The following is a 104,936-nucleotide window of genomic DNA, read 5'->3' as shown; positions in this document are numbered from 1 at the left end:
GCAATACGACCAATAAGGAGAATTTGCATGAGAAAGAAGCTCATCTGTCTGTTGGTGGCGGGGAGTTTGCCTGGCATGGCCATGGCAGACGCCACCAGCGACCAGATCAAGGCGCTCCAGGCCCAGCTCAACGCGCTGCAAAAAGAGGTGAAGCAGTTGCGCTCCGAAGTGGCGAGCAAACCTAAAGCGGCGGCAGCGACGACAGCGGCCCCTGCCCCGGCGGTGGTCGCGGCGCCGGTCGACATCTCCTCGCCGGACTACGGCAAGTCTCAGGCGACGCTGACCAACGATCAGGTCGATTCGATGAAGCAGCAGATCGCCAACCAGCAGCTGAAGGTCGATTCGCTGGTGGACGCGCAGAATACCGGTCCGATCGCCGGTCTTTCGGTGACGGGTTACATCGATCCGACCTACCTGTTCAACCGCGCGGCAAGCAGCTCGTCGTTCCTGTTCGCCAACCACGAAAGCAGCTACAACTACTTCAACAGCACGTTCGGCGATCTGTACCTCGACATCAAGAAGACCTTCGGTGTCGGCCCGATGGCGCCGTCGGCCGAAATCACCCTGATGCCGAACCGTGGCAACGGCATCACGCTGCTGCAGAACGAGCACGGCAACATCGGCAACAACATTCTGAATACGGCAGTCGTGACCGTGCCTGTGACGGCCACCACGACTTTCGTAGCCGGTTTGATGCCGAGCTTCGGCGGCTATGAAGTGCAGCAGTCGAACCAGATGCTCACGCTCACGCACAACCTGCTGTATGACTTCTCCGATCCGGGCAGCTATGTCGGCGTCGGCGTGAACTACACGGGTGACGGCAGCAACTGGGCATGGAAGTTCATGCTGGGCAACGAGCAGTACCGTACCTATGGCTCGGTGGTGCAGACCGGCACCAACGCGTTTGGCGACCCGATCACCAGCAGCAACAAGATCCCGACGTTCACGGCCCGCGTCGACTACACGTGGTCGAGCGCGCTGGATATTGGCGGATCGTTCAACATCGGCCGTCAGACGCTGTCTGCCTCGTCACCGACCGACAAGAACGGCAACCCGATCCCGGTTCTGTACGGCGTAGGCGGCAACGCGCCGAACCCGTATGGCACGTTCTTCTTCGGCGAAGCGGATCTGGCTTACACGCAGGCTGACGTTCAGTACAACGCCGAAGTCGACTACGGTCAGCAGCAGAATGCCGCGTTCAACGGCGGCCAGGCGCAGTGGTACGGCCTCTCGCTGCTCGCGCACCGCAAGTTCTCGCTGCCGGTGGTGGGCCGCATGGGTGTGACGGCCCGCTATGACGTGCTGGTGGACAGCAAGAACGGCGGCGGCGGTGGCGGCATTGCGTTGAACTCGAACGGCATGGACACGGCGGACGGCTTCGGTATTGGCGCGGATTGCCTCGCCAATTCGAAGGCTGGCGGCGGCGTTGGCTTCGAGTGCAAGGGTGCGATCCACCAGGATGCGGCGCTCGACCTGCTGTTCTATCCGACCCAGCAGATTACTGTGAAGGTGGAATATCGTCACGACTGGGCCAACAAACAGGTGTTCCTGAAGAACGACGGTTCGTACGGCAAGTCCAACGACATCCTCGCGACGCAGTTCATCTACTCGTTCTAACGCCCGGTGCCGAAGCCGGATACCCGATGTCCGCCGACAGGGTCATCGGGCTTCGGCGCAAGCGTTCAGCGCTTCGTGTGCTGCTTCTTTATCTGCGTTTCACAGAAGGATGCGAAGCGCCGCACCACCTGTCTCGGCTTCATGTTGCGCGACTGCGCGATGCCCAGCGTGGCCGCCGCCACGTCGTCCTTGAACCGCTTGACGACGAAATCCTCGCCGTCCACGGTATGGGTCGATTTGAGCGGAAAGTTCAGGATGCTGTATCCGAGGCCGTTCGCCACCATGCCGCGCACCACTTCGGGTTGGGCGGACTTGAACGCCGGGACCGGCCGCTCGCCTACCGCGTCGAACAACGCCGCAAAGTATTCGCGGCTGTGGGGCAGGTCCAGCATCACGTAGGGCTCCCCCACGAGATTCGCGAGCGCGATCGAGCGATGCTGAGCCAGATGATGATTTCTCGGCAGGATGACGTACGGCGGCAACGTCAGCATCGGCAGGAATTCGATGTCGTCGGTCAGATCGATGCTGTAGGTCAGCGCGAGGTCGAGCGAGCCGTCGTGCAGTCTCGTGAACAAATCCTCCTGGTGCGCCTCCAGCGTCTGGAATACCACGCCGGTATGTTGGGCGACAAAGCGGCTGATGAGGCCCGGCAGCAACGGCGGGGCCAGCGAGACCAGGCAGCCGAGCGCAATGCCGCCCGATATGCCAGTGTCCATTCCGCGTGCGGCAACCTGCAGTTCCTCCGCATTCTTTAGCAGGTCGCGTGTCTTGCCGAGCATCTCGCGCCCCGCCTGGGTCAGGGAAAGTCCGGAGGCGTGATGACGGATGAACAGTTGCACCCCAAATGATTCCTCCAGTTCGGCAATCGCCGTGGAAATCGAGGGCTGCGAAATGTGCAGGACTTTCGACGCACCGGTGAACGACAGCGCTTCTGCCGTCACAACAAAGTATCGCAACTGGCGCAGCGAATACCGAAGCAGCGGGCTTTCCATTGAACTGTTCCCCTGAGAAAAAACCATTCTGTAAGCGCTGAACACAACGCTTGTCTCCAGGCTGATTATCCCGCTTTTTGCATAGCTAAAACAGATGCCTTGCATTTTTTAAATGTGTTTTTCAGATGACGTGATTCCGCGTAGATTTCTTTCATCGGTAGATCCTGGAAGGAGGTAACCATGACAGTTGAAAGAGCGTTAATCGATACGCTTGTTGTTGGCGCCGGGCAGGCTGGCGTGGCCATCAGTGAACACCTGAGCAAACTCGGGGTGCCTCACCTCGTTCTGGAGCGCGATCGTATCGCTGAGCGGTGGCGTACGGGACGATGGGATTCGCTGGTTGCCAATGGTCCGGCCTGGCACGACCGTTTTCCGGGAATGGAGTTCGACGATCTGGACCCCGACGCCTTTGCCTCGAAAGATCGGGTTGCGGATTACTTCGAAGCCTACGCCAGGAAGTTCAATGCACCCATCCGCACGGGTGTGGAAGTGACCAAGGTGGTGCGCAATGGTGGCCGGCCCGGCTTCACCGTTGAAACAACCGACGGCGTGATCGAGACCCGCCGCGTGGTGGTTACAACGGGACCTTTTCAGCGCCCGGTTATCCCGCCGATCGTGCCCGAAGGTGCAACGAAACTCACACAGATTCATTCCGCTGAATATCGTAATCCTGATCAATTACCGAAGGGTGGGGTTCTGGTGGTCGGCGCCGGATCGTCGGGGGTGCAGATCGCGGATGAACTGCAGCGCGCAGGCAAGAAGGTGTACCTCTCGGTTGGGCCGCACGATCGTCCGCCGCGCAGCTACCGTAACCGCGACTTCTGCTGGTGGCTGGGCGTGCTGGGCGAATGGGATGCGGAGGTCATGAGGCCTGGCAAGGAACACGTCACCATAGCAGTCAGCGGTGCGCGTGGCGGCCATACGGTCGACTTCCGGCGCCTTGCCAATCAGGGTGTGACGCTGGTTGGCCTGACGAAATCGTTCCGTGACGGCGTCGTGAGCTTCGAATCGGATCTCGCCGACAACCTTGCGCGCGGCGATGAGAACTATCTGTCGCTGCTGAATGCAGCCGATGCCTATGTTGCCCGCAATGGTCTCGACCTTCCGGAAGAACCTGAGGCCCGCAACACGCTGCCGGATCCGGAATGCGTGACCCATCCCATTCCTGAACTCGATCTGGCCGAGGCCGGCGTGACCGCGATCGTTTGGGCAACGGGCTATGCGGTCGATTACAGCTGGCTGCAGGTCAACGCATTCGACGCGAACGGCAAGCCGCGGCATCAGCGTGGCGTTTCGACCGAACCGGGCGTCTATTTTCTGGGGCTGCCGTGGCTGTCGCGCCGTGGTTCCGCTTTCATCTGGGGTGTTTGGCACGACGCGAGGCATATTGCCGACCATATCGTCATCCAGCGCCAATACCTTTCCTACCGTGACGCCTCGGAACGCCAGGCGGAAGACGGCCACGAAATCTGCAAGGCAGTTTCTTTTTCCGAGTAATGGAGGTGGATTGATGAGCCAACCTACGCACACGCGTATTCGCATGTTCAATACCAGGGACACCTACCCGAACCAGACACTGGACAACGATCTCTGTCAGGCCGTACGTGCCGGCAACACTGTCTATGTGCGCGGTCAGGTGGGCACGGATTTCGAGGGCCGCCTGGTAGGACTCGGCGATCCGGGCGCCCAGGCGAGGCAGGCGATGCAGAACGTCAAGCAACTGCTGGAAGAGGCCGGCAGTGACATGTCTCATATCGTCAAGACAACGACCTACCTGATCGACCCTCGCTATCGCGAGCCGGTGTACCAGGAGGTCGGCAAGTGGCTTAAGGGTGTGTTCCCTATTTCTACCGGCCTGGTGGTGAGCGCCCTGGGCCAGCCGCAGTGGCTGATGGAAATCGATGTGATCGCCGTGATTCCGGATGGCTGGAAGCCCGATCAGGCCTAAGGAGCAGGACATGACATTCTCTATCGTGGGACGTTGCCGGGAAACCGGGCAGCTTGGGATCGCCATCAGCTCTTCCAGCATCGCGGTGGGTGCTCGATGCCCCTGGGTGCGCGCGGGTGTCGGTGCGGTGGCGACCCAGAATGTCACCTTGCCTGCGCTCGGTCCGCAGATTCTCGATCTCCTCGAAAACCGGCAGATAGAACCCGCCGCGGCGCTCGACGGCGCGCTCGGCGCCAACGGCTGGAGTCAGTATCGGCAGGTGACGGTGATCGATAGCCTGGGGCGAACCGCGTTCTTCAGCGGTGAAGAAGCGCTGGGCTTGCATAACGCTGTGACAGGCGAGCAATGCGTAGCCGCCGGCAATCTATTGGCCGGAGTAGCGGTCATCGAGGCGATGGTGCGAGCGTTCGAGACTGCGCCGGGCATGCTTGCCGACCGCTTGCTCGCGGCCATGCATGCCGCGATGGCGGCCGGCGGTGAAGCAGGGCCGGTGCACTCAGCGGCGCTCGAGATAGTAGGGGACGTGAGCTGGCCGATTGTCGATTTGAGAGTCGATTGGGCGGATGTGGACCCCATCGGTCAACTGGATGCGCTCTGGCAAGCTTATCGGCCGCAGATGCAGGACTACCTGGCTCGGGCGTTAAATCCGACCGCGGCGCCCAGCTACGGGGTGCCGGGCGATGCATGAAATGTCCAGCCGTGACCTGCTTGAACGGCTGGTCGGGTTCGCGACAGTCAGCCGGGACTCCAACCTGGAATTGATCGCGTTCATCCGGCATTACCTGGCGGAGCTCGGCGTGGAGAGCGAGCTTTTCTACAATGCGGAGCGCACCAAGGCCAACCTGTTCGCCACTATCGGCCCACGCGAGCGCGGTGGAGTTGTCCTGTCCGGCCATACAGACGTGGTGCCGGTGGACGGGCAGGCCTGGACGGTGGAGCCGTTCCGTCTCACCGAAAGAGACGGGCGCTTATACGGTCGCGGCACAGCCGACATGAAGGGCTTCATCGCCTCGGTGCTGGCGGCCGTACCGGTTTTTCTGGGGCATACGCTGAAGCTGCCGGTACACCTTGCCTTCTCCTATGACGAGGAGGTGGGGTGTCTGGGCGTGCGGCCGATGCTGGCGGAATTGGAAAAGCGCCCGCACAAGCCGCGCCTGTGCCTGATTGGCGAGCCCACTGAGTTGAAACCGGTGCTGGGCCACAAGGGCAAGCTGGCGATGCGCTGCCAGGTGCATGGGGCGGCCTGCCACTCGGCCTACGCGCCTTATGGGGTCAACGCCATTGAATATGCGGCGCGCCTGATTGGCCGGCTCGGAGAGATCGGCGCGCGGCTGGCACAGCCTGAGCATCACGATCAGCGTTTTGATCCGCCGTTCTCGACCGTGCAGACCGGCTTGATCAAGGGCGGTCGTGCGTTGAACATCGTGCCGGCTGAGTGCGAGTTCGATTTCGAGGTGCGCGCCTTACCGGGTTTCCATGCCCACAACGTGGCGGATGAGTTGCGGAATTACGCCGAGACCGAGTTGTTGCCGAACATGCATGCGGTGCAGCCCGATACAGGTATTCGCCTGCAGCCGCTGAGTGCCTACCCGGGATTGGCTACGGCGCCTGACAGCGAAGCGGCGCGCCTGGTGGCATTGCTGAGCGGTTCCAGCGACTTCGGTACAGTCGCTTTCGGCACAGAGGGGGGACTGTTCGATCAGGTGGGCATTCCCACCGTGGTCTGCGGCCCGGGTAGCATGGATCAAGGGCACAAGCCGGACGAATTCGTCACCCTTGAGCAGTTGACTCACTGTGATGCCATGTGGACCCGCCTGGCCGAATATCTGGAGAACCCTTCCTGATACTCAGACGAGGTCCACCATGAACCGGGTGCGCGTTCGCCGCCGCATAGCATGGGTGCGACGCGTCGTCGGAATCCTGACGCTTCTCACGTTCGCCATGCATCATGAGCGTGCTATTGAAACGGATTCTGCACGACGCCCGGTTTTGCATCCGGTTCGTCCTTTACTTTTGCCGGCAAACTGGTCTGCGCCTGCAACGCGGCCACTACCGCATCGATTGCTTCTTTCAAGGCCAGCGCCGCCTTCAGTCCGCGCTGGTCCCGCGTGAGTTCCAGCGTTCCGTTCAGCACCACGCGCGTGGTGCCGTTGCTGACGGTGAGCGCGTCGCCCTGAATGTTGAGCACGTCGTCATCGTTCGAATAGGGTTTAAACACCTTTCAGTCCTCCCGCTCGCTGATCTTTGAGATTCTCCGGAATGCCCGGAAAACGGATGCCCGAGGCCGCCTCGAGTTCGTGAATCGTCCTGATGTCGTAACGGTTGGTCGAGACGTTGTCCACCACTACCGCGAACGCCATTTTGCGGGACGGCACGTAGACCACCTTGAACAATTGCGTCGGCACGAAGACGCGCGTGGGTCCGATGGTCTGCAATTGCTGGCCGCTGAAAATCGGCCCAGTGACGACATACGTATCGTCATACGACGTTGCGATCTTGCGCACCGAGGTTTCGATCCGCGCCCACAGGCGCTGATTGTTCTCGCGGTTCTGCGGCACGACGTTGGCCAGCGAAAACGATTGTGCCATCGCTTCCTGATTCCAGCGATTGCCCGCCGGGCTCATATGCCCGCGGTCGAAGCCGCTGCGCTTGTAGTCCGCGAGCGTTGCGCCTTCGCCATCGGGCAAACGCGCGTCTTCGAAGAATTTGTTGGTGCGGACCATGTCCCTGGCGGCCTCGATATGGTCGCGCGTCAGATGCTCGGCGGACCACAGCGGACCATGCGTGATACCCGAATGCAGCACCGCGAAATCGCTGTAGCACAGCATGCGCGTTTTTGGTGCCATCTTCTGATTGGTCAGAACCGGCCATTGCGCATTCGGGGTGAACTGGGTGCAGGAAGGTGCCGCGCTCGCGTGGGCGGCAACGGCGAACAACAGACAGGCAAACCACTTCTTCATGGGTGAGTCAGGCGAAGGATCGGGGGCGCAAGTATAGCGTCGCGAACCCTCGTCGAGCGACGTGGAATGAAGATGAGCAGGTGGGGAACACGCTGCTTTGGGCGAGCCGCAGCAGCACACGGCGCGAAGCCCCGACGAAAGCTGTGCACCAAAAAAAACGGGCCGCCTTGCAGCGACCCTAATGCGTGGAGTTCCGACTCTACGCACGCAAACTTAAGACGGACTTAAGCGCGTGCGATGCGGAAAAATGGCCTGCGATTGAAGATCGAACCCGCGCACAAAGCTACCCACGCACCGCGGTGCGATGTGTGCGAGTAAAAATTTCGACCGACGAAAAAGAGCGCTCGAACTTAATTACCGAACACGCTGTGTTCGGCATGCACGTTCTGGCGATCGACGGCTTGCAGGCGCCAGAAACCGCTGGTCGGCGCGCGCGTGGGCAAGGCCGTCCAGGCCGCGGCGCCTTGTGCCGCGCTCACATGTTGCTTGCGATCCACGTGTAATCCGCGCAGCGTGCACAACGGTGCATCCGTGCTCGGTGCACACAGGGTGGTCACGCCATTGTCGTCGTGTAATTCACCCCAGGGGGGCAGATCGATCCCTTGATGTGCTTCCCTTGACCACCGATGTTCATCGGTGTCGAGCCATAGCACAGCGTAGTCGTGGCTGACGGTGGGATCGGAACCGTTGATGAGGATGGTCAGTCGCATGGCGGGTTCCGTACAAAGTGCGAAGTGATGCCCTAACAGTCTATGCCGCAGCGCGCGTTATGCAAGGCAAAAGGTACGACGATCAGACACGAAAAAACGGACGCGCATTGCAGGTGGTTGTACGATAGCCGCGTCAAAAAGACATTCGCGGAGGCGCGCCATGCTGCGTCGATTTCTGCAACTCTCGGTGGTGGCGGGCTGTCTGGGCGCGGTATCGACATTCACCGCCGCAGCGGATAGCGCTCCCTTCGCGGCGCCGGCGCCGATCGTCTATGTGTCGGACTTCGAACTCGACGTGGCCAACGTGACACCCGACAGCGGACCGGGGCAACGCGTGCGCCGTCTGCGTGGCCTGCTGCCGGGCGGCCCGGGGCCGCTCGGCAAAGACAGGAATCCGGAGGACCACGCCAAAGATATCGTGAACGAGATGGCGGACGCGCTCACGGCGGATCTGAAAAAAGGCGGTGTCGACGCACGCCGCATAGCGCCCGGTCAGCCGTCACCCGCTGCGGGCTGGCAAGTGCGAGGCGTGTTTCTGAGTGTCGACGACGGTAATCGTCTAAGACGCGCAATGGTCGGTTTTGGTGCGGGCCAGAACGATATTCAGGTCGCGGTGTCGTGCGACAGCCTCGGAGCGGTCGATTTGCCGCCGCTCTATCAGGCTGTCCAGGAGGCCGACAGCAAGGACAAACCTGGCGCGGTGATCAAACTCAATCCCTACGTGATCGCGGCCAAATTCGTGATGGCAGGCGGCGATGAGAAAAAAACGATCAGGAAGACCGCGCAACAGATCTCGGATTCGGTGATCGCGAAACTGCACGGGGTGGTGCAGTGATTGACGCACTGCTGCCCACCCCTTCGCGATAGGTAAAAGCACCTCAGGCCAGATTGAGCGTACCGGTCAAATCGCCCAGTGGCGCCAGACCATTCTGCGCGAATGCCCGATCTCGCGCGACCACCCCATCGAGCGGCGCGAGCCCATGCACGCGGCTGATCAGGCGAAGAATCGAATTGGTGTCGTACACCGTATGATCGACGTAGCCTTTCTTTGCCAACGGTGAAATCACCAACGCGGGAATCCGCGACCCCGGCCCCCAACGGTCGCCCTTGGGCGGCGAGACCGGATCCCACCAGCCGCCGTTTTCATCGACTGTGACGACCACGACCGTATTCGCCCACTGCGGGCCGCGCTGAATATGCTCGATGATTGCCGCGATGTGACGATCCCCCGATGCGACGTCCGCATACCCCGCATGCATGTTCAGGTCGCCTTGCGGTTTGTAGAACGTGACCGCCGGCAGCCGCCCCGCATCGATATCGGCAATCAGACGGTTGGTGGAGGCGTCATCGCCAAGGCCCGCGTCGCGCAGATATTTGCGCCGTGCGGCCGTGCCCGGCGCGTAATTGGTGAAGTAGTTGAACGGCTGATGGTGGTACTGGAAGTCAGGCACCGCGCCCGTGTCCTGATGCTCCAGCGCGTATTGCCACGCACCGCTGTACCAGGCCCAGTCGACGCCCTTGTCCGTCAGACGGTCGCCGATCGTCGCGTAGTTTTGCGGCGGCATCACGCGTGGATTCGACGGGTCGGCGAAGGCGGGATTGCCGCCTTCGGCCGGACGCACGCTGCTCGGCTGATATGGCGGCGCCATCGTGTTGACGGCGTAGCCGTCGGCGGTAAACGCGCCGTCGTTGACGAATTTCGGCGGACCGTCGAGTGCGGATGCGGGTGAGTCGGGCGCCAGCTTGAGGCGCGTGCCGGTCGGATCGTCGCCGTCGACCACCGAGACCATTTTCTTCGCCGGACTGTTGTGGATGTCGGGGTAGAACGGCGGCTGCGCCGAGATCAGAAAGATGTGGTTCATCCACGAACCGCCGAAGGCCGCCATGAAGAAGTTGTCGCACAGCGTGTACTGCTGCGCGAGATTCCACAGACGCAGCGTGTCGGCGGAGTTGCGGTAGTGCCCCATCACCAGGCCGCCGGAGTCGCCCCAGGCGGCGAACTGATTGTTGCGCCCGGCGTTGATCTGCATCTGGTTCTGATAGAAACGATGCACCAGATCGCGGGTAATCACACCCGTGGGCAACGGCGCGCCTTGTGCGTCGGTGATATGGAACGGACCGTTGCGCAGGTTGCCGATATCCTTCTGACCGATCATGTAGCGCTTGCCGTCCACCTCCTGCGCTTGCGGCACGAGGCCGCCCCAGATTGCCGGCAGGCGCGGCAGCGGCGTCTTGCCGTCACGATCGAGTTGCAGATAACGCTCGGCGCTCACCGCATCGAGCGGATGCTGGATGCCGGGAAAGTTGCCGTACAGGTTCGCGAAGCTGCGGTTCTCGGCGTAGATCACCACGATCTGCTTGACCTGGTCGCGTAGCGCGGCGTCGAGCCGTAAGTCCGCCGCGCTGCGCGGCGCCGTGCCACCCGCAGAATTTTGCTCGGTCGTGCAGCCGGTCAGTGCGAGTCCGATCCCGACCGCCGCGAGCCCGGTCAAGACACGGCGGCGTTCGGGATCGTCGGGGGCGTTGTCGGGGTTCGGCGGCAGGGTGGAGTCGTTGTCTGTCATCGGTAAGTTCCGAGGTTAGCGTGATGGGCGCACACAGCCGGATAGCTGCCGCTCGGGGCGGCGTGCGCGCGGCACGGGGTTCAAATGCGAGGCGGCCGGAAGGCCCTGGTGCAGCTAAGGTAAGCGTCGCTTCACACGCCAGCTGTCGTGCGTCGAATCGACCGCGAACAGAAGCCAATGCTTGGCGTCCACGGGATGACGCCTGCGCGTAGCGTAACCGTCAACGGTCAATTCGAGTTCGTCGAACGTCCGCCTATGGCACGTGGCGTGCGCGCCGGAGCCGTCCGCGAATTCGACGATGGCCGCGGCCATGCGGGCCGGCTCGGGCAGGTGCGCGGTATGCACGGCGCAACCTGGATAAAGATGTGAGTCGGCAACCTGGATCTGAACGGAATCGAACATGGGCGGGGCCTCCGGACAGCTGGCGGGAACCAGCGCGCGGCAGTGAGCGCTCGCGCGATGGACCGTTGCACAGGATAGCACCGTGCAACGCGATGGCGGTGACCTGGAAGCACGGATCGCCACGCCTCCCGCGTACCGTTGGCCGCACGTCTTGGTGACTGATCTTGATGCATGAGCGCCGCGTGCTTCGCGCTATCATGTTGATCTGTACCCGATGAACAGCAGAAACGGCAGCCAAGATGGCAAAAGAAGAGCAGACAGGAGCGGGACGCAAGCAAGCGAAGGCACGTGGCGCGACCGTCCCGGCTTCGCAGGACGAAGCGGCGTTGTCTCACGCACAAGACGCCGATTCAACCGAATCCACTGATGAAGAGAGCGCTGGCGGATCAACCTATCTCGTGCCAGGACTTGAGCGCGGCCTGCGCATCCTCGCCGAATTCAGCGCGCGCGAGCCGATTCTGGGCGCGCCCGAATTGTCGAAACGCATCGGTATTCCGCGCACCACCACATTTCGTCTGCTGCAAACGCTTGAAGCTTTAGGCTTTCTCGAGCGTGTGAACGGCGACCGCTATTTCCGCCTGAGCGTCGCGGTGCTGCGGCTGGGTTTCGAATACCTGAGTTCGCTCGAGCTCACCGACGTCGGCACGCCGATTCTCGAACGTTTGCGCGACGCGACCGGCCTCAGCACACATCTGCTGATCCGCGACCAGCGCGACGTGGTGTTCGTCGCCAAGGCGCAAACCCATGAGCCGATGTTCAGTTCGGTGAAGGTGCATGTCGGGACGCGTCTGCCCGCGCATGCAACCGTTCACGGCCAGGTGCTGATGGGCGATTTGAGCTTCGAAGAATTGCGCCAACTGTATCCCGAGGCCCAACTCGAACGGTTCACCGAACGCACGCCCGCAACCGTTGAGGAACTGTACGGACGAGTCCGCGAAAGCGCCGCGCTGGGCTACGCGCTGAGTGAAGCATCTTTTGAGCGAGGCATTTCGGTTGTGAGTGCGCCGGTGCGCGATCAAAGCGGCAAGATCACGGCCGCGCTGACGGTCACCATTCCGCGCTCCGATATCGGCGAAGCGGAAGAACGCGACCCGCTCATCGTCGCGGTGTGCCAGGCGGCGCTCGAATTGTCCGAGCGTCTCAGCTATCGACCGCGGCCGGACGATCCGACCGCGGCTCAAGCGCGTCGCAAGCTGATTGCGGCGAACTGATATCAGAACGAGTGGTGGATACCCGTCAGGAAGATCGTCTGGTTCCGGCCGCTCGACACCCCCGCCGTGAAAAACGCGGCGTCTGTATTCGAGCCCGCACGCTCATATAGCGCATTCACATACAACTGCGTCGACTTCGACAGCGAGTAGATATCGCCGATCTCGAACTGCGTCCAGCGATGGCCCGCCATTGTCGTCGTCGCCGCGCCGCCTGCGACGGTGTTGAACGGCGTGAACTGGTAGTTGGCACCCACGTCGTAGCTCTGATACGTATCCGAATGACCGGACGATTCCAGTTTCACGCGCGTGTACAAACCATGTACCAGCAGCTTGCCGAACTGGTATGACGCGCCCGCGCCCATATTCTCGACTTTGTCCGCCGTGTAGTTCGCCGAGGCGACGCCCTGGAAGCTGGTGATGCCCGTCGTCACGATCGAGGGCGTACGGTCATGCTCGTTCGCGTAGGTCGCGCCGGCCTTGAACGGGCCGTTCGCATAACTAAGTGCAAAGCTCAGTGTCTTGCCGGTGGAGAAGTTGGTCGTGTTGCCGAGACCCATCATCGCGCCGACCGAGAAACCGGCGAAACTCGCGGAGCGAAACTTCACTGAGTTGTCGAACGGCACCACGCCGGTGTCGGCGAGTTCGTCGATGTTGCCCGGGTGAAACGCATACCAGCTCGCGGCCAGATACGCCGTGCTAAACGGGTCCAGTATGTCGAAGCTGAATGGCGTTTGATGACCCAACGTCACGGTGCCGACCTGATCCGAACTCAGTCCCACATAAGCCTGGCGATTGAACAGCGTGCCCGCTTTGGCGAATGCTCCCGTGTTCGTATAGAAGCCGTTCTCCAACTGGAAAACTGTTTTCAGACCGCCACCCAGATCTTCCACGCCCTTCAGGCCCCAGCGGTCCGGCTGCATGTTGCCTTGCTCCTCGATCCACTTCGAACTGCCGCCTGCATTGCTGATATACGCGATACCGGCATCCAGGCTGCCGTATAGCGTCACACTGCTTTGTGCCCATGCGCCAGTCGTTGCGCAGATTGCCGTCAAGCCGGCCGCCGCAATGATGTGCTTCACCGTTGGTTCTCCTGATCACACGACGGATAGCTCGCGCCGATTTCGTCGTCCCTGATCCTTTGCTTTGGGTTGAATGCAGCTTCGGGTTTATGCGCCAAAACTGCGCCGCTTTGTGTTCCACCTATGGGCGTTTGTATCGCCTATGGAAAAGTATAGTGAGTCTGGAAGTGGTCAAAATAAATTTTCGGACCCCGTACAAACCCGCATGAGCGCCTTGGAATTTGTCTGAAAATAATGGGCAAACCCATACCCAGAAAGGCTCTTGAGCTGACATAACCCTCTGTGCCGGTTCACGCAAAGCTGTGTTGCGAACACGACAGTCGGTGTTTTCCCCTACCAGTCCAGATTTTTATTTTCTCGAGCCGAAGCCGCTCCTATAATTATCCATACACGAACTGATGTTCCTTGTATGGAACATAAGGCTTCAGGAGAAGGCGAGAAATGACTGAACAATGGCGCTGCGCCGGCCATGCCGGCGACCTGTCCGAAGACGCGCCGCTCGAGTTCAAACTCGACGGCACGGAAATCGGCATCTACAAGGTGGGCGATGCGCTGTACGCGCTGGAAAACGTCTGCCCTCATGCGTACGCATTGCTGACGCAGGGTTTTGTCGACGGCGACACCGTCGAGTGCCCGCTACACGAAGCCGTGTTCCACATCCCGACCGGCAAATGCCTGAAAGAGCCCGGTGGCCGCGATCTGAAGATGTATTCGGTACGTCTGGCCGGTGAAGAAATCCAGATCAAGGTGGAATGACATGCGAGAGCAAACCGTGAACTTCAATCCCTTCCTGAAACCGTGGCTCGCGCCGCAGCCGAACAACGTCGCAGGCAAGGGTGTGATCGAAAAGCCGGGCGAGACGGAAAACTTCATCTGGCAAACGCGCAAGGCCGAGCCGACCCAATACGAAAACGACTTCGGCGATGCGCTCGAAAAGGTGTTCGAAGCCGGCGCGAACGAGTTGCAGGAAGTTGTCGACGGTTTGAACCGCGTGGGTTTCCGCACCCCGGAAGGCAACACGTGGGATGCCGAGCGTCTCGCCGCCGAATTCCGTCTGCTCGCTGAATAAGCGCGCTTTTCCGAATACGTCTCACCGCTTTCGTCTCCGGAGTCTCTTTATGACGTCCCCCAATACAACGACTCAAGGCGCGGCCGACCCGATCCAGTCCTATCTGAACCGTGGCCTGCGCAATTACTGGTATCCCGTCGCGCCGAGCTGGCAGGTGGGCGATGCGCCCGTCGGTATCACGCGCCTCGGCGACCAGATCGTGCTGTGGCGCGACAAGGAAGGCAAAGTCCGCGCGCTCGAAGACCGCTGCCCGCACCGCGGCGCGCGTCTGTCGCTCGGCTGGAACCTCGGCGGCAGCGTGGCGTGCTGGTATCACGGCATTGAAATCGACGGCGGCGGCACGGTCACGAAAGTCCCGGCCGTCTCGAACTGCCCGCTGGAAGGCCAGAAGTGCGTGAAGTCGTATCCGGTCGAAGAGCATGCCGGTGCGATCTTTCTGTGGTTCGGCGACGATGCGCACAAAGAACCCACTCCGCTGGTGCTGCCGGAAGAACTGGTCGGCGAGGAATACGCGAACTTCCTGTGCATGTCGAACTGGAAGTGCAATTACCAGTACGCGATCGACAACGTGATGGACCCGATGCACGGCGCTTACCTGCACGCGACTTCGCACTCGATGGCCGAAGGCGACAAGCAGGCCGACATGCGCGTGCGCAAGACGGAAACGGGTCTGATGTTCGAAAAGGTCGGCCAGCGCGACGTGAACTTCGACTGGGTCGAACTCGGCGAAACCGGCGCGCTGTGGATGCGTCTCGCGATTCCCTACAAGAAGAAGTTCGGGCCGGGCGGCAACTTCGGGATCATCGGCTTTGCTACGCCGATCGACGAAAACAACTGCCAGGTTTACTTCTGGCGCACGCGCAAGGTGTCCGGCTGGCAGCGCGATGCGTGGCGCTTCATGTATCGCAATCGCCTGGAAGGGCTGCACTGGGCCGTGCTGGAACAGGATCGCTATGTTCTCGAAAGCATGGCGCCGAATGCACGCGAGCACGAATTCCTCTATCAGCACGATGTCGGCATGACGCGTGTGCGGCGCATGTTCCGGCAGCGCGCGCAGCAACACTTCGCCGATCTGGAAGCGCATCACGCTGCGGTTGCTCAGGCCGGTGCCGCGCAAACCGACGCAGCAGGTCACAGCCATGCATAACGAAGCGGCACCGGCATTGCCCGCACTCCACGGCCGGCGTGTCCTCGTGACCGGCGGCGCGCGCGGTCTCGGCGCGGCATTTGTTCGCTCGCTGGTGCAAGCCGGGGCGCAGGTCGTGTTCGGCGACGTGCTGCACGACGAAGGCCGTGCGCTTGCGGCGTCGCTGGTCGAGCAGGGCCATGCGGTCACGTATCTGCCGCTCGATCTCGCCGATCCCGCCAGCATCCGGCAATTCGCCGATGAGGCCGTGGCGCAACTCGGCGGTCTCGACGCACTGATCAATAACGCGGCGATCACCAACTCCGGCGGCAAGTTCGCCGACGAGTTGTCGGTCGATACGTGGGACGCCGTGATGAACGTCAACGTGCGCGGCACGTGGTTGATGAGCACCGCCGCGTTGCCGCATCTGCGCGACTCGGGCCGCGGCAGCATCGTCAATATCGCTTCCGACACGGCGATGTGGGGCGCTCCGAAGCTGCTCGCGTATGTCGCGAGCAAGGGCGCTGTGATTTCGATGACCCGCTCGCTGGCGCGCGAATTCGGGGCCCATGGCGTGACTGTCAATGCGATCGCCCCGGGTCTCACCGAAGTCGAAGCCACCGCCTACGTGCCGGCGGAGCGTCACCAGTATTACCTGCAAGGCCGCGCGTTGACGCGCGCACAAGTGCCCAATGACGTCACCGGGCCCGTGCTGTTCCTGTTGTCCGATGCCGCGCGCTTCGTGACTGGCCAGCTGCTGCCGGTCAACGGCGGCTTCGTGATGAATTGATCTTGTCGAATCGAAAGGAGAAAGAGATGGCGGATGCCGAACTCGAACGCAAATCGTGGGAACAACCCGCGGACGCGAGCTTTGCACAATGGCTGGACGGCCGCGTGGCGCGCCTCGAAACGCGCCGTTATGACTGGGATGCGCTGAAGTTCCAGGCCGACTACGACCCGAAATATCGCCGCGCGCAAATGCGCTATGTCGGCACGGGCGGCACGGGCGTCGCGAAGGATATGAACACGGTGCCCGCAGGCGGCTTCACGTTTTCGACGATGGTGATCCCGGCCGGCAACATTGGCCCGAGTCATATTCATATGGATGTCGAAGAAATTTTCTTCGTGCTGCGCGGCAAGATGAAAGTGATCTGCGAGAAGGACGGCGAAACGTGGGAAGCCGTGCTGGGCGAGCGGGATCTGATTTCAGTGCCGCCAGGCGTGTACCGCACGGAAGTGAACATCGGCGAAGAAGACGCGTTGATGTGCGTGATGCTCGGCGCTGCCAAGCCGATCACGCCGACGTATCCGCCGGATTCGCCTTTGGCCAAGCTCAAGCGTTAAGCCTTTAAGCACTGGCGTTGTTTTGAAATCACCCGCGAAGGAAATCATGTCCGCAGTCCCGTCCGTCACCGCAGATCAGAACGCTACGCTCGAAGCGCGCCTTGCCCGCTTTCCCGCGCAGCAGATCTGGCTGGCATCGCAACGTGCGCTGAGCTATCGCGACGCGAATAGCGTCGAAAGCACAGCGCTGCCTTTGGTGCTGCTTCACGGTATTGGTTCGGGCGCGGCTTCGTGGGTGCAGCAGCTTGACGTGCTGGGTGAGACGCGCCGTGTGCTGGCGTGGGATGCGCCGGGATATGGCGCATCGACACCCGTAGAAGCCGATTCGCCCGTTGCAAGCGGTTACGCAACGGTATTGAAGGAATGGCTCGACGCGCTTGGCATTGAGCGCTGTGTGCTGGTGGGCCATTCGCTTGGTGCAATCATTGCCGGCGCGTTTGCCGTGACGAATCCTCAGAGCGTGGCGGGCTTGCTGTTGTTGTCGCCGGCAGGCGGATATGGTGCTTCGCCGGCGCAAGTGCGCGAGACTAAACGTGACCAGCGCCTCGCCATGATTAAAGAACTCGGTCCGCAAGGTCTCGCGGAAAAACGCAGCGCCAATATGGTGTCGGCGAACGCGAGCGACGAAGCGCGCGCGTGGGTGCGCTGGAATATGTCGCGCGTGATCCCGCACGGCTACGCGCAAGCGACGCATCTGCTCGCGAACGCCGATCTCGCCAGTGACCTTGCACGCTACACAGGTCGCGTCAACGTCGCGGTCGGTGCCGAGGACACCATTACGCCCCCCGAAGCCTGCGAGCGACTCGCTCTGGCCGCCGGCACCAAACTGCAAATCGTGCCGTGCACCGGCCACGCAGGCTATATCGAAGCACCCGCCGCGTATACCGCGATCATCGACACGTTCTGCCGCGCAATCGACGGACAACGGAGCCAATGAATGACGCCCGACACGCCCGCCACAATTAACGCCGAGCGCGATGCGGACTACAGCGATCGCAGCGACCGCAACGACGCAGACACGAACAGCGATATCAGCTATCGCGTGCCGGGTCTCGAACGCGGTTTGAAGATTCTGACGGAGTTCTCGCCGCGCGAGCCGGTTCTCGGTGCACCGGAATTATCCAAGCGCCTGAAGATTCCCCGCACGACGGTGTTCCGCCTGCTGCAAACGCTCGAATCCCTCGGTTTTCTCGAGCGCGCCGATAAGGACCGCAACTATCGCCTCGGCGTCGCGGTGCTGCGGCTCGGGTTCGAGTATCTGAGCTCGCTCGAATTGACCGATCTCGGTTTGCCGATCATCGAAGCACTGCGCAACGACACTGGCCTCACGAGCCACATCGTGATTCGCGACGGACGCGACGTGGTGTTCGTCGCCAAAGCGCAAAGCCATGCGCCGATTTTCAGCTCGGTGAAGGTGAATGTCGGCACGCGGCTGCCGGCCTACGCGACGACGCACGGCCAGGTGCTGATGGGCGACATGACGCTCGACGAGTTGAAGAAACTCTATCCCGAACCGGAACTGGAACGCTTCACGAAGCAAACGCCCGCCACGATCGACGACCTGTACGAACGGATTCGCGACGACGCCAAACGCGGCTACGCGATCAGCGAGTCGTCGTTCGAACGCGGCATTTCAGTGGTGAGCGCGCCGGTTCGCAATGACACGGGTCGCATCGTCGCGGTGATTACGACGACGATTCCGCGCCACGAGATCGATGCCTCGCTGCTCGACAGCGGCCTGATCGACAAGGTGCGCCGCGCGGCAGACGAACTTTCGCAGCGGCTCAATTACCGGCCGAAGGGCGGCCCGAACGCGGGCACGAAATACATGAAAGCACTGGGGCTCAAATGATTCAATTCGACTTGACCGGACAGGTTGCGGTGGTGACGGGCGGCTCGTCCGGCATCGGCCTTGCAACCGCCGAACTGTTTTTGCGCGCGGGCGCTTCGGTCGCGATCTGCGGACGCGACAGCGAGCGTCTCGCTCAAGCGGAAGCCGCTTTGAAGGCACAGTTCCCTCAGGCGCAGCTGTTGGCACAAACCTGCGACGTACTGAGCGCGGACGAAGTGAGTGCCTTCGCGCAGGCGGTGCAAACGCGCTTTGGCCGCACCGACATGCTGGTGAACAACGCCGGCCAGGGGCGCGTGTCGACTTTCGCCGACACCACCGACGAAGCCTGGCGCGAAGAACTCGACCTGAAGTACTTCAGCGTGATCCGCCCCACTCGCGCATTTCTGCCGATGCTGCGCGAGGCCGCCGGGTCGGGAGAAAACGCCGCCGTGGTCTGCGTGAACTCTCTGCTGGCATTGCAACCCGAGCCGCACATGGTGGCGACTTCGTCGGCGCGCGCCGGCGTGCTGAGTCTCATCAAATCGCTCGCGGTTGAACTCGCGCCGCAGCGTATCCGCGTGAATTCGATTCTGATCGGCATCGTCGAATCGGGTCAATGGCGCCGCCGTTACGCGAAAGAAGCGCAGCCAGGTCAGAGCTGGGAAGATTGGACCGCGGAACTCGCGCGCAAGAAAAACATTCCGCTAGGCCGCTTCGGTCGCCCCGAAGAAGCCGCACAAGCGCTCTTTTATCTGGCTACGACGCTGTCGTCCTATACGACGGGCAGTCACATCGATGTTTCTGGAGGCGTTGCACGACATGTCTAACACAACCACCGTTGGCGAACTGATCGCCGCTTTTCTCGAGCAATGCGGCGTTCAAACCGCATTCGGCGTGATCTCGATCCACAACATGCCGATCCTCGACGCGATCCACAATCGCGGCAAGATTCGCTACGTCGGCGCGCGCGGCGAAGCCGGCGCGGTGAATATGGCCGACGGTCTCGCGCGTGTTTCCGGTGGCCTCGGTGTTGCGTTCACCAGCACGGGCACCGCAGCCGGTAATGCGGCGGGTGCGATGGTCGAAGCACTGACGGCGGGCACGGCGCTTCTGCACATTACCGGTCAGATTGAAACGGAATATCTCGACAAGGACCTCGCGTACATCCACGAAGCACCCGATCAATTGTCGATGCTGCAGTCGATTTCGAAGGCGGCATTCCGCGTGCGTTCGGTCGAGACCGCGCTGCCGACGATCCGCGAAGCCGTGCGCGTCGCGCAAACCGCGCCGAGCGGCCCGGTCAGCGTTGAAATCCCGATCGACATTCAGGCGGCCGAAATCGAATGGCCCGCGGATCTGGCCGCGCCGCACGTCACCAGGCTCACCCATTCCAGTACGCGTGTCGCACAACTCGCGGATCAACTGGCGAATGCGAAGCGCCCGCTGTTGTGGCTCGGCGGCGGTACACGTCATGCGCAGGCAGCGGTGGAGCGTCTCGTGGCGTTGGGCTTTGGTGTGGTGACCAGCGTGCAAGGCCGTGGCGTGCTGCCGGAAGATCATCCGGCGACGCTTGGTGCGTTCAACGTGCATGCCGCTGTCGAAAGCTTTTACAAGACGTGCGACGCGCTGGTGGTGGTCGGTTCGCGTCTGCGTGGCAATGAAACGCTGAAATATAAGCTGGCGTTGCCGCAACCGTTGTATCGCATCGATGCGGACGCGCTCGCCGACAACCGCGGTTATCGCAACGACATGTTCATCCACGGTGACGCGTCGGCGGTTCTCGAAGAACTCGCGACGTTGCTCGAAGGTCGTCTGAAGATCGATCCGACTTTCGCGCAAGACCTGGCTGCTGCACGCGAAAGCGCCGTCGCGGATGTAGGCAAAGGCCTCGGCCCGTACAAGCGCCTCGTCGACGCGCTGCAACAGGCCGTGGGCCGCGACTACAACTGGGTGCGTGACGTCACGATCTCGAACAGCACGTGGGGTAACCGCATGCTGAAGATTTTCTCGCCGCGCGCAGGGGTTCATGCGCTCGGCGGCGGCATTGGCCAGGGCATGCAGATGGGTATCGGTGCAGCGCTCGCAGGCAATGCCGCGAAGACCGTGTGTCTGGTCGGCGACGGCGGCCTGATGGTGAACGTCGGCGAACTCGCGACGGCCGTGCAGGAAAACGCCAACGTGATGATCGTGCTGATGAACGACCAGTGCTACGGCGTGATCCGCAACATTCAGGACGCGCAATACGGTGGCCGCCGCTGCTACGTCGATCTGCACCAGCCGGATTTCGCGCAGTTCTGCGAAAGCCTGAAGCTCACGCATTACCGCATCAAATCGCTCGACCAGGCCGAGGAGATCATCCGCGAAGGCATGGCGAAGACGGGCCCCGTGCTGGTCGAAGTGGACATGCTGTCGGTCGGCTCTTTCGCCACCGCGTTCGCGGGGCCGCCGGTCAAGGAAAAGGAGCCGGAACATGCATGAGACTGGCTACGCAGGGCATCACGCACCCGTCGATGTCGCGATGATTGGTTTCGGCGCGATTGGCCAGGCCGTGTATCGCTCGGTCGAGTCCGACCCGACGGTGCGCGTGTCGCACGTGATCGTGCCGGAGCGCCATATGGCGTCGGTGCGTGAAGTGGTGGGTGCCGCGGTCGACGTGGTCTCGTCGGTGTCCGCGTTGAACAGCCATCCGCATTTCGCGCTGGAATGCGCGGGGCACAGCGCGCTGGTCGATCACGTGGTGCCCCTGCTGAAAGCCGGTACGGATTGCGCGGTCGCCTCGATTGGCGCGCTGTCCGACATGATGTTGCTGGACGCGCTTGCCGCTGCGGCCGATGAAGGCGACGCGACGTTGACGCTGCTGTCGGGCGCGATTGGCGGCGTGGATGCGTTGTCCGCCGCCAAGCTGGGTGGCCTCGACGAAGTGCTGTACACGGGGCGCAAGCCGCCTACTGGCTGGCTCGGCACGCCCGCGGAGCAGGTCTGCAATCTGCACGCGTTGAGCGAGGAGACCGTGATTTTCGAAGGCAGCGCGCGTGAAGCAGCGCGCCTGTACCCGAAAAACGCCAACGTCGCCGCGACGATCGCGCTGGCCGGCCTGGGTCTGGATCACACCACGGTCCGCCTGATCGCCGACCCGAACACGACGCGCAACGTGCACCGCATCGTGGCGCGTGGCGCATTCGGCGAGATGTCGCTCGAAATGTGCGGCAAGCCGCTGCCGGACAACCCCAAGACGTCCGCATTGACCGCGTTCAGCGCGATTCGGGCGCTCCGCAATCGCGCGGCCCGTTGCGTGATTTAAGACATTAGCTGATTAGCTGAAGCAAACCGGAACGACCGACATGACTCACTTCGATACCAGCCTCGTGCCCACCGGCGATATTTTCATCGGCGGCGAATGGCGGCAAGGGCGTGGCAACCCGTACAAAAGCCTGTATCCGGCGGATCAGTCGGTCAACATGGAAATCTCGACGGCCAATGCCGACGACGCTCGCGAAGCCGTGGAAGCCGCGGATATCGCCTGGCGCCGCGCGGACTGGTCGGGTCTGAAGCCGCATCAACGCGCGCTGATTCTGTATCGCATCGCCGATCTGATCATGGCGCGTCACGAAGCGCTCGCGCAATTGCAGCGCCGCGACAACGGCAAGCCGATCGGCGAAACGCGCGTGCTGGTGGCGAGCGCGGCCAACACGTTCCGCTATTTCGCGGCGTGCCTCGAAACGCTCGACGAAGACGTCACGCCTTCGCGTGGCGACTATCTGACGATGAGCATCTACGAGCCGATTGGTGTGATCGCGGCGATTACGCCGTGGAATTCGCCGATTGCCTCGGACGCGCAGAAACTGGCTCCGGCGCTGGCAGGCGGCAACGCGGTGGTATTGAAACCCGCTGAGGTCACGCCGCTGGTGTCGCTGGCATTGGCTCGCATCTGCGAAGAAGCCGGCGTGCCGAAGGGTGTGATCAGTGTGGTGCCAGGTAAGGGCTCGGTGATCGGCGATGTGCTGGTTCGCCATCCGTTGGTCAAGAAAGTGTCGTTCACGGGCGGCACCGAAGTAGGCCGTGGTATCGCGCGCATCGCCGCGGACAAGCTGATGCCGGTCTCGCTCGAGCTGGGCGGCAAGTCGCCGACCATCGTGTTCGACGACGCCGATCTCGACCACGCAGTGAACGGCGTGCTGTACGGCATTTTCAGTTCGTCGGGTGAAGCGTGCATCGCGGGCTCGCGCCTCTTCGTGCAGCGCTCGATCTACGACGCCTTCATGAAACGCCTCGCGGAAGGCGCCCGCAAGCTGCGCGTCGGCGATCCGTCGCGTGTCGAGACGCAGATGGGTCCGCTGATTACCGCGGCGCATCGCGAGACGGTCGAACGTTACGTCGCATTGGGTCTGGAAGAGGGCGGCCGTCTGCTGTGCGGCGGCGAGCGTCCGGTGGGCGATGGCCGCGAACAGGGCACTTATTTTCAGCCGACGATCCTCGAAGGCCTCACGAACGACGCCCGCATCTGCCAGGAAGAAATCTTCGGCCCGGTGCTGGTTGCCATGCCGTTCGACGACGAAGCCGCGCTGCTGAAGGAAGCTAACAACAGCGTGTTTGGTCTCGCCGCCGGCATCTGGACGCGCGATTACAAACGCGCCTACCGGATCGCGCGCGCGCTTGAGGCCGGCACCATCTGGATCAATACCTACAAGCTGTTCTCGATCTCGACGCCGTTCAGCGGCTGGAAGGAGAGCGGCATGGGACGCGAGAAGGGCCGTCTCGGCATCCGCGAATACATGCAGCAGAAGAGCCTCTACTGGGGCTTGAACGACGCGCCGCTGGCGTGGGCGAACTAAATACGCAAGAGGCACGGTATGACGATTCTCGGCATTGAACAGATTATTTACGGCGTGACGGATCTCGCCACCTGCCGCCGTTTCTTCGCGGATTGGGGCTTGAAAGAGATCGCGCACGACGAAACGCACGCTCGCTTCGAAACGCTGAACGGCTGCACGGTACTGGCAGTCGACGCGAACGATCCGTCGCTGCCTCCTGCGTTCGAAGACGGTCCGACGCTGCGCGAAGTGACGTGGGGCGTGGCAACGAAAGCGGAGCTCGACGAATTGCGCGGCCGCTTCGCCGGACAGCCGGGTCATTTCGAAACGGCAGACGCCGTGGGCTGTATCGATCCGAACGGCATGGCGATTCGCGTTGAAGTGACCCGCAAGCGTACGCTCGATATTCACGGCTCGCCTTCGAACGTATGGGGGCAAACGCTGCGCGTCGATCAACCGTCGCCGATCTACGAACGTGCCGAACCGGTTGAAGTGGGTCACGTGGTGTTCTTCACGAATCAACTCGCGGCACAGGAAAAGTTTTACCAGGAACTGCTCGGCTTCGAAATGTCGGACCGTTATCCTGGCCGCGGCGCATTCATGCGCTGCGCACCGCACGGCGGCCACCACGACATCTTCCTGCTCGCATTGCCAGGCGGTAAGCGCGGTCTCAATCACGTCGCGTTCACCGTACGCGATATTCACGAAGTGTTCGGTGGCGGCATGCAGGTCAGCCGTTGCGGTTGGGATACGCAACTCGGTCCGGGACGTCATCCGGTTTCGTCGGCGTACTTCTGGTACTTCCAGAATCCGGCCGGCGGTTTGATCGAGTACTACGCCGACGAAGACCAGCTCACGCCTGAATGGCAGCCGCGCGATTTCGAACCCGGTCCGACCGTGTTCGCCGAATGGGCGATCGACGGTGGCATCGACGGCAATACGCGTCGCCAGAAAAACGCGAAGGCGCCGGAAGGCAAGTTCATGACGGAGCGGAAAAATGACTGACGCTGCTGCTGAGAAGGCGCAAGCCGCGCATGCCGGACTCGAAGCGCCGCGCACGATCGTCGTGATCGGCGGTGGTCAGGCGGCGGGTTGGGTTGTGAAGACGTTGCGCAAGGAAGGCTTCGACGGCCGCCTCGTGATGATCGCCGATGAGATTCATTTGCCCTACGAGCGCCCGCCGCTGTCGAAGGCTGTGCTCTCAGGCGAAGCCGATATCGAAACCGTGCGGCTCGTGACGCCTGGCGATTTCGACGCGCTGAACGTCGAAGCATGGCAGCCGGACTGCGCGACATCGATTGATTGTGCGCAACGCGTGGTGCGCACGCAGTCGGGCCGTGAAGTGCAATACGACCGGCTTGTGATCGCCACCGGCGGCGCGGCGCGCCGCTTGCCGGATTCGCTCGTGAAGACCGCGCATGTCACCTATCTGCGCACGCTGGACGAAGCGGTTGCGCTCGGCGAACGGTTGCGCGCAAGCAAGCGCGTGCTCGTCGTGGGTGGTGGCTGGATCGGCCTCGAAGTCGCGGCTACGGCGCGCAAGCTCGGCGTGGAGGCGAGCGTGGTGGAAGGCGCGCCGCGCCTGTGCGCCCGCTCGCTGCCGCCGATGGTGTCGGATTTTCTGCTGCAATTGCATCGCGCGAATGGCGTGGACGTGCGGTTGAACGCATCGCTGGTGTCGATTGCAGATCATCCGAACGACGCCAACCGCATTCGCGCCACCTTCGCTGATGGCGCCACCCTGGACGCCGATTTCGCGGTTGCCGGCGTCGGCCTTGCGCCGCATACGGCGCTGGCGGAAGCCGCGGGTATCAAGGTGGAGAACGGCATCGTCGTCGATCATTTCGGCGCGACCGACGATCCGCGCATCTTTGCGTGCGGCGACGTCGCGAATCATCCGAGCGCGTGGCTGAAGCGCCGCGTGCGGCTCGAATCGTGGGCCAACGCGCAGAACCAGGCGATCTCGGTGGCGAAAGCGTTGCTCGGCAAGTTCGAACCGTATGCGGACATTCCGTGGTTCTGGTCCGACCAGTACGACGTCAATCTGCAAATCCTCGGCGACATTCCGGACGATGCACAACTTGCCATACGTGGCGAGCTGCAGGGCAAACGCGCCACGCTATTTCATCTGGAAGACGGCGCGATTCGCGGCGTGATCGCCATCAACACGCCGCGCGAACTGAAACTGTCGCGCAAGTGGATGAACCAGGGCCGGACTATCGACCTTGCCACCCTGACCGACGCCTCAACGGCGCTTGCCTAACCACATCTACGGACGGCACCACGGCATGAGAACCATCGACAACACTATGGGGGACCGCAGCAGCGCCGGTGTCTCAGGCCCCGTGACCCGGGGCTCGATCATCGCGCGTCTCGAGCGCCTGCCGAAGAATGCGATGCAGGTGCGCGCGCGCATACTGATCGGTCTCGCGACGTTCTTCGACGGTTTCGATGTGATCGCGATCGCGGCCACGTTGCCGATCCTGATTGCGAAATGGCATCTGACGCCGTGGGAAATTGGCTTCCTGATCGGCTCGGGCTCGATCGGCCAGTTGATCGGTGCGTTCGTGTTTCCGTGGTACGCGGAGCGCAAGGGCCGGGTGAAGGCGATTGCGTTGAGTTCGGGGATCATCGGCATTACGAGTATTGCGTGCGGTTTTGCGCCGACCTTTGCGGTGTTCGTCGCGCTGCGAGTGGTTCAAGGGCTAGGGCTCGGTGGGGAATTGCCGGTAGCGGCGACCTATATCAACGAGATCAGCCGTGCGCATGGCCGTGGGCGTTTTGTGCTGCTGTATGAAATCGTTTTTCCGGTTGGTTTGCTCGCCTCGAACGCGTTGGGTGCGTGGATCGTGCCGCGTTTCGGCTGGCAGGCGATGTACTTCATCGGCGGCATGCCGTTGATTCTGTTCTTCGTGCTGCGCAAGCTGGTGCCCGAATCGCCGCGCTGGTTGGCGGAACGCGAACGGATGGCCGATGCCGATGTAGCGGTGCATGCTTTCGAGCGCGCTGTGAAGGGTTCGCTGCCGCCGGTTGCCAATGCGGCCGAGTTTGAAGCGATGGCCAATCGTCATCCGAAACGTCGTATGAGTGACCTGTTCGGGGCGGCCTATCTGAAGCGCACGATGGCGGTCGCGATGCTGTGGATTACCTGCGGCTTCATTCAATATGGTCTGTCGACCTGGTTGCCGACGATCTATCGCACGGTCTATCACGCGCCGCTGCAATTGGCGTTGAATCTGGCGGTGGCGGCTTCGGTGCTGGGTGTGGTGGGTTCGCTGACTTGCGCGCTGCTGGTCGACAAGGTGGGTCGCAAGCCGATTATCAATTTGTCGTTCGTGGCGTGTGCGCTGTCGTTGCTCCTTGCGGGTGTGTTCCACGGCGCGTCGGTGTATGTGGTGGCGACGTGCTGCGCATTTGCGCTCGGCTTCCTCGCTTGTGGCTTCATCACGGCTTACGTGTACACGCCGGAACTGTATCCGACCAGCATCCGCGCGATGGGCTGCGGTGTGGGCGGCGCGTGGCTGAAGGTGGCGGCGATCTTCGCGCCGGCCATCGTGTCGAAGACGATGATCGGCGGCAATCTGCAGGTGGCGTTTTATATTCTCGCGGCCGTGCCGTTTATTGCGGCGATTGCGGTGCACTTTCTTGGGATTGAGACCAAGGGGAAGGTGCTGGAGCAGCTTGAGGCTTGATGGTTCTGGTGGGCGGTTGATGTAGAAGTAGAACCGCAATGGCAGGGAGATGAAGGGCGCACTGGGTGGTGCGCCCTTTGTTTTTGGGGGACGGTAATGCACGTACCGATGCAGCTCGCTGACATACGCGATCAATGCACTCGGTTGATCAAATTGCGCTCCGACAGAGAACGATCATTTTACTGTCACTGTTTCAGACATCTACTACTCAGATAGAGAACAATCCTCTATAAATCTATTTCGTTTTTCAATATCTTCCATTTGATTAGTCAACCTATAAATAAAGTTGGGAGATGTTGATGATCGATCTATCTGGGCGCCGACTTCACTGCGTGCTCGCTGCGCGCCTGGCTAGTTGTTGCGCTGTGGTTTGTCTGGCCACGCCAATACTGTCGGCCCATGCCGATGACATTACATACGGGTATGACGCATTGGGTCGCCTGACTTCGGTAACGGTCGCGGGCGCTACCGCGTATTACGACTACGACGCAGCCGGAAATATCACGGCGATTCGAAGGCAGGGGACGCTGTCCGCGGCGTCGCCGATGGGCGGCGCGGATTCTTTGCGAGCATCGACAAGCGACAGTTCGCCTGTTTCGCCCATCTCGGCTCAAGCCAGCTTGCGATAAACCGCCCGCTGCGGCTTACCTCCTTTCAGTCTTTTCAGATCACCATGCAATCCATCGATGCCTTTGCGGCACGTCGTGCGCTGCGGCGCCCATTCGTTCTATTTCTCTTTGTGCTGATGTCGTGGTTTGCGGCTTCGCATGCGCGCGCGGAGAGTTGTGCCGAGCAGTATGCTGCGGCGGGGGCCTATCCGGGCGATCCCGCTTGCATCATGAAGGCTACAACGGGCAGGCTTGGCATGGCTTGCTACAACACGGGCGCTATTGCTAACTACTGCGCCGGACGTTCGCCTGGCGGCACGGACGAGTCGCCGTCGCCGGATGATGGCGGCAACAGCGATGGCGACAATCCTGATGGTAGCTTCGGAAGTATTGGCGGCAGCGGTGGTAGTGGCGGTGCAGGGAGCCCTGGCGGCGATACAAACAACGGCGGATGTGCGGGCAGTGCCACGGCTGGATGTGGCAGCAGTACCTCGGGTGGCGATCCGGTCAAGCTGTACACCGGACAGTTCCATCTGGTTGCGCACGATCTGCGCGTTGCCGACACGACTGCGCTCGATCTCGCGCGCGTCTATCGAAGCAGTGCATACGACGAGCTGGGTCGGCCGATGGCCGGCGCCTTCGGTGTTGGGGCGACGTTCGTCTACGACAGTTATCTGACGCTGAGCCCGCAAGACGACAGCGGTGTGCGTCAGAAGGTCGAGTGGTATCTGCCAAGCGGTGTTCGTATCCCATTCAGTGCGCGCCCCGGCAATAGCACGGTTTGGGACGACTTGACGAGTCCGGGGGACTATTACCGCGCCACGCTCGCCAATGGCGACCGTAACGGCACGACGATGATCCTCACGCTGCGCGATGGGCGCGTGCGACGCTTCACCATGGTCAACGGTCTGTACCGGTTGAGCAGTGTGCAGGACCGTAACGGCAATACGGTGTCGATTGCGCGCGACAGTAATACAGGTGCAATCGTCAGTGTCACCGGCCCGAACGGCCGCGCGCTGACATTCGCGTCGAGCGTGGGCGCACGTGGCACGCCGCTCATCTCGCGCGTGACTGATCCGCTCAACCGTCAGGTGAATTACGAGTACGACAGCCAGGACCGCCTCACGCAGGTGATCGACGCGGGCGGCGGTGCATGGAAATACGGCTGGGACAGTAAGTCGCGGCTGGTGAGCGTTACCGATCCGGAAGGGAATCTTCAGGTCGTCAATACCTATGATGACCGCGATCGCGTCACTTTCCAGACCCTCGCGGACGGCAGTACGTTCGGCTTTACCTACACTTTCGCAGACGGCAAGGTAACTCAGACCGACGTGACCGACCGCCGCGGCAGCGTCCGTCGATTGGCGTTCGATGCGAACGGACGCGTGGTGCGCAATGCGTATCCCGCTGGGCAACCCATCGAGCAGGTCCAGACGTTCACCTATGACGCCAACGGTCGCGTAACGAACCTCGAGTCGACCGACCGCCAGTACACGTTCACCTACGATGCGAACGGGAACGGTACGAGCGTGGCCGACCAGTACGGCACACTGGTTACGCGGACGTTCGACAGCTTCAGCCTGTTACTGACTGAGGCGCAGGCAGGCGATCCGCAGCGCGGCGTGAGCACTGTCTATACCTACGACGCGAACGGCAACCTGCTGACCGTTACCGACCGGCTGGGCAATCGCACCGCACTGACGAATGATAGTCAGGGTCGCCCGCTCACGGTAACCGATGCGCTGAAGGGCGTGACACGCTACGAGTACAACGGTGCCGACCTGACGGGTTTCACTGATTCGCTGAACCGCACCACGCACTACACAACCGACGCTGCCGGCCGCGTGACGGCCGTGCAGGATCCATTGGGCAACAAGACCCGGCGCACGCTCGACGCGCTGGACCGGACTACGGATATCACCGACGCATTGGGCGGCGTGACCCGTTTTACGTGGGATCGTGCCGGGCATCTGCTCAGTCAATCGGATCCGAAGGGCGTGACGACTCGCTACACCTACAACGCGATCGGCCGCCCGGTGAGCAAAACCGATCCGCTCGGTCGCAGTGAGACATACGCGTGGACGCCGGCAGGTCAACTAGCAACGCTGACCAATCGCAAGGGGCAGGTAAGGACCTATACGTACGACGCCGCGGGACGCGCGAAGCAGGTCGACTTCCGGCAGGCCGCTGGTGCGGCGGTTAGTCGGAGCTGGCACTACGGTTGGGATAACACGCTTGACAGGCTTACTGGCATTGGCGACTACGGACCGAGCCAGCGCGGCAACGCCGATGCGGACCAGTCCATCGCAAGCACGATCCTTTACTACGATCGTCTCACTGGCAAGCTTACGCGGACTTTCGACTGGCCAGCCCTGCAGGGAATCTGGTCATATCGCTACGCACCCGATACGCGAGACCTGGCCGGCATCGATATGGACCGCGCGACCGTGGACTACAGCCGTGACGCGGAACATCGCGTCACGCAGATTGCGTATCGGGTGAACGACGAAGCGCCGCGAATCTTCAGCTATGCATATGATCCGCTGGGCCGGCGCATCCAGGCGACGCTCGCCAACGGCATCACCGCGACCTACACGTGGGATGCGGCAAGCCAGTTGACCGGTGTGACCTACAAACGCGTCGACGGCAGCGTGCTTGGCGATCTGACATATGGATACGACCTGGCAGGACGGCGCACCAAGGCCGGCGGCAGCCTCGCGAAGGTCGATCTGCCGCAGGCCGTAGGCGACGCACAGTACAACGCGGCCAACCAGCTCACGCGTTGGGCAGGCAAAACGCTTGCGTACGATCTCAACGGCAACCTGGCTAGCGACGGCGTGAGCCAGTACAGCTGGAACGAACAGGAGTTGCTGAGTCAGATAAGCGGCGGCGTGACCGCGAGTTTTAGCTATGACGTGTTTAACCGGCGCAAGGATTACACGGTCAACGGCCGGCGGATGCAAACAGTCTGGATCGGCGACGAACTGAACTTCATGGTGCCGGACGGGAACTGGTCACAGCGCATCCGCGTCTTTTCGCCCTATCCGGAAAGCGGGCTGGATGAACTGACGTTCCGGCGCATCGGAGACGATGCGAGTCAGGACCGGTATGTGCTGCGCGACGCGAACAACAATGTGATTGCGCTGACAGATGCGAATCAACAGAGCCAGACGCAGTACCGGTTTGAGCCGTATGGGGCGACGACGCAGACCGGGATGGCAGACCCGAACTCGCAGCAGTACACAGGGCGGGAGAATGATGGGACGGGGCTGTATTACTATCGGAATCGGTATTACAGTCCGGCCACAGCGAGATTCATCAGCGAAGATTCCATAGGGTACGCGAGTGGGCAGACGAATGCGTATGCTTATGTTGGGGGCAACCCAATCTCCTACACGGATCCAGAAGGGTTAGCACGCGGCGTACCTCTAGCGGGCAATGAACCGGGCGGATTCAGACTGAACCCCAACGGGCTGGACGTCGACTATTTTGACGGCGCAGGGAATCTTTGTGCGCAATACCATGAGAGTCACGGAACTGCTCACGGCCATAATTTCGACCCGTCGGGTAGAGATAACACTCATATTCCGATGTCGCCTATACGGTGGCGCTAAGGGCGATGTAGGGGAGCCAGAAAATGGATTACACGGATGGCGGTAACGGATGGGATTGGGCGAAAAACAAGGAGCTGCTTGTCAAGGTCTTCGGAGGCTATCCCTCCTTTCACGACGCGTTTGTAAGTTCCATCTGCATGCAGCGGGGCAAGCGATGTCGAGAAGCCTCAAGCAGCGCATCGTCTGATCGACACGGACGAGAAATTGTCGATCTTGAACTCGAGATTTTGCACAACCGCTTTGGACCGCTCGGCGCCGCAGGTACAGACTACCTGGTTATGCTCTGCTTGAAGGACGTCAAGGTGGCAAACATAGACGTGAATGCCATGCTTCAGGACAGTTGGGTAATGAATATGACCTTGTCCCGACAAGCGGATGGTCTGCTTGTCTTTGATCTTGAACCCAACATTGGCCTTGATGTACAAGTCACTTGTGTGGAGGTGGCGGTGTCGGGTATTCGGCCATATGCGCGTGTCGATAGCTGACGGACGTAGGCATGGGTTATCGCAAGCGGGGGGTGGTTGAAGGTCGACGATGCGCATTTGTGGCCATCAATTGTGCGGAACTGCATTGAATCGATGCAGTTACGACACGACCGTCCGTTTGCCGAATGGCGTGCAGCGCCGCAGTACCGATGTACTACTATCGCAATCGGTATTACAGTCCGGCGACGGGGCGGTTCATCAGTGAGGATCCGGCTGGGTGGGCGAGTGGGCAGACGAATGCGTATGCTTACGTCAACGGCAATCCGGTGCAGTTCAGCGATCCCTACGGTCTACATAAGGGCGACCAATGGTACGGGTACAACGATAAGAATTTCCGCGATTGGGTGCATGATGAAAAGCAAGGCATGAAACGTCCTGGAGCGATGAATTTTTCCAAGCCCATGCTTGACGATATGTGGGACCAATGGACTGCAGAACGCTGTCCGGCGGGGAAGGGCGGCAAGAGCGGGAAAGGCGGTCAGTCGCGGGACTAACTATATTGGGTGAGAGATGACAGCTTGCGCGCGGACCTACGTGACCCTCTGTATCTATGCACCGGATGTGGAGGTTTTGGATGCCGTGGTGCACAAGATAAGAATATCGCCTACCTGGACGAGCAATAAAAACGGAGTTTTTGGATGGTTTTTAAACACAAGGGGTATTGATTCAGTAGACCTTGGGGACCATCTCGACTTCTTGCTGAGTGCTCTGAGAGGACAAAACGTTGATATGAATGAAATCAAAGAAATGGGTTGCTCTTATAGGGTGAGTTGTTTTTGGTCGTCTGTATCGGGGAATGGTGGCCCGGAGCTTAAGCCACAGCAGATGTCTCAATTAGCAGCGATGGATATGGAACTGCACTTCGATTTGTGGTTTGACCCGCCAAAAGAAGAGTAGCTGTCGCGGGATTGTGAATTGAAGAGGGGCCGCGTTTTGAACTGCACCCCAAAAGTTGGACACCGATCCAACCTTTGGGGTGCAGTTCACATGAGCGGCCTCTTCTGTTTACTATCGGAACCGGTACTACAGTCCGGCCACAGCCAGATTTATTAGCGAAGACCCCATAGGCTACGCGAGTGAGCAGACGAATGCGTATGCCTATGTAGGTGGGAATCCGGTTCAGTTCAGCGATCCGGCCGGGTTGCAGGCAATAGGCTTTCCGGTTCCCGCGGGTCCGATGCCAGGTGGAGGGGCTGGGCAGTCAAATGGTGTTCCGCAGTGGTTTAATGATCTGTCTAACGGACCGACGTGGGCGAAGCCGCCATCGAATGCCTATGATCCGAACGGACCGAAGGCACCTGGCAAGCCCTCAGCGGCGGATGGATTCCAGGACCCCAAGGGTGGTGAAAATTGGGTACGCAATCCGAATCCAGGAAGAGGAGGCTCTGCGTGGGGGTGGGAAGATTCTAGTGCGGATGTCTAGTGTCCGGCTGGACAGGGTGGAAATGCCCACGGCGGTCCACATTGGGATGTTAAATCTCCCGGAGGGCGCAACAGAAACGTTAGACCGTCAAGGCCATGATGAAGAACATTCAAATTATTGATGGTGCACAGAATTGCGTCTATGACGTCTTCTCTGCTACCGACGAAGAGTTTGCTTTGGTGTTTCCAAGCGAAACCGACATCGCGTTTATTGATGAGGTGTACGCGAGAGATGACAGACGATTGCTCGATGTAGCATTCAAGAACATTTGGCAACGTCGAGTTAAAAAATCGGAGGTTCAAGGCATTCACGGAATCATCTTCTATGAGCTTGAAGAGAAGAAGGTGTACTACCCGACTAGGAAGGATGAGGGCGCTATCAATCCGGACGGTTCAAATCTGCGATAAGTTCCGTATGTATAGGCGGCTGGCAAGCTGTCTTATGTCTTCTTATGTGCCACGTTGAGTATTGCTGAAGTTGCAATCTGACAGAAGGGCCGAGCGACCCTTCTGTTGTATCCGATGGGCAGTTCTATTCCGAATCCAGAGATCTGTCCGGGTTGAAGGCAATTCCGGCGCCTATGCCGCCTTCTACTGGGTCGGCCTGCAATCCAGGTTTAGGAGACGTCCCGAAATGGTTCAACGATATCTTTGACGGTTCGACCTTTAACAGGCCAAATAAGACGCCGAATCGGGGCGAGCCAAGGTCGGTTCACATAAATCCGGGCACCTGGCAGGAGCGAAGGTATGGCACTGACGGATGGTTAGATGGGGATTAGCATCATGACCCGAGTACGTCTGTGCCGCACAGGCATGATTGGGGACGCAAGGAGAATGACGATTCTTCCCGCGGAGATCCTGTCTCTATTCACGGTCCGTAGCAACCGAAATGATGGGCGGAAAATGGATATCGGTAATGTTCTCTCTGATGACTTCTCTTTGCACGATGCAGAGATAGTCTCAATCAGCATGGATCGAGGCACCTCGGTATGCCGGATCGGCTTGTCACGTGTAACCGGACAACTTTGCACGGTCGAGTTATTCGGCGTTAAAGCGTTTCGCGCCGACGATTTCGTGTTGCAAAACGTAGTAAGCCGAGTGTTGAGGTCCACCGCACGACAATTTTCAACGGAGGAGAGCGATTACTGGGTGACTTGGGCTACCAGTTTTTCCGACACCGACTCCTGGTTGAAACCTGATTCTAAACATCATTGGTTAGCGGACGTCCATGATGGGAGGCTGGAGCTAGTTCTTTTCGAGCCGTCGATCGGGACGCAGATTGCCGTGGTCTGCGATCGACTGATAATTCGACCGTCCGTGTCCGAAGTCGCGCGGACAGATAGCACCTAGTACAGAAGGCGCGACGCGGTTCCTCCAACTGGTGGATTCAGAGTTTGGGCTGCCTTTGGTCGATTGAGCGTGGGTACGTTCGGCCAAATGCAATTGCGACGCGGTCGCCCAACTGTGAACGGTGACGCATTGCTGCAGTACCGATGTTTTACTATCGGAACTGGTATTGCGGACCCGACGACCGCACGAATCGTCGGTGAGGACCCGGTTGGCCACGCATGTAGGCAGACGAGCGCGTGTACTTATGCGAGTGAGGCAAGAATGATGAAAACGGGTTACCGCGCTGGGTATTGGATCGCGGAATGGGACGACGGAACGGACGCGTGTATGGACGACCTTACGCAACGTTGTCCGCAGTTGCTAATAGGACGGTATGTCGCCATAGCGAGCTGTGATAGCGGCCCATATACACCAACCGCCGATGAGTTCGCGGCCGGGTGGAGCAAGATTGAGGCGCTGGCGATTAGCCCGAAAGTGGAGGCCGTCTCGCAGCTTCCTGCCCCCGGCTTTGATGAGTGGTACGTCTATGACTGGAGCAATGGGCTCGCACCGCACGCAAATTTCGTCAACCGTTGGGGATTTAGCGCGCTCAATTCAGACGATGAGTATACGAACACCTTCTGGGATCAAGTCACGAGACGCGCCCCTCTGCACGTACTCGGAGCGGGATGTCCAGCGTTGTTTCTGGTCACGCGCGACGAGGCGTTATTCAAGGCAGTGATAGCGAGGACCTGAACTGATAAGACCCCATCCGTGCCGTCACTTTCGAGGCGCGCGATCAGCGCGCCGTTCCCCGCGACCCCCGCCCCTGCTTCACCTCCTCAATAATCCACACACTCATCAACCCCACGCTCACACAAGCGATGATGTCCGGCTTGGACACAGCAATGGCCAGCCAGACAAGATGGACGTAGCCGCGAAAGAACCCCGGCACGGCCCGGCGCAGGTCATTCCAACGCGTCGTCGCCAGCACGCCACCCACTGCCGCCATCACCGTAAACACCGCCCACGCGAATTGCGTCGAACGCTCTTCGCGTTGCAACAGCAGAACGATCAACGCGACGAAACCCGCAAACCACATCGCCACGCCAACCCACGCGAGACGCGGTCGGCGTGCGAGCCAACCACGCCACTCCAGTTGCGCGAAAGAAAAGTAGAAAGCGAACAGCACACCGTGCGCGAACGGCATCGGCCATGCGAGAGGATAGGTGGAAAGCCAATGGCCGACGAAGCCGAACCCGACTGCCCCGAAGGCGGCCAGTATTGCGAGTTGCTTGATGTGCGGCCATCCATAGATCAACGCGGCCCATATCGTGCAGACGCCGAGCGTGGCCATTGCGATCGAGGTCAGGCGCCCGCCGCCCCCGTCACACAACGCGGCGGCCGTCGCGCCAAGCCAGATCGGGACCCAGCCGTAACGCAGCCAGCCAACCGAGCGCAGCGCCCGCAGCCGCTGCTGTTGCGATTCGGACAACAGGACGGTCGACGCAGCGCCGGTAACCAGTGTCACCATCAGCGTGGCAAGAAGCACGGCTAACTGAACAGGCGTCCATTGATCGAACCACCGGTCGCTCTTCAGGCTCGTCGACGCATTGGCGAACAGCAAGCCGCACCAGGCGCTCAACGCGAGCGTCGGACCAAACAGGCGGCCCGCGCCGATCCGGAATGTCAGGCAACGGGTCCAGAATTCGACCTTCTCGCTGTCGAGCAGCAACCGCACGACAATTGGATGGTAGCGACTGAGGGCAGTCAGCAACTGTTCCATCTCGGTGCGCACACCCGCGCGCAGCAGTGCGCGGGCGCCGGCAGCCAACGGAGGTTGTGGCCCTTCGAGGAGCGCCATGGCATTCGTGAAGCGCAGACGCAACGCGTTGTAGTCCTCGTCGGCGAACACGCGGTCCAGTGCGAGCGTTGCAATGGCGGCGTTGCGACGACGCAGATGGGCGGCGTTGTCCCGCCAACCCAGCACCGCACTCAGGTTCATGCGCAGCGTGGCCGGTGCGTCCTCGTTCAGGCAATGAACCAGCGCTTGCCATTCGAGTTCGTCGCGCGTCTGAATGTTGACGACGCCGGCGAACAGATCTTGCAGGTCACGGCGCGACTCCAGCTGATTTCGTTGCGAGACGAAGTTCTGCCAGAGCTGGACAGCGCTCTCGAAAGCGTCGGGTTCGCGAAGGCGTGTTTCGGGCGCCGGTTGCGTGAGGCTGGAGTGCGGTGGCGTCGTTTGCGCTGAGGGTGCTGTGCGCAACACAGGCACCGGCGTCGTGATCGGCGTATGCACGGGTACCGGCATTGGCTCATGCACCGGCCCTGCGGCTATCGTCCCCGCCGCGCCTTTGCTCGCCATCTGCAAAGCAGACTCATACGCATACCGCAGACGCTGAAACGCCTCAGCGTCCTCATCCGGGCGTTGCTGTTTCAGCAGACGCGCATAAGCACGGCGCACCGTGCGTTCGTCGGCGTTCGCGGCAATGCCGAGCACATCCCACGGCCAGTGATAGGCAGAAGTCGTATCCATGGCCGATCAATACGTCACATGCACATCGAAGCGATCCAGCAGCGCGCTCAGTTCGTTGCGCGCATGGGCGATTTCCTCGGCGTTCTGCCGTTCAAGCAGCGACTGGAACCGCGCGATATGCGCAGCCAGATATTGCCGATGCTCGCCGAGCGTTTCCTCATAGACGCGATCCGCGCGTGTGAGCAGCGAGCGATTCTCCAACTGATCGCGCGGATGGATCTTCAACGCACTCAAGGCCACGAGCCGTTCGCTGATTTCTTCCGGCGTCAACACGCCGGGGTTCTCTTCGATCACCATCGCGCGCTTCACACCATCCGGGAAGGCCGTCGCCTCCACTTCCAGCACACCGTTGATGTCGTAGGTGAAGCGCACATCCGCGCCCGCCTGACCAGCCGGTCTGACTGGTACGTCGAGCGTGAATTCGCCGAGCGGCACGTTGTCCGCGGTCAAGCGCGCTTCGCCCTGGAACACCTTGATGCTCAGCATCTGTTGCCGGTCGCTCACGGTGAAAATGCGCTGCATGCGGCTTACCGGCACGATCGTGTTGCGCTCGATGATCGGCAGAAAATGCCCCGGCACATATTGATTGGCGCCGATTTGCATGGCCGTGTCGATGCCGAGGCTATACGGCGCGACATCGGTCAGCACCATTTCGTCGAGACCTGCGTCCCGCGTGACGAGCCCTGCCTGCACGGCGGCGCCGAGCGCGACGACTTCGTCCGGATTCAGATGGGCGGCGGGCAAACGGCCGAACATCTTCGAGACCAGCTTGCGCACCATCGGCATGCGCGAGGCGCCGCCGACAAGGATAATTTCGTCGAGTGCATCGACAGCGATCTTCGAATCGCGCAGCGCTCGCTCGACAGGCTTGCGCAGGCGTTGCAGCAAATGCTCGCAGGTCCGCTCCGCGGCGGCCGCATCGAGTTCGAGACTATGCTCGTGGTCGGCAACCATAAGCTTGAGCGTAACGCTCTCAGCACTACTCTGCGTGAACAGACGTTTCGCACGTTCGGCCTGCTGGTGCAGACGTTGCGCGGCAATTGGCGTGAGCGACCCGGCTCGAAGGTTATTGCGCTGGCAGAACAACTCGACGAGCGCCTCGGTGAAATCTTCGCCGCCCAGAAAGTTGTCGCCGGTACTGGCGCGCACTTCCATCACGCCTTCGAAGAAGTCGAGCACGGAGACGTCGAACGTGCCGCCGCCCAGATCGAAGATCAGGAACTTGCGTTCGCTATCGCGCTGATGCACGCCATACGCGAGCGAGGCCGCGGTCGGTTCGTTGACGAGGCGCCGCACGTTGAGGCCGGCCAGTTCGCCGGCAATGCGTGTGGCTTTGCGTTGCGCGTCGCTGAAATAGGCCGGTACGGCGATCACGGCGTCTTGAACCGCTTCGCCGAGGAACGCTTCGGCATCGGCTTTCAACGATTTGAGCACGAGCGAAGACAGTTCCTCGGGACGCAGGGTCTGCCCGCCAAGCGACACGTTGCGATTCGTGCCCATGTAGCGTTTGAAGTTGGCGGCGGTGCGTTCGGGATGCGTATGCAAGCGGTCGTGAGCGGGCCGGCCGACGAGTATCGAGCCGTCGTCGTCGATCGAGACGCATGACGGCGTCAGTACGTCGCCCAGTGCGTTTGGGATGAGGGTAGCCTCGTTATTGCGCCAGACTGCGGCAAGACTATGCGTGGTTCCAAGATCGATGCCGATGATCGAAGGCATGTACAGTTTTCCGATTCGTTTTGCGCCCCTCCATGAGGAGATCGCCCAAGGTCGCGTGGGAGCCAGATGGTGCTCCGTCCAATGGCGATAACGGCAAGCTGCATGCAAACTTGAGCCGCGCGGGGAACGAATGCGGTGAGAACCGGGACAGGCGATGCGGCGCGCATGCCGGCGAGATGGGCCGCCGGACATGCGGATGTGGTGCCGCGCCGCGCAAAACAGGCGGCCGGAATGGTGGATGTAAAACGGGTGTGCGAAGCCCGCCAGGCCGGCCTGCTGCGATGTATCACAAGGCCTTGCGATACACCACGAAGCCGGAGTGGTCCGCGACTTTGTCGTACAGCTTCATCGCCGTGTGGTTCGTCTCATGCGTTTGCCAGTAGACGCGTTGCAAACCGTCGGCCTTGGCCCGTGCGTACACCGCTTCGATCAGTGCACGGCCGACCCCTTTGCCGCGCTCCGTATCCAGCGTGTAGAGATCTTGCAGATAGCAGGTCGGCGCCACCATGGTGGTGTGGCGGTGATACAGGAAGTGCACGAGGCCGAGCAACTGGCCGTTGCGCTCGGCGACCAGCGCGTGCATGGGCTCGTAGGCGTCGAAGAAACGCCCCCATGTGACCTGCGTGATCTCGCGAGGCAATGCCGTCTCGCCCGAGCGGCCGTAAAACGCGTTATAGGCGTCCCACAGCGGCAGCCAGGCGTCGAAGTCGGCGGCTGTGACAGGGCGGATCTGGATGGCTTCGGACATGGGTGTTGTTCCTTGTTGGGTAAGGGGTGTGGGCAGGCCGATCTGCCCCGCTAGGGCTGATTCGAACAGGCATAGACGGCCGCGCTGAAGGCCTGTTCGCGGTCTTCTTTGCTGGCGGTTGTTGCGGCCGCTGTGCCCACTGTACTACCGTGCTGCCCCAGATTTTCGCTGATGCAGGCATCCAGCCTTGCGCGTGCAGTGGCCGCGGGATCGAGCAGGCCGTAGGCATAAGCCGCGCACGCCAGCGCCACGCACCACTTGATCGCGGCGCCATAGCTCAAGCGTGCGGTTGTGGCGCGACGTGCAGGCGTGTTCATGGCATCGACCTCTCTCTCGGTATTTAGTGGTGGCGCAGCGGCGGCGACTCCGGAACCGTCAGCATAAGAAATTTGTGGCACCATTGTTAGCGCCACAATACATCTAGAATTTGGAGCCACGAATTTGGACTACGGTCTGTTGATGTCGAACGTCGAACGGGCAATGGGCGGGCGCAAGCTCACGCAGCAGGACCTGCTCTACGAGAGTCTGCGTCGCGCGATTCTCGATGGTGATATCCGTCACGGCAGCCGTCTTCTTGCTACACGAGCGCTCGCCGAACAGTTGGGCATTGCGCGCAACTCGGTGCTCTACGCCTATGAACGGCTGACCGACGAAGGCTTCATCACAGCGAGCCGGCATGGTTCGATCGTCAGCGTGGTGAATGGCTCAGGGGCCTCGCTCGCCACTGCAGGCGGCGGCGCGCAGGTGCCTGCAAATCGCCTGTCGCGCCGCGTCGCCGCTTTGCCGCGCGAGCGCACCAGCCCGGACGATCCCACGCCGTTTCGTCCCGGCGTGCCCGCGCTCGATGAATTTCCGCTCGCGCAATGGCGTGCCTCAATGGAGCGCGCGTGGCGTCTCGTCGAGCCGGGTGAACTCGGTTACGGCAATAACGCCGGACACCCCGCGTTGCGCCGCTCGATTGCGGAGTACGTACGCGTGTCGCGCGGTGTGCGGTGCTCAGCGGAGCAGGTGTTCATCACCTCGGGCACGCAGGCGAGTCTCGATCTATGCGCGTGCATGCTGGCCGACCCCGGCGACAGCGTCTGGGTCGAAGACCCCGGCTATCACGGCGCGAAGGCGGCGTTTCAGGCTGCTGGTTTGCAACTGGTGCCGATTCCCGTCGACGCCGCCGGCATTGCGCCGACACCGGATCATTGGAACCGGACGCCACCGCGCCTGATGTACATCACGCCCTCGCATCAATACCCGCTCGGCAGCGTGTTGAGCCTGGAGCGGCGCTGGTCGATCATCGAGAACGCGGTGGCGCGCGGTGCGTGGATCATCGAGGACGATTACGACAGTGAGCTGCGCCATAGCGGCCCACCGCTGCCGTCGATCCAGGGCCTCACGGGCGACACGCCGGTGATTTACCTCGGCACCTTCAGCAAGACGATGTTTCCGGCGCTGCGTATGGGCTTCATGGTGGTGCCGGCGCATCTTGTCCACGACATCGACGAGGCGCTCAGCGAGATCGCCCGGCAAGGGCGAGTGGCCGAGCAGATCGCGTTAGCGGATTTTATCGACAGCGGGAAATATGCGCGGCATTTGCGGCGGATGCGGCGCCTCTATCAACAGCGTCGCGCGGCGCTGGTGAATGCGATCGAGCGGCACATGCATGACCTGGTGACCGTTTCGTCCGATGGGGGCGGCATGCATTTGACAATGCGGCTCGATGCGCCGCTGCGCGATCAGGACGTGAGCGCAGCGACGCGTGAGCACGGTTTGCATATCGCCGCGCTCAGCGGGTTTTGTCAGCCATCGGCTGAAGGCGCCGCGGGCTACAACGGCTTCATGCTCGGCTATGCGGGGGTCAAGCCGCACGAAGCAGATGCGCTGGTGGCGCGACTTGCCGCCGTGGTGCGTGGGCTAGACCGCTAGCGTTGCATTGTTCTGAAGAAACAGGACTAATCCGTTTCCGCCTTGAGCCAACGTGCGAGCATGGCGTCGTCATCCGTATCCAGCGCTTGCGCGACCCGGCGTCCGACCGCTGCGCCGAATTTATAGCCGTGACCCGAGCAGGCCGACACCACCAGCGTGTTGCCAAGGCGCTTCGAAAAGAAGCGGTTGTCCGCAGTGAACGTGTAGATGCAGGTTTTTACTTCGGTAACCGTATATTCGTCGATGCGCCTGAGCGGCGGCGCAAACAACCGGCGCAGACTGTCGCCTTCTCCGGGCGCGGCGACACGATTGGCGTCAGGATCAGGGGCACGTGATCTGTGCACGCCGGCGCCGAACTTCAGGCCAATGTCGTCGCTCGGTGGCAACACGTAACCGCCGCTGCTGCCGCCAATATCGACGATAGCGGGCGCATTTAACCACGCGTCCGCCAGATCCGCGGGCGGCTCCATATAGGCAACCGCGTTGCGATAAGTCATCAGGTTTTCAGCGAGCGCCGGGAATAGCTGCAGCGTCCACGCACCGGCGGCGACCACGAGCCGGTCGGCACGGATGATGGTGTCGTCCTCAATGCGCACGGAGGCCGCATGCGCATCGACCGCGAGTACCTTGGCGTGGGTGCGAATATCCGCGCCGCGCATCCTGAGCCACGCCTTCATGTCGCGTGCGATGCGTTCGCTGAACAGCGCGCCGCCATCGTGGTCGAGATAAGCGTAGCGAAACGTAGCGGGATCGAGAAAGGGGTAGCGTTCGGCGGCTTCGCGCGGATCGAGCAGTTCATACTCGAATTTCATCCGGTCGAGACCCGTGCGGAATTGCTCGGCGCCATCGCTTGCATGCTGCGAAATGCCGAGCACGCCGCAATTCGCATAGTGCGAGACGCCCAGGTCATTCCACAGCAGGTCCCAGCTGTCGAACGCTTCTGCGATGGTGCGTGCGTAGCCGTCGGCGTCGCCATAAGCGCGACGGATCATGCGATGCCGGTCGCCCGAGGCGGCGAGTGGATTCGGAATCGAGCCTTGTTCGATCAGCGTGATGTCGTGTCCCAGTTTTGCGAGCGACCACGCTGTGCTCAAGCCGGCAATCCCGGCACCTACGATTGTCACCCGCATACCATCTTCCCCGAGTCGATGTATCCGGGTCAGAGTCTAGCAGTGGGAAAAATAATTCGATACGCGTTCTTGCGAATCGCCACGCGAGTCAGCGCGGTCGATCCGGAGTGCTATCAAGCAGGCGGTGGTCTCCGCGCGCCGCCGTATCAATGTTTGTGTTTCGACGTATGGCGCAGCTTGTCGCGTACTTTCTTCGCGGCGAACAGCGGTACGTAATCGAACACACGCGCTTCGTGCCGGTAGTCGGCCAGTGTGTCTGCATACATCTTCGAGACCGTTTCCGTGGGTGTGTCGGTCTCCTCTGCGATGCTTCTCACCACTTCGTCGACATTAGGCTCGGGTTGGGACATGGATATCTCCGGGGCAAGCGGGGTGGACAGGTGGGTTGCCATGAACGGGCGCGCACGACAGGAGTTTCATTAGAGGATGCGTTTTGCTGCGATGCCAATTGAATCGTCCTATCGAATGACCTGTTCCACAGAGATTTTTGTCTTGCACTGCAGCAGGCGCCCGTGCCGCGCAGTGAAGCAGGAAATCAATGTGTATGCCGGTGATGAATATCTGGGAAATGCGCGTGCGTATGGGTGATCGGCGCATGGGAATGCGCATGGGTGTGCGGTTCGTTGCCGTCCCACGCGAAATCATGCTCGTGCTGATGATGCGCGTCGTGCCGATGGCGATGCGTGTGGTCCAGCGACACATGCGTGTGCGGATGCTCATGACGTTCGCGAATGTGCAGCCAGACACCCACGGTCATCAATGCAGCGGCCACCCAGAACAGCGGCGGCGGCATTTCCGGCCACAGCAGCCACGACAGCGTCACGCCGAATAACGGTGCAACCGAGAAATAGGCGCCGGTGCGCGCGGTGCCGAGATTGCGCAGTGCGACGACAAATAGCACGAGGCTCACGCCATAGCCCGCGAATCCCGTCAGCATGGCGAGCGCGACGGTCGCGGCTTTGGGCCATGTTGCACCAAAAGTGAGCGCGAGCGTCACGTTGACGGAACCGGCCACCAGCCCTTTTATGCAGGCAATGAACATGGCGTCGTGAGTTGACACTTTGCGTGTGAGATTGTTGTCGACCGCCCAGCACGCGCAGGCACCGATCAGCAGCAGCGTGCCCGCAGGCAGGCCGGCCGCGCCGGGCTGCCACGATAGGGCCACGCCGCCCGCGACGATCGCCGCCATGCCGAGGAACACCTGGATGTCGACGTTCTCGCGAAACACGATCCAAGCGATCAGCGCGGTAAACACGCCTTCGAGATTCAGCAGCAGCGAACCGGTGGCAGCCGGCGTGGTGTTCAGACCCAGCATCAGCAGCGCCGGTCCCGCGACGCCGCCTGCCGCGATCGCGCCCGCGAGCCACGGCACTTCGCGCAGAGGAAAACGGGGGTGATTGGCCGGTTGCCCGTCGGCGTGACCTTTCAGGCGGCGCGCCAGAATCACGGCCGTCAGGCCAAGACCGCTGCCGAGGTAGAACAGTCCGGCCAGCAGAAACGGCGACAGCGAACCGAGCAGCGCCTTGGCGAGCGGGGTGGTGGCGCCGAACAAGGCGGCGGCGAGCAGCGCGGTGAAAGCTGCGTTGAAGCGGGTAGGCATGGGCGGAAGAATCGGTGAAGGCGGGCGTTGCCGACACGATACCGCGACCGGGTTGCGAACGCCTTACTTTGCTGGGCAGGTGTCCGGACTGGAGAGTTTGCTCTTACGCATCCATCCGGCCCTGTCGAACGTAATACGTTCATTACCGCTACGCCGGAGGCCATTGCCATGCGCCGCGTTGTTCATGCCGCTGCCGCGGCCATTCTGCTGCTGTGCCTGACAGGGTGCTCCAACGAGCCGCCCAATCCCAACCCGCGCGCCGGCGAACCGCTTGCAACGGTGCCTGTCGATCTGCCCAGATACATGGGGACCTGGTACATCATCGCGAACATTCCGTATTTCGCCGAGCGCGACATGGTGGGCAGCCGCGCGGAATGGAAGTTGCGGCCGGATGGCAAGATCGACGATTCGTATTACGGCCGCAAGAAGCGTTTCGACGCCCCTGAAAAGCACTATCAGTTCCTCGACACACCGGTGCCAGGCAAGGAAGGCGGCGAGTGGAGCGTGCAATTGTTCTGGCCGGTCCGCGTGACGCAGTTGACCCTTTACGTCGACCCCGATTATCACTACACGATTCTGGGTTATCCCGGCAAAAATCTCGGCTGGATTTTTTCGCGTGAACCCGACATGAGCGAGGCCACCTATCGGTCGCTGCTCCACCGGCTCGATGCGATGGGCTACGACACATCGCGCTTCAGGCGTGTGCCGCAGCGCCCCGACCAGTTGGGCACAGAAGGTTTTGCCTCACCGGGTGGCGGCGACTAACGCGGTAGGGGTGCCCGATGCCGTGTTTACCCCGCATCCGATCGGGCCCTTACAGCGTATAAGCCGTATCGCTTTTTGAACGAGGATCTCATGCCGCCCCTCGCCGCCGCCGTGGCCGCCCTGATTGGGCTTGTCGTGATCTTCAGCATCGTCTGGGCGTGGCAGTTGAAGACCACGAACGCCGGCATGGTCGACCCGGTCTGGGCTTATTCGCTTGGCCTCGTCGCGGTGCTCTACGCGGTGCTCGGCAACGGCGACCCGGTCTCGCGTGCATTGACCGCGCTGGGCGGTTTGGTTTGGGGCGCGCGGCTCGGTACGCATCTGTGGAAACGCAACTACGGCAAGCCCGAAGACGCGCGTTATCGCCGCTTCCGCGAAGCATGGGGTGACAAGGCGGCCAGCAAGATGTTCTGGTTTTTTCAGGCGCAAGTCGTGGTCTCGATGCTGTTGTCAATCGCATTCCTGGTGCCGTCGTACCGGAGCAGCCCGCCGGCCATCGGATGGATCGTGTTGGCCATCGCGCTATGGATCGTCTCGGTAGCCGGCGAAGGCATCGCGGACCGGCAGCTAAAACGCTTTGCGCAGGATCCGGCCAATCACAACGCCGTCTGCCGCGTAGGCCTGTGGCGCTATTCGCGGCATCCGAATTACTTCTTTGAATGCGTGCATTGGGTTGCTTACCTTGCGCTGTCGGTCGGTACGCCCTGGGGATGGTTCACGCTGTTGCCGCCGGTGTTGATGGCGTTCCTGCTGCTGAAGCTCTCCGGCATCCCGCTGCTGGAAGAAAGCATGGCGAAAAGGCGCGCCGGTTACGCCGACTACATGCGCACCACCAACGCGCTGATTCCGTGGCCGCCGCGCCATTGAGACGAGCTGGTCAAGCTGCGTGCGAATGTTCAGACGAGTCCAGAACAACGATAGGGAGTCAACCTCATGAGCCTTTCCACCACCGGCCATACATTACCGCCGTCGTCGCCTGCCGAGCCGGGCGACGGCTGGTTGATCCAGTGCTGCGAGCGCGGCTGGCTGCCTGACGGCCTGATCCGTTTCGGCATGCGTCAACTGATGCGCCAGCGTTTGCGCGATGAAGCGATCGACAACGGCGAGTTGCGCGCGCAACGGCTCAATCGTCTGTTGGACGAGCTGCGTGCGAGTCCGATCGCCATCGAAACGCAGGCCGCGAACACGCAGCACTACGAGGTGCCGGCCTCGTTCTTCCATGCGCATCTTGGGCCGCATCTGAAGTACTCGTGCTGCTTGTACCCGAGCGGTGCCGAGACGCTCGCGCAAGCCGAAGCGGCGATGCTCGAGTGTTACGCCGAACGCGCGGAACTGGCGGACGGTCAGCGGATTCTCGATCTCGGTTGCGGATGGGGCTCGTTGTCGCTGTGGCTGGCGGCGCGTTATCCGCGCGCGCAGATCGTCGCGTTATCGAATTCGCACGGGCAGCGCGCGTTCATCGAAGCGCGTGCGGCGGAGCGCGGCCTGCACAACCTCTCGGTGGTTACGGGCAATGTCGTCGATTTCGAGTTCGACGCGGCACAGCTTGGCGGCGGTTTCGATCGCGTGGTGTCGATCGAGATGTTCGAGCATATGAAGAACTACGGTCTGCTGCTCGCCAAAATCTCGCGCTGGATGCGCGACGAGGCGAAGCTGTTCGTGCATATCTTCGTGCATCGCACGCTGGCGTATCACTTTCAGGTACAGGACGGCAGCGACTGGATGTCGAAGTACTTCTTCACCGGCGGCACGATGCCGTCCGAAGCGCTCCTGCTGAACTTCCAGGACGACCTGCGGATGGAGCGTCAGTGGTGGGTGAGCGGCACGCATTACGAGCACACCGCGAACCAATGGCTAGCTGCGCTCGACACGGCGCGTGATCGCGTGATGCCGATGCTCGTCGATACATATGGAGCGCGCGATGCGGCTGTGTGGCTGCAGCGCTGGCGGATGTTCTATATGGCGGTGGCGGAGTTGTTTGGCTACGCGAACGGCAATGAGTGGGGCGTGGGCCACTATCGATTTGCGAAGCGATGAGCAGTGTCAGCGCCCGTTTCGTCTGATCGTTTGCCTCGCGGCGGCGCAAACGTGCAAACAGTTTTTGCTTTGTGTTGACAATCTACAAAGCCAGTGTTTAACTGTCAAAAATTGCCACATTGTGCGTCACGATACCTCATTTTGATCTCAATCCGGTAACGAGGGCTGCCTGCACGGTTGGATTGCAGCGGCAGTCGCGGTAGGCAGGCCTTATGTACCGAGGAGCGATCCACAGCACTCGCTCATTAACCCGCGTCGCATTCCATTTGTCACAAGGCATGGATTTATTTTTTTAAATGGCTGTATGAAATAAACGCCGTATACATAGGAATCCTATTTGTTCATTATTTGAAAAATAGTTGAATTTGTGCGGAGTAGACAAAGTAATTCCCAAATTTTGGTTCGGAAATGAAAGCGTTGTTTATTTGGGTGCCGCTGTCATAGAATCGCCGTCAAACTACGGTTGGCACGTAGACCCACACATGTGAGAGGGATCGGACCGTTGCCCGCTCTGGCTATGGTAAACCTCATTATGAACAGACCTTATTTTTTAGGTCTGCGAATGGATATAGTGTGAGCGACATTTTTAATGTCTGCGTATCTTCTGGAGTTTCCCATTATTGAAGACAAATTGTACTGAGAGATCGTCGCCTTGATTAAATGGGCGGTGCGATATCGCCATTCGACTATGGCGATGTAGAGCCGCGGCGACCTCGTTGGAAAACTATAAGCGAAGGCGGAAATTCCCAAAAACGACCTCGCACATAAATAACAGAAGGAGACAATCGTGAAGCAAAATTTCTTATCCCCTCTTTGTTGCGCTCTGATTTCCGCACTGCTTCTGGCAGGATGCGGCGGGGGCAGCAGCAATCCGAACAATGGCACCGATTCCGCACAGAAACCCAGCTCTCCGAGCGCGTCAAACTCAGGCGGTGCGCCTGCAGGATCAGCGTCGAACTCGAATACCGGCGGCAGCACAGGGTCTTCGCAGGGATCCACGACCGGCTCAAACTCTGGCTCGAACAACGGCTCCAGCAACGGCTCGCCTCCCGGTTCGTCTGGAGGACCGTCCACCACGCCGGTTGCCGACGTGCAATCTGTCATTCATCCTTCTGCCCTTTGGCAGGATGACGCCGGGAACCAGATCCAGGCACACGGCGGCGGCATGTTCCAGGTGGGAGATACCTACTACTGGGTTGGCGAAGACAAAACCGGAGAGACAACGTCCGGAACGTTCCAGAACGTAAAATGCTATTCGTCGAAGAATCTGCAAAGCTGGCACTTCGAAGGCAACGCGCTTTCGCCGCAGCCCACTGGCGACATTGCCGCGAGTCAGGTGGTCGAAAGGCCAAAGGTCATCTTCAACGACACCACAAAGCAGTACGTGATGTATATGCACGTGGACAATACATCGTACTCCTTCGCAAAGGTCGGCGTTGCGACCAGCACGACGCCATGTGGTCCGTACACCTATCAGGGCAGCTTCATGCCGCCCAACAGCAGCTCCAGTCGCGACATGGGGCTGTTCAAGGACGACGACGGAACGGCGTATCTGTTGAGCGAAGATCGAGGCGTCGGGACACATATCTATAAACTGACGAGCGACTATCTCAGCGTCGACAGTCTGGTCTACACCATAGGCGGTCCGAATCAGTGGGTCGCACTCGAAGCACCCACCATGTTTAAGGCCAACGGCTACTACTTCGTAATCGGCTCAGGCCTGACGGGCTGGAATCTGAACGGCAACTTCTACATGGCGGCAAGCACGCCGGCGGGTCCATGGACCGGTCCGACAGCGCTGGCCCCCTCAGGGACAAATACCTTCTCTTCCCAGGCGACCTATGTCCTGCCGGTTACAGGAAGTAGCGGAACCACGTACATGTACATGGGTGACCGGTGGAACGGCAATTACCTTCAGAACTCCTCCTACGTCTGGCTTCCGCTCGCCGTCAACGGCGGAACAGTCAGGTTGCCTCAGTGGGACAACGCGTTCGGAATGGATCTGACGACTGGGTTGCTTCAACCCGCCGTGTCTACCCTGGACTATGACGCAACGTCGCCTGGCACCAGTCTGTCGGGAGGCGCCGGATCCTATAGCTGCTCACAATGTTTCATGTCCGGCAGCGCAGTGGGTTACATCGGTGGACCGGGAAATGGCACCATGACCTTTAGTGGAATTAACGCGCAAAGCCCCATCACCGAAATTGCGTACATCAGTTACATCAACAACGATCCCAATCCTCGCTACGCCACGGTGACGACAAACGGAAACACCGGTGTAGTGGTCACGTTCCCTCCGACCGGAACGTACGGTGGCACGGTCCCCGTACCTTTGAGCCTCATGGCCGGCGCAAACAGCGTGTCGATCTCCGGCGCAACGGTTTCAGGCCAGAGCACTAGCTACGCGCCGGACGTCGAGGAACTCTTCCTCGATAACTAGGTGTGACCTGATCCGCCGCCGCCCCTTGGGGAAACGGCGGTGGACGATCTTTCCTGCACGGGATGCGGGCGGGATCGCCGCGCAGCCTACGGGTGGTGTGGGTCGCGCAGAAGGTTGCGTATCTGACGGAGCACGCGCGCGGAACATCGCGGAGTTCGCTTGACTGAGTTCGGAGCAGGCTTCATGGATCATTTCAATCAAGATGTATCGGAAAAGACCATACGAGCCTGGATGCCCTCAATTTCGGGGTATCCGGGGCCATGTTATCTGGCATTGGCGAGTGCGATCGAGGATGCGATCAATGCCGGGCTCGTACGGCCGGGAGAAAAATTGCCGCCTCAACGACTGATGGCTGACTTTCTTGGCTTGCATGTCAATACGGTCAATCGTGGGTTGCGCGAACTGGCGTGGCGCGGTCGCACGCGAGGAAACACCCGTTCGGGCACCGTCGTGCTTTCCCTTTGCGATAAAGACCTAACCCCGGAATTCGATCTGGAGGATGCTGGCTGGATTGAATGACGTGCGGCAGGCAGCAACTGCGTCTCTGCTCTGGAATGACCTGGCGTAGTTCCGTGCGGCTGCGGAGACTGTTTCAAACGAAGAACTCGCTGCGTGAGCGGCCGGAGAACTCAAAGTTCTGTGAACCACGTGGTCTGGAGATCGCATCTGGACGCGTTTGTTGGTAATTTGATTCGCATTCCAAAATATATGGCGCCGGTAAGGTGATCAATTGGCCGGCGCAATTGGGAGATGTTCATGAAGCTTTCTGGTTTGCTGTTGGCGGCGGCATGTGGGGCCGTCTTGATGAGTGCGTGTGGCGGAAGCGATAACCCGGAGTCCGGCAGCAGCACGACAAGCGGCACCAGCGCGGGAGGCGCGACGACTGGAGCCGGCCCCACCCTGCCAAGTCTGCCGTCGGGCACTCCGCCGCAGCTCGTTGCGCACAAGATCGGCTGGGACCATTACACGCTTAGGGTCGACGGAAAAACTACGCCGATCTGGTCCGGTGAATTTCATCCGTTCCGGTTGCCGAGTCCTAGTCTGTGGCTCGATGTCCTGCAGAAACTCAAGGCCAATGGCTTTAACGCCGTCTCCATCTACTTCGACTGGGGTTATAGCTCCGCGAAGGCAGGAGCCTATGATTTCACGGGAATCCGTGACATGGATACGCTGCTCGACATGGCGGCGCAAGCGGGCCTCTATGTCATTGCGCGCCCCGGCCCATACATCAACGCGGAGACGGACGCCGGCGGATTTCCTGGCTGGTTACTTACGCAGAGCGGCAAAGCCCGCACCAGCGCGCCTGATTACCTGGCGGCCGCGCGCGAGTGGATGAGCAAAGTCAACCCGATCATCGCTCGACACCAGCTGACCACGGGTCAGGGTACGGTCATCCTCTATCAGATCGAAAATGAAATGCAGGACACCAGCCAGACGGGCTACATGCAGGATCTTCATGATTGGGCCCGATCGGATGGGATTTCGGTGCCGATTTTCCACAATGATCCGGGGCCGAACGGCAATTTCGTTCCGGCAAACTCCCCGATTCCAGGCGTGGTAACCGGCCCGGTCGACCTGTATGCATTCGACGACTATCCACAGACAAACTGCACCGGTAACCCGGGTGCGGGGTGGTACGGTCTGTTTAGCACTGGAGGGGCGAAGGGCGGGGCGACAGCTTCACCTTATACGCCTGGATTCATCGCCGAAATGGAAGGCGGCTGGTTTGACAACTGGGGATCTTCCGGCATTTATCCATGCATGTCTCAAGCGGGCGCCGGCTCGAACTTCGAACGGCTGTTCTACGGGACCAACATCGCGAACCGATTCGCGATTCAGAACATCTACATGTCGTTTGGTGGCACGAATTGGGGTTGGTTGCCGTCTACCGGGCTGTATACGTCGTATGACTACGGTGCCGCGATAGACGAGGGCCGCCAGTTGCGGCCCAAAATGGCTACGCTTAAGGCGCTGGGCAATTTTGTCCAAAGTGTTCCCGCGATCATGCATGTTGACGCTGGAAGCGCCGTTAGCGCGTCATCGCAATCCATTCAGATTCTGCACGGAGTGGACAATACCTCCGGAACCAATCTGTACACGGTCCTGCACTCGCCCTCAAATGCGACTTCAAACGACACCTTTACTTTCCCGGTCGTGACACCCGACGGTGGCTTCACCGTGCCGCAGCAAGGGACGTTAAGACTCAACGGTGCAGATTCCAAACTGCTGCTCGCGAACTACTCGTTCGGTCAGCATCATCTTGTCTACACGACGTCGGACCTCGATACACAACTGTCGGCTGCGGTGGGCGACGTCGTCCTGCTGTATGGCCGGCAGGCAGAAGATGGGGAGACAGTACTGCGCTTCTCCTCGCAACCCACTGTGTCGGTGATTGGAGGTCCGTCCAGCAACGTTAGTCAGGCGTGGGATCCCTCCACAGGGCAGCTGCGGTTGAACTATCAGCACAACGAGTTGACGAGAATCCTGATATCCGGCGGCGGTAGCGCCACCCCGCTGATGTTGCTTATCGCTGACGACAATACCGCGGCGACCTTCTGGAGGCAAAATACCAGCGCCGGCCCGATACTCGCACGAGGTCCTGCGCTGCTCCGCACGGCCGCGATTAGCGGGACGACTCTCGGGATGACCGGCGACACGGTATCGGCGGGCTCGCTGGAGGTATGGGCGCCGGCGGCGATCAAGCAAGTCTCCTGGAATGGCGCGGCTATTGCCAGCCAATCGACCGCATCGGGAAGCCTCCTGGCGCAAAATGCGCTGAGTGGACCTGACGCTGTCTCGCTCCCTGATCTCACGGCGCAATCGTGGCGTTACATGCAGGAGTCGCCCGAAGCACAATCCGCGTTTGATGACTCGAAATGGATTAGCGCTTCGTTGACATCGACCAATAGCACGACGCCTCCGCCGTCCGGACAGCCGGTGCTCACCGCCGACGACTACGGTTTCCATCATGGCGACGTCTGGTACCGCGGAAAATTCACTTCGACTTCGAACGTATCTGCGATTACGTTGAATTACTGTGGGAGCCAGGCCGGCCTGGATCAGGTCTGGGTTGACGGCAATTATCTCGGACAGAATGTACTGGGCGGCTCAACTTGCGGCACGTTCACCGTCCCGGCGACGTTGGCGCCAGGGCCGCACGTTATCGCGACAATGGTTCGAAATAATGGGCACAACGAAGACTGGTACGCGAATGACGGCCACAAGGAGGGAAGAGGGCTGGTTTCAGTTTCTCTCGGTTCCGGTTCGACCACGAGCATCGCGTGGAAGATACAAGGCAATGCCGGTGGCGAAGATCTGTGGGACACCGCTCGCGGTCCGATGAACAACGGCGGACTATGGGGCGAGCGCAACGGCTGGTATCTCGCAGGATTTCCGGCCGCGGGTTGGTCGGCTGCCACATTGCCGGCTGGACAGGCGTACGCGGGCACTTCATGGTTCAGGACGACCTTCCCGCTATCGATCCCGGCTGGGAATGACGTGTCGGTCGGCATTCAGATCGGCGGCGCCGACGGCACGATCACTGGCGGGAACTATCGCGCCCTGATCTTCGTGAATGGCTGGAACATGGGTCAGTACATTGCGAATGTTGGACCACAACATACCTTTGTTGTCCCCAATGGCATTCTCAATCCCAACGGACAAAACACGATCGCCATTGCGGTGACCAGCAACGGCAACCCGTCCGACGGCCTCGAAAGTGTCCGGCTCGTCAATCTGGGAACTGTTCGAGGCGGCGTGCCGGTTCAACTTAACGACTCTCCCGACTATTCAGCCTGGCTGTCAGCCAACTAATAACACCGGACCGCGGGAGGTGCCTTCAGTCAGCGCCGGGACCCCCTACGGGGTCCGGCCTCGATCTTATCTCGTCGTCCGTATTCATACGTAGTTAGTAATCCAAAAAATACTGAAATAGAGAATCTTGTCGGCAGGAGCCGGGCGTGCCGGCGGATCTGTCAAAAACAGACCAGCAGTAGCGGAGACATCGATGGAAAACAAACCAAGTGCAAAGCGCCGTTCCCTGATCAAGCTCGGCGGATTGTCACCGATCTTGCCGTATCTGTACGCGTGCGGGGGCAATGCCGACTCCGCGAATTCGGGTGGCTCGCAGCCAGTAACAACAGGAGCCGGTCCCGCTGCTGGCGCCGCCTCTGCGCCCACTGCCGGTTCCAGTCCTGCTTCAGGTCAGGAACCCGCGACAGCGAGCCTGATACCCGATGCGCAAGCGTTACAAATGAAGTACGCCTACGCTGCCGGACAGTCTCCCGATTCCATTGGCGCCAATGCGTCGCCATCGACGTACATGCTGTATGAGGGCTTGCCGATCGGTAATGGCCGTCTTGGGGCGCTCGTTGGCGGCGCGCCTACGCAGGAACTGCTCTATCTGAACGACATCACCCTCTGGTCCGGGCAGTCCAACATAATGGATTACGCCTACACCTCGAGTGGAATGGGTTCTTATCAAACGCTAGGTACGTTGACGATAAGCCTACCCACGCACACTAACGCGACTCAGTATGAGCGCTTGCTGGATATCAGCAATGGGCTTGTCAGAACAGCCTACTCCGTCAATCAGGTCAACTACGAGAGAGCAATTTTCAGCAGCTTCCCGAATGATGTCATGGTGATTCGGCTAACCAGCAGTACACCCAATTCTTATACCGGATCGATTGCTCTTGCCGACGGTGGCAGAGGCGCCACAACGTTCAAAGATGGGAGTGCCCAGATGCTATCTTTCTCTGGGAGCTTACCTAACGGGGAACTCTATTGCGCGTGCGCGAAGATATTGCCCGACGACGGGGAATTGGCTGTTAACGGTGATCAGATTGTCTTCCTGAATTGCAGTGGCCTCACCATTCTGGTATCCGCGAGCACTAACTATGACGGCATTAGTGCAGATCACTATCTGGGCGGTGGATCACCTTTGGACACGGCCCATGGCCAGATCGCAGCTGCCGAGGGCAGTAGCTTTGGAACACTGCTCTCCAATCATCTCGCGGACTACCAGCCCCTGTTCGGAAGATTCAGCGTGGATTTCGGGGCATCAACTGCCGCTCAAAATGCGTTGACGATTCCTGATCGCCTGCAGGCGCGTGCTGCGCCGAGCAGTCCACCCGATCCCTGGCTGGAATCGTTGTATGTGCAGTTTGGGCGCTATCTGAGCATTGCATCCTCGCGTACCTCCTTGCCGATGAATCTGCAGGGACTGTGGAACACGACGAATGATCCAGCATGGTTCTCGGACTATCACACCGACATCAATGTCCAGATGGCCTACTGGCTCGCAGACCGGGGCGGGCTACCGGAGTGTTTCGAGCCGTTCCTGAACTTCGTTCTCAGCCAGTACAAAGACTGGGAAACCTTGACACAAAGTAGTTTCAACAGTTCGAGCAATCCCTTTGCAAACTCCAGCAGAAAGATTGCAGGCTGGACAGTGGGCATCTCGGCAAATGTATACGGGTCTCAAGCCTGGCAATGGCACCCACCCGGAAATGCATGGATTTGCCGGAATCTCTGGGAACACTACGAATACACGGTAGATCGCAACTATCTCTCAACGATCTATCCGATCCTGAAATCTGCATGCCAGTTCTGGGAGGTTCGTCTGGTGTCGGTTCAAACGGGTACGAATCCGGATGGATCGGCGTTGATGCAGCTCGTTGACGACGTCGATTGGTCACCCGAGCACGGAAACTATTTGCAGGGCATTAGCTATGCGCAGGAGCTGGTTTGGGATCTCTTCACAAACTATCTCAAGACCGCGTCGGTTCTCGGAGTCGACTCGACCTACGTTGCGACCATCACCGCGTTGCTGTCGAATCTCTATCTTCCCCAGTTGAATCCTCAGAACAACAATATGCTCGAGGAGTGGATGCAAGCGTCATACGATGCTCAAACGGAGCAATCCGATCCCACGCATCGCCATCTGTCGCCGCTAATCGGACTCTTCCCGGGGGAGCGCCTTTCGATCAACAGCGATCCGACGTTCATGAACGGCGTCAAGGCGCTCCTGACGGCGAGAGGCACCGCCAGTTTCGGGTGGGGGATGGCCTGGAGAATGGCATGTTGGGCTCAATTGCAGCAACCGTCGATAGCGTATTCAATGATTCCCTTGCTGCTCACGCCAGTGACCTTTTCTAACCCAGGAAACGGCAGCTTTGTGAACATGCTGGACGCTTACGACGATGGGCCTGAAGTGTTTCAGATTGACGCGAACATGGGTGGTCCTGCTGCGGTGTGCGAGATGCTGCTGCAAAGCAGAACGACATCGATCACGTTGTTACCCGCGCTTCCATCGCAGTGGGGGAACGGCAGCGTGAGCGGGTTGCGTGCCAAGGGCGGATTCTCTATCGACCTGGCATGGACTAATTCGGTACCGACTTCAGTGACGCTGACCAGCGTAGGTGGAACGTCAACAACATTGTTCTATATGGGGAGAAGCAAACAGGTTCACGTGCCGCTGAACGGATCAGTGACCTTGGGCGCGGGCGAGTTGCCGTGAGCCGGAGAAACATTGAGCAAGCCGTACGCGTGGTGCGTGTTGTCGCCCGAGGCCGGTTGTTTAACATCACGCCCGCGGACGTACGGGTTGACGGGAGTTTTTATGGAGACCAATAACGAAAAACCTGCGAGCACGCCAATGGAGATCACCATGCCTGAAAGATCGGAGCAGATGCTGCTCGAAAATCTCGTTGCGCTGCAGGTCTGGGTGTGCGCCTGGTATGACGAAGCGGTCAAGGCGGAATTTATCAACCTGTCCTATCATCCGGACGCGGAAACGGTGAGCCTTTTGCGACACTACTTTAAAGCCGGCGTGGCGCCTGCAGAAGCTGCGCACGCGTGCTTTGGGCATAAGCACTAACCCACAATTCAATCGCGAAACGCTACCGGGCACGCTTGCGCCCGTGCATATCGACTATCGTTACGTGAGCGCACTGCGAACCCGGTGACTACTACCGTTACGTGGTGATGTGCCCGGAAGCAGTGACAGTGCCACAGGCGTATCATGGCCGACTGCTTGCTGCTGCTCGCCCAAGTCTTGCACGTCACGGATTCGCACCACGTCGATACCGCGGCCCCGACACTCCGCGCGCAGGCGCAACCGGACGGCATCATGCTTTGTCCGCCTGAAACCGAATCCCGATCTCCGCCACAGCATGACCGTAAGGCAAACCATTCCCCTCAATCGGCTACTGCGCGACATTCGTGCCTGCACGGTGTGCGCGCCGGTGCTGCCGCACGCGCCGCGGCCGATCGTCGTGGCGTCGGCCGACTCGCGCATTCTCATCATCGGCCAGGCGCCCGGTGCGCGCGTACATGCTTCGGGCATTCCGTGGAGCGATGCGAGCGGTGCACGGTTGCGCAGCTGGCTTGGAGTCGCCGATGAGACCTTCTACGACGCCTCGAAATTCGCGCTGGTGCCGATGGGATTCTGCTTTCCAGGCAGAGGCGCGAGTGGCGATTTACCGCCGCGCCCAGAATGCGCCGCCCATTGGCATCAGGCCTTGCTCGCCCAGTTGCGCGAGGTGCGGCTCACGTTGCTGATCGGTCAATACGCACAGCGCTTTGGTCTTGGTGACGCGTTCGGGCCGACGCTCACCGATACGCTGCTGCGTTGGCGGGAATATGGCCCCACCGCGATGCCGCTTCCGCATCCATCGCCGCGCAATATCGCCTGGTTCAAGCGCAATCCGTGGTTTGAAGCGGAGGTGTTGCCGACCTTGCAGACGCGTGTTGGAGCTGCGCTCAGCGCATGATTCGCCACGCGCGGCCGAAATAAACTGAAACACACAATTAAGCGCCCGGCGGAATAAAACGGCACACTGACGCGTTAGCTTGATACGGCGGCGCGACCGGACCTGTTCCGGCATGGCCGAATTTTCAAATAGCTTTCGCTGAAAACGCATTCGCAGACGGAACGACCCATGAATACCCACGCGAACTCCCTGACCGATTCGGCCGGCACCCTGCAGCCGTCGCGCTACACCCGCACGGCAATGGCGCTGCACTGGCTGATCGCGCTGCTGATGATCGGCAATGTCGTACTCGGCCTGAGCGCCGAATCATGGCCCGACGACTGGGTGCGCCCGGTGGTCGATACCCATAAGTCGATCGGTATCACGGTGCTCGGCCTCGCGCTGATGCGCATCTTATGGCGCGTCTCGCACAAGCCGCCGCCGTTGCCGCGCGAGTTTCCGTCGTGGGAGAAGATCGCCGCGCATGTCGCTCATTTTCTGCTGTATCTGTTGATGATTGCGTTGCCGCTATCGGGCTGGCTGCACGATTCCGCGTGGAAAGACGCGGCCACGCATCCGATGCGTCTGTTCAACCTGTTCCCCTGGCCGCGCATCGGCTATGTGATGCATCTCGACCCGGCGCTCAAGGAGACCTTGCACGATCGCTTCGGCGCTCTGCATACGTGGCTTGGCTACGCGCTGTATGCGCTGCTGGCGATGCATATCGGTGGCGCGTTGAAACATCAATGGATCGATCGCAAGTCGGTTCTGAAACGCATGGTGCCGTAAGCACTATCGCTTTGATTTCACTCTAATAACCGTATCAACGACGGACACAGCAGTCATTTTGAAGAAAACTCTGGAACAGGCGCTCGCCCTTGCCTCCCCGCGCATTCTGCCGCGTCCCACCACGCTGCTGAGCACGCTGATTCATCTCAGCGTGGTCGTGTTGTGGCTGCTGCTGTTCGCGCGCGCGTTCTTTTTGCAAGGCGTGGTGGCGTGGTCGACGGGGATTGCGTACGTCGTGTACGACACGTTGCTGCTCGCGTTCGTCACATGGAAAACACTGCCGCTGATGCGGCCCACTGCGCCGCTCTCGCCCGACGTCGATCCGCACAGCTTACCCAGCATGGGCGTGATCGTTGCTTCGCACAACGAGGCGGCGGTGTTGCCGGTCACCCTCGCGGCGCTGCTGCGTCAGACGCATGGCCCGGCGCAAATCGTGATCGCCGACGACGGTTCCACCGACGCCACCCACACGCTGCTCACCGAACGCTTCGGCCTCGCTGCCGCCGCTGACGGCGTGCTGAGCGCGCGGAGTACGCTTTATCCCAACCTGTACTGGCTGCGCGTGCCGCACGGCGGCAAGGCGCGCGCGTTGAACGCCGCGATCACGGTCATGACCACCGACACCGTCATGACCGTCGACGCCGACACGCTGCTCGAAGACGACGCCACCTACGCGATGCGCGCCGCGTTCGCGAGAGAGCCGAAGCTGGTCGCGGCGGCCGGCATTCTGGTGCCGGTGTGCGGAAAATCGGTTTCGGGCCGCGTATTCCAGTGGTTTCAGACCTACGAGTACATGCGCAATTTCATCGCCCGCTTTGCGTGGATGCGCGCCGACAGTCTGCTGTTGATTTCAGGCGCCTTCGCTTCGTTCAAGCGCGACGCGCTGGTGGATGTGGGCGGTTTCGATCCGCAGTGTCTGGTCGAAGACTATGAGCTGATTCATCGGCTGCGGCGCTATTCGGTCGACCATGGTCTCGGCTGGGATGTCCGCGTGATCGGCGATGCCCGTGCGCGTACCGATGCGCCGGGCAACCTCGGCAGTTTCCTGCGGCAGCGCCGCCGCTGGTTTGCGGGCTTTCTGCAGACGCAATACTGGAATCGCGACATGACCGGCAACCCGCGCTACGGCACCATGGGCATGCTGATGTTGCCGGTCAAGGCCATCGATACGATGCAGCCGATCTACGGACTGACCGCCTTCGCGCTCTTGCTCACCTTCCTGTTTGGCGGGCATGGCGCGCTCGTCGTGTCGATTTTCAGCGTGATCGGCATCAAAACGGCGATCGACCTCGCGTTTTATCTCTGGTGTATCCATCTGTACCGCCGCTGGACCGGCCTGCGCACAGGCTCCAGTTTGCGCATGGCGGTCCTCGCGGCAATCGCCGAGCCGTTCACGTTCCAGTTGGTGCGGCACGTCGGCGCGCTGCTCGGCTGGCTGCATTTCCTGCGCGGCGGCCGTTCGTGGGGCGTGCAACGCCGCTCCGGTCTCGTCACGCACGACGAAAGCCGCTAGCCAATCCTCTTATTTGACGCACTCCGGGTGGCAGACAGGTGCGCTGCGGCCATGGGCTGCGCGGCGGGGGCAGGGCCGCGCCGTGCCTCTATTGAACCAGGCGGCTTCGGGTTCTAGTAGACTGTGCAACGATGCCGGCCTGCGAATTGCAGGGCGGCGACCTTCCATCCGCTCGTGCACGGAGGCTCCACACATGCATGCTGTTCCCCCGCTCGAACAAGACATCGTCGATGCGCCGGTCGATACGCAAGCTGCCCAAGCAGCTGCGCAAACCAACGCCCCAGCAGACGGAAATGCAGGCGCGCCCAATCAGGCCACCCACGACGCACCGGTGCGTGATCTGCGCCGCGTCGGTATTCACCCCGACTACTGGTATCCGCTCGCGTGGTCGCATGAAGTGAAGCGGGGCAAGACGCATGGTGTGACGTTCGCGGGCGAGCCGATCGTGCTGGCGCGTACGGAGTCCGGCAAGGTGTTCGCGCTTGAAGATCGTTGCGCGCATCGTCAGGTGCCGTTGCACCAGGGCGTGGTGGACGGCGAATCGATCCGTTGCGGCTATCACGGCTGGACCTACGACTGCTCGGGCAAGTGCATCGACGTGCCGTATCTGGGCCGCGAACGTCTGCCCAATGGTGTGCGCTCTTATCCCTGCCGCGAAGTTGAAGGACTGATTTTCGTCTTTCCCGGCAATGCTGCTTTAGCCGACGAGCGGCCGCTGCCCGCGTTCGGCTCCGTCTCCGACAAGAAGTACAAAACGCGCCGTTTCGGCCGTCCGGTGAATTGCCACTACTCGTTCATGCACGAGAACCTGATGGACATGAACCATCAGTTCCTGCACCGCCGGCAGATGGGGCAGATGCGCGCGCGTTCGTTAGGGCGGCGGCGCGGCGAAGGCTGGGTCGAAGTCGATTACACGTTTGCGCGCATGGCCGGCCAGCAGCCGATCGGCGAAGCGATCGTGTTCGGCCAGAGCCGCAAGTCAGGCGGCGACAACGACAAGGACGTGATGACGATCCGCACCGAGTATCCGTATCAGACGCTGCAGATCCGCACGTCCGAACAGACGCTGGTGATGGATTTGTGGATCGTCTACGTGCCGCTCGATCGCGAGCAACGCACTAACCGTACGTTCGGCCTGCTGTCGATTCGCAAACCGGGAATTCCCGGCGTGCTCAATCTCGCGTGGCCGCTGCTCGTATGGTTCACCGAACGCATTTTCAAGGAAGACCGCGAGATCGTCGAAGCCGAGCAACGCGCGCACGACTCGCAGGGCGCGGACTGGAATCACGAGGTGTTTCCGGTCATCAACGAACTGCGCGACTTGCTGCGTGAGAGCGGCGCGCCCGATCAGGTGGTCGGGGCCGGCACGGGTGACACCGCGGTGATCCGCTTCTGGGATTCGCGTCACGGTAACCCATTGTCGAATACCTGATATTCGAGTTTTTTGACGCTGCACCTGACCGTACAATCGTCGGCGACGATGAGCGGCGCCGGATAAAACAGGACGCATAAGACGCATAAAGCGCGGACTCATCGATCGAAAAAAGCCAAAATCATAACGATTCGCTTGAGGGGTCCATTCGATGAGTACCGAACTGCATGCAGTGATGCCGGTTGTCGTGTTCCTTGTGGGCCTCGCCATCATGGCGGTGGCGCTGGTGAAGGGCGGCCCCAAACAGCCGGCGCCGCTCGCGTCGATCAACGAGCCTTTCAAGTCGGTCGATTTTTCCGGTTTACCTTCCCTTGAGCGCTACACCGCGCGCGATAACGCACAGCTCGTCTATCGGCACTACGCGGGCGGGATAACGCCCGCGCGAGGCAGCGTGGTGCTGGTTCATGGCTCGTCGGCAAGCAGCGAGAGCCTGCATACCCTGGCGAATGTGCTCGCCGCGGCCGGTTACGACGTCTACGTGCCCGACATGCGCGGGCACGGCGAATCGGGCAAGAAAGGCACGATCGCGTACATCGGCCAGCTTGAAGACGATCTGAGCGACTTTATCGACGCGGTTCAGCCGGCCGGTCCGCGTACGCTGGCCGGTTTTTCCGCGGGTGGCGGCTTCGCACTGCGATTCGCGGGGGATGCGCGGCAAATGGCATTCGACCGCTATGTTCTGCTTGCACCGTTCATTCATCAGGACGCACCAACCACGCGCCCTTCCGTCGGCGGGTGGGTAAATATCGGGCTGCCGCGCGTGATTGTGCTGGTGATCCTCAACAAGTTGCGCATCACGCTGTTCAATCATCTGCCGACCGTGGCTTATGCGCTGTCGCCCGAGGCGGCGGCGAGGCTCACGCCACAGTACTCGTACAACCTGATGCAGAACTTTCGTCCGCATGAGGATTACCGCGCGGATATCCGCGCGACGCGGCAGCCGATTGAAGTGCTGGTCGGCGCGAACGACGAAGCGTTTAATGCCGAGGCATTTGCCGGGGTCTTCAAGGAAGCAGGGCGCGTCGTGCCGGTCACGATCGTGCCGGGCGTGGCGCATATCGGGTTGACGCTCGACGCCGCAGCCGTTACCGCGATTGTGAACGCGGTGTCTGAGCGTACCGGCGAGGCGGCTCTCTCGTAGGCGGGTTTTCCACACGATGGGGAATGAGTCCATCTCCACCCGGTGGGGAATTCGGGCCGGTCGAGCGGCGATAATGGCATCCGATACACACGGGTTTGCGCCAATCGAGATGCGCCGGCCTCCGACCCGTGTACCATTTCGTTTTTTCCGACTTTTAAGAACACCCCCGTGACTACGCAACAAATCCCTACTACATCCCGTAAATCCCTCACGCTGCTGCAATTGCTGGGCATTATCGGCGCCGCCGGACTGATCGCGGCGATCGTGCTGAACCAGTTCGTTTAAGCCAATTCCCCGCCACGCAGCGTTCGCTGCAAGCATCCGACCCTAAGCCGGCGCTCGTCGCCGGCTGCATCGATATCCCGATTTGCCATGTACAAGAAGGGCGTAGCCGTAGAAATCCAGTTTTCCCCCGAACGGCTCAACGACGGTGCCGGCGATCCGTACTGGATCGATTTGACGCAAGTTGAAGCGCAACGGTTGCTGGAAAGTCTGCAGGCACGCCTCGCTGAAAGCAGCGTGGGCACCGCGGCGCCGTTGGTGGTGAGCCTCGATGAGACACCCGCGTCGCAAGCGGCCGCGGCGCCGCAGGCGGCGATAGACAGCGCGGCCTCGGCGGACGACTTCAAACAATGGGTCTGCGTGATCTGCGGCTGGGTTTACGACGAAGCCGCCGGTTTGCCGGACGAAGGCATCGCGCCGGGCACCCGCTGGGCAGATGTCCCGGCCGACTGGCGTTGCCCACTGTGCGATGTGGGCAAGGAAGACTTTGCGTTGGTCGAGTTTTAAACTCGTCCTGCGGTTCAAGCGGCCCCGGCCAAGCGCTGGGCCACACAGCGGCCCTAACCCGCTCCTTCCGGAAAATCCGCGCCAACCGTCGTGGCCTCCTAGCCATCGAAGTCGCCACGCATGAAGTCCAGCTTCTTGCGCGCCAGTTCGAGCGCAACCTTGCCAAGCAGCAACCGCAGCGGCGGTTTGTCCGACAGCGCGGCCTCGATGATCGCCTGCGCGGCGCGCACCGGATCGCCGGCCTGCTTGCCGCTACGCGCTTCGGTCTGCTTGCGGCGCTCGCCGGCCGTGGCCGCGTAGTCGTCGAGCACCGTCGCCGATTGCTTGATCGACGGACCTGCCCAGTTCGTGCGGAACGGACCGGGTTCGACGATGAGCACGTCGATGCCGAGCGGCTTCACCTCGGCAGCGAGCGATTCGGACAGACCTTCCACTGCATATTTGGTGGCGTGGTAATAACCGGTTGCAGCGAAACTCGCAATGCCGCCAATCGACGAGACATTCACAATCAGGCCACTGCGCTGCTTACGCATAATCGGCAGCACGGCCTTCGTTATATCGACCAGACCGAACACGTTGGTCTCGAACATGGCGCGGACTTCGTCGTCCTCGCCTTCTTCGATCGCGGCCAGATAGCCGTAACCCGCGTTATTGACGAGCGCGTCGATGCGCCCGAAACGCTGCGTGGCTTGCGTGACCACGTCGTCGATCTGCTGACGGTTCGTTACGTCGAGCGGCAGAACCAGCGCTCGCTCGCCGTGTGCTTCGGCGATATCTTTCACTTTCGACGGGTCGCGTGCCGTGACCACCGCGCGCCAGCCGCGCTCCAGCACCAGCTTGGCCAGTTCGCGGCCGAAACCAGTGGAACAGCCTGTAATCAGCCAGACGGGGTTGTCTCGATTCATCATTTGGGAAACTCCTGTTGATGGGTCAACGTGGCGCGGATTGATCGTCGAACAGCGCCCTTACTGCTGCTTACGTCTTGAGTGGGTTTTTAATTGTAGTCGTAGCGCGGCGGCTTCGCTTTGCAGCGCTTCGACAAACGCGCCGGCCAGCGGATGGCTCGGACGATGCTCAGGATGAATCACGCTCACGCGAAATGGCAACGACACGGCGAGCGGCCGGATATGCAGATTGCGCCCCGCGAAGTCGAGCGCGGTCAGCGGATTGACGATGGCCACGCCGAGGCCTTGCCGCACGAAGCTGCAAACGGAGACAGCGGTGGGCGTCTCGACTATCTGGCGGCGCGCGACGCCCGCTTGCGTGAAGGCTTCGTCGATCTGAATCCGGTACGGATCGTTCGACGACAGGCTGATGAACGGCTGATTCGCGAAGTCCTTCAACTCGATCACGCGCCTCTTAAGCAACGGATGACCATCCGGCAGCACGCAGACTTCGTCCACCTCGAGCAACGGTGTCAGGCGGGTTCCCGCGGGCGGCGCGCCGTGTTCGGTCAAGCCGAGGTCGTAGCGCTGCGCGGTCAGCCATTCTTCGAGAAACGGCGATTCCTGCGTCGCGATCGAGAGGCTTACGCCGGGCTGTGCATGGTGGAAACGTTTGGATGCCCCTGGCAGGATCGAGTGCGAAAACGCCGGCAACGCGATGATGGAAAGCTGGCCGCCCTGAAATTCGCGCAGGCTGGCCGCTGTGGATGCTACCCGTTCGAGCCCGATATACGCGCGCTCGATTTCGTCGAACAACGTCAGTGCGGCCAGAGTTGGGCGCAATCGGCCGTGCACGCGTTCGAACAAGGCAAAGCCGATGACGAGCTCCATGCGCGCGAGTTCGCGGCTTACCGTGGGCTGCGAGGTGAAGAGCATCTCGGCCGCTTTGGTGACGCTGCCTGCCGTCATCAACGCGCGGAAGACTTCGATATGCCGATGGGTAAGCGTCATGAGACCTATATCAGGAATGAATGGGACTGTGAAGAATAGGTATTTTACTGAATGATCGATTCTCCGCATCATGTCGCTCATATCCATGCTTCGAAATAGAGAGCCGAGAACCGTGACCCCTTTCAATCCACAGCAACTCGTTGAACTTGCGCATCAGTACGGCACGCCCCTGTGGGTTTACGACGCCGACGTGATTCGTCAACGTATCGCCGAATTGCGTAGCTTCGACGTGATCCGCTATGCGCAGAAGGCGTGCTCGAACGTGCATATCCTGAAGCTGATGCGAGACGAAGGGACGATGGTCGATGCCGTGTCTCTGGGCGAAATCACCCGCAGTCTCGCGGCGGGCTTCACGCCGGATGGCGATCCTGAGGGCGTGGTGTTGACGGCGGATCTCATTGATCACGCGACGCTGGCCACCGTGATCGAGCATCGCATCACGGTCAACGCCGGCTCGCTCGATATGCTTGAGCGCGTGGGGCAGCATGCGCCTGAAGGCCACCGTGTGTGGCTGCGGATCAATCCCGGTTTCGGCCACGGACACAGCAACAAAACCAACACCGGTGGCGAGCAAAGCAAGCACGGCATCTGGCTCGACGACGTGCCGCTGGCGATAGCCATGGTGCGGCGCTATGGCTTGAAGCTGGTCGGACTGCACATGCATATCGGCTCCGGCGTCGACTACGCCCATCTATCGCGCGTGTGCGATGCGATGGTCGAAACGGTGCAAAGCCTGGGGCACGATATCGAAGCGATTTCGGCTGGCGGTGGTCTATCGGTGCCGTACAGCGAAGGCGAACCGCGAATCGACGTCGAGCATTACTTTCGTCTTTGGGACACGGCGCGCAAGCAGATCGAAGCGCATCTCGGGCATCCCGTGCGGCTGGAAATCGAGCCGGGCCGTTTTCTGGTGGCGGAAGCGGGCGTGCTGGTTGCCGAGGTGCACGCGCTGAACCGGCGGCCGAACCGGCAGTTTGCTCTCGTCGATGCGGGCTTCAACGATCTGGTGAGACCGTCGTTTTACGGCAGCCGTCATGAGATGACGATGGTGAAGGCCAATGGCTTGCCGAGCGCAGCGCCGGTTGGCGCTTTCTCGGTGGCCGGCCCGTTGTGCGAAGCGGGCGACGTGTTCACGCAGGAGGCGGGGGGCGTCGTCACGAGCCGCGCCATGCCGACGCCGGAAGTGGGAGACTTCATCGTGTTTCACGACGCGGGGGCGTACGGTGCGTCGATGTCATCGAACTACAACAGCCGGCCATTGGCAGCCGAAGTCTTGCTGGAGAACGGCCAGCCACGGTTGATTCGGCGCAGGCAGACCATGGGCGAATTGATCGCGCTCGAAACGCTGGGCTGAGCGAGAAGGGGCCGCGCGCCGTGCGGGGTGTCAACGCTCAGCGCCACGCCACACGAATCTGGCGTCATCGCGCCCGCACCGTGCGTGTGTACGACGCGATCATCGTCGCGAGTTCCTGAGCTGCGGGCGTGACGGGAATCGCCGCGCGTTGCAGCAGGCACACGTTCTGTTCGACAGCGCGCTCGCGCACATTGATCGACGTGAGCACGCTCGCAAACGGCCCGCGTTTCGCGACGATCGACGCCTCCAGCGACAGGCAGTCTGTCGCGCCGACCAGATGCAGCGTTTCGTACAAACCCTCTACCGTCGCGATGATTTTCGGCGGCGGCAAGCCGTGACTTTCCAGCAGATGGGTTAGGCGGTTGATTTGCGGGTCGCTGGTGAGATTGGGCGAGCGCGTCGCCACCCACGTGCAATCGGCGAGTTCCGCGAGCGACGTCGCTCCCGCTTTCGGATGACCGCGACGGCAGACAATCACGGGATCGGACGGATAGAGCGGCGTGACCGACAGATCCGCCGTGTCGGTATGTTTCGACACCAGCGCGACGGCGAAATCGAGCGTGCCTTCGCGAATCCGCGAAATCATCATCCGCGACGTACCGGTGCGCAAATGCACCGCGACCCGCTCGAAGCGCGCGCGGAATTCCGTCAGCACCGGTGCCAGGGCGTCGACGAGCGGCTCGGTGGTCATGCCGAACGTAACTTCGCCTGCGTAGTCGCCGCGCAATTGCTGCACTTCCTGTTCGGCTCGTTCGCATTCGCCGAGAATCGCGCCGGCCCGCTGCAACAGGCGCTGGCCGAGCGCAGTCAGCGCGATTCCGCGGTTCGTGCGGGTGAACAAGGTCGCGCCCAGCATCGATTCAAGGTGCTGCAACTGCTGCGTGATGCCGCTCTGGGCGATGCCGAGCGCCCGCGCTGCCGCACGGATGCTGCCGTGCTCGGCCACGGCGGTGAATGCGCGTAGCTGGGATATCGTCAACGCCATCAGGAGTCTCTGTGATCGGTAAAAGTGATCATGATATTACTTTCGGGACTGCTTTAAGGCACTGGGGTGGCATAGGATGATCCCGTACCTTGTACTAATCCGCCCAACTCACACTCGTCCCCCATGAAAATCCCGCTGATGATCTTGAGCGCCGCGCTGACTTTCAGCAGCGCCGCGTTTGCCGCCGACCCCACCACGTTGCGTCTCGGTATCGATCCGAGCTATCCGCCGATGGACGCCAAGGCGCCTGACGGCAGCTTCAAAGGTTTCGACGTCGATCTCGGCAACGAAATCTGCCGGCGCATCCATGCGCGTTGCCAGTGGGTCGAGCTCGAGTTCTCGGGGATGATTCCGGCGTTGCAGGCACGCAAGATCGACGCGATTCTTTCGTCGATGGCGATCACGGAGAAGCGCGAGCAACAGATCCTGTTCTCGTCGAAGCTGTTCCAGTTCAAATCACGGCTGATTGCGCGTCAGGGTTCCGCGCTCGCGGGCGGGGTGAATGCGCTGGCCGGCAAGCAGATTGGCGTGCAGACGGGGACACAGTTCGAGGGGTATGCGTTGAAGAACTGGACGCCGCTTGGCGCGCATGTGGTCGCGTACAAGAGTCAGGATGAGGTGTTCGCTGATTTGCAGAACGGCCGTCTCGATGGTGCGTTGCTCGGTTCCGTCGAAGCGGACTACGGCTTTTTGCGCACGCCGGCGGGTAAGGGCTTTGCGTTTGTCGGCGAGCCGCTTTCGATGGGCGATCGTGGTGTCGGGATTGGTTTGCGCAAGGACGAGACCGCTGTGCAGGCAGCTATTAACGAGGCGATTGCTTCGATGCGCAAGGACGGTACGTATGCGCAGATCGCGAAGAAGTATTTCGACTTCGATCCGTACGGCAATTGATTCTTTTATTCCTATTCTTCGTCTTCAAACCTTCCGTTCATGAACAAGCAATCGATTCCGCTTCTCTCGCCGGCTATCGGCACGCACCGCGAGCTGGTGTCGTTTCATTTTGGTCCGATGGATAGCGGACAGAAGATCTATATCCAGTCGTCGCTGCATGCCGATGAAACACCGGCGATGCTGACGACGGTTTTGCTTAAGCGTCGATTGCTCGAACTGGAGAAGCAGGGCGCGTTGAATGCGGAAATCGTGCTGGTGCCGGTGGCGAATCCTGTTGGACTTGGACAGTATGTGCTCGGGCAGTTTCTTGGGCGCTTCGATCTGGGGAGCGGCAAGAACTTCAATCGGCACTTCATGCAGTTTCCGAGGCTCGTGACGCGGGCCAAAGAGATGCTAGGTGCGGATGCTGCGGAGAATCGGCGGATTGTTCGTGAGTTGATCGCGGCTGAGTTGGCGGAACAGAAACCGTTGACTGAGTTCGAGTCGCTGCAATTGGCTTTGCTGAAGCTTTCTTTCGATGCGGACGTTGTGATCGATTTGCATTGCTCCCTGGAAGCGGCGATGCATCTCTATACCAGTGAGGCTGCGTGGCCTGAGTTTGAGCCTTTGTCACGGTATTTGGGGGCGCAGGCTTCGTTGCTGGCCACTAACTCGGGTGGTGAGTCGTTTGATGAGACGCATAGCTTGTTGTGGTGGAAGTTGCAGCGGGAAATGCCAGCTGATAAGCCTGTGCCTGATGGGGCGATTGCTGTCACGGTGGAATGCCGGGGGCAGCGGGATGTTTCTTATGAAGTTGCTCAGGAAGATGCCGACGCGTTGGTTGATTATCTTGCCTGGCGTAAGGCTATCAAGCTTGATGTGGTTAAGCCGTTGCCTGAGTTGTTGTCGCCTGCGACGCCGCTTGCCGGTAGTGAACAGTTCTATGCGCCTGTCAGCGGGATTCTTGTTCATCGCGCGAAGATTGGGGACACGATTCGTGTCGGGCAGGCTTTGTTTGATATCGTCGATCCGTTGACTGATGAGACTATTACGCTGTTTAGTAACACCGAAGGGGTGTTTTATATGCGGCGCGCGATTCGGTTTGTGACGGCTGGGGCGCCGTTGGGGCGGGTTACTGGCACGCGGGCTTTTAGGACTGGGGTTTTGTTGGGGGCTTGACGGTTTTTTTTGCCTTCGCGGCGCTTGGTTGTGTGCCTGCGGTTTTTGGCCTTTCCTTGTTGTGTTAGTGGTTTATTAGTGTTGCCCCTGTGCGGGGCGGCACTTACTTTCTTTGCCGCCGCAAAGAAAGATAAGCAAAGAAAGCGGCTTTACACCGCCAGCTCATAAGTGGGTCCCCCGCACAGCCACGGTAGTGGTGCATCTGGAATCCGTGCTCTCGCACATTCGGCTTTAGTGGCACAGGGCTCATCCGCTCCCACTCCGCACTACGTGCGTCGCGGACGGGTCTGCCAGAGAAACCAAGGGCTTCGACTCGTGGTGGGTGGTTCTATGAAGGACCGTTCGGCGCGCGCAGCGCCGACGCGGTACTTCCTAAAAACGATTGTCGTTGGCGTCACAGAGGCTCCAGCGCGACGAGTTGCAGCGTCAGCCTCGGCTCGTGCTATTTGCCTACCGTCCCACTTCCTTCCCATCACATACATCGCGCCATTTGATCCGTAACGCGATCCGCCTGCTCGTGCAGGTGCAGCCGCGTGTTATGCCAATGCCGTTGCCCCGGAGTCGGCCTTCCCGCGCGCTCTCCCCCGCGGCGATGATTCGCCCATCCCCTTTCTGCGGCGCGCAGCGTTCAGCTCCGCTTCCTCCGCATCAATCATTACGACCGAAATCTTCCCCCGCTCAATGTTCGCCTCGGTCTCGTACTGATGCGCCGTACGCTCCAATAACTCCGCAAGCATCATCTGGTCGCGACGGTCGCAATGGTTCATCGCAATACCCTTGCGTAGCGTCCTGGCTAACATAGCCAGCGACGAAAGTCTTTCGACGTAAATGCGGGTCACCTCTACCATCTCATCCGCGAGACGCTTGTATTCAGCGGGCTTCGCAGATAGACGAGGGTACATATAATTTGCTTCAGCGGGTTTGCTCATGGCGCGATTTCCGGTGGATTCTCGAAATCGCCCGACACTCGCGGCAAACGGGTGGGCGGGCACGTAGCGAGGTTGAGAGTCCGGTGCCAGCCCAAACCGGCGAGCCTTGCGGCTCCCTCGCCGCGGCCCGCCCGTTGAATGGACGCGCAGAGGCAAACGACCTGCGTGGCAGGTTGTCAGGCAATGGCAGTCGGGCTCTCACACCCGGTCGTCATTGTTTTGACGACCGCGAAATTATAAGTGCGCCCTTCTCTTAAAATTCACTTTGCTAAGCTAACTATCTAACTTTGGCCAATCGGCCTAAGACATCCACCACATTCTTCGAGCGCGACAACATCGCACGTTTAAACCTCGATCGAGCGGTGCACAGGCCGCCGCCCAATCGAGGCCTATCTACTTCCCCCGCTCGCCCTTAACTCACTACCAACACCGGTGCCACGGCCGCCGGATCGCTAATGCTCGGCCGGCCGTTTTCCACGTGCCCCGCTACACGGCGCGAGAAGCTGGCGTCGTCGTTGCTCGTTACCGTCAAGTCGTACCAGTGATGGCTCGACGCCAGCACCCAACCCTCTTCGATATGCGCTCCCGCCGGCACCAGCACCGGACGCGTCCGCGCACCATACGCGTTGTCCGTCACCGTCAGGCGTGCAATGCCGCCGCCCTTGTTGCTGAACTTGATAAACACATTGCCGTTCGCAACGTCGTACTGCACCTTGATTTCCGGCTCCGCGGGCTTGTTGTGGCCATGCCAACCCGCTGCCTGTGCTGTTTGCGCCGTCGCCGTCTGCGTGTTGCCCGCAAACTTGCGCACAAAACCGTTCGGTCCGAATACCTCGAACGTGTACACGCCGTTCGTCGTCGTCAGGTCGAAGCTCTCGCTGAGCGACTTGCCCGCCTCGACGGTGTAGCGCCACGGACCGTCCGTGCGATTCGTCGAGTACACGTAGAAATGCGCGCCCTGACGGCCGCTATTGGCGAACACGATCTCAAACGTGTTTTTCTTCACGTCTGCATGACCGTTCACGTGCAACTCGTACGGTAATGCACGGGCGAAACGGATACCGCTTTCCTGCGGATCAAATGCGACCGGCGTGGCGGGTACCGTGGGTTTCGGCTGCGACGAGCATTCGTTGGCGATCTGCTGGTAGTTGCTCGTGTCCGGCAGCGTCGGCACGGAAGCGTCCGGCGTGCGGAAATCGAACGCGGTGGTCAGGTCGCCACACACGGCGCGGCGCCATGCGGTGATGTTCGGCTCGTACACGCCAAAGCGCGTCTCGATGAAGCGAATCACCGAGGTGTGATCGAACACCTGCGAGCACACAAAACCGCCCTTGCTCCACGGCGATACGATCGTCATTGGAACGCGCGGGCCGAGGCCGTATGGCAAGCCGTCTGCCGTGTAGCTGCCGCCGCGCGCCGGATTCACCACGTTGTGAATCTCGCCGTCCGTGCTGACCGTCGACTGGCCCTGGGCCGGCGTCGTCGCCGGCTGCGGCGGCACGAGGTGATCGAAGAAACCGTCGTTCTCGTCGTACATGATGAACAACACGGTCTTGCTCCAGACTTCGGGATTCGACGTCAGCGCATCCAGAATCTGCGACGTGTATTCCGCGCCGTATGCGGGCGTATAGCTCGGGTGCTCGGAGTACGCGGCGGGCGGGCACAGCCACGATACCTGCGGCAGATTACCCGCGAGCACGTCGTTCTTCAGGTCGGCGATCGTACGCACGGTCTGCGCGCGCTCGTACAGGGCGCTGCCCGGCTGCGCGTTGATGAAATTCGCGAAGTTCTGCAGGACGTTGGTGCCGTAGTTGCCGTTCAACGGATCGGCGCCCGTCAGACCCTGCTGATACACCTGCCACGTAATCCCCGCGGCTTGCAGGCGTTCCGGATACGTCGTCCACGAGAGCAGCTGATAGTTCGGCGGACCATCGCCGTCGACGAAATCGTTGTTGTCGAGCAGCGGGCCGCCCATGGTGCCGGTCGGGTCCACCATGCCGGTCATCAGATACGAGCGGTTCGGGTGCGTCGGTCCCGGCAGCGAGCAGAAGTAGGCGTCGCACACCGTGAACGCGTCGGCCAGCGCGTAGTGGAACGGGATGTCGCTACGCAGGTAGTAGCCCATCGTCATGTCGGTCTTGTACTGCGGCCACTGGTTGTACGCACCGTTGTTCATCGCGTAGTGCGTCGGGTACCATGAGTGATCGAGGTCGCCGATACATTGCGCACTGGTCGTCGCCGTGTTCAGATGGAACGGCAGCACCGGTTGCGCCGCATTTTGCTTCGATGGCTGATACCACACGGGTTGCTGGCCACCCGGCAGCGGAATCGGGAAACGGTCGTTGTAACCTCGAACGCCACGCATATGGCCGAAGTAGTGGTCGAACGAACGGTTCTCCTGCATGAACACGACGATGTGCTCGACATCGCGGATCGTGCCGGTGCGCGAGAACGCAGGCACGGCGAGCGCATTGCGAATGGACTCGGGCAGCGCGGTCAACGCGGCGGCAGCGCCGGCGGATGAAGCCACGGTCTGCAGGAAACGGCGACGGCTATTTGATGTCATTGAATATCACCTTCTGCGGGTGGGGAAAGAATAGCGCGCCTCGCGCGCGCCGGGGGATCAGGGTCAGTTGCTATTGGCGCTGTCGCCAGGTGCGTAATGCATCACGGGTGCGACTTGCTGGCTGTCGGCAGCAAGGCTGGCTTGCATGTTCTGGGTAATGACGTCGGACGCGGCAGCAGGGTCGGCTGCAAGAGGCGCCGATGCGCCAGGCATGCCGGCCGCGGGGACAGTCGTGGGACTTTGCGCGGCGGCGTTATTCGTGGCGGTTTGCGATGAAGACGTGGAAGCTGGAGCGGAGTCGTCGGCGCCACAACCGCTTAATGCGCAAGTTGCGCAAGTTGCGAGTGCAACCAGAACGACGCCGGCGAGGCGAGTGTCTGTTCTCATGTCTGCATCCAGGTTGTGGCAGCGGATGCAGTCTCCAATCCTTTCGAGAAATAATTGTGAAACGTTTGCGAGTGAGCGAAGCTTATTAAATTCGTCAGTTAGACGAAAGGAAATGGAAAGCGATAAGCAGGAGAATCTTCACGGTAGCGGCACGCGCCTGAAGTCCAGGCACACCGAACGAATTGCGGCTTGCATAACCCGGTACGCGCATGACACACATCGACAGACCCTTCGACATCACGCGTCTCGAAGACGAATGGCTCGAAGCAGACGGCTTCGGCGGCTTCGCCTCGGGAACCGTGGGCACGCTGCGCACGCGCCGCTATCACGCGTTGCTGCTCACGGCCACGCGCGCGCCCGGCGGGCGCGTGGTGCTCGTCAATGGAGTCGAAGTGTGGCTCGAAGCGGACGGTAAGCATTACCCGTTGAGCATGCAGCGATACGTGCCGGACGTAATCTATCCCGATCTGACGACGAGTCTTCTCGCGTTCAATACGCAGCCGTGGCCCACGTGGCGCTTCCAGCTCGATCCACAGAGCGTGGTGACGGCCGAAGTATTCGTGAGCAAGGCGACGTGCGAAACGGTTTTGCGTTGGCGGCTGGAAGGATTGGGCCGAGCGTCTGCTTCTGGTGCGTTCACGCTGAAAGTCCGGCCCTTGCTTTCCGGCCGGGATTACCACGCACTGCACCATGAGAATCCCGCGTTCAACTTCAATGCGCGGACGAGCGACAACCCGGCCTGCGTGAGTTGGCAGCCCTATGGCGATCTTCCAGTTATCGACGTCGTGACGAACGGCGCGTATACGCATGCGCCCGATTGGTACCGGAACTTCTGCTACGTTCGCGAGCGCGAGCGCGGTCTCGATTTCAGCGAAGACCTCGCCACGCCCGGCGTGTTCAGCTTCGATCTCGTGGGTGACGAAGCGGTAATGATCCTCAGCGCGTCGATCGTGTCCCCGGCGTTGGCCGTGGCGCCGGTAAGCACCGAACCTGCCGTGGCCCACGCAACGGAACTCGCACGCATCGAACAGCAGCGCCGTAACGTATTCGGCTCACGTTTGCAGCGGTCCGCGGATGCCTACATCGTCGCGCGCAGCGAAGGCCGCACGATTCTCGCCGGCTTTCCGTGGTTCACCGATTGGGGCCGCGATACGTTCATCGCCATGCGCGGCCTGCTGATCGCGACAGGCCGTCTCGACGAAGCCGAGGCAATTCTGCTCGAATGGTCGGGCACATTGTCCGCCGGCATGCTGCCAAATCGTTTCCCCGACTATGGCGACACGCCGGAATACAACTCCGTCGATGCATCGTTATGGTTCGTCGTCGCCGTTCATGACTATCTGGCGACGAACCACGCGAAAGCGGACACCCGAACGCGCCTGCAGCAGGCAGTCGAAACCATCCTCACGGGCTACACGAACGGCACACGCTTCAACATCAAGGCATCCACTGACGACGGTCTGCTGGGCGCCGGCGTCCCTGGCGTTCAACTCACGTGGATGGACGCCAAGGTCGGCGATTGGGTGGTCACGCCACGCATCGGCAAACCCGTGGAAGTGCAGGCGCTCTGGATCAACGCATTGCGCATTGCAGCAATGTGGAACCCACAATGGCAGGTGCCCGCGCAGCGAGCATGGCAAGCGTTTCATGAACGCTTTACCGATCCGTCGACCCAGGCGCTTGTCGATAACGTCGACGTGGATTTTGTCAAAGGCGCCGTGGATCGCTCGATTCGCCCGAATCAGATCTTCGCCGCAGGCGGTTTGCCGTTTCCGTTACTCGAAGGCGCGGCGGCGCGCGCGGTGGTCGATCAGGTCGAGGCGCACCTGCTCACGCCATTCGGCCTCAGAACGCTCGCGCCGTCCGATCCGGCCTACCGCGGGCACTACGGCGGCACGCCGCTGCAGCGCGATGGCGCCTATCATCAAGGGACGGTCTGGCCTTGGCTGCTGGGCCCGTTCGTCGAAGCGTGGTTGCGGGTTCACGGCGCCGAGCCGGATGCCCGTGCACAAGTCAGAGCGCGCTTTCTCGACCCCCCGTACGCGCATCTCGATCACACCGGCCTCGACCATCTTTCCGAAATCGCCGACGGCGACGCGCCGCATACGCCCGCCGGCACGCCGTTTCAAGCGTGGTCGCTGGGGGAATTGCTGCGCATTGAAAAGCTGCTTGCCGAGTTGGAGCCCACCGCCGCGTAAACCGCGCTACGATGTGTATCCCACCGCCAGGCCCGACGCAAGGACTCCGTCATGCCACCGCTGCGCGCTGCCAATCTGCTCGCCACGATCGAAGGTTCCCGCCTGCACTCCGCCGACTGCGCCCGTTGGCAGCGCTGGGGGCCGTATCTCAGCGAGCGTCAGTGGGGGACGGTGCGCGAGGATTACAGCCCGGGCGGCACCGCCTGGGATTCGTTTCCCCACGACCATGCACGCAGCCGCGCCTATCGTTGGGGCGAAGACGGCATTGCCGGTTTCGGCGACGACAAACTCGGCTGGTGCGTCTCGCTCGCACTGTGGAACCGCAAAGACCCGATCCTGAAGGAACGCCTGTTCGGCCTCACGAACGCGCAGGGCAATCACGGCGAGGATGTGAAGGAGCTGTACTTCTACGTCGACGGCACGCCGACGCATTCGTACATGCGGATGCTCTACAAGTACCCGCATGCCGCCTTTCCGTACGAAGACCTGGTGCAGGAAAACGCGCGGCGTGGCGGCGACATGCCGGAATACGAGATCCTCGACACGGGCGTGTTCGACGATTTGCGTTACTTCGACGTGCAGGTGGAATACGCGAAACATGCGCCCGACGACATTCTGATGCGCGTGACCATCGAGAATCGTGCGGACGAGGCCGCCTCGCTCGATGTGCTGCCGCAGATCTGGGCGCGCAATTCGTGGTCGTGGAAGGAGAACAAGGACAAGCCGTCGCTCGTCGCCGGCCAGGACCACAACGGTGAAGCACATGTGGTCGGCCGTCAGCACGGTCATGAGCCGATCGTCGTGACGGCGTGGTCGAAAGACGCGCCGCAAATGGCGTGGCTGTTTTGTGAAAACGACACCAACGTCAGGCGCCTGTTCAACATGGACGGCGTTGGGCCGTTCAAGGACGGCTTCAACGACTACATTGTCCACGGCGAGGAACAGGCGGTTCGTCACGACGCCGGCACCAAGGCGGCCGCGCACGCGTCGATCGAACTTGGTCCGCATGGCCGCGCCGTGGTGTACATGCGCTGGCGTCCGCAGTCGAGTCCCGATAACGCGCAACTCGATGCCGATGCGGTGTTTGCCCGTCGCATTGCTGAAGCCGACGAGTTCTATGGCGCGCTGCAGCACGAGATCACCGACCCCGACGCGCGCCTCGTGCAGCGCCAGGCGCTCGCCGGCATGTTGTGGTCCAAGCAGTACTACCAGTACGACGTGCAGCGCTGGCTCGAAGGCGATCCGCTGCAACCCAGGCCGCCTGAGTCCCGCAAACACGGTCGCAATGCGGATTGGCGGCATCTGTGCAACGCGGACATCGTGTCGATGCCCGACAAATGGGAATACCCGTGGTACGCATCATGGGACCTGGCGTTTCATGCGGCCGCGTTCGCGCTGATCGATCCCGCGTTTGCCAAGCGTCAATTGTTACTGCTGGTGAAGGACCGCTATCAGCATCCGAACGGCCAGATGCCCGCCTACGAGTGGGCGCTCGGTGACTCGAATCCCCCTGTGCATGCCTGGGCTGCCTGGCGCGTGTATGAAATCGACCGTGCGCTCACGGGCAAAGCGGATCGCGATTTTCTGGAACTTGTCTTCCACAAGCTGCTGCTGAATTTTTCGTGGTGGGTGAACCGCAAGGACGCCGACGGTCACAACATTTTCCAGGGCGGCTTTCTTGGGCTGGACAACATCGGCATTTTCGACCGCTCGTCGCCGCTACCCACCGGTGGCCATATCGACCAGGCCGACGGCACGGCGTGGATGGCCGCGTACGCGCTCGACCTGATGCGGATCGCGCTCGAACTCGCGTATGCGAACCATGTGTTCGTCGATATCGGCGTGAAGTTCTTCGAGCACTTCCTGTATATCGCCGAAGCCGTGAGTTGCGACGACGGTTGCGAAACCGGCCTATGGGACAGCGAAGACGAATTCTTCTACGACAAGCTGCGCCTGCCCGACGGCAGCAACATTCCAATGCGCCTGCGCTCGATCGTCGGCCTGATTCCGCTTTTCGCCGTGCATGTACTCGAAGAACGTTTGCATGGTCATTTGCCGGGTTTGCGCGAGCGGCTCGTCTGGTTCCTCGAACATCGCCCCGATCTGGCAAGGCTGGTTTCGCGCTGGGACGAACCCGGCAAGGGCAATGCGTTGCTGCTCTCGCTCTTGCGCGGGCATCGGATGAAGGCCTTGTTGCGCCGTGCGCTCGACGAAAGCGAATTCCTCTCGGACCATGGCGTGCGGGCACTGTCGCAATTCCACCGCGACCACCCGTTCGAGTTCAATCACAACGGCACGAGCGTCACCGTCCGGTATCTGCCGGCTGAATCCGACACCCGCGTGTTCGGCGGCAATTCGAACTGGCGCGGGCCGGTGTGGATGCCGGTGAACTATTTGCTGATCGAATCGTTGTACGAATTTCATCGCTACTACGGCGATGATTTTCGCGTCGAGTATCCGACCGGCTCGGGGCAGAAGTTCTCGCTTAGCGAAATCGGCGACGAACTGGCGCGCCGGGCGACCACCTTGTTCCTGAAGGACAAGAACGGCGAACGTCCGGTAATGGGCGCGTATCCACTCCTGCAGGCCGACCCGCGTTCGCGCGACCTCGTGCTGTTCCATGAGTATTTCCATGGCGACAATGGGCGTGGCGTCGGCGCTTCGCATCAAACCGGCTGGTCCGGGCTGGTGGCGTTGCTCCTGCAACCGCGGGCAATGGGCGCCTCGGGCAATGTGCCGCTCACTGGCGAGCCGGAGCAGGCGCCGATGCCAACGGCGGCTTCGGCGTCTGCTCCGGCAAGCGCACCCGAGTCTGTGCCCGAACCTGCGTCCGCGCTGGCGACGGCAGCGACCAAGTAGCGAGAGTTATGCAGCGGATAACGAGCGGCGATCCAGCCGCCCGCGAGGTTACATAAGCCATACGGCGTGCGCGCCGGGCAGGTTTAGCCTTTGTTTTTGAACTGAGTGGCTTCAAGCGTGGTCTTTCATGTATCGCCACGTCCGTTCCATTGGCTTCCCTAAGTGAATCCCATGTCGACTACTCCGAACACCCCAACTTCCGCCAGCCAGGCACCCAGTTGCAAAGTCAGTGCGGGTCCGCATCAGGCGCCGTCGTCGCCGGCCGGCAAGCATCCTGCGCCGCCCTGCACGCTGGTGATCTTCGGAGCGGCCGGCGACCTGACCAAGCGGTTGTTGATGCCCGCGTTGTACAACCTCGCGGTGGACGGCCTGCTCGACGATGGCATGAAAATCATCGGCGTGAATCACGGCGAGCGCGAGACGAGCGAATGGCGCGAAGGGCTGCACCAGTCGCTGCAACAGTTCGCCGCCGACAAAGCCAGCACCTTCCATGCCGGCAAGCTCGACGACAAAGCGTGGGACTGGGTTGCACAACGGCTCGAATACATGGCCGGCGAGTTCGAAACCGACGACACGTTCACGAAGCTCAAGCAAAAGCTCGACCCGTCGCCGGCCGGCAATGTGATTTTTTACCTCGCGGTCAGCGCGCGCTTTTTCAAGCCGATCGTCGAGCATCTCGGCCACGCGGGCTTGCTGAAAGAAGCCGAGGGCGGCGGCTTCCGCCGTATCGTGATCGAGAAGCCGTTCGGCACCGATCTCGCCTCCGCGCGCGATCTGAACGCGCACATTCTGTCGTACGCGAACGAGTCGCAGGTGTATCGGATCGATCACTTTCTCGGTAAGGACACCGTGCAGAGTATTCTCGCGGTGCGCTTCGCGAATGCTTTGTTCGAACCGATCTGGCGGCGCGAATATATCGACAGCGTGCAGATCACCGCAGCCGAAACGATCGGCGTCGAGGGGCGCGGCAAGTTCTACGAGCAGACCGGCGCGTTCCGCGACATGCTGCCGAACCATCTGTTCCAGTTGCTCGGCATGGTCGCGATGGAACCGCCCAATTCGTTCGACGCCGAAGCCGTGCGCGACAAGAAGGCCGAAATCTCGGACGCGATCCAGCCGCTTACCGCCGACGACGTCGTCTTCGGCCAGTACGAAAAAGGGCCGGCAGGCGTCGGTTATCGTGAGGAGCCGGACGTCGCGCCTGGCAGCACGACGGAAACGTACGCCGCCGCGCGGGTCTACGTCGAGAACTGGCGTTGGGCGGGTGTGCCGTTCTATTTGCGCACCGGCAAGCGGCTTGCCGCGCGCCGCACGGAGATTTCGGTGCAACTGAAACCCGTGCCGTTCCGTCTGTTCCGCGACACGCCGGTCGACGCGCTGACGCCGAATGTGCTGACCTTGCGTATCGATCCCGCGCACGGCACGAGTTTCGACTTCAACGTGAAGACACCGGGGCCGGTGATGCAGATCGGCGCGGTTCAGTCGTCTTTCGACTATGCCGATTTCTTCGCCGAACGGGCCAACGTGGGCTACGAAACCTTGCTGTACGACTGCATGCTCGGCGACGAGACGCTGTTCCAGCGCGCCGACAGCATCGAAACGAGCTGGTGCGCGGTGGACGACGTGCTGCACCCGAAGACCGGCGGCGCGATACCCGTGCGTGGTTATCCGGCCGGCAGCGAGGGTCCGGCTGAAGCAGACGCGCTGCTCGCGCACGACGGCCATGCATGGCGGCCTCTGAAGCAGGATGCCGTGGAAAAGAAGTAAATCGTGAGATGCACCAACACAATCGGGGGGTACCGTGGCCACACGTAAGACGAAAGTAAAAAGCAGTACCGAGCGAATTCTGGCGATCGATGTCGGTGGCACGGGCCTGAAAGCCGCGATCATCGATGCGGACGGGCAGATGAAAACCGAGCGCTTGCGCGTGGCGACGCCGCATCCGTGCACACCGGATCAACTGGTGGATGCATTGGCGAAGCTGGTCGACCCGCTTGTCAAAGAGGCGCCGCCCTCGCTGATGTCGATCGGCTTTCCCGGCGTGGTGCGCAACAATCGCATTCTCACGGCGCCGCACTTCGGCGTTGAAGGCTGGCACGACATTCCGCTAGCGGATTCGCTGGCGAAGCGCCTGGGCGGTTTGCCGGTGCGAATGATCAACGACGCCGAGATGCAGGGCTTTGCCGCGATCGAAGGTCATGGGCTCGAGTTCGTGCTGACGCTCGGCACGGGCGCGGGCACGGCGCTGTTCCGCGATGGCGAGCTGATGCCTCACCTCGAACTTGCACATCATCCCGTCAGCAAGAAGGGCGTAGCGTACGACGAGTACATCGGCGACGCGGCGCGCAAGAAGGCGGGCAATAAGCGCTGGAATCGCCGGGTCGAGAAGGTGATCGAGATTCTCGATTCGCTGGTGAACTACGACAAGCTGTGGATCGGTGGCGGCAACGCGGCACGGCTGACCTTCAAGTTGCCCGCGAACGTCGCGACGGTATCGAACGATGCGGGGATCGAAGGCGGCGCGCGCCTGTGGCATCCGAAGTCGCTGCGCGAGACCCGGCAGTTGCCGGAGGCCAATGCGCGAACCGGCCGGTTCAAGTGAAACGGGAGACGCTCAGCGATGATTCGACCCAATGACGCCAGCGATCTGCGACGCCTGCTCACCGTCGGCATGTGCGCCACGCTGGTTCTGGCTACGGCAAATGTCCGGGCGGCGGATGGCTTTGCGGTGTCGTCGCCGGGTTTGGCAGATGGCGGCACGCTGGATTCGAGCCATGCGGCGAGCGCGAACAATTGCGGTGGCGGAAACGTGTCACCGGCCTTGCAATGGAGGAACGCACCCGCCGGCACCAGGAGTTACGCGGTCACTCTATTCGACCCGGACGGCGCGAAGGGATTGGGAATCGTGCACTGGGTGCTATATGGCGTCGCGCCTTCGGTGACCGGACTGGGCAGCGGTGCTGCACCGCCGGCAGGGAGTGTGGCGGGAACGAACCGGACTGGCGGGCCGGGATACTACGGGCCATGTCCGCCGGTCGGCGATGCGCCGCATCATTATGTCGTGCAGATTTATGCGCTTGACCTGCCGCCTGATGCATTGCCGGCGGGATTGACACGAGACGCGTTGCAGGCGGCAATGAAGGATCATGTCCTGGCTGCCACAAGTACGGTACTACGATACGGACGGTGATTTCTGTTGCCTTTGCGGTGGTCGGCCGGACAATCGGCCGACGCCGTCAAACCTTACGCATTACCTCGCCGCATCGCCCCAGCGATATTCCAGCGTGGTCTCATCAAGCTGCGCCTTGACTTGCGCATCTAGCGCGAGCTCCGAAGCCGCCAGCGTATCGCCCAGCTGCTCAGCGCGGCTGGCGCCGATAATCGCCGAGGTAATCAGCGGATTGGCCAGCACCCAGGCAAGCGAAACCCGGGTCAACGACTCGCCCGTCTGTGCCGCAATCGCCTTCAGCTTTTCGATCGTTTCGAACTCCCGCTTGTGCCAGTACCGCTCCTGGTACATCGCGCCTGCCTTGCCGACGGTTTCGGTGAATCGCCCTGACGTGGGCGCTGCATCCACGCGGTGCTTACCCGTCAGCAAGCCGCCCGCGAGCGGGTTATACGGCATCACGGCCAATTGCTCCTCGGCTGCCAAAGGCAGCAATTCCCGCTCGATCTGCCGGAACAGCAGGTTGTAGCGGGGCTGCACCGACACGAACCGCGCTGCGCGCAAGACGTCGGCGCGGCCCAGCGCGCGCCAGCCGATAGGCGAGGAAGTTCGACACGCCAATGTAGCGCGCCTTGCCCGACCGTACGATCACGTCCAGCGCCTCCAGCGTTTCATCGAGTGGCGTGTTCGCGTCGTCGGAATGGAGCTGGTACAGGTCCACGTAATCCGTGCCGAGACGGCGCAGCGAGGCGTCGATGGCGTCCAGCAGATGTTTGCGCGACGCCCCTTGGTCCCACGCGGCCGGCCCCATTTTGCCGACCGCCTTGGTTGCCAGAATGAAGCGGTCGCGCTTGCCCTTGAGCCAGCGTCCGACGATTTCCTCCGTGCGTCCGGCAATGCTCTCGCCGCCGCCGAGCGGATAAACGTTGGCGGTATCGATGAAGTTCACGCCGGCGTCCGCCGCCGTGTCGAGAATGCGATGCGAGGCCTCTTCTTCAGTCTGCAGGCCAAAGGTCATCGTGCCGAGACACAGGCGCGAAACGGTCAGGCCAGTGTGGCCGAATTTGCGGTATTGCATGGTCAACTCCGAAGCAGGACGGAACGGTTGCGGGTTGCTGTGTTGCGAAAAGGATAAACGGTGCGGCGATTTCCTGTTCGATGGGACGCACATGCAGATTGCGCAAATCGTCAGTGTTTAGAAAGTTTTCAATCTGATGAATTGCAAGAATCGTCTTTGCAGAGCGCTGTGGAGAATTACAAACGTGTAATGCAGGACTAACGATTTCGCATTGGAAATTACGAACGCCATACGTTGGTAAAAAACAGAAACAATTCAATTACGGCAGGTAAGCTTTGGCGCGATTGATGCGTTGTTATGCATATGGAATGATAGCGATTCTCATTTAACCACTAGCCAGCCATCGCGTCGTCTTTGCTCTGAGCAGGAGAGCGGCAGCCAGCCAATTGCGGTTTTGTCATCGATTCCATGCCGAACATGCGGATCGGGCAAGCGCACTTCTGACCGGATTTCCCATGTTCAATCACACGCCGCTCGCGACTGCGTTAGCGCTAGCTTTTGCCGTGCCCTTCGCCACGCCCGCAGTCGCGCAGACCGCACCGCAAGCCGCATCGCAGCCGTCGGCCCAGAACGCACCGACGAATCCCGTGGCCGGTAACACAACCTTGCCGACGATCGGCGTCGCGGCGCAGGCAGAACAACAGGACTTCCAGGCAGAGCGCTCGACCGTCGGCGCCAAGACGCCCACCGCATTGCGCGACATTCCGCAGACGGTGACGGTGATCAACAAGTCGGTGCTCGCCTCTCAAGGCGCCACGTCGTTTCAGGATGCGTTGCGCAATGCACCGGGCGTGACCATCGGTGGGGCTGAAGGCGGCCAGATCGGCAACAACATCAACTTGCGCGGCTTCACCGCGCAGAACGACATCTATCTGGATGGGTTCCGCGATCGCAACCAGTACTATCGCGACACCTTCGACCTGGAAGAGCTTGAGGTGCTCTATGGACCGTCGTCGATGCTGTTCGGCCGTGGTTCGACGGGTGGCGTGATCAATCAGGTCAGCAAGAAAGCGAACCTGCAGGACTCGGCGGAAGTGACGGGAATGATCGGCACCGACGACCGTTATCGCAGCACCGTCGACGTGAACCATAAGCTGACGGACACCTCGGCGATCCGCCTGAACGCATTCGGCCAGAGTCTCGGCTCGACGCGCGACGAGATGAAGAACAAGGACTACGGCATCGCGCCGGAAGTGCGCTTCGGTATCGGCACGCCGACCGAAGTGACGATCTCCGCGCTGATCCAGCACAACTACGACATGCCCGACTACGGCGTGCAGGCGTTGAACGGACATCCTTCGCCGGTGCCGAAAAATACCTTCTACGGCCTCACTACCGACCGCACGATCCAGGACGTCCAGACCTTTACGGCGGGCATCAAGCACAAGTTCTCCGATGACCTCACGCTGCAAAACCAGACGCAGTTCTCACACTCGCTGACCGATGCGCGCGAAACCGCGCCCCAGGCAGTACTGACGGGACCACTTGCCAGCAGTACCGCGCTGACCAACGGAAATTACACGACCTTGTCGCCGTCGCAACTGTTCATCAAGTTGCAAAGCCACGACCGCGTGATCGAGAACCACTCGCTGTACAACGACACGACGCTCGAATACAAATTCAACACCGGCCCGATCAAGCACGATCTGATTGCCGGCATCGAACTCGGCCACGACAGCTATTCGAACCAGGCGTACACGCGCAACAACTTGCCGGTTGTTTCGATGGTGGACCCGGCGTATCTGTCGTCGCCGGCGGGTGTGACTACCACGGTCGGCAACTACGCCAATTCCGGTTCGAATGAGATCGCCGGTTATGTGAACGACACGGTGTCGCTCGGTCAGCACTGGAAGGTGATCGGCGGCCTGCGTTGGGATCGCTTCCAGGCGCAGATTCATAACTCGATCACGGCGCCGCTCTACGCGAGCCAAACCAATTTCTTCACCAGCGTGCGCGCTGGTGTGATCTATCAACCGACCGACTGGCAGTCGTACTACGTGTCGTATGGCACGTCGTTCGACCCCTCGCTCGAAGCCTTGACGGTGACCAACCTGACGCAGAATCTTGCGCCGGAGTCGACCCGGTCCTATGAAGTCGGCGGCAAGTGGGATCTGCTGGGCGGCAATATCTCGGTGACGTCCGCGTTCTTCCGCGAGGAGATGACCAATGCGCGTACGCAAGTTTCGCCGACCGAATACGAACTCGACGGCGACATTCGCGTCGACGGATTCCAGGCGGGCGTAACGGGCCACATTACCGACAAATGGCAGATTTTCGGCGGCTACACATACATGGACGCCGTCGTCCTGCAGGCGCTCGACGGGACGCAAGGGCACACGCCGGCCAACACGCCGCGCAACACGCTCACGCTCTGGTCCACCTACGCGATCACGCCGCACTGGGAAATCGGCGGCGGCCCGACCTATATGTCGCCGCGCTATGCCTCGAATACGAACTACGTGCAGGTCCCGGGCTATACCCGCTGGGATGCGACCGCCGCGTATCACGCGAAGAAATACGACGTTCGGCTGAACCTGCTGAACCTGACCAACAAGATGTACTACGACGCGCTCATTCAGTCTGATGGCGGCCGTTCCGTGCCGGGTATCGGACGCACGTTGCTGGCGACGGTTGATTACCGCTTCTGAAGTGTGCCTCATCGATACGGTAGGCTTGCCGCTTTCGCAAACGGCAGGCCGGTGTAACGAGGCCCAGGGAAACTCAAAATGCTGCTGCATATTCCGAATGTATTGAACGCCGAACAGTTGCGCTTTGTGCGCGAACGGCTCGATAGCGCGGGCGACGCCTGGGTCGACGGCCGCGCGACCGCCGGCTATCAGGGCGCGCCGGTCAAACGCAATCAGCAGATCGCCGAGCACTCACCGCTTGCGCGTGAGCTCGGAGATGTGATTCTCGCGTCGATCGAGCGCAACCCGCTGTTCATCAGCGCGGCGTTGCCGAACCAGGTGTATCCGCCGCTCTTCAATCGTTACGAAGGCGGCATGCAATTCGGCAGTCACGTGGACGGTGCGGTGCGGGTGCTGCCCAACGGCGTGAAGCTGCGCACGGACGTGTCCGTGACGCTGTTCCTCTCCGAACCCGGCGAATACGACGGCGGCGAACTCGTTGTCGAAGACACCTACGGCGTACAGCAGGTCAAGTTGCCGGCGGGCGACATGATCGTTTATCCGGCCACGAGCCTGCATCAGGTCACGCCGGTCACGCGTGGTGCGCGCCTCGCCAGCTTCTTCTGGGTGCAAAGCCTCGTGCGCAGCGACACGCAGCGCGCCTTGCTATTCGATATGGACACGGCGATCCAACGTCTGAACGCCACACAGGCCGACGATGCGGCGCGCCGCAGCCTGGTCGGCTGCTATCACAACCTGTTGCGCACCTGGAGCGAAACGTGAGCGGACCCGAGGTTATTGAATTTCAACCGGCTGTGGCAAGCGACGCCGCGGCGCGCGGGCCGCAGCAGTTCGAACGTGACGAACTGAAAACACGGCAGCAGCGCTCGCGCCGCGCCACCTTCGTCAAATGGTTGCGCAAAGTGCATGGCTGGATCGGGTTGTGGGGCGCGGCGCTGGGTTTGCTGTTTGGCACCACCGGCTTTCTGCTGAATCATCGCGGCGGACCGCTCAAGGTGTCGACCGGCGAACCGCAGGTGTCGGTCGTGCAGGTGCCGTTGCCGCAACCGGCGCCGCAAACGCCGCGCGAACTCGGCAAGTGGCTCAAGCAGGAACTGAAACTGGCCGGCAACCCGGGACGCGCGCAGAAAGAACCCGCGCATCCGGTTGCATGGGGTGAGCACAGCATGGTCCAGCCGGAGCACTGGCAGCTCAACTTCGCATCGCCGCATGAAAACACGGCCGCTGAGTATTGGGTCGGCAACGGTTACGTGACGGTCAAGCGCAGCGAAAACTCGCTTCTCGCGACGCTCACGAATTTGCACAAGGGCGTGGGCTTGAGCGTCGGCTGGGTGTTGCTGATCGATACCCTGGCGGGCAGCATCATTCTGCTGTCGCTCAGCGGCGTGCTGCTCTGGACGGAGTTGAACAAACGCAAGACTGTCGGCGCGGTGCTGGTGATCGGGTCGATCGCCGCGGCTGTGTGCGTGGGGCTAATTTAAAGAGCGCGACGGGCGAGGCGCATTCGAAACGGCGCGCGCTACGCCAGGCGCAATGCAGACATCACGCCGGAGGCCAGTACGTGATGCGCGTGGTCACGGATACCGCCTCGTATGCCCGGAGCCCTGCACGCCCGCCAGCGAGAAACAGGGCGCTCGCGCTAGAATCTTCGCAGACCGTCAAAACCGTTGGCCCTGCCGGAATTCTGCCGATGACCACATCCCCCAATCAGGTCGACGCCGCGCTGATCTCGCGGCGCTCGATCCGCGCTTTTCTGCCCACGCCGGTTGCGCGCGCCGAGATCGAGGCGATTCTCGAAGCGGCCAGCCGCGCGCCTTCGGGCACCAATACCCAGCCGTGGAAAGTGTACGTGGTGACGGGCGATTCGCTCGCGCGACTGTCGCAGGCTCTGGTCGCCGCGTATGACGACCCCCAGCGCGATGCGCTGTATCAGGAAGAGTATCGCTACTACCCGCATCAATGGGTGTCGCCGTATATCGACCGCCGCCGCAAGATCGGCTGGGACCTGTATGGTCTGCTCGGCATCGAAAAGGGCGACAAGGCGCGCATGCATGAACAGCACGCGCAGAATTACCGGTTTTTTGGCGCACCGGTCGGTCTGTTCTTTACGATCGAGCGGGTGATGGAGCGCGGCAGCTGGCTCGACTACGGCATGTTCCTGCAAGCGATCATGACGGCGGCGCGTGGACGTGGCCTCGATACCTGTCCGCAAGCCGCCTTTACGCCGTTTCACAGCGTGATTGCCGAGCATCTCGGTCTGCCGGCCGAGGAGCAACTGGTGTGCGGCATGTCGCTCGGTTTCGCCGACGAAAGCGCGCGGGTCAACACGCTGCGCACCGAGCGCGAACCGGTCGAACGGTTCGCGCGATTCCTTGATTGATCCCGCCTGACGCGCATCCCTACTGCCCAGCCAACAAAGATGAAAACCTCACGCCGCCATTTTCTGATGCTGAGTGTGGGCGCGAGCTCATCGCTCGTGCTGTCCCGTCTCGCGTTCGCCGACACCGCGAACAGATTGAGCGAAGCCGATCCGAAGGCGCAAGCCGTCGGCTATACCGAGGACGCATCTAAAGTCGACAAGGCGAAATTCCCTGACTATGCCGCAGGACAAGCCTGCGCCAACTGTTCGCTATTCCAGGGCAAAACCACAGACGCTTACGGTGGCTGCACGCTGTTTGGCGACAAACAGGTCGCCGCGCGCGGCTGGTGCAGTTCGTATTCGAATATGTGAGCGCACTAGCGGTCCACGCGTCGTGGCTGTGTGATTAAGGACGCGTTGTCCCGTTAGTTCAACGCGCTTAACACCAGGTCATGCGAATGACCGATCCAGATCGCCGCGTCGCGATGATCGCGCAGGCTGTCGCCGGTATTCGGGTGCAGAAAAATATCGAGCGCACCGTGATTCAGCGTGAGCCAGCCGACGAGTTCAGCGAACTGGTCCTGCTCGAACGCGAGCTGATACGACCACATTGGATGCGGCCCCACCTGGCGTTCGTGAAAGCGGCCCAATTGCAGTTTGCCGTTCCAGTGCGCTTCGATCTGTTCGCGGAAGGCCCAGGCGGCGTCGCGGCTGCCTGCATCGAAGTAAACGTGGGCGTGCCAGCTCTGAATGGCTGAAGTGTCGCGAAAGGTCATAACCAGGTCCGTTGCGGTTCCGTCTTTATCAGACGCTCATTCTGCTTGAGTTTGCGCTGACGCGTGCGGCGTGCATCTCATGTGAAACTGTATTTCGTCTTCGCCGACAATTTCGAAGCCGAGGCGTTGATAGAGCCGCCTGGCGGGATTGCCTTTGAGCACCTTGAGCGTGACAGGCAATGCGTCGGCCTGCGCGGCCAGCAGGACGGTGCGCAGCGCGCGCTCACCGATGCCCTGCCCTTGACGGGCCGGCGCAATTTGCAATTGCACGACGACCCATTCCGTCGCGGTGCGATACGCTTTCAGCAAACCAGCCGGCACGCCGTCGAGGCAGATCACGCGCGCCGCATCGTACCGGTGGAGCAGGCGGGCGCGATGCTGTGCATCGTCGATGGGCTCGCCGGCCTGCGCCAGATGCTCGGTCATGGTGGCCTTGCGCAGTTCGAAGAGAAAGTGCTCGTCGGCTTCTGACGCTGGGCGCAGGGTGAGGGCAGATTCGGCAGGTTCTTGATCGGACATGCGGGGAGCGTCTCCGGCGCGTGGGTGGCGAATAAGAATGGTCGCGGCTAGCAGCACCTTTTTACCACGTGCCGGTGTTTCGACCCTTCCATTTCATCGCTCAGGTCTGAGGAAATCCGCGCCGCGCCGATTCGGCAAACTGGCCTGCCAATGCCCCTCGTTTCGCGCAATTGCATTAGCGTGTGCTCGCATAAACTGTTTTCCATGGAGCGACAAGTCACCGAGCCCATCGACGCGGTCTTCCCCCGCGTTGTTTTGAACCGTACCGTTGATGGCAGTTTGCCGCGGTTGTTTAGGGCGGCAGGGCAGTAAAGCAGTAGGAAGTCGAAGCAATGCAAACAGCGCGCAATCGCAGTATCCATGCGCGCGAATCAGCAGGGGGTTGCAGCGCGGTGTTGTTGATGGCGAGGGACCGGGCTGTGACGCAGTAGCAGTGCAAGTAGCAACGTAGCAGTGCAAGCAGCAACAGCTTTGAAGGTTTAGGTGGGTTTTAGGTCTGCAAGCATCCACGCGCCTGTACGACCGTTCCATCCTGTCAAACCCTGTTCCCTCGCGGGAACAGGGTTTTTTTTCGTCGATGCGAAAAATACGGCTTGTATTTAGCCGGTCCGAACCTATATGCCAGCGTTGCATTTCGGGGCAGCCGCAGCAGAAAGTCTGTTCGTGCGCAGCGAGATGTCACACGCAATCGAGACTTTAAGTCGTTTAAGTCTGTCTTAATAGTTGCTTGCCATGATGGCTGCACAGACTCAAATTAAGGGCCTGTCAAGCCGCCGGTCCATCGGCGGCGTTTGCCACCGGAGAGCACAACGTTCGGTGGCAAAGCCGAGAGTTAGCGAAGGAGGTTGAATCCATATGTCCAGTAAATCGCGAGTCCGCAAGCACACCCAGTCGGCCATGTCTCCGCTGCTGCGCGCGCTAACCTTTAGCCGCACCGCCCACGAGCCGGTCACCACGGCGATGCTTCTGCAGTGCTACACCGCCCTCGATGCCTTCCGGCGCGGCCGGGGCTCGCGGGATTTGCACCTGACCTTGAGCCGGCATTTGCTGGTGTCGCAAGAATTGGCGCGTCTGGGTCTTGGAGAGGACGTTCTTGCCGATATCGAAAGCGCGCATGCGGCGATGGTGGAGCTCGACGCGCGTGAGCACCAGGACGGTGCCTGGATGCTGGAAGACGGCGAATACGCCCGTCTTTGCACGGCGCTGGCGATTCTCGACGGGCAACTGGCCGCCGCATCGTTGAGCGAAATCGCGAACGCGGAAGCGAAGATGGTCGAGGGGCTGATGAGATCGGCCCGGGCGCAGGCTGTTGTCGAAGCGGTGGTTTGAACAAGCCGTATCGCAGCCCTGCGGCGACTATCGCGCGCACAAAAACGCCCTGAGCTGGGCGTTTTTTCGTTACTTCAGCGCACATTCTGTTGCCAGTAAATCCGATGCATTCGCGATGCACGTGATTAAAGTACCGCGGCTATAATCTCCGTCATGAAATTTCTGCGGACTTTGCTCCTCCTGTTGCTGTGCGCTGCGCTGCCCATTAGTGGGCTGGCGGCCAGCGGCTTGACTGGAGCGTGTCCCATGCAGATGAGCATGAGCGCCGACGAGGGCGACGCCATGTCGGCAGAGATGCCGGGCTGCGAGTCCATGCATTCATCGCAGACCGAAAAGGTTAAGAGTTTTTTCTGCAAAGTCACGGCGCAATGCCAGCTTGGCAGTCTGTATCACCCGGTTTCTCCAACCGGAATAACCCGGCCTGCCGGCTTATTGAGTACCGTCGTTTTCCACTACACGCAGTCACTGCCGGTTCGTGAGCCGACCGGCTTGTGGCGGCCGCCTCGCGCCATCTAATCCCTTGCTGACAGGTTCACCGCGTTTGCGGTGAGGTCGTCCTGCGTCCAGGACGTGGACTCCCTTTGGGAGTTCGCCGTTGGGGTTAGAACATGCCATTCATTCTTCGCACGCCGTCAAACCGGCGTGCACCACTGCGCGCGCGTTCGCTTTTCGCCGCGCTGATTTTTGCGAGCGGCGCGGCGCACGCTCAGGAAACAAGCTACACACTCGACGCGGCGCTTCAGGCCGCGACCGACCGTTCGTCCGCCATGGGGGCCGCGCAGGCATCCGTGCGCGCCAGCGCCAATGCCGCGGTGCGGGCAGGGCAGTTGCCCGACCCGATGCTCAAGGCGGGTATCGACAACCTGCCGGTAAACGGCGGACAACGTTTCACCATCGGTCAGGACTTCATGACGATGCGCCGTATCGGCATCGAACAGGAATGGGTATCCGCCGATAAACGCCGTCTGAGTTCCGCGTGGGCGAACGATGTGGTGGACCGCGAGCGAGCCGGATATCTGATGCAACTCGCGAATACACGGCAACAAACGGCGCAGGCGTGGCTGAACGCCGTCTATGCAAAGCAGGCGCTCGCCTTGCAGCAGGACCTGCTGCGTCATATGGAGCACGAACTGGAGGCGACACAAGCCTCCTACCGCGGAGCCAAGGCGACGGCGGCCGACGTCGTGCAAGCTCAGGCGATGCTCGCGCAAACGCAGGATCAGCAGCTCAAAGCACAACAGACGTTTCAAACCGCTCTGATCGGCCTGTCCCGCTGGACCGCCACCTCCGTTGTTGATGTGAGCGGCGATCCACCCGCGCCGCAATCGTACGTGGCGTCCCTGCCGCCCGACGAGCTTCGCGATGTTCAGCCGGTGCTCATGGCCGCATCGCGTGACATCGCTGTTGCCGACGCCGATACGGCCGTCGCCAACAGCAACCGCAGTCCTAACTGGACGTGGGAAGTCTCCTATCAGCAGCGCGGCGGCCAGTACTCGAACATGGTTTCGGTCGGCGTCAGCATTCCGTTGCCGATCAATCGCAAGAATCGTCAGGACCGCGATGCGGCCGAGAAGGCGGAACTCGGCACCCGGGCGCGGCTGATGTACGAAGACGCGCAGCGCCAGGTCGAGGCGGATATCCGCACGCAGTCGGCCATGCTCGCCAGCGGCCGCGAGCGCATCGCTCATCTCACTGACTTCCTGGTGCCCGCCGCGGATCGCCGTGTCCAGCTTGCTGCCGCAGCCTACCGGGCGGGGACGGGGTCGCTCGCGGACGCCTTTGCGGCGCGGCGTGCATTGCTCGACGTCCAGCTACAGGTGCTTGATCTTCGGCGCGAGGTGTCCCAGACGTGGGCCCAGCTCGAATATCAGGTGGTGCCCCCGTCGATGTCAGTGAGCCAGTGAAGGAGACCATCATGCAAAAGAAACAACTGGTGCGCGCGGTCCTGTTGACGTTCGCCGCTGTGGCTCTGTCCGGCGCGGGCTATCTTGCCGGCGCGCGTCATGCCATGCAGGCGGGTCCCGCCTCTGCCGCCGCGACGTCTGCTACGGGCGGCAAGATCGATCCGAAGACGGGGCGCAAGGTGCTGTATTGGCACGACCCGATGGTTCCGAATCAGCATTTCGACAAACCGGGCAAGTCGCCATTCATGGACATGCAACTCGAGCCGGTCTTCGCCGACGACGCCGGCGCGAGCGGCATCAAGATCGATCCGGGTTTGCAGCAGAACCTCGGCATTCGCTACGCCACGGCGCGACGGCAGGACGTCGCCGACGGTTTCGATGCGGTCGGCACCACGCAGTTCGACGAGTCGCACGCTGACGTCGTGCAGTCGCGCGTCACGGGTTATATCGACCATCTGTATGCGAGCGCGCCGATGCAGCGAATCGCGAAAGGCGCGCCGATCGCGTCGCTTTTTGTGCCGGACTGGCTGGCGCCGCAGGAGGAGTACCTCGCGCTTAAACGTAGCGGGATGGACAGCAGCATGCTCGACGCCGCTCGCGCGCGCATGCGGGCGATGTCGATTCCCGACGGCGTCGTCGCGAACCTCGAGCGGACCGGCAAGGCGCAGACGCATGTCGTGCTGAGCTCGCCCGAAACGGGCGTCGTCAGCGAACTGAACGTCCGTGATGGCGCGATGGTGGCGCCTGGGCAGACGCTCGCCAAGGTCGCGGGCCTGTCGTCGTTGTGGCTCATCGTCGAGATACCGGAATCGCTGGCACTGAGCGTGCAGCCTGGCATGACGGTGGATGCGGCATTCGCGGGCGATCCCAGCCAGCGTTTCAAAGGGCGGATTCGCGAAATTCTGCCGGGCATCAGCACCGACAGCCGCACCTTGCAGGCGCGTCTCGAGATCGACAATGCCGCGTACAAGCTGACGCCTGGCATGCTGATGCGTGTGCGGGTCGGCGCGCAGAAGCAGGCCTCGCGCCTGCTCGTCCCGTCCGAGGCGGTCATTGCGACCGGCAAGCGCACTGTCGTCATCGTCAGGAATGGCGATGGCCGTTTGCAGCCGGTGAATGTCACGGTGGGCAAAGATACCGGCGATGAAACCGAAGTGCTGAGCGGCTTGGCCGAAGGCGATCAGGTGGTGGCGTCCGGTCAGTTTCTGATCGATTCGGAGGCCAGCCTGAAATCGGTTCTGCCTCGCCTGGCGGGGAGTGGAAGTGCAAACGCAAGTGCAAGTGCAGGTGCAAGCGCTCCCGCTGCGACCGGCACATCTCAAACCTACGAGACCACCGGCAAGGTCGAAAAGGTGACCGCGGAAGACATCACATTTTCCCACCAGCCGGTCCCCGCCCTCGGTTGGGGCAAGATGACGATGACATTCGGCAAACCGTCGCCCGCCGCCTTTCCGGACGCAAAGCCCGGTGACGTCATGCACTTCGCATTCCGTCAGACCGACAGCGGCTACCAGTTGACCACGGTCGAACCGGTTGGGGGTGCCAAATGATCGCGCGCGTGATCAGGTGGTCTATCCACAATCGCTTTCTGGTGTTGTTGGCCACCGTGCTCGTGACGGCGTGGGGCGTCTACTCGGTGACTCAGACGCCACTCGATGCGCTGCCCGACCTGTCCGATACGCAGGTCATCATCAAGGCCTCGTACCCGGGCCAGGCGCCGCAGGTCGTCGAGGACCAGGTCACGTATCCCCTCACTACGACGTTGCTCGGTGTGCCGGGCGCGAAAACCATTCGCGCGTATTCGTCATTTGGCGATGCGTTCGTCTATGTCCTGTTCGACGACAAGACCGATCAGTATTGGGCGCGTTCCCGTGTGCTCGAATATCTGAACCAGGTGCAGAGCAGGCTGCCGCGCGGCGCGACGGTTTCGCTCGGACCCGACGCCACCGGGGTCGGCTGGGTCTACGAATACGCGCTCGTCGACCGGAGCGGACAGCACGATCTCGGGCAGCTTCGCGCCCTCAACGACTGGTTCCTGAAGTTCGAACTGAAGTCAGTCCCCGATGTCTCCGAGGTCGCGAGTATCGGCGGGATGGTGCAGCAGTATCAGGTTGTGCTCGATCCGGACAAACTGCGCGCGTACGGCATTACGCAGACGATGGTCGCCGACGCATTGGGCAAGGCGAATCAGGAGTCGGGCGGATCCGTTGTCGAGATGGCCGAATCCGAGTACATGGTGCGCTCGTCAGGCTATCTGCGCTCGCTGGATGACTTCCGCCATGTCGTTCTACGTACTAACGACGCAGGGACGCCCGTACTGCTGGGTGACGTCGCGCGTATCCAGATCGGACCTGAGATGCGGCGTGGCATCGCGGAGCTGAACGGTCAGGGCGAAGTCGCGGGCGGCGTTATCGTGATGCGCTCCGGCAAGAACGCGCTGACGACCATCGACGCGGTGAAAGGCAGGCTCGCCGAGCTGAAGCGCTCGCTGCCCGCGGGCGTCGAAATCGTGACGACGTACGATCGCTCGCAGCTGATCGAACGCGCGGTGGACAATCTGAAAGACAAGCTCGTCGAGGAATTCATCATCGTCGGGCTCGTGTGTGCGGTCTTTCTATTCCATCTGCGCAGCGCGTTCGTTGCCATTCTGTCGCTGCCATTAGGCGTGCTGACTGCGTTCATCGTGATGCGGTATCAGGGCGTGAACGCGAACCTGATGTCGCTCGGCGGTATTGCGATTGCGATCGGCGCGATGATCGACGCGGCCATCGTGATGATCGAGAACGCGCACAAGCATCTCGAAGCGTTCGAGCACGAGAATCCCGGCAGGGTCATCACCCCGGCTGAACGTTGGGAACTGATTGCGGTGTCGGCCGCCGAGGTCGGGCCGGCGCTGTTCTTCTCGCTGCTCGTCATCACGCTCTCGTTTATCCCGGTGTTTTCGCTCGAAGGCCAGGAGGGCAAGCTGTTTGCGCCGCTGGCGTTCACCAAGACCTACACGATCGCGGCGGCGGCGGGGTTGTCGGTGACCCTGGTGCCGGTGTTGATGGGTTTGCTGATCCGCGGCCGCATTCCGCACGAAAACGCGAACCCCATCAATCGTGTGCTGATCAGACTGTACCGGCCGTTGCTGGAGGCGACGTTGCGCCGTCCGTGGTTCGCGATTGGCCTCGCGGCGGTGGCGCTCGCTGCGTCGGTGATTCCGCTTTCGCAGCTGGGCGGCGAATTCATGCCGCCGCTCGACGAAGGCGATCTGCTGTATATGCCGACGGCGCTGCCTGGCATCTCGGCGGAAAAAGCGAGTGAACTGCTGCAGCAGACTGACCGGCTCATCAAGACCGTGCCGGAGGTGCAGACCGTGTTCGGCAAGTCCGGCCGCGCCGATACGGCAACCGACCCCGCGCCGCTCGAAATGTTCGAGACCACGATCCAGTTCAAGCCGCGCAACGAATGGCGGCCCGGCATGACGCCGGAGAAACTGGTCGACGAACTGGACCGCACCGTCAAGGTGCCGGGGCTTTCGAACGTATGGGTTCCGCCTATCCGCAATCGCCTGGACATGCTGTCGACGGGGATCAAGACGCCGGTTGGGGTCAAGATTTCGGGTCCCAACCTCGGGCAGATCGACAAGGTTGCGGCGCAGGTCGAAGCGGCGGTCAAGACCGTGCCAGGTGTGACGTCGGCGCTGGCTGAGCGGTTGAACGGCGGCAGATACATCGACGTCGATATCGACCGGCTGGCAGCGGCACGCTACGGCCTTGCGGTGGCCGACATCCAGTCGATCGTGTCCACGGCGGTGGGCGGCGAAAACGTCGGCGAGGTCATTGCCGGACGAGAGCGCTTTCCGATCAACATCCGCTATCCGCGCGAGATCCGCGATTCGCTCGAGAAGCTGCGCGAGCTGCCGGTCGTGACAGACCGTGGCGCGCAGATCCGCCTGGACGACGTGGCGCACATCACGATTGCCGATGGGCCGCCGATGATTCGCAGTGAGAACGCGCGGCTTGCGGGTTACGTGTACGTCGATATTCGCGACACGGACCTGCATTCGGCCGTGCAGGCCATGCAGCGCGCGGTCGCTGAGAAGGTGACGCTTCCTGCCGGATATTCGATCGCGTGGTCCGGTCAGTTCGAATACCTGGAGCGCGCGGCGGCGAAGTTGCGCACTGTGATTCCCGTGACGCTGGTGGTCATTTTCGTGCTGCTCTTCCTGACGTTCAACTCCGTTGCCGACGCGCTGCTGCTGATGTCGACGGTGCCGTTCGCGCTGGTCGGCGGTTTCTGGTTCATCTGGATTCTGGGCCATGCCGTGTCGGTCGCGACGGCCGTGGGATTCATCGCGCTCGCGGGCGTGGCTGCGGAATTCGGCGTCGTGATGCTGCTTTACCTGAAGGGCGCATTGAATCGCCGGCTCGACGCAGGCGAGCCGCTGACCGAAGCGCTGCTGCTCGACGCGATCCGGGAAGGGGCCGTGCAGCGTGTGCGTCCCAAAGCGATGACGGTCGCCGTCGTGCTTGCCGGTCTCATCCCCATCATGGTCGGACACGGCGCCGGCTCGGAAGTCATGCAACGCATCGCGGCACCGATGGTCGGCGGGATGATTACGGCCCCCCTTCTTTCGATGCTGGTTATTCCCGCAGCGTGGTTTCTGCTGCAACGCCGCCGCGCGAAGCGTTTGCCCGACGCGCGGCTTCCTCATGCAGTACCTCCCGGCACAACCGTGCCAACACCTCAAACTGGAGAGATTTGATGAAGAACCTGATTGTTTCGTTTGCTGCGCTTGCTGCTTTCGGCGCGGTTGTTACGGCGCCTGCATTTGCTGGCGATGACATGGCGGGCATGAACATGTCGGCGAAGCCGGCTGCTTCAACGGAGTCGCCGAACGCGGCGCTGACTGACGCGGAGGTGAGGAAGATCGACGCCGCCTCCGGCATGGTCACGCTGAAGCACGGCGCGCTGCGCAACGTTGGAATGCCCGCAATGACCATGGCCTTCAAGGCAAAGGATGCCGCGATGATCAAGCAGATTCACGAAGGCGATAAGGTTAAGGTCCGCGTTGAAGACGTCGACGGCACGCTGACTATCGTGAAGCTGGAAAAAGCGTCGTGATGCGTTGTTGATGCAGACTCGCGGGCCGGTTGCTTTGGCCTGCGAGTCTGCATGATGAGTTGCCGATGCGCTTCACGAAGCGTTCGCAGTCGAGCAAGCCGCCAGGATACTGGGCGATCTGCGAGCTCGGGCAGGGGTGCCGAAATTGACGCAAACGTCGTAGCTCAAGTATGCAGGTCTACTGAGTCACCGTCACATCGCGAATGCGCGATACGGTGAGCCCGTCCTTATCGATTTCAAACAGCCTGACCGAGATGCTGTAGTCGTACAGGTAAGCTTCCCGGACCTGATACTTCGTCACGCCTGTAACCGACACCGCGTGGCAACTGACATCCACCGCGTCGCCGGTCAGATCCTTGAACACTTTCGATGCGGGGTATTTTCCATAGGTTTGGCATTGGTAATCGCCCACATCGTCAACTGACGGCTGAGTTGCCGGAACCCGGAAACTTTTGTTGGGTTGAGGCACAACGTTGCTTTCGCTCGCCATTGAAAATTGCGAGGCCGGAAACACCGCTGGTGGCGAAATCCGAATCCCGGTTCCGACTTCCTGGTCCCTCAAGCCGGCGAAGCCGAACTCGGTTGCGAAACGACCGTATACCACCTCTTTGTCAGCATCAGCCCGGCTTAGGAAGGTCGCCACCGCTCCCGTGTCGTGAAGGTTCCAGTATGTCTTGCGATACCGTCCGTCGAACTCCGGATGCGATTGGTTCTCCCAATCTCCTTCTATCGCCACGCTGCGAAAGCCCAGCGGCTTCGAGCCGGATGCCGGCAATTGGCTCGCAAGCTGCGCGGGCAACTTGTCGAGGCCGAACTCGTTGTTGGCATAGTGTTCCGCGGTCCGCAGGACATACTGGCTGGCGCTGCCATGCCACGGAGACGAGAGAAAATCCCAGGACGCTATTGTTTTCGTGGGTTCAGGCGCTTCCAGCATTGACCGAATGACCGCCGACGCGGCGATGCATGCATGCCTGCCGTTGAAAATCGCGGGCAAGTCTTGCATTTCGGCCTCGGTAATTTCCTTGTTCTTGCGAAGCTCCGCTTCCGTCTGCATCTCTATCGTGCTATCCGCATCAAGCGCCTGGGCGATCGAGTAGGATTCGCTGGGCATGTCACCGCGCGCACTCTTTTTCACTGCGGAGTTCAGCAATGTCAGAAGCGCGTCAAGTTGCCTGGCAGACAGGATGTTGGTGCCAGGCAGTGACCCCTTCCTTCCCAGTATCTGCCCGCACTCCTCTGGTTTTAATCCGGAAACGAAGCTTAGAAACAACCGCAGCAGCGTTTCGCGCTCGTGAGGCGACAGTGTTGCACCGAGCCTGTTCGCTATGCTGGCGTCGGAGGGGTTATCACCTGGTCGGCCACTGGGCGGCGCCATGACTTTCCTCCAATCCGGGTCCGTCAGCGTTTGCACGAGCCACTTCCTGACGAGTTTTCCAGCCTCACTGTCGGGGTCAAAGCCCAGCTTTCTGACCTGACCATCAAGCATTGCTCCTGCAGCCCCGGAGATGGGGGGCGAAGCAGGAGTCAAGGTGAATGGCATTGCTCCATCGACGGCAAGGACCACCTGGTTCGACAGCAGGAGACAAACTCCGGCCGTCAGGAAGAGAAGTTTTCTCATTGATGCGACTCTAGTACATTGCATTTTGGGCACACCCAGTATCCGAACCGAGCAAAAGCACGAGCGGCGATACCAGAGCTGACTGGGATGTAACGGTGACGTGTCCACGGAAAATCATCGCGGCGGCGCGGCCACGATTATCTCCGGCTTATCTCACGGCTCCAAGTTGATCGGCGGTTTTCGCTTTTAATTTAGTGCTGAGCAACAGCAGACCTAAAGATTGAGTCTGGAATGGCCGATAACCACGGGTCGAAAACTTTCCTGAGCGGGTCGCCGTGCGTCCATTGTTTTCTCGCCTGCGTTATGACTTGGCGAGAACGGCATTCGTAGTGTCGACTTTCTTTACGTGCCGCGAATGGACGTCGCTGCCACGCACGCTGTCGAAGCCGATACTTGGCTCGCTTTCATGCCATTCGTCACAGTGCGCACATTGAAATCGAAACAACGCCAATTTTTATCGACCAATGTTAGCAACGCGCAATCAATTCTCGTGGCGCATGGCGAACGTCGGTACCCTTGACAATGTAGACGACAAGTTCGGCGATGTTGGTGGCATGGTCGCCGATACGCTCGATGGCCTTTGCTATGGAGAGGTAATCGAACCCCATTGCAATGGTCCGGGGGTCTTGCGTCATGGACGTGATGAGCCTGCGCACGAAGGCCACGAACTCGTTATCGATGGCTTCGTCGTCCTGGACAATCTGCGCGGCGGCAACGGTATCCATTCGCGCGAAAGCATCCAGCGCGTGACGAAGAATATCCGCGGCCATTTTGCCGGAGGCTTTGATTTCAGCGATGTTGACGGCCTGCACTGTGGGCGCCATCGCAATGCGGCGGGTTCGCTTCGCAATCTTCCGTGCCTCGTCGCCGGCACGTTCGAGGTTGGTGATGCACTTGGAGGCGGCCATCAGGAGTCGCAGGTCACGGGCGGTGGGCTGCCGGCGAACGATGATATTGCTCACTTCCTCGTCGATTTCGATTTCCATCGCGTTGAGCCGGTGCTCGCCCTCGAGAACCTGTTCAACAAGTGCCAAATCGAACGTGTTCAATGTCTCCATCGCGCAGGCAATCTGCGCTTCCACCAGGCCGCCCATTTCGAGCAACCGGGTCAACAGCAGGTTGAGGTCAAAGTCAAACCTGCTGGAAAGATGCTTATCCGACATCTTCGCTCCTCAGGCAAATTTGCCTGCGACGCAATGCTCAGTTACACAATGCCTTGATTCGTACGAACGGCGGCGGCGCGACTACGTTGCGTTGCTCAAGCAGATGCACAGGGAATGCGAATCTCCGTATACCCGCGCCAGCATGAGCGGTGGTGCGTGTCCTGACCAACAAAGGTATAAACAGTATATACAGTTTGTGACATTTTCAGGAACGCTTTGACGCGGGCGCTAAACGGGTATGGCCCTTAAGTTGTCCACATAAACTGTTTGCAAAGCTGTGGAAAACTCACGGGCAAGCGCCGCAAGTTGCTGAAACGATTGGCTTTGTACGGGGCGCGCCGGGCGCGTGCAGTTCACGGGCGGCTGCAGTGGTCATCAGATTGCTTCACGATACCAGGCCCGTGCGGATCGGGTCGGATCTGGGTGGGGCGACGCGACGGTCGAACCTCTACCACGCCGTGCGCAATGCCTCGTGCGCGTTGTGCATGTGAGATTTCTTCTGGTTCTGCAGATACCCAACGGCCTCTTTGAGCGCCTTTGACGCGCCGAGCTGGAACGCATACTCGCGCAGCAAGGTTTCGCTCGTGACAAGGTCGTTGAGCTTGCCGAGCTCGTCTTGCACGGAGGTCAACCGGTCAATGGCGGGCTGATGACTGCCATCGAGCACCGGTAAAAAGAACTCCAGCAGATAGCGCAGCTTCTTCCCCGCGATGCGCACTTCATGAAGCGCAACGTACCCCGAATGTTTCTCCGATGCCGCCTGCTTCACACGCTTTCTCAAAGCCTTTTCGGCTGATGCAACGCGCTCCTCGGCAAACGAGGCAAGCATTGGAATGGCGGATCGCGAATTCAACTGCTGTTGCGCACCCGTTAGCGCGCGCTGGAGTATCCGCTCGACACCGGCGTTTCCGATGATTCTTCGACTGAATGAGAGCGCGTCGGCGCGATGCTCGTCGACAGATTTGAGCAACGCGGCAAATGTGTGTTGCATCGACCGGTCGGCTGTGAGCAGGTCGCGCAGGATATCCCAGTCACGCGTTTTGCCAGCCGCGTTGGCGAGAGATTTGAACTCGCTACGCTGCAGCGCCGAGTCTTTCTTGTCGAGTAGCGGTTCGTATGCCCACCAGAGCGAACGCAAGCGGCGCAGCGCGACGCGAAGCTTGTGCAACACCTCGGGGTCAGCTTTCTGATGCAATGCGCGGGCGAACCGGGCGGCATCGGCGGAAATTGACGCGGCGAGGCATGCAAACCCCTCTGCCGCCGACATGGACAGGGCTATCGAATCCGCCTTCCCGCAGTGGTGGTCGCCGGCGGCCGACTCGGACGTTCCTGCTTCTGGCTTTGCCGATACGAAAATCTGGGAGTTCATTTCCGGGGCGCCCTCGAATACGGCAGGATGAACGCAGGCCGCAAGTGCCTGATAGAAGCGACGAATACTTAAGCGCTTGGGGATTCCGCAACGCGCCGTGATTGCGACTGCGCTTTCGTTACTCATACAAATCGTACAACGACACATTCCGGAAAGCCAATGCGCCTTCCCGGCTCTGCCGAGGCGTCCGCGGAGCGTCCGTTATGCCGGTCACTGCTTAACCGGGCATGGATCGCAGGTCCGTGGACACGGCCTGCATGAATAGGGGTGGAATGGTTGCCGCGCGCTCAAGCGTGAGGCTGCCACCCCCGGACTTTATTCGCTCAGTTCTGGAAATAATTCAAACCGAGCGCGCCTTTAACCTCTGACACCGTCGCGCCCGCCACTTCCCGGGCGCGCATGGTGCCGCGGCGCAGGATGTTCAGCACCTCCGCACGGTCTGTCGCGAACTCGCGGCGGCGCTCCCGAATGGGGGCGAGCATCGACTGCAGCCGCTCGTTGAGCACGCGCTTGACCACACTGTCGCCGAGACCGCCGCGGCGGTAGTGCGCTTTCAGCTCGTCGACCATGGGTACGTCCGGTTCGAACGCGTCGAGGAAGGCGAACACAACGTTACCCTCAACCTGGCCCGGGTCGTTGACGCGCAGGTGGTTAGGGTCGGTGTACATGTTGTTCACGGCCTTGGTGATTTCGTCTGGGCTTGCGCCCAACGTAATGGCGTTGCCGAGCGACTTGCTCATCTTGGTTTTGCCATCGATCCCCGGAAGCCGCGCGACATGCGAGAGCACCGCTTCGCATTCGACCAGCACTTCCTTGTCGACCGTGTTGTTGAAGCGGCGCACCAGTTCATTGGTTTGCTCGATCATCGGCAACTGATCGTCACCGACGGGCACGCGCGTCGCCTTGAACGCCGTGATATCGGCCGCCTGGCTGACCGGGTAAGTCAGGAAGCCGGCGGGGATGTCGCGCTCGAACCCGCGAAGCACGATTTCCGCCTTGATGGTCGGGTTGCGCTCGAGGCGCGCCACTGTCACGAGATTGAGCAGGTATTGCGTCAGCTCCGCGAGCTCCGGCACCTGCGTCTGGATGACGATGGTTGATTTGGCGGGGTCGATCCCGACAGCCAGGTAGTCCAGCGCGACTTCGATCACGTTGTCGGTCACTTTCTGGTGCCGGCCGACATTGTCGGTCATGGCCTGCGCATCAGCGAGAAGCAGGAACTGCTGCGCTTCGTGTTGAAGCTGCACGCGGGCACGCAGCGAGCCAATGTAGTGGCCGAGATGCAAGGGACCGGTTGTGCGGTCGCCAGTGAGGATAATGGGTTGGTTCGCGTGTGACATGGTGAGTTTGGTGTTTGGGGACACCACCAGTCATACGCGCGCAAAAATAAAAATGCCGCCAGGACTGGCGGCATCACGTTGTAAATGTACGTGTGAAAACGGGCCGCCCAAGTCAGGCGCGCCACCAACGGTACAGGGTCGGCGAGGTCGGAGTCGTTTTCATAGGACGAGTATAGCGCAGCCCGGCGCCTAGAATGGCCCACGGCTAGCCAGGTTGGCGTACTCGCCCTTTAGCGTCTGAATTCGTTGCCGGTATGCGGTAAGAAGGCACGCCTGGTTCGCGCCGCATTTCTTCCTCGCGCTCAACCAGGACTGTTGCTCTTCGCCCATGTCCCCGCGCGTGCCCATGGCAACGAGACCCATCAGCATCTGGTAGCGCACAGACATCTCGACGTCCAGTTCGCTGAGTTGTCGTGACGCGCAAATTGCTTTTTCGTCCGGCAGGCGCGCGCGATTACAGTCGAAGCTCGCCGCTAAGGCGGGGGTCGAGCTTGCGATGATCGCTGCCAGCAGCGCGAGGCGCAAATGATGCACTGTACGGTGATTACGTTGTTTATTCATCGTCCTTCATGACATGACTGAACCCATGACTCAAGGCGGTTGATTGACCTCAAATGCGCGAGCAAGGCCCAGCCTTTCAGTTTTTTGCAGACCTATGAAGGTAACCCAGTTTGCCTGGATGCCACAGTGGGGAAATGGACATGGCGCACTGAAAAACCTGTATATTTATACAGTATTGAGCGCGCGATTTCGCGGCAATGAACTGGCACTTTTTAATTGAGGGATTGAGCCATGGATGCACGTGTTCGCAGGCCCGTCCATCCCATGCCCGAGATGACCGCTTTCATCATGGAATTGCGCTCAGTCTTTGGTGACGAGGCGATTGACGATGCGCTCAGGCGTGGAGAATCTGGGGAGCCGGCCTTCTACGCCTGCGAAAATGGCAACGCGGTGGGCACAGCAAGTCCGGCCAGCGACAATGTCTGGCGCGTCGATGCTGACATACGAGACCGGCATTATTGTCCCGGGTGCGATGGCAGCTGTGTCGGCCGGGGTGTGGGTTGCAAAGCGTGGCTGCAACGGAAAGCAGGCAAGGAGAACTCGTGAAAAGAACTGGATTGGCCGTACTGACCTTACTGATGGCAACGCTCGCGCCGGTCGTGCACGCGGCAGGCTACATTGAAGTCTGGAATCCGCCGGAGGCCCGTGCAACCGCGCCCCATAGGGGCGGTGCCGCACGCAAGCTGACGGTTCCCCGACCCGCAGTGCCTCGCACGATGAAAGTTCACGCGCGGCACGCCCCGGCGCTGGCGCCGAAACTCATGGCCAAGCAAAGCAACATACAAAGGGACCCACCGGCAAGCGAGCCGGATATGTCCCAGATTCCGCGGCAGATCACGCCTGAAGGAAACGTGCTCCGGGTTGACGCTCGCGGCATGCCGGCTGAGGTCATCCGGTGATGGAATCGGAGACCTACAACGGCTATAGCGTGTGGGGGCATGCCATCCTGCAGCAGGAAGGCATTCTCCAGCCGGAACGCTATGCGGCGAGTGGGACGATTACCGGAGGTGGGAAGCTGGTTGAAGCGTCGGGCATCCTCGGCTATTTTGATACCGAGGAAGAAGCGCAGCATGCCGGGCTGGACTGGGCTCGCGCCTGGATCGATGCACACGGCTGACAGTCGAACTGTCTTTGTTAACCCGAGCTGTGGCAGATGTCTTCGCACCCGGGAACGCCTATCGAACAGCCCGTTCTTTATGCGTTACATGTCTTTTAAAATCTGGCCGCGCCGGCCGTTTGAGGACGATGGGTCGCGAGCAATTTCACGGCCGTGCCTTCTGTAGACCGAGGCCGATTTTGCCGGCAGGCAAGCGAGTACGAACCCCCGTTGACTTTGTGCTGCCCCTCCCGTAATGTGAAATTCGCCGCTGTGAAGAATCTCGCTTTTGCGCCCACCGATCGAGCTGGCAGCATCCCGGCATCCTCACCTTCGAACTTTCTCTACCTCGTCAATCGTTCTGTCAGTCATGGAAAGCAATCGCGCGCCCAGTCAAACGGATGAGCTCGCCCGCAGGCCGGCCCGCGCCGCAGATTATGCGGCCGAGAACCGGGCGCTTGTGGCACTCGCCCGAGTGCAGGCAGGGCCGCGCTCCGAATTCCTGCAGGCCATCGCGGACACGGCTCTGTCGCTTTGCCATGCTGATAGCGCGGG

92 protein-coding genes and 3 pseudogenes (1 of these 95 cut by a window edge) are annotated in these 104,936 nt (G+C 60.9%); 66 read left to right on the top strand and 29 right to left on the bottom strand.

Annotated features, from left to right (window positions below):
- The first annotated feature begins 27 nt into the window (after positions 1-27).
- Positions 28-1,617 (top strand): DUF3138 family protein, encoded by a 1,590-nt coding sequence (locus BCY88_RS38265; protein ID WP_120344984.1) that lies wholly within the window; start codon positions 28-30, stop codon positions 1,615-1,617.
- A 65-nt stretch (positions 1,618-1,682) separates the two neighbouring features.
- Here the strand turns inward: BCY88_RS38265 and BCY88_RS38260 are convergent, their stop codons facing one another.
- The gene (locus tag BCY88_RS38260) at positions 1,683-2,609 is read right to left on the bottom strand and encodes a LysR family transcriptional regulator (protein WP_120349252.1); all 927 of its coding nucleotides are present in this window, start codon (positions 2,607-2,609) and stop codon (positions 1,683-1,685) included.
- A gap of 180 nt (positions 2,610-2,789) precedes the next feature.
- Between BCY88_RS38260 and BCY88_RS38255 the strand changes: the two genes are divergently transcribed.
- Genes BCY88_RS38255 through argE form a run of 4 tightly spaced genes read left to right on the top strand, consistent with a single transcriptional unit; the run spans position 2,790 to position 6,401 of the window.
- Positions 2,790-4,106 carry a flavin-containing monooxygenase gene (locus BCY88_RS38255; protein ID WP_120349251.1) on the top strand — a complete coding sequence of 439 codons (1,317 nt, stop codon included), beginning with the start codon at positions 2,790-2,792 and terminating at the stop codon, positions 4,104-4,106.
- Between the two features lie 13 nt (positions 4,107-4,119).
- Complete coding sequence (locus BCY88_RS38250) at positions 4,120-4,557, top strand: RidA family protein (protein ID WP_183081551.1); 438 nt, start codon at positions 4,120-4,122, stop codon at positions 4,555-4,557.
- Positions 4,558-4,567: 10 nt separating this feature from the next.
- Complete coding sequence (locus BCY88_RS38245) at positions 4,568-5,245, top strand: DUF1028 domain-containing protein (RefSeq protein ID WP_120349249.1); 678 nt, start codon at positions 4,568-4,570, stop codon at positions 5,243-5,245.
- Entirely contained in the window at positions 5,238-6,401 is a 1,164-nt protein-coding gene (argE, locus tag BCY88_RS38240; RefSeq protein ID WP_120349248.1) for an acetylornithine deacetylase, read from the top strand. The genes BCY88_RS38245 and argE overlap by 8 nt, the downstream gene beginning before the upstream one ends.
- Before the next feature lie 113 nt (positions 6,402-6,514).
- On the opposite strand, the gene BCY88_RS38235 is transcribed toward argE, so the two are convergent.
- The 3 genes from BCY88_RS38235 to BCY88_RS38225 form a co-directional block, all read right to left on the bottom strand.
- Positions 6,515-6,775: a hypothetical protein gene (locus BCY88_RS38235; protein ID WP_120349247.1), complete on the bottom strand. Its 261-nt coding sequence runs from the start codon at positions 6,773-6,775 to the stop codon at positions 6,515-6,517.
- The gene (locus BCY88_RS38230; RefSeq protein WP_120349246.1) at positions 6,768-7,517 is read right to left on the bottom strand and encodes a DNA/RNA non-specific endonuclease; all 750 of its coding nucleotides are present in this window, start codon (positions 7,515-7,517) and stop codon (positions 6,768-6,770) included. Before BCY88_RS38230 ends, BCY88_RS38235 begins: the two co-directional genes overlap by 8 nt.
- A 350-nt stretch (positions 7,518-7,867) precedes the next feature.
- The gene (locus BCY88_RS38225; RefSeq protein WP_120349245.1) at positions 7,868-8,227 is read right to left on the bottom strand and encodes a DUF3564 domain-containing protein; all 360 of its coding nucleotides are present in this window, start codon (positions 8,225-8,227) and stop codon (positions 7,868-7,870) included.
- A 160-nt stretch (positions 8,228-8,387) separates the two neighbouring features.
- Here BCY88_RS38225 and BCY88_RS38220 point away from each other — a divergent pair, with 160 nt between their 5' ends.
- On the top strand, positions 8,388-9,062 hold the full coding sequence (locus BCY88_RS38220) for a DUF4410 domain-containing protein (protein WP_120349244.1): 675 nt from the start codon (positions 8,388-8,390) through the stop codon (positions 9,060-9,062).
- A 43-nt stretch (positions 9,063-9,105) separates the two neighbouring features.
- Here BCY88_RS38220 and BCY88_RS38215 read toward each other — a convergent pair whose 3' ends face one another.
- Both BCY88_RS38215 and BCY88_RS38210 read right to left on the bottom strand, forming a co-directional pair.
- Positions 9,106-10,791 carry an acid phosphatase gene (locus BCY88_RS38215; RefSeq protein WP_120349243.1) on the bottom strand — a complete coding sequence of 562 codons (1,686 nt, stop codon included), beginning with the start codon at positions 10,789-10,791 and terminating at the stop codon, positions 9,106-9,108.
- A 114-nt stretch (positions 10,792-10,905) separates the two neighbouring features.
- Positions 10,906-11,193, bottom strand: a complete 288-nt coding sequence (locus BCY88_RS38210) for a hypothetical protein (protein ID WP_120349242.1) — start codon at positions 11,191-11,193, stop codon at positions 10,906-10,908.
- Between the two features lie 239 nt (positions 11,194-11,432).
- On the opposite strand from BCY88_RS38210, the gene BCY88_RS38205 reads away from it, so the two are divergent.
- Complete coding sequence (locus tag BCY88_RS38205) at positions 11,433-12,404, top strand: IclR family transcriptional regulator (RefSeq protein WP_120349241.1); 972 nt, start codon at positions 11,433-11,435, stop codon at positions 12,402-12,404.
- A gap of 2 nt (positions 12,405-12,406) precedes the next feature.
- Here BCY88_RS38205 and BCY88_RS38200 read toward each other — a convergent pair whose 3' ends face one another.
- A complete protein-coding gene (locus BCY88_RS38200) occupies positions 12,407-13,483 on the bottom strand; it encodes a porin (protein ID WP_120349240.1) in 1,077 nt (358 codons plus the stop codon).
- Between the two features lie 441 nt (positions 13,484-13,924).
- Between BCY88_RS38200 and BCY88_RS38195 the strand changes: the two genes are divergently transcribed.
- From BCY88_RS38195 to BCY88_RS38085, 22 genes and pseudogenes are all read left to right on the top strand, one after another.
- Entirely contained in the window at positions 13,925-14,239 is a 315-nt protein-coding gene (locus tag BCY88_RS38195) for a non-heme iron oxygenase ferredoxin subunit (protein WP_020068683.1), read from the top strand.
- A gap of 1 nt (position 14,240) precedes the next feature.
- Positions 14,241-14,552 carry a recombinase-like helix-turn-helix domain-containing protein gene (locus tag BCY88_RS38190; RefSeq protein ID WP_120349239.1) on the top strand — a complete coding sequence of 104 codons (312 nt, stop codon included), beginning with the start codon at positions 14,241-14,243 and terminating at the stop codon, positions 14,550-14,552.
- 49 nt (positions 14,553-14,601) lie between these two features.
- Positions 14,602-15,699: an aromatic ring-hydroxylating dioxygenase subunit alpha gene (locus BCY88_RS38185; protein ID WP_120349238.1), complete on the top strand. Its 1,098-nt coding sequence runs from the start codon at positions 14,602-14,604 to the stop codon at positions 15,697-15,699.
- Positions 15,692-16,468 (top strand): SDR family oxidoreductase, encoded by a 777-nt coding sequence (locus BCY88_RS38180; protein WP_120349277.1) that lies wholly within the window; start codon positions 15,692-15,694, stop codon positions 16,466-16,468. Before BCY88_RS38185 ends, BCY88_RS38180 begins: the two co-directional genes overlap by 8 nt.
- A gap of 26 nt (positions 16,469-16,494) precedes the next feature.
- A complete protein-coding gene (locus BCY88_RS38175) occupies positions 16,495-17,022 on the top strand; it encodes a cupin domain-containing protein (RefSeq protein WP_120349237.1) in 528 nt (175 codons plus the stop codon).
- A gap of 46 nt (positions 17,023-17,068) precedes the next feature.
- Positions 17,069-17,959, top strand: coding sequence for an alpha/beta fold hydrolase (locus BCY88_RS38170; protein ID WP_120349236.1), 891 nt, complete (start codon positions 17,069-17,071; stop codon positions 17,957-17,959).
- Positions 17,960-18,874 carry an IclR family transcriptional regulator gene (locus tag BCY88_RS38165; protein WP_183081550.1) on the top strand — a complete coding sequence of 305 codons (915 nt, stop codon included), beginning with the start codon at positions 17,960-17,962 and terminating at the stop codon, positions 18,872-18,874. It abuts the gene before it with no gap.
- Complete coding sequence (locus BCY88_RS38160) at positions 18,871-19,680, top strand: SDR family oxidoreductase (RefSeq protein ID WP_120349235.1); 810 nt, start codon at positions 18,871-18,873, stop codon at positions 19,678-19,680. The genes BCY88_RS38165 and BCY88_RS38160 overlap by 4 nt, the downstream gene beginning before the upstream one ends.
- A complete protein-coding gene (locus BCY88_RS38155) occupies positions 19,673-21,331 on the top strand; it encodes a thiamine pyrophosphate-binding protein (RefSeq protein ID WP_120349234.1) in 1,659 nt (552 codons plus the stop codon). The genes BCY88_RS38160 and BCY88_RS38155 overlap by 8 nt, the downstream gene beginning before the upstream one ends.
- Positions 21,324-22,154, top strand: coding sequence for an aspartate dehydrogenase (locus BCY88_RS38150; RefSeq protein ID WP_120349233.1), 831 nt, complete (start codon positions 21,324-21,326; stop codon positions 22,152-22,154). The genes BCY88_RS38155 and BCY88_RS38150 overlap by 8 nt, the downstream gene beginning before the upstream one ends.
- Before the next feature lie 40 nt (positions 22,155-22,194).
- Positions 22,195-23,685, top strand: a complete 1,491-nt coding sequence (locus BCY88_RS38145; protein WP_120349232.1) for an aldehyde dehydrogenase — start codon at positions 22,195-22,197, stop codon at positions 23,683-23,685.
- A gap of 18 nt (positions 23,686-23,703) precedes the next feature.
- The gene (locus BCY88_RS38140; protein ID WP_120349231.1) at positions 23,704-24,669 is read left to right on the top strand and encodes a VOC family protein; all 966 of its coding nucleotides are present in this window, start codon (positions 23,704-23,706) and stop codon (positions 24,667-24,669) included.
- A complete protein-coding gene (locus tag BCY88_RS38135) occupies positions 24,662-25,927 on the top strand; it encodes an NAD(P)/FAD-dependent oxidoreductase (RefSeq protein WP_120349230.1) in 1,266 nt (421 codons plus the stop codon). The genes BCY88_RS38140 and BCY88_RS38135 overlap by 8 nt, the downstream gene beginning before the upstream one ends.
- 25 nt (positions 25,928-25,952) lie before the next feature.
- On the top strand, positions 25,953-27,356 hold the full coding sequence (locus tag BCY88_RS38130) for an MFS transporter (RefSeq protein ID WP_120349229.1): 1,404 nt from the start codon (positions 25,953-25,955) through the stop codon (positions 27,354-27,356).
- 673 nt (positions 27,357-28,029) lie between these two features.
- On the top strand, positions 28,030-31,578 hold the full coding sequence (locus BCY88_RS38120; protein ID WP_120349227.1) for an RHS repeat-associated core domain-containing protein: 3,549 nt from the start codon (positions 28,030-28,032) through the stop codon (positions 31,576-31,578).
- A 23-nt stretch (positions 31,579-31,601) separates the two neighbouring features.
- The gene (locus BCY88_RS38115; protein WP_120349226.1) at positions 31,602-32,063 is read left to right on the top strand and encodes an Imm50 family immunity protein; all 462 of its coding nucleotides are present in this window, start codon (positions 31,602-31,604) and stop codon (positions 32,061-32,063) included.
- A gap of 149 nt (positions 32,064-32,212) precedes the next feature.
- Positions 32,213-32,557 (top strand): RHS repeat-associated core domain-containing protein, encoded by a 345-nt coding sequence (locus BCY88_RS38110; protein ID WP_183081549.1) that lies wholly within the window; start codon positions 32,213-32,215, stop codon positions 32,555-32,557.
- Between the two features lie 40 nt (positions 32,558-32,597).
- Positions 32,598-32,960 carry a DUF4279 domain-containing protein gene (locus BCY88_RS38105; RefSeq protein WP_259461663.1) on the top strand — a complete coding sequence of 121 codons (363 nt, stop codon included), beginning with the start codon at positions 32,598-32,600 and terminating at the stop codon, positions 32,958-32,960.
- 118 nt (positions 32,961-33,078) lie between these two features.
- Positions 33,079-33,486 (top strand): annotated as a pseudogene (locus BCY88_RS40850) (RHS repeat-associated core domain-containing protein); the annotation flags it as partial.
- Positions 33,487-33,507: 21 nt separating this feature from the next.
- Positions 33,508-33,585, top strand: a pseudogene (locus tag BCY88_RS40865) (hypothetical protein); the annotation flags it as partial.
- Positions 33,582-33,893, top strand: coding sequence for a hypothetical protein (locus BCY88_RS38095; RefSeq protein WP_259461662.1), 312 nt, complete (start codon positions 33,582-33,584; stop codon positions 33,891-33,893). The pseudogene BCY88_RS40865 and the gene BCY88_RS38095, both read left to right, overlap by 4 nt.
- Before the next feature lie 1,269 nt (positions 33,894-35,162).
- Entirely contained in the window at positions 35,163-35,570 is a 408-nt protein-coding gene (locus BCY88_RS38085; protein ID WP_120349274.1) for a hypothetical protein, read from the top strand.
- 43 nt (positions 35,571-35,613) lie between these two features.
- Here BCY88_RS38085 and BCY88_RS38080 read toward each other — a convergent pair whose 3' ends face one another.
- The 4 genes from BCY88_RS38080 to BCY88_RS38065 form a co-directional block, all read right to left on the bottom strand.
- On the bottom strand, positions 35,614-37,353 hold the full coding sequence (locus BCY88_RS38080; protein ID WP_120349221.1) for a J domain-containing protein: 1,740 nt from the start codon (positions 37,351-37,353) through the stop codon (positions 35,614-35,616).
- Between the two features lie 6 nt (positions 37,354-37,359).
- Positions 37,360-39,069, bottom strand: a complete 1,710-nt coding sequence (locus BCY88_RS38075) for an Hsp70 family protein (protein ID WP_120349220.1) — start codon at positions 39,067-39,069, stop codon at positions 37,360-37,362.
- 286 nt (positions 39,070-39,355) lie between these two features.
- Positions 39,356-39,817: a GNAT family N-acetyltransferase gene (locus BCY88_RS38070; protein ID WP_120349219.1), complete on the bottom strand. Its 462-nt coding sequence runs from the start codon at positions 39,815-39,817 to the stop codon at positions 39,356-39,358.
- 50 nt (positions 39,818-39,867) lie between these two features.
- Entirely contained in the window at positions 39,868-40,134 is a 267-nt protein-coding gene (locus tag BCY88_RS38065) for a hypothetical protein (RefSeq protein WP_120349218.1), read from the bottom strand.
- Between the two features lie 124 nt (positions 40,135-40,258).
- Between BCY88_RS38065 and pdxR the strand changes: the two genes are divergently transcribed.
- A complete protein-coding gene (gene pdxR, locus BCY88_RS38060; RefSeq protein WP_120349217.1) occupies positions 40,259-41,734 on the top strand; it encodes a MocR-like pyridoxine biosynthesis transcription factor PdxR in 1,476 nt (491 codons plus the stop codon).
- A 26-nt stretch (positions 41,735-41,760) separates the two neighbouring features.
- On the opposite strand, the gene BCY88_RS38055 is transcribed toward pdxR, so the two are convergent.
- The 3 genes from BCY88_RS38055 to BCY88_RS38045 all read right to left on the bottom strand — a co-directional run bounded on the left by BCY88_RS38055 (position 41,761) and on the right by BCY88_RS38045 (position 44,464).
- Positions 41,761-42,864: an NAD(P)/FAD-dependent oxidoreductase gene (locus BCY88_RS38055; protein WP_120349216.1), complete on the bottom strand. Its 1,104-nt coding sequence runs from the start codon at positions 42,862-42,864 to the stop codon at positions 41,761-41,763.
- Between the two features lie 146 nt (positions 42,865-43,010).
- Complete coding sequence (locus BCY88_RS38050; RefSeq protein ID WP_028195916.1) at positions 43,011-43,214, bottom strand: DUF3562 domain-containing protein; 204 nt, start codon at positions 43,212-43,214, stop codon at positions 43,011-43,013.
- A gap of 185 nt (positions 43,215-43,399) precedes the next feature.
- The gene (locus BCY88_RS38045) at positions 43,400-44,464 is read right to left on the bottom strand and encodes a DMT family transporter (RefSeq protein WP_120349215.1); all 1,065 of its coding nucleotides are present in this window, start codon (positions 44,462-44,464) and stop codon (positions 43,400-43,402) included.
- A 168-nt stretch (positions 44,465-44,632) separates the two neighbouring features.
- Between BCY88_RS38045 and BCY88_RS38040 the strand changes: the two genes are divergently transcribed.
- From BCY88_RS38040 to BCY88_RS38030, 3 genes are all read left to right on the top strand, one after another.
- Positions 44,633-45,229: a lipocalin family protein gene (locus BCY88_RS38040; RefSeq protein WP_120349214.1), complete on the top strand. Its 597-nt coding sequence runs from the start codon at positions 44,633-44,635 to the stop codon at positions 45,227-45,229.
- 90 nt (positions 45,230-45,319) lie between these two features.
- Entirely contained in the window at positions 45,320-46,096 is a 777-nt protein-coding gene (locus BCY88_RS38035; RefSeq protein ID WP_120349213.1) for a DUF1295 domain-containing protein, read from the top strand.
- 66 nt (positions 46,097-46,162) lie between these two features.
- Positions 46,163-47,266, top strand: coding sequence for an SAM-dependent methyltransferase (locus BCY88_RS38030; RefSeq protein ID WP_120349212.1), 1,104 nt, complete (start codon positions 46,163-46,165; stop codon positions 47,264-47,266).
- Between the two features lie 543 nt (positions 47,267-47,809).
- On the opposite strand, the gene BCY88_RS39725 is transcribed toward BCY88_RS38030, so the two are convergent.
- Complete coding sequence (locus tag BCY88_RS39725; protein ID WP_147408620.1) at positions 47,810-48,370, bottom strand: hypothetical protein; 561 nt, start codon at positions 48,368-48,370, stop codon at positions 47,810-47,812.
- Here BCY88_RS39725 and BCY88_RS38025 point away from each other — a divergent pair.
- The 11 genes from BCY88_RS38025 (at position 48,357) to BCY88_RS40770 (ending at position 63,124) form a co-directional block, all read left to right on the top strand.
- The gene (locus tag BCY88_RS38025) at positions 48,357-49,706 is read left to right on the top strand and encodes a glycoside hydrolase family 43 protein (protein ID WP_147408619.1); all 1,350 of its coding nucleotides are present in this window, start codon (positions 48,357-48,359) and stop codon (positions 49,704-49,706) included. The genes BCY88_RS39725 and BCY88_RS38025 overlap by 14 nt on opposite strands.
- 183 nt (positions 49,707-49,889) lie before the next feature.
- Entirely contained in the window at positions 49,890-50,225 is a 336-nt protein-coding gene (locus BCY88_RS38020; protein ID WP_259461661.1) for a GntR family transcriptional regulator, read from the top strand.
- Positions 50,226-50,462: 237 nt separating this feature from the next.
- Positions 50,463-53,519 carry a beta-galactosidase gene (locus BCY88_RS38015; RefSeq protein ID WP_220669725.1) on the top strand — a complete coding sequence of 1,019 codons (3,057 nt, stop codon included), beginning with the start codon at positions 50,463-50,465 and terminating at the stop codon, positions 53,517-53,519.
- A gap of 193 nt (positions 53,520-53,712) precedes the next feature.
- Positions 53,713-56,226 carry a glycoside hydrolase family 95 protein gene (locus tag BCY88_RS38010; RefSeq protein WP_120349210.1) on the top strand — a complete coding sequence of 838 codons (2,514 nt, stop codon included), beginning with the start codon at positions 53,713-53,715 and terminating at the stop codon, positions 56,224-56,226.
- A 102-nt stretch (positions 56,227-56,328) separates the two neighbouring features.
- Positions 56,329-56,586, top strand: coding sequence for a hypothetical protein (locus BCY88_RS38005; protein ID WP_147408618.1), 258 nt, complete (start codon positions 56,329-56,331; stop codon positions 56,584-56,586).
- A 295-nt stretch (positions 56,587-56,881) separates the two neighbouring features.
- Complete coding sequence (locus BCY88_RS38000; RefSeq protein WP_120349208.1) at positions 56,882-57,481, top strand: uracil-DNA glycosylase family protein; 600 nt, start codon at positions 56,882-56,884, stop codon at positions 57,479-57,481.
- 168 nt (positions 57,482-57,649) lie between these two features.
- A complete protein-coding gene (locus BCY88_RS37995) occupies positions 57,650-58,249 on the top strand; it encodes a cytochrome b (protein WP_120349207.1) in 600 nt (199 codons plus the stop codon).
- A 58-nt stretch (positions 58,250-58,307) separates the two neighbouring features.
- On the top strand, positions 58,308-59,762 hold the full coding sequence (locus tag BCY88_RS37990) for a glycosyltransferase family 2 protein (protein WP_120349206.1): 1,455 nt from the start codon (positions 58,308-58,310) through the stop codon (positions 59,760-59,762).
- 193 nt (positions 59,763-59,955) lie between these two features.
- A complete protein-coding gene (locus tag BCY88_RS37985) occupies positions 59,956-61,194 on the top strand; it encodes an aromatic ring-hydroxylating oxygenase subunit alpha (RefSeq protein WP_120349205.1) in 1,239 nt (412 codons plus the stop codon).
- Between the two features lie 151 nt (positions 61,195-61,345).
- A complete protein-coding gene (locus BCY88_RS37980; RefSeq protein WP_120349204.1) occupies positions 61,346-62,335 on the top strand; it encodes an alpha/beta hydrolase in 990 nt (329 codons plus the stop codon).
- A 372-nt stretch (positions 62,336-62,707) separates the two neighbouring features.
- The gene (locus tag BCY88_RS40770; protein ID WP_120349203.1) at positions 62,708-63,124 is read left to right on the top strand and encodes a rubredoxin; all 417 of its coding nucleotides are present in this window, start codon (positions 62,708-62,710) and stop codon (positions 63,122-63,124) included.
- 98 nt (positions 63,125-63,222) lie between these two features.
- Here the strand turns inward: BCY88_RS40770 and BCY88_RS37965 are convergent, their stop codons facing one another.
- Together BCY88_RS37965 and BCY88_RS37960 are read right to left on the bottom strand one after the other, a co-directional pair.
- Positions 63,223-64,032: an oxidoreductase gene (locus BCY88_RS37965; RefSeq protein WP_120349202.1), complete on the bottom strand. Its 810-nt coding sequence runs from the start codon at positions 64,030-64,032 to the stop codon at positions 63,223-63,225.
- Positions 64,033-64,089: 57 nt separating this feature from the next.
- On the bottom strand, positions 64,090-65,019 hold the full coding sequence (locus BCY88_RS37960; protein ID WP_120349201.1) for a LysR family transcriptional regulator: 930 nt from the start codon (positions 65,017-65,019) through the stop codon (positions 64,090-64,092).
- Between the two features lie 85 nt (positions 65,020-65,104).
- On the opposite strand from BCY88_RS37960, the gene lysA reads away from it, so the two are divergent.
- The gene (gene lysA / locus BCY88_RS37955; protein WP_120349200.1) at positions 65,105-66,373 is read left to right on the top strand and encodes a diaminopimelate decarboxylase; all 1,269 of its coding nucleotides are present in this window, start codon (positions 65,105-65,107) and stop codon (positions 66,371-66,373) included.
- 64 nt (positions 66,374-66,437) lie between these two features.
- Here the strand turns inward: lysA and BCY88_RS37950 are convergent, their stop codons facing one another.
- The gene (locus tag BCY88_RS37950; RefSeq protein ID WP_120349199.1) at positions 66,438-67,358 is read right to left on the bottom strand and encodes a LysR substrate-binding domain-containing protein; all 921 of its coding nucleotides are present in this window, start codon (positions 67,356-67,358) and stop codon (positions 66,438-66,440) included.
- Positions 67,359-67,481: 123 nt separating this feature from the next.
- On the opposite strand from BCY88_RS37950, the gene BCY88_RS37945 reads away from it, so the two are divergent.
- Together BCY88_RS37945 and BCY88_RS37940 are read left to right on the top strand one after the other, a co-directional pair.
- Positions 67,482-68,249: a transporter substrate-binding domain-containing protein gene (locus BCY88_RS37945; RefSeq protein WP_120349198.1), complete on the top strand. Its 768-nt coding sequence runs from the start codon at positions 67,482-67,484 to the stop codon at positions 68,247-68,249.
- Between the two features lie 39 nt (positions 68,250-68,288).
- Positions 68,289-69,407: a succinylglutamate desuccinylase/aspartoacylase family protein gene (locus tag BCY88_RS37940; protein WP_120349197.1), complete on the top strand. Its 1,119-nt coding sequence runs from the start codon at positions 68,289-68,291 to the stop codon at positions 69,405-69,407.
- Between the two features lie 536 nt (positions 69,408-69,943).
- Here the strand turns inward: BCY88_RS37940 and BCY88_RS37935 are convergent.
- The 3 genes from BCY88_RS37935 to BCY88_RS37925 form a co-directional block, all read right to left on the bottom strand.
- A complete protein-coding gene (locus tag BCY88_RS37935) occupies positions 69,944-70,336 on the bottom strand; it encodes a hypothetical protein (protein WP_120349196.1) in 393 nt (130 codons plus the stop codon).
- Positions 70,337-70,748: 412 nt separating this feature from the next.
- The gene (locus tag BCY88_RS37930; RefSeq protein WP_120349195.1) at positions 70,749-72,902 is read right to left on the bottom strand and encodes a phosphocholine-specific phospholipase C; all 2,154 of its coding nucleotides are present in this window, start codon (positions 72,900-72,902) and stop codon (positions 70,749-70,751) included.
- 63 nt (positions 72,903-72,965) lie between these two features.
- On the bottom strand, positions 72,966-73,289 hold the full coding sequence (locus BCY88_RS37925) for a hypothetical protein (RefSeq protein ID WP_120349194.1): 324 nt from the start codon (positions 73,287-73,289) through the stop codon (positions 72,966-72,968).
- A gap of 209 nt (positions 73,290-73,498) precedes the next feature.
- Here BCY88_RS37925 and BCY88_RS37920 point away from each other — a divergent pair, with 209 nt between their 5' ends.
- The 5 genes from BCY88_RS37920 (at position 73,499) to BCY88_RS37900 (ending at position 81,536) form a co-directional block, all read left to right on the top strand.
- Positions 73,499-75,487: an amylo-alpha-1,6-glucosidase gene (locus BCY88_RS37920; RefSeq protein WP_120349193.1), complete on the top strand. Its 1,989-nt coding sequence runs from the start codon at positions 73,499-73,501 to the stop codon at positions 75,485-75,487.
- Between the two features lie 51 nt (positions 75,488-75,538).
- On the top strand, positions 75,539-78,346 hold the full coding sequence (locus BCY88_RS37915) for an MGH1-like glycoside hydrolase domain-containing protein (RefSeq protein WP_120349192.1): 2,808 nt from the start codon (positions 75,539-75,541) through the stop codon (positions 78,344-78,346).
- Positions 78,347-78,517: 171 nt separating this feature from the next.
- Positions 78,518-80,113: a glucose-6-phosphate dehydrogenase gene (gene zwf / locus BCY88_RS37910; RefSeq protein WP_120349191.1), complete on the top strand. Its 1,596-nt coding sequence runs from the start codon at positions 78,518-78,520 to the stop codon at positions 80,111-80,113.
- A 34-nt stretch (positions 80,114-80,147) separates the two neighbouring features.
- Positions 80,148-80,948 carry an ROK family protein gene (locus BCY88_RS37905; protein WP_120349190.1) on the top strand — a complete coding sequence of 267 codons (801 nt, stop codon included), beginning with the start codon at positions 80,148-80,150 and terminating at the stop codon, positions 80,946-80,948.
- 18 nt (positions 80,949-80,966) lie between these two features.
- Positions 80,967-81,536 (top strand): YbhB/YbcL family Raf kinase inhibitor-like protein, encoded by a 570-nt coding sequence (locus tag BCY88_RS37900; protein ID WP_120349189.1) that lies wholly within the window; start codon positions 80,967-80,969, stop codon positions 81,534-81,536.
- Positions 81,537-81,596: 60 nt separating this feature from the next.
- On the opposite strand, the pseudogene BCY88_RS37895 reads toward BCY88_RS37900, so the two are convergent.
- Positions 81,597-82,590 (bottom strand): annotated as a pseudogene (locus tag BCY88_RS37895) (aldo/keto reductase).
- A 455-nt stretch (positions 82,591-83,045) separates the two neighbouring features.
- On the opposite strand from BCY88_RS37895, the gene BCY88_RS37890 reads away from it, so the two are divergent.
- The 5 genes from BCY88_RS37890 (at position 83,046) to BCY88_RS37870 (ending at position 87,969) form a co-directional block, all read left to right on the top strand.
- Positions 83,046-85,238 (top strand): TonB-dependent receptor, encoded by a 2,193-nt coding sequence (locus BCY88_RS37890; RefSeq protein ID WP_120349188.1) that lies wholly within the window; start codon positions 83,046-83,048, stop codon positions 85,236-85,238.
- Between the two features lie 78 nt (positions 85,239-85,316).
- Positions 85,317-86,000, top strand: a complete 684-nt coding sequence (locus tag BCY88_RS37885; protein WP_074289263.1) for a Fe2+-dependent dioxygenase — start codon at positions 85,317-85,319, stop codon at positions 85,998-86,000.
- The gene (locus BCY88_RS37880) at positions 85,997-86,719 is read left to right on the top strand and encodes a PepSY-associated TM helix domain-containing protein (RefSeq protein WP_120349187.1); all 723 of its coding nucleotides are present in this window, start codon (positions 85,997-85,999) and stop codon (positions 86,717-86,719) included. The genes BCY88_RS37885 and BCY88_RS37880 overlap by 4 nt, the downstream gene beginning before the upstream one ends.
- Positions 86,720-86,928: 209 nt before the next feature.
- On the top strand, positions 86,929-87,618 hold the full coding sequence (locus BCY88_RS37875) for a nitroreductase (protein WP_120349186.1): 690 nt from the start codon (positions 86,929-86,931) through the stop codon (positions 87,616-87,618).
- Between the two features lie 39 nt (positions 87,619-87,657).
- Positions 87,658-87,969, top strand: a complete 312-nt coding sequence (locus BCY88_RS37870; RefSeq protein ID WP_120349185.1) for a high-potential iron-sulfur protein — start codon at positions 87,658-87,660, stop codon at positions 87,967-87,969.
- A 53-nt stretch (positions 87,970-88,022) separates the two neighbouring features.
- On the opposite strand, the gene BCY88_RS37865 is transcribed toward BCY88_RS37870, so the two are convergent.
- Positions 88,023-88,373 (bottom strand): DOPA 4,5-dioxygenase family protein, encoded by a 351-nt coding sequence (locus BCY88_RS37865; RefSeq protein WP_120349184.1) that lies wholly within the window; start codon positions 88,371-88,373, stop codon positions 88,023-88,025.
- Between the two features lie 36 nt (positions 88,374-88,409).
- Positions 88,410-88,892 carry a GNAT family N-acetyltransferase gene (locus BCY88_RS37860; protein ID WP_120349183.1) on the bottom strand — a complete coding sequence of 161 codons (483 nt, stop codon included), beginning with the start codon at positions 88,890-88,892 and terminating at the stop codon, positions 88,410-88,412.
- An 855-nt stretch (positions 88,893-89,747) separates the two neighbouring features.
- On the opposite strand from BCY88_RS37860, the gene BCY88_RS37855 reads away from it, so the two are divergent.
- From BCY88_RS37855 to BCY88_RS37830, 6 genes are all read left to right on the top strand, one after another.
- A complete protein-coding gene (locus tag BCY88_RS37855; RefSeq protein ID WP_120349182.1) occupies positions 89,748-90,221 on the top strand; it encodes a hypothetical protein in 474 nt (157 codons plus the stop codon).
- A gap of 153 nt (positions 90,222-90,374) precedes the next feature.
- Positions 90,375-90,737 carry a hypothetical protein gene (locus BCY88_RS37850; protein WP_120349181.1) on the top strand — a complete coding sequence of 121 codons (363 nt, stop codon included), beginning with the start codon at positions 90,375-90,377 and terminating at the stop codon, positions 90,735-90,737.
- A gap of 92 nt (positions 90,738-90,829) precedes the next feature.
- The gene (locus BCY88_RS37845) at positions 90,830-92,125 is read left to right on the top strand and encodes a TolC family protein (protein ID WP_120349180.1); all 1,296 of its coding nucleotides are present in this window, start codon (positions 90,830-90,832) and stop codon (positions 92,123-92,125) included.
- 11 nt (positions 92,126-92,136) lie between these two features.
- Positions 92,137-93,675 carry an efflux RND transporter periplasmic adaptor subunit gene (locus tag BCY88_RS37840; protein ID WP_120349179.1) on the top strand — a complete coding sequence of 513 codons (1,539 nt, stop codon included), beginning with the start codon at positions 92,137-92,139 and terminating at the stop codon, positions 93,673-93,675.
- Complete coding sequence (locus tag BCY88_RS37835) at positions 93,672-96,875, top strand: efflux RND transporter permease subunit (protein ID WP_120349178.1); 3,204 nt, start codon at positions 93,672-93,674, stop codon at positions 96,873-96,875. The genes BCY88_RS37840 and BCY88_RS37835 overlap by 4 nt, the downstream gene beginning before the upstream one ends.
- Complete coding sequence (locus BCY88_RS37830; protein ID WP_120349177.1) at positions 96,875-97,234, top strand: copper-binding protein; 360 nt, start codon at positions 96,875-96,877, stop codon at positions 97,232-97,234. The genes BCY88_RS37835 and BCY88_RS37830 overlap by 1 nt, the downstream gene beginning before the upstream one ends.
- A gap of 178 nt (positions 97,235-97,412) precedes the next feature.
- On the opposite strand, the gene BCY88_RS37825 is transcribed toward BCY88_RS37830, so the two are convergent.
- From BCY88_RS37825 to BCY88_RS37805, 5 genes are all read right to left on the bottom strand, one after another.
- The gene (locus BCY88_RS37825; protein WP_120349176.1) at positions 97,413-98,852 is read right to left on the bottom strand and encodes a hypothetical protein; all 1,440 of its coding nucleotides are present in this window, start codon (positions 98,850-98,852) and stop codon (positions 97,413-97,415) included.
- 467 nt (positions 98,853-99,319) lie between these two features.
- Positions 99,320-100,015 (bottom strand): phosphate signaling complex protein PhoU, encoded by a 696-nt coding sequence (gene phoU, locus BCY88_RS37820; protein ID WP_120349175.1) that lies wholly within the window; start codon positions 100,013-100,015, stop codon positions 99,320-99,322.
- A gap of 448 nt (positions 100,016-100,463) precedes the next feature.
- Positions 100,464-101,384 (bottom strand): CHAD domain-containing protein, encoded by a 921-nt coding sequence (locus tag BCY88_RS37815; RefSeq protein ID WP_259461654.1) that lies wholly within the window; start codon positions 101,382-101,384, stop codon positions 100,464-100,466.
- Between the two features lie 323 nt (positions 101,385-101,707).
- Positions 101,708-102,724: a tryptophan--tRNA ligase gene (gene trpS / locus BCY88_RS37810; RefSeq protein WP_120349174.1), complete on the bottom strand. Its 1,017-nt coding sequence runs from the start codon at positions 102,722-102,724 to the stop codon at positions 101,708-101,710.
- Between the two features lie 189 nt (positions 102,725-102,913).
- Entirely contained in the window at positions 102,914-103,285 is a 372-nt protein-coding gene (locus BCY88_RS37805) for a lysozyme inhibitor LprI family protein (RefSeq protein WP_120349173.1), read from the bottom strand.
- A 231-nt stretch (positions 103,286-103,516) separates the two neighbouring features.
- Here BCY88_RS37805 and BCY88_RS37800 point away from each other — a divergent pair, with 231 nt between their 5' ends.
- The 3 genes from BCY88_RS37800 to BCY88_RS37785 form a co-directional block, all read left to right on the top strand.
- The gene (locus BCY88_RS37800) at positions 103,517-103,831 is read left to right on the top strand and encodes a hypothetical protein (RefSeq protein ID WP_120349172.1); all 315 of its coding nucleotides are present in this window, start codon (positions 103,517-103,519) and stop codon (positions 103,829-103,831) included.
- Between the two features lie 352 nt (positions 103,832-104,183).
- On the top strand, positions 104,184-104,402 hold the full coding sequence (locus BCY88_RS37790; RefSeq protein ID WP_120349171.1) for a hypothetical protein: 219 nt from the start codon (positions 104,184-104,186) through the stop codon (positions 104,400-104,402).
- Positions 104,403-104,670: 268 nt separating this feature from the next.
- Positions 104,671-104,936: the beginning of a hybrid sensor histidine kinase/response regulator gene (locus BCY88_RS37785; protein ID WP_259461652.1), read on the top strand. It continues 1,525 nt past the right edge of the window; only the first 266 of its 1,791 coding nucleotides appear in the window; its start codon is at positions 104,671-104,673; its stop codon lies off the right edge, out of view.

The sequence above is a fragment of the Paraburkholderia fungorum genome, assembly GCF_003610895.1.
GTDB lineage: Bacteria > Pseudomonadota > Gammaproteobacteria > Burkholderiales > Burkholderiaceae > Paraburkholderia > Paraburkholderia fungorum_B.
Note: the sequence above shows the minus strand (reverse complement) of the source record. Positions and strands in the feature narration are given on the sequence as shown.

Bases quoted from the DNA above. Each gene is read 5' to 3' on its own strand.
- BCY88_RS38265 (WP_120344984.1), top strand. From the start codon at position 28: ATGAGAAAGAAGCTCATCTGTCTGTTGGTGGCGGGGAGTTTGCCTGGC.
- BCY88_RS38260 (WP_120349252.1), bottom strand. From the start codon at position 2,609: ATGGAAAGCCCGCTGCTTCGGTATTCGCTGCGCCAGTTGCGATACTTT.
- BCY88_RS38255 (WP_120349251.1), top strand. From the start codon at position 2,790: ATGACAGTTGAAAGAGCGTTAATCGATACGCTTGTTGTTGGCGCCGGG.
- BCY88_RS38250 (WP_183081551.1), top strand. From the start codon at position 4,120: ATGAGCCAACCTACGCACACGCGTATTCGCATGTTCAATACCAGGGAC.
- BCY88_RS38245 (WP_120349249.1), top strand. From the start codon at position 4,568: ATGACATTCTCTATCGTGGGACGTTGCCGGGAAACCGGGCAGCTTGGG.
- argE (WP_120349248.1), top strand. From the start codon at position 5,238: ATGCATGAAATGTCCAGCCGTGACCTGCTTGAACGGCTGGTCGGGTTC.
- BCY88_RS38230 (WP_120349246.1), bottom strand. From the start codon at position 7,517: ATGAAGAAGTGGTTTGCCTGTCTGTTGTTCGCCGTTGCCGCCCACGCG.
- BCY88_RS38225 (WP_120349245.1), bottom strand. From the start codon at position 8,227: ATGCGACTGACCATCCTCATCAACGGTTCCGATCCCACCGTCAGCCAC.
- BCY88_RS38220 (WP_120349244.1), top strand. From the start codon at position 8,388: ATGCTGCGTCGATTTCTGCAACTCTCGGTGGTGGCGGGCTGTCTGGGC.
- BCY88_RS38215 (WP_120349243.1), bottom strand. From the start codon at position 10,791: ATGACAGACAACGACTCCACCCTGCCGCCGAACCCCGACAACGCCCCC.
- BCY88_RS38210 (WP_120349242.1), bottom strand. From the start codon at position 11,193: ATGTTCGATTCCGTTCAGATCCAGGTTGCCGACTCACATCTTTATCCA.
- BCY88_RS38205 (WP_120349241.1), top strand. From the start codon at position 11,433: ATGGCAAAAGAAGAGCAGACAGGAGCGGGACGCAAGCAAGCGAAGGCA.
- BCY88_RS38195 (WP_020068683.1), top strand. From the start codon at position 13,925: ATGACTGAACAATGGCGCTGCGCCGGCCATGCCGGCGACCTGTCCGAA.
- BCY88_RS38190 (WP_120349239.1), top strand. From the start codon at position 14,241: ATGCGAGAGCAAACCGTGAACTTCAATCCCTTCCTGAAACCGTGGCTC.
- BCY88_RS38185 (WP_120349238.1), top strand. From the start codon at position 14,602: ATGACGTCCCCCAATACAACGACTCAAGGCGCGGCCGACCCGATCCAG.
- BCY88_RS38180 (WP_120349277.1), top strand. From the start codon at position 15,692: ATGCATAACGAAGCGGCACCGGCATTGCCCGCACTCCACGGCCGGCGT.
- BCY88_RS38175 (WP_120349237.1), top strand. From the start codon at position 16,495: ATGGCGGATGCCGAACTCGAACGCAAATCGTGGGAACAACCCGCGGAC.
- BCY88_RS38170 (WP_120349236.1), top strand. From the start codon at position 17,069: ATGTCCGCAGTCCCGTCCGTCACCGCAGATCAGAACGCTACGCTCGAA.
- BCY88_RS38165 (WP_183081550.1), top strand. From the start codon at position 17,960: ATGACGCCCGACACGCCCGCCACAATTAACGCCGAGCGCGATGCGGAC.
- BCY88_RS38160 (WP_120349235.1), top strand. From the start codon at position 18,871: ATGATTCAATTCGACTTGACCGGACAGGTTGCGGTGGTGACGGGCGGC.
- BCY88_RS38155 (WP_120349234.1), top strand. From the start codon at position 19,673: ATGTCTAACACAACCACCGTTGGCGAACTGATCGCCGCTTTTCTCGAG.
- BCY88_RS38150 (WP_120349233.1), top strand. From the start codon at position 21,324: ATGCATGAGACTGGCTACGCAGGGCATCACGCACCCGTCGATGTCGCG.
- BCY88_RS38145 (WP_120349232.1), top strand. From the start codon at position 22,195: ATGACTCACTTCGATACCAGCCTCGTGCCCACCGGCGATATTTTCATC.
- BCY88_RS38140 (WP_120349231.1), top strand. From the start codon at position 23,704: ATGACGATTCTCGGCATTGAACAGATTATTTACGGCGTGACGGATCTC.
- BCY88_RS38135 (WP_120349230.1), top strand. From the start codon at position 24,662: ATGACTGACGCTGCTGCTGAGAAGGCGCAAGCCGCGCATGCCGGACTC.
- BCY88_RS38130 (WP_120349229.1), top strand. From the start codon at position 25,953: ATGAGAACCATCGACAACACTATGGGGGACCGCAGCAGCGCCGGTGTC.
- BCY88_RS38120 (WP_120349227.1), top strand. From the start codon at position 28,030: ATGCAATCCATCGATGCCTTTGCGGCACGTCGTGCGCTGCGGCGCCCA.
- BCY88_RS38115 (WP_120349226.1), top strand. From the start codon at position 31,602: ATGGATTACACGGATGGCGGTAACGGATGGGATTGGGCGAAAAACAAG.
- BCY88_RS38110 (WP_183081549.1), top strand. From the start codon at position 32,213: ATGTACTACTATCGCAATCGGTATTACAGTCCGGCGACGGGGCGGTTC.
- BCY88_RS38095 (WP_259461662.1), top strand. From the start codon at position 33,582: ATGATGAAGAACATTCAAATTATTGATGGTGCACAGAATTGCGTCTAT.
- BCY88_RS38085 (WP_120349274.1), top strand. From the start codon at position 35,163: ATGGACGACCTTACGCAACGTTGTCCGCAGTTGCTAATAGGACGGTAT.
- BCY88_RS38080 (WP_120349221.1), bottom strand. From the start codon at position 37,353: ATGGATACGACTTCTGCCTATCACTGGCCGTGGGATGTGCTCGGCATT.
- BCY88_RS38075 (WP_120349220.1), bottom strand. From the start codon at position 39,069: ATGCCTTCGATCATCGGCATCGATCTTGGAACCACGCATAGTCTTGCC.
- BCY88_RS38070 (WP_120349219.1), bottom strand. From the start codon at position 39,817: ATGTCCGAAGCCATCCAGATCCGCCCTGTCACAGCCGCCGACTTCGAC.
- BCY88_RS38065 (WP_120349218.1), bottom strand. From the start codon at position 40,134: ATGAACACGCCTGCACGTCGCGCCACAACCGCACGCTTGAGCTATGGC.
- BCY88_RS38055 (WP_120349216.1), bottom strand. From the start codon at position 42,864: ATGCGGGTGACAATCGTAGGTGCCGGGATTGCCGGCTTGAGCACAGCG.
- BCY88_RS38050 (WP_028195916.1), bottom strand. From the start codon at position 43,214: ATGTCCCAACCCGAGCCTAATGTCGACGAAGTGGTGAGAAGCATCGCA.
- BCY88_RS38045 (WP_120349215.1), bottom strand. From the start codon at position 44,464: ATGCCTACCCGCTTCAACGCAGCTTTCACCGCGCTGCTCGCCGCCGCC.
- BCY88_RS38040 (WP_120349214.1), top strand. From the start codon at position 44,633: ATGCGCCGCGTTGTTCATGCCGCTGCCGCGGCCATTCTGCTGCTGTGC.
- BCY88_RS38035 (WP_120349213.1), top strand. From the start codon at position 45,320: ATGCCGCCCCTCGCCGCCGCCGTGGCCGCCCTGATTGGGCTTGTCGTG.
- BCY88_RS38030 (WP_120349212.1), top strand. From the start codon at position 46,163: ATGAGCCTTTCCACCACCGGCCATACATTACCGCCGTCGTCGCCTGCC.
- BCY88_RS39725 (WP_147408620.1), bottom strand. From the start codon at position 48,370: ATGACAGATTGCACGTCGGCAACCGGCGTGGTGGACGGTCCTCCAGAC.
- BCY88_RS38020 (WP_259461661.1), top strand. From the start codon at position 49,890: ATGGATCATTTCAATCAAGATGTATCGGAAAAGACCATACGAGCCTGG.
- BCY88_RS38015 (WP_220669725.1), top strand. From the start codon at position 50,463: ATGAAGCTTTCTGGTTTGCTGTTGGCGGCGGCATGTGGGGCCGTCTTG.
- BCY88_RS38010 (WP_120349210.1), top strand. From the start codon at position 53,713: ATGGAAAACAAACCAAGTGCAAAGCGCCGTTCCCTGATCAAGCTCGGC.
- BCY88_RS38005 (WP_147408618.1), top strand. From the start codon at position 56,329: ATGGAGACCAATAACGAAAAACCTGCGAGCACGCCAATGGAGATCACC.
- BCY88_RS38000 (WP_120349208.1), top strand. From the start codon at position 56,882: ATGACCGTAAGGCAAACCATTCCCCTCAATCGGCTACTGCGCGACATT.
- BCY88_RS37995 (WP_120349207.1), top strand. From the start codon at position 57,650: ATGAATACCCACGCGAACTCCCTGACCGATTCGGCCGGCACCCTGCAG.
- BCY88_RS37985 (WP_120349205.1), top strand. From the start codon at position 59,956: ATGCATGCTGTTCCCCCGCTCGAACAAGACATCGTCGATGCGCCGGTC.
- BCY88_RS37980 (WP_120349204.1), top strand. From the start codon at position 61,346: ATGAGTACCGAACTGCATGCAGTGATGCCGGTTGTCGTGTTCCTTGTG.
- BCY88_RS40770 (WP_120349203.1), top strand. From the start codon at position 62,708: ATGTACAAGAAGGGCGTAGCCGTAGAAATCCAGTTTTCCCCCGAACGG.
- BCY88_RS37965 (WP_120349202.1), bottom strand. From the start codon at position 64,032: ATGATGAATCGAGACAACCCCGTCTGGCTGATTACAGGCTGTTCCACT.
- BCY88_RS37960 (WP_120349201.1), bottom strand. From the start codon at position 65,019: ATGACGCTTACCCATCGGCATATCGAAGTCTTCCGCGCGTTGATGACG.
- lysA (WP_120349200.1), top strand. From the start codon at position 65,105: ATGCTTCGAAATAGAGAGCCGAGAACCGTGACCCCTTTCAATCCACAG.
- BCY88_RS37950 (WP_120349199.1), bottom strand. From the start codon at position 67,358: ATGGCGTTGACGATATCCCAGCTACGCGCATTCACCGCCGTGGCCGAG.
- BCY88_RS37945 (WP_120349198.1), top strand. From the start codon at position 67,482: ATGAAAATCCCGCTGATGATCTTGAGCGCCGCGCTGACTTTCAGCAGC.
- BCY88_RS37940 (WP_120349197.1), top strand. From the start codon at position 68,289: ATGAACAAGCAATCGATTCCGCTTCTCTCGCCGGCTATCGGCACGCAC.
- BCY88_RS37935 (WP_120349196.1), bottom strand. From the start codon at position 70,336: ATGAGCAAACCCGCTGAAGCAAATTATATGTACCCTCGTCTATCTGCG.
- BCY88_RS37930 (WP_120349195.1), bottom strand. From the start codon at position 72,902: ATGACATCAAATAGCCGTCGCCGTTTCCTGCAGACCGTGGCTTCATCC.
- BCY88_RS37925 (WP_120349194.1), bottom strand. From the start codon at position 73,289: ATGAGAACAGACACTCGCCTCGCCGGCGTCGTTCTGGTTGCACTCGCA.
- BCY88_RS37920 (WP_120349193.1), top strand. From the start codon at position 73,499: ATGACACACATCGACAGACCCTTCGACATCACGCGTCTCGAAGACGAA.
- BCY88_RS37915 (WP_120349192.1), top strand. From the start codon at position 75,539: ATGCCACCGCTGCGCGCTGCCAATCTGCTCGCCACGATCGAAGGTTCC.
- zwf (WP_120349191.1), top strand. From the start codon at position 78,518: ATGTCGACTACTCCGAACACCCCAACTTCCGCCAGCCAGGCACCCAGT.
- BCY88_RS37900 (WP_120349189.1), top strand. From the start codon at position 80,967: ATGATTCGACCCAATGACGCCAGCGATCTGCGACGCCTGCTCACCGTC.
- BCY88_RS37890 (WP_120349188.1), top strand. From the start codon at position 83,046: ATGTTCAATCACACGCCGCTCGCGACTGCGTTAGCGCTAGCTTTTGCC.
- BCY88_RS37885 (WP_074289263.1), top strand. From the start codon at position 85,317: ATGCTGCTGCATATTCCGAATGTATTGAACGCCGAACAGTTGCGCTTT.
- BCY88_RS37875 (WP_120349186.1), top strand. From the start codon at position 86,929: ATGACCACATCCCCCAATCAGGTCGACGCCGCGCTGATCTCGCGGCGC.
- BCY88_RS37870 (WP_120349185.1), top strand. From the start codon at position 87,658: ATGAAAACCTCACGCCGCCATTTTCTGATGCTGAGTGTGGGCGCGAGC.
- BCY88_RS37865 (WP_120349184.1), bottom strand. From the start codon at position 88,373: ATGACCTTTCGCGACACTTCAGCCATTCAGAGCTGGCACGCCCACGTT.
- BCY88_RS37860 (WP_120349183.1), bottom strand. From the start codon at position 88,892: ATGTCCGATCAAGAACCTGCCGAATCTGCCCTCACCCTGCGCCCAGCG.
- BCY88_RS37855 (WP_120349182.1), top strand. From the start codon at position 89,748: ATGTCCAGTAAATCGCGAGTCCGCAAGCACACCCAGTCGGCCATGTCT.
- BCY88_RS37850 (WP_120349181.1), top strand. From the start codon at position 90,375: ATGAAATTTCTGCGGACTTTGCTCCTCCTGTTGCTGTGCGCTGCGCTG.
- BCY88_RS37845 (WP_120349180.1), top strand. From the start codon at position 90,830: ATGCCATTCATTCTTCGCACGCCGTCAAACCGGCGTGCACCACTGCGC.
- BCY88_RS37840 (WP_120349179.1), top strand. From the start codon at position 92,137: ATGCAAAAGAAACAACTGGTGCGCGCGGTCCTGTTGACGTTCGCCGCT.
- BCY88_RS37835 (WP_120349178.1), top strand. From the start codon at position 93,672: ATGATCGCGCGCGTGATCAGGTGGTCTATCCACAATCGCTTTCTGGTG.
- BCY88_RS37830 (WP_120349177.1), top strand. From the start codon at position 96,875: ATGAAGAACCTGATTGTTTCGTTTGCTGCGCTTGCTGCTTTCGGCGCG.
- BCY88_RS37825 (WP_120349176.1), bottom strand. From the start codon at position 98,852: ATGAGAAAACTTCTCTTCCTGACGGCCGGAGTTTGTCTCCTGCTGTCG.
- phoU (WP_120349175.1), bottom strand. From the start codon at position 100,015: ATGTCGGATAAGCATCTTTCCAGCAGGTTTGACTTTGACCTCAACCTG.
- BCY88_RS37815 (WP_259461654.1), bottom strand. From the start codon at position 101,384: ATGAACTCCCAGATTTTCGTATCGGCAAAGCCAGAAGCAGGAACGTCC.
- trpS (WP_120349174.1), bottom strand. From the start codon at position 102,724: ATGTCACACGCGAACCAACCCATTATCCTCACTGGCGACCGCACAACC.
- BCY88_RS37805 (WP_120349173.1), bottom strand. From the start codon at position 103,285: ATGAATAAACAACGTAATCACCGTACAGTGCATCATTTGCGCCTCGCG.
- BCY88_RS37800 (WP_120349172.1), top strand. From the start codon at position 103,517: ATGGATGCACGTGTTCGCAGGCCCGTCCATCCCATGCCCGAGATGACC.
- BCY88_RS37790 (WP_120349171.1), top strand. From the start codon at position 104,184: ATGGAATCGGAGACCTACAACGGCTATAGCGTGTGGGGGCATGCCATC.